The sequence below is a fragment of the Hymenobacter sp. UYP22 genome, assembly GCF_040547285.1.
Lineage (GTDB): Bacteria > Bacteroidota > Bacteroidia > Cytophagales > Hymenobacteraceae > Hymenobacter.
The window spans coordinates 114,973-230,315 of sequence record NZ_JBEPPK010000005.1; the positions used below are offsets into that span (position 1 = coordinate 114,973).

Annotated in this window: 103 protein-coding genes, 2 tRNA genes and 1 pseudogene (2 of these 106 only partly in view); 47 read left to right on the forward strand and 59 right to left on the reverse strand. The window is 56.5% G+C overall.

Features of this window, described 5'->3' with window-relative positions; genetic code table 11:
- On the forward strand, positions 1–601 hold the 3' portion of the coding sequence (locus ABIB60_RS10730) for an efflux RND transporter periplasmic adaptor subunit (protein WP_354579779.1). It extends 563 nt beyond the left edge of the window; 601 of the gene's 1,164 nt are visible here — the last part of the coding sequence; the start codon falls outside the window, past its left edge; it ends in the stop codon at positions 599–601.
- An 84-nt stretch (positions 602–685) separates the two neighbouring features.
- On the opposite strand, the gene ABIB60_RS10735 is transcribed toward ABIB60_RS10730, so the two are convergent.
- From ABIB60_RS10735 to mltG, 7 genes are all read right to left on the reverse strand, one after another.
- Positions 686–1,945, reverse strand: coding sequence for a PAS domain-containing protein (locus ABIB60_RS10735; protein ID WP_354579780.1), 1,260 nt, complete (start codon positions 1,943–1,945; stop codon positions 686–688).
- A 34-nt stretch (positions 1,946–1,979) separates the two neighbouring features.
- Positions 1,980–2,339 carry a hypothetical protein gene (locus ABIB60_RS10740; protein WP_354579782.1) on the reverse strand — a complete coding sequence of 120 codons (360 nt, stop codon included), beginning with the start codon at positions 2,337–2,339 and terminating at the stop codon, positions 1,980–1,982.
- A 198-nt stretch (positions 2,340–2,537) separates the two neighbouring features.
- Positions 2,538–2,622 (reverse strand) — tRNA-Ser (locus ABIB60_RS10745).
- Between the two features lie 81 nt (positions 2,623–2,703).
- Positions 2,704–2,790: transfer RNA gene (locus ABIB60_RS10750), tRNA-Ser, on the reverse strand.
- Between the two features lie 139 nt (positions 2,791–2,929).
- Positions 2,930–3,889, reverse strand: a complete 960-nt coding sequence (locus ABIB60_RS10755) for a YihY/virulence factor BrkB family protein (RefSeq protein WP_354579783.1) — start codon at positions 3,887–3,889, stop codon at positions 2,930–2,932.
- A 105-nt stretch (positions 3,890–3,994) separates the two neighbouring features.
- Positions 3,995–4,480 carry an acyl-CoA thioesterase gene (locus ABIB60_RS10760; protein ID WP_354579784.1) on the reverse strand — a complete coding sequence of 162 codons (486 nt, stop codon included), beginning with the start codon at positions 4,478–4,480 and terminating at the stop codon, positions 3,995–3,997.
- Positions 4,481–4,572: 92 nt separating this feature from the next.
- Positions 4,573–5,652: an endolytic transglycosylase MltG gene (gene mltG / locus ABIB60_RS10765; RefSeq protein ID WP_354579785.1), complete on the reverse strand. Its 1,080-nt coding sequence runs from the start codon at positions 5,650–5,652 to the stop codon at positions 4,573–4,575.
- A 186-nt stretch (positions 5,653–5,838) separates the two neighbouring features.
- On the opposite strand from mltG, the gene ABIB60_RS10770 reads away from it, so the two are divergent.
- Positions 5,839–7,785 (forward strand): Calx-beta domain-containing protein, encoded by a 1,947-nt coding sequence (locus tag ABIB60_RS10770; protein ID WP_354579787.1) that lies wholly within the window; start codon positions 5,839–5,841, stop codon positions 7,783–7,785.
- A 219-nt stretch (positions 7,786–8,004) separates the two neighbouring features.
- Positions 8,005–8,634 (forward strand): L-threonylcarbamoyladenylate synthase, encoded by a 630-nt coding sequence (locus ABIB60_RS10775; RefSeq protein WP_354579789.1) that lies wholly within the window; start codon positions 8,005–8,007, stop codon positions 8,632–8,634.
- Positions 8,635–8,707: 73 nt separating this feature from the next.
- On the opposite strand, the gene ABIB60_RS10780 is transcribed toward ABIB60_RS10775, so the two are convergent.
- Both ABIB60_RS10780 and ABIB60_RS10785 read right to left on the reverse strand, forming a co-directional pair.
- Entirely contained in the window at positions 8,708–9,613 is a 906-nt protein-coding gene (locus ABIB60_RS10780; protein WP_354579791.1) for a lysophospholipid acyltransferase family protein, read from the reverse strand.
- Complete coding sequence (locus ABIB60_RS10785; protein ID WP_354579792.1) at positions 9,610–10,491, reverse strand: hypothetical protein; 882 nt, start codon at positions 10,489–10,491, stop codon at positions 9,610–9,612. The genes ABIB60_RS10780 and ABIB60_RS10785 overlap by 4 nt, the downstream gene beginning before the upstream one ends.
- A 274-nt stretch (positions 10,492–10,765) precedes the next feature.
- On the opposite strand from ABIB60_RS10785, the gene ABIB60_RS10790 reads away from it, so the two are divergent.
- From ABIB60_RS10790 to ABIB60_RS10820, 7 genes are all read left to right on the forward strand, one after another.
- Complete coding sequence (locus ABIB60_RS10790) at positions 10,766–11,386, forward strand: WbqC family protein (protein WP_354579794.1); 621 nt, start codon at positions 10,766–10,768, stop codon at positions 11,384–11,386.
- Positions 11,387–11,507: 121 nt separating this feature from the next.
- Positions 11,508–14,132: an ATP-dependent Clp protease ATP-binding subunit gene (locus ABIB60_RS10795; protein ID WP_354579795.1), complete on the forward strand. Its 2,625-nt coding sequence runs from the start codon at positions 11,508–11,510 to the stop codon at positions 14,130–14,132.
- 83 nt (positions 14,133–14,215) lie between these two features.
- Positions 14,216–14,830 carry a Uma2 family endonuclease gene (locus ABIB60_RS10800; RefSeq protein ID WP_354579796.1) on the forward strand — a complete coding sequence of 205 codons (615 nt, stop codon included), beginning with the start codon at positions 14,216–14,218 and terminating at the stop codon, positions 14,828–14,830.
- A 142-nt stretch (positions 14,831–14,972) separates the two neighbouring features.
- The gene (locus tag ABIB60_RS10805) at positions 14,973–15,356 is read left to right on the forward strand and encodes a hypothetical protein (protein WP_354579797.1); all 384 of its coding nucleotides are present in this window, start codon (positions 14,973–14,975) and stop codon (positions 15,354–15,356) included.
- A 114-nt stretch (positions 15,357–15,470) separates the two neighbouring features.
- On the forward strand, positions 15,471–17,039 hold the full coding sequence (locus ABIB60_RS10810) for an acyl-CoA carboxylase subunit beta (RefSeq protein WP_354579799.1): 1,569 nt from the start codon (positions 15,471–15,473) through the stop codon (positions 17,037–17,039).
- A 312-nt stretch (positions 17,040–17,351) separates the two neighbouring features.
- The gene (locus tag ABIB60_RS10815) at positions 17,352–18,422 is read left to right on the forward strand and encodes a M42 family metallopeptidase (protein ID WP_354579801.1); all 1,071 of its coding nucleotides are present in this window, start codon (positions 17,352–17,354) and stop codon (positions 18,420–18,422) included.
- A 131-nt stretch (positions 18,423–18,553) separates the two neighbouring features.
- Positions 18,554–19,354 (forward strand): ABC transporter substrate-binding protein, encoded by an 801-nt coding sequence (locus ABIB60_RS10820; RefSeq protein ID WP_354579803.1) that lies wholly within the window; start codon positions 18,554–18,556, stop codon positions 19,352–19,354.
- Positions 19,355–19,608: 254 nt separating this feature from the next.
- Here the strand turns inward: ABIB60_RS10820 and ABIB60_RS10825 are convergent, their stop codons facing one another.
- Together ABIB60_RS10825 and aroB are read right to left on the reverse strand one after the other, a co-directional pair.
- Complete coding sequence (locus tag ABIB60_RS10825) at positions 19,609–20,820, reverse strand: 3-phosphoshikimate 1-carboxyvinyltransferase (protein ID WP_354579804.1); 1,212 nt, start codon at positions 20,818–20,820, stop codon at positions 19,609–19,611.
- A gap of 131 nt (positions 20,821–20,951) precedes the next feature.
- Entirely contained in the window at positions 20,952–21,995 is a 1,044-nt protein-coding gene (gene aroB, locus ABIB60_RS10830; RefSeq protein WP_354579806.1) for a 3-dehydroquinate synthase, read from the reverse strand.
- Positions 21,996–22,122: 127 nt separating this feature from the next.
- Between aroB and ABIB60_RS10835 the strand changes: the two genes are divergently transcribed.
- From ABIB60_RS10835 to lysS, 7 genes are all read left to right on the forward strand, one after another.
- Positions 22,123–22,578: a hypothetical protein gene (locus ABIB60_RS10835; protein ID WP_354579808.1), complete on the forward strand. Its 456-nt coding sequence runs from the start codon at positions 22,123–22,125 to the stop codon at positions 22,576–22,578.
- Positions 22,579–22,749: 171 nt separating this feature from the next.
- Positions 22,750–23,940 (forward strand): proline dehydrogenase family protein, encoded by a 1,191-nt coding sequence (locus ABIB60_RS10840; protein ID WP_354579809.1) that lies wholly within the window; start codon positions 22,750–22,752, stop codon positions 23,938–23,940.
- Between the two features lie 138 nt (positions 23,941–24,078).
- The gene (locus ABIB60_RS10845) at positions 24,079–24,447 is read left to right on the forward strand and encodes a hypothetical protein (protein WP_315999173.1); all 369 of its coding nucleotides are present in this window, start codon (positions 24,079–24,081) and stop codon (positions 24,445–24,447) included.
- Positions 24,448–24,631: 184 nt separating this feature from the next.
- Entirely contained in the window at positions 24,632–25,462 is an 831-nt protein-coding gene (locus ABIB60_RS10850; RefSeq protein WP_354579811.1) for a hypothetical protein, read from the forward strand.
- A gap of 319 nt (positions 25,463–25,781) precedes the next feature.
- The gene (locus ABIB60_RS10855; protein WP_354579813.1) at positions 25,782–27,929 is read left to right on the forward strand and encodes a carboxy terminal-processing peptidase; all 2,148 of its coding nucleotides are present in this window, start codon (positions 25,782–25,784) and stop codon (positions 27,927–27,929) included.
- Between the two features lie 235 nt (positions 27,930–28,164).
- Positions 28,165–29,202, forward strand: a complete 1,038-nt coding sequence (locus tag ABIB60_RS10860; RefSeq protein WP_354579814.1) for a hypothetical protein — start codon at positions 28,165–28,167, stop codon at positions 29,200–29,202.
- A 259-nt stretch (positions 29,203–29,461) separates the two neighbouring features.
- Positions 29,462–31,024: a lysine--tRNA ligase gene (gene lysS / locus ABIB60_RS10865; RefSeq protein WP_315999169.1), complete on the forward strand. Its 1,563-nt coding sequence runs from the start codon at positions 29,462–29,464 to the stop codon at positions 31,022–31,024.
- A 567-nt stretch (positions 31,025–31,591) separates the two neighbouring features.
- Here the strand turns inward: lysS and ABIB60_RS10870 are convergent.
- Both ABIB60_RS10870 and ABIB60_RS10875 read right to left on the reverse strand, forming a co-directional pair.
- Positions 31,592–31,957 (reverse strand): YtxH domain-containing protein, encoded by a 366-nt coding sequence (locus ABIB60_RS10870; RefSeq protein WP_354579816.1) that lies wholly within the window; start codon positions 31,955–31,957, stop codon positions 31,592–31,594.
- A 148-nt stretch (positions 31,958–32,105) separates the two neighbouring features.
- Complete coding sequence (locus ABIB60_RS10875; protein WP_354579818.1) at positions 32,106–32,540, reverse strand: CsbD family protein; 435 nt, start codon at positions 32,538–32,540, stop codon at positions 32,106–32,108.
- Positions 32,541–32,796: 256 nt separating this feature from the next.
- Here ABIB60_RS10875 and ABIB60_RS10880 point away from each other — a divergent pair, with 256 nt between their 5' ends.
- The gene (locus ABIB60_RS10880; protein ID WP_354579820.1) at positions 32,797–33,042 is read left to right on the forward strand and encodes a Kazal-type serine protease inhibitor family protein; all 246 of its coding nucleotides are present in this window, start codon (positions 32,797–32,799) and stop codon (positions 33,040–33,042) included.
- A 67-nt stretch (positions 33,043–33,109) separates the two neighbouring features.
- Positions 33,110–33,478, forward strand: a complete 369-nt coding sequence (locus tag ABIB60_RS10885; protein WP_354579821.1) for a cupin domain-containing protein — start codon at positions 33,110–33,112, stop codon at positions 33,476–33,478.
- A gap of 87 nt (positions 33,479–33,565) precedes the next feature.
- Here the strand turns inward: ABIB60_RS10885 and ABIB60_RS10890 are convergent, their stop codons facing one another.
- The 3 genes from ABIB60_RS10890 to ABIB60_RS10900 all read right to left on the reverse strand — a co-directional run bounded on the left by ABIB60_RS10890 (position 33,566) and on the right by ABIB60_RS10900 (position 36,353).
- Positions 33,566–34,330 (reverse strand): LytR/AlgR family response regulator transcription factor, encoded by a 765-nt coding sequence (locus tag ABIB60_RS10890; RefSeq protein ID WP_354579822.1) that lies wholly within the window; start codon positions 34,328–34,330, stop codon positions 33,566–33,568.
- 76 nt (positions 34,331–34,406) lie between these two features.
- On the reverse strand, positions 34,407–35,456 hold the full coding sequence (locus tag ABIB60_RS10895; RefSeq protein ID WP_354579824.1) for a sensor histidine kinase: 1,050 nt from the start codon (positions 35,454–35,456) through the stop codon (positions 34,407–34,409).
- A gap of 123 nt (positions 35,457–35,579) precedes the next feature.
- A complete protein-coding gene (locus tag ABIB60_RS10900; protein WP_354579826.1) occupies positions 35,580–36,353 on the reverse strand; it encodes a hypothetical protein in 774 nt (257 codons plus the stop codon).
- Positions 36,354–36,550: 197 nt separating this feature from the next.
- Between ABIB60_RS10900 and ABIB60_RS10905 the strand changes: the two are divergent.
- The 3 genes and pseudogenes from ABIB60_RS10905 to ABIB60_RS10915 all read left to right on the forward strand — a co-directional run bounded on the left by ABIB60_RS10905 (position 36,551) and on the right by ABIB60_RS10915 (position 39,731).
- Positions 36,551–37,411, forward strand: a pseudogene (locus ABIB60_RS10905) (dienelactone hydrolase family protein).
- A gap of 74 nt (positions 37,412–37,485) precedes the next feature.
- On the forward strand, positions 37,486–37,968 hold the full coding sequence (locus tag ABIB60_RS10910) for a hypothetical protein (protein WP_354579827.1): 483 nt from the start codon (positions 37,486–37,488) through the stop codon (positions 37,966–37,968).
- A gap of 311 nt (positions 37,969–38,279) precedes the next feature.
- Positions 38,280–39,731, forward strand: a complete 1,452-nt coding sequence (locus ABIB60_RS10915; RefSeq protein ID WP_354579828.1) for a carbohydrate-binding protein — start codon at positions 38,280–38,282, stop codon at positions 39,729–39,731.
- Positions 39,732–39,940: 209 nt separating this feature from the next.
- Here ABIB60_RS10915 and ABIB60_RS10920 read toward each other — a convergent pair whose 3' ends face one another.
- Positions 39,941–41,515: a M28 family metallopeptidase gene (locus ABIB60_RS10920; protein ID WP_354579829.1), complete on the reverse strand. Its 1,575-nt coding sequence runs from the start codon at positions 41,513–41,515 to the stop codon at positions 39,941–39,943.
- A gap of 447 nt (positions 41,516–41,962) precedes the next feature.
- On the opposite strand from ABIB60_RS10920, the gene ABIB60_RS10925 reads away from it, so the two are divergent.
- The 11 genes from ABIB60_RS10925 (at position 41,963) to ABIB60_RS10975 (ending at position 52,559) form a co-directional block, all read left to right on the forward strand.
- A complete protein-coding gene (locus tag ABIB60_RS10925) occupies positions 41,963–42,757 on the forward strand; it encodes an alpha/beta fold hydrolase (RefSeq protein ID WP_354579831.1) in 795 nt (264 codons plus the stop codon).
- A gap of 96 nt (positions 42,758–42,853) precedes the next feature.
- Positions 42,854–43,828, forward strand: a complete 975-nt coding sequence (locus ABIB60_RS10930; protein WP_354579832.1) for a proline iminopeptidase-family hydrolase — start codon at positions 42,854–42,856, stop codon at positions 43,826–43,828.
- Between the two features lie 153 nt (positions 43,829–43,981).
- Entirely contained in the window at positions 43,982–45,793 is a 1,812-nt protein-coding gene (locus ABIB60_RS10935; RefSeq protein ID WP_354579833.1) for an ABC transporter ATP-binding protein, read from the forward strand.
- Positions 45,794–45,992: 199 nt separating this feature from the next.
- A complete protein-coding gene (locus ABIB60_RS10940) occupies positions 45,993–46,592 on the forward strand; it encodes an REP-associated tyrosine transposase (RefSeq protein ID WP_354579834.1) in 600 nt (199 codons plus the stop codon).
- 113 nt (positions 46,593–46,705) lie between these two features.
- Positions 46,706–46,969 carry a barstar family protein gene (locus ABIB60_RS10945; protein WP_354579835.1) on the forward strand — a complete coding sequence of 88 codons (264 nt, stop codon included), beginning with the start codon at positions 46,706–46,708 and terminating at the stop codon, positions 46,967–46,969.
- Between the two features lie 101 nt (positions 46,970–47,070).
- A complete protein-coding gene (locus ABIB60_RS10950; RefSeq protein ID WP_354579837.1) occupies positions 47,071–48,075 on the forward strand; it encodes a hypothetical protein in 1,005 nt (334 codons plus the stop codon).
- Positions 48,076–48,315: 240 nt separating this feature from the next.
- Positions 48,316–49,143: an alpha/beta fold hydrolase gene (locus ABIB60_RS10955; protein WP_354579839.1), complete on the forward strand. Its 828-nt coding sequence runs from the start codon at positions 48,316–48,318 to the stop codon at positions 49,141–49,143.
- Between the two features lie 139 nt (positions 49,144–49,282).
- Complete coding sequence (locus ABIB60_RS10960) at positions 49,283–50,095, forward strand: SDR family NAD(P)-dependent oxidoreductase (protein WP_354579841.1); 813 nt, start codon at positions 49,283–49,285, stop codon at positions 50,093–50,095.
- Between the two features lie 171 nt (positions 50,096–50,266).
- Positions 50,267–51,334, forward strand: coding sequence for an SDR family oxidoreductase (locus tag ABIB60_RS10965; RefSeq protein ID WP_354579842.1), 1,068 nt, complete (start codon positions 50,267–50,269; stop codon positions 51,332–51,334).
- 163 nt (positions 51,335–51,497) lie between these two features.
- Complete coding sequence (locus tag ABIB60_RS10970; RefSeq protein WP_354579844.1) at positions 51,498–51,908, forward strand: hypothetical protein; 411 nt, start codon at positions 51,498–51,500, stop codon at positions 51,906–51,908.
- Between the two features lie 9 nt (positions 51,909–51,917).
- Positions 51,918–52,559, forward strand: a complete 642-nt coding sequence (locus ABIB60_RS10975) for a DUF3885 domain-containing protein (protein WP_354579846.1) — start codon at positions 51,918–51,920, stop codon at positions 52,557–52,559.
- A gap of 59 nt (positions 52,560–52,618) precedes the next feature.
- Here ABIB60_RS10975 and ABIB60_RS10980 read toward each other — a convergent pair whose 3' ends face one another.
- From ABIB60_RS10980 to ABIB60_RS11010, 8 genes are all read right to left on the reverse strand, one after another.
- Positions 52,619–53,437 carry an enoyl-ACP reductase FabI gene (locus ABIB60_RS10980; protein WP_354579848.1) on the reverse strand — a complete coding sequence of 273 codons (819 nt, stop codon included), beginning with the start codon at positions 53,435–53,437 and terminating at the stop codon, positions 52,619–52,621.
- Positions 53,438–53,830: 393 nt separating this feature from the next.
- A complete protein-coding gene (gene recN / locus ABIB60_RS10985) occupies positions 53,831–55,504 on the reverse strand; it encodes a DNA repair protein RecN (RefSeq protein WP_354579849.1) in 1,674 nt (557 codons plus the stop codon).
- 232 nt (positions 55,505–55,736) lie between these two features.
- Positions 55,737–56,651 (reverse strand): type IX secretion system protein PorD, encoded by a 915-nt coding sequence (gene porD, locus ABIB60_RS10990; RefSeq protein ID WP_354579850.1) that lies wholly within the window; start codon positions 56,649–56,651, stop codon positions 55,737–55,739.
- Positions 56,644–57,300: a phosphopantothenoylcysteine decarboxylase domain-containing protein gene (locus tag ABIB60_RS22425; protein ID WP_502915122.1), complete on the reverse strand. Its 657-nt coding sequence runs from the start codon at positions 57,298–57,300 to the stop codon at positions 56,644–56,646. Before ABIB60_RS22425 ends, porD begins: the two co-directional genes overlap by 8 nt.
- A 126-nt stretch (positions 57,301–57,426) precedes the next feature.
- Positions 57,427–57,990, reverse strand: a complete 564-nt coding sequence (locus ABIB60_RS22430) for a flavoprotein (protein ID WP_502915123.1) — start codon at positions 57,988–57,990, stop codon at positions 57,427–57,429.
- A gap of 129 nt (positions 57,991–58,119) precedes the next feature.
- Entirely contained in the window at positions 58,120–58,449 is a 330-nt protein-coding gene (locus ABIB60_RS11000) for a DNA-directed RNA polymerase subunit omega (protein ID WP_354579851.1), read from the reverse strand.
- 118 nt (positions 58,450–58,567) lie between these two features.
- Positions 58,568–59,395 carry an outer membrane protein assembly factor BamD gene (locus ABIB60_RS11005; protein WP_354579853.1) on the reverse strand — a complete coding sequence of 276 codons (828 nt, stop codon included), beginning with the start codon at positions 59,393–59,395 and terminating at the stop codon, positions 58,568–58,570.
- Positions 59,396–59,557: 162 nt separating this feature from the next.
- Entirely contained in the window at positions 59,558–61,210 is a 1,653-nt protein-coding gene (locus ABIB60_RS11010) for an OstA-like protein (protein ID WP_354579855.1), read from the reverse strand.
- A gap of 262 nt (positions 61,211–61,472) precedes the next feature.
- Here ABIB60_RS11010 and tilS point away from each other — a divergent pair, with 262 nt between their 5' ends.
- The 6 genes from tilS to ABIB60_RS11040 all read left to right on the forward strand — a co-directional run bounded on the left by tilS (position 61,473) and on the right by ABIB60_RS11040 (position 68,796).
- A complete protein-coding gene (tilS, locus tag ABIB60_RS11015) occupies positions 61,473–62,801 on the forward strand; it encodes a tRNA lysidine(34) synthetase TilS (RefSeq protein ID WP_354579857.1) in 1,329 nt (442 codons plus the stop codon).
- 201 nt (positions 62,802–63,002) lie between these two features.
- Positions 63,003–63,275 (forward strand): hypothetical protein, encoded by a 273-nt coding sequence (locus ABIB60_RS11020; RefSeq protein WP_354579859.1) that lies wholly within the window; start codon positions 63,003–63,005, stop codon positions 63,273–63,275.
- Between the two features lie 236 nt (positions 63,276–63,511).
- Positions 63,512–64,315, forward strand: a complete 804-nt coding sequence (locus ABIB60_RS11025) for a GLPGLI family protein (RefSeq protein ID WP_354579861.1) — start codon at positions 63,512–63,514, stop codon at positions 64,313–64,315.
- Between the two features lie 22 nt (positions 64,316–64,337).
- Positions 64,338–67,013 carry a carboxypeptidase regulatory-like domain-containing protein gene (locus ABIB60_RS11030; protein WP_354579863.1) on the forward strand — a complete coding sequence of 892 codons (2,676 nt, stop codon included), beginning with the start codon at positions 64,338–64,340 and terminating at the stop codon, positions 67,011–67,013.
- A 106-nt stretch (positions 67,014–67,119) separates the two neighbouring features.
- Complete coding sequence (gene mdh, locus ABIB60_RS11035; protein ID WP_354579865.1) at positions 67,120–68,061, forward strand: malate dehydrogenase; 942 nt, start codon at positions 67,120–67,122, stop codon at positions 68,059–68,061.
- A 102-nt stretch (positions 68,062–68,163) separates the two neighbouring features.
- A complete protein-coding gene (locus ABIB60_RS11040) occupies positions 68,164–68,796 on the forward strand; it encodes a macro domain-containing protein (protein ID WP_354579866.1) in 633 nt (210 codons plus the stop codon).
- Positions 68,797–68,823: 27 nt separating this feature from the next.
- Here the strand turns inward: ABIB60_RS11040 and ABIB60_RS11045 are convergent, their stop codons facing one another.
- From ABIB60_RS11045 to mutL, 3 genes are all read right to left on the reverse strand, one after another.
- Positions 68,824–69,726, reverse strand: a complete 903-nt coding sequence (locus ABIB60_RS11045; protein WP_354579868.1) for a rhomboid family intramembrane serine protease — start codon at positions 69,724–69,726, stop codon at positions 68,824–68,826.
- Positions 69,727–69,833: 107 nt separating this feature from the next.
- A complete protein-coding gene (locus ABIB60_RS11050) occupies positions 69,834–70,595 on the reverse strand; it encodes a rhomboid family intramembrane serine protease (RefSeq protein ID WP_354579869.1) in 762 nt (253 codons plus the stop codon).
- A 220-nt stretch (positions 70,596–70,815) separates the two neighbouring features.
- Positions 70,816–72,897, reverse strand: coding sequence for a DNA mismatch repair endonuclease MutL (gene mutL, locus ABIB60_RS11055; RefSeq protein WP_354579871.1), 2,082 nt, complete (start codon positions 72,895–72,897; stop codon positions 70,816–70,818).
- Positions 72,898–73,204: 307 nt separating this feature from the next.
- Here mutL and ABIB60_RS11060 point away from each other — a divergent pair, with 307 nt between their 5' ends.
- Positions 73,205–76,156: a serine hydrolase domain-containing protein gene (locus ABIB60_RS11060; protein WP_354579872.1), complete on the forward strand. Its 2,952-nt coding sequence runs from the start codon at positions 73,205–73,207 to the stop codon at positions 76,154–76,156.
- A gap of 186 nt (positions 76,157–76,342) precedes the next feature.
- On the forward strand, positions 76,343–77,479 hold the full coding sequence (gene bshA, locus ABIB60_RS11065; RefSeq protein ID WP_354579874.1) for an N-acetyl-alpha-D-glucosaminyl L-malate synthase BshA: 1,137 nt from the start codon (positions 76,343–76,345) through the stop codon (positions 77,477–77,479).
- A 152-nt stretch (positions 77,480–77,631) separates the two neighbouring features.
- On the opposite strand, the gene ABIB60_RS11070 is transcribed toward bshA, so the two are convergent.
- On the reverse strand, positions 77,632–78,015 hold the full coding sequence (locus ABIB60_RS11070) for a hypothetical protein (protein ID WP_354579876.1): 384 nt from the start codon (positions 78,013–78,015) through the stop codon (positions 77,632–77,634).
- Entirely contained in the window at positions 78,015–78,554 is a 540-nt protein-coding gene (locus tag ABIB60_RS11075) for a DUF7935 family protein (protein WP_354579877.1), read from the reverse strand. The genes ABIB60_RS11070 and ABIB60_RS11075 overlap by 1 nt, the downstream gene beginning before the upstream one ends.
- Positions 78,555–78,761: 207 nt before the next feature.
- Between ABIB60_RS11075 and ABIB60_RS11080 the strand changes: the two genes are divergently transcribed.
- Positions 78,762–79,115 (forward strand): HesB/IscA family protein, encoded by a 354-nt coding sequence (locus ABIB60_RS11080; RefSeq protein WP_315999125.1) that lies wholly within the window; start codon positions 78,762–78,764, stop codon positions 79,113–79,115.
- Between the two features lie 92 nt (positions 79,116–79,207).
- On the opposite strand, the gene ABIB60_RS11085 is transcribed toward ABIB60_RS11080, so the two are convergent.
- Genes ABIB60_RS11085 through ABIB60_RS11095 form a run of 3 tightly spaced genes read right to left on the reverse strand, consistent with a single transcriptional unit; the run spans position 79,208 to position 81,070 of the window.
- Positions 79,208–79,558 (reverse strand): hypothetical protein, encoded by a 351-nt coding sequence (locus ABIB60_RS11085; RefSeq protein ID WP_354579879.1) that lies wholly within the window; start codon positions 79,556–79,558, stop codon positions 79,208–79,210.
- A 56-nt stretch (positions 79,559–79,614) separates the two neighbouring features.
- Positions 79,615–80,580, reverse strand: coding sequence for an MBL fold metallo-hydrolase (locus ABIB60_RS11090; protein WP_354579881.1), 966 nt, complete (start codon positions 80,578–80,580; stop codon positions 79,615–79,617).
- Positions 80,581–80,596: 16 nt separating this feature from the next.
- Complete coding sequence (locus ABIB60_RS11095) at positions 80,597–81,070, reverse strand: GNAT family N-acetyltransferase (protein ID WP_354579882.1); 474 nt, start codon at positions 81,068–81,070, stop codon at positions 80,597–80,599.
- Positions 81,071–81,243: 173 nt separating this feature from the next.
- On the opposite strand from ABIB60_RS11095, the gene ABIB60_RS11100 reads away from it, so the two are divergent.
- Positions 81,244–82,830 (forward strand): glycerol-3-phosphate dehydrogenase/oxidase, encoded by a 1,587-nt coding sequence (locus tag ABIB60_RS11100; protein WP_354579884.1) that lies wholly within the window; start codon positions 81,244–81,246, stop codon positions 82,828–82,830.
- A gap of 148 nt (positions 82,831–82,978) precedes the next feature.
- Here ABIB60_RS11100 and ABIB60_RS11105 read toward each other — a convergent pair whose 3' ends face one another.
- Positions 82,979–83,614 carry a hypothetical protein gene (locus ABIB60_RS11105; protein ID WP_354579886.1) on the reverse strand — a complete coding sequence of 212 codons (636 nt, stop codon included), beginning with the start codon at positions 83,612–83,614 and terminating at the stop codon, positions 82,979–82,981.
- A gap of 84 nt (positions 83,615–83,698) precedes the next feature.
- Between ABIB60_RS11105 and ABIB60_RS11110 the strand changes: the two genes are divergently transcribed.
- Positions 83,699–84,595, forward strand: a complete 897-nt coding sequence (locus ABIB60_RS11110) for a hypothetical protein (protein WP_354579888.1) — start codon at positions 83,699–83,701, stop codon at positions 84,593–84,595.
- Positions 84,596–84,602: 7 nt separating this feature from the next.
- On the opposite strand, the gene ABIB60_RS11115 is transcribed toward ABIB60_RS11110, so the two are convergent.
- The 7 genes from ABIB60_RS11115 to ABIB60_RS11145 all read right to left on the reverse strand — a co-directional run bounded on the left by ABIB60_RS11115 (position 84,603) and on the right by ABIB60_RS11145 (position 91,362).
- Entirely contained in the window at positions 84,603–85,487 is an 885-nt protein-coding gene (locus ABIB60_RS11115; RefSeq protein ID WP_354579890.1) for a ChaN family lipoprotein, read from the reverse strand.
- A 114-nt stretch (positions 85,488–85,601) separates the two neighbouring features.
- Positions 85,602–86,933, reverse strand: coding sequence for an ABC transporter permease (locus ABIB60_RS11120; RefSeq protein WP_354579892.1), 1,332 nt, complete (start codon positions 86,931–86,933; stop codon positions 85,602–85,604).
- Between the two features lie 41 nt (positions 86,934–86,974).
- Positions 86,975–87,931 (reverse strand): ABC transporter ATP-binding protein, encoded by a 957-nt coding sequence (locus ABIB60_RS11125; protein ID WP_354579894.1) that lies wholly within the window; start codon positions 87,929–87,931, stop codon positions 86,975–86,977.
- Positions 87,932–88,054: 123 nt separating this feature from the next.
- Positions 88,055–88,690 carry a hypothetical protein gene (locus ABIB60_RS11130; RefSeq protein ID WP_354579895.1) on the reverse strand — a complete coding sequence of 212 codons (636 nt, stop codon included), beginning with the start codon at positions 88,688–88,690 and terminating at the stop codon, positions 88,055–88,057.
- Positions 88,690–89,193: an RNA polymerase sigma factor gene (locus tag ABIB60_RS11135; RefSeq protein WP_354579897.1), complete on the reverse strand. Its 504-nt coding sequence runs from the start codon at positions 89,191–89,193 to the stop codon at positions 88,690–88,692. The genes ABIB60_RS11130 and ABIB60_RS11135 overlap by 1 nt, the downstream gene beginning before the upstream one ends.
- Before the next feature lie 331 nt (positions 89,194–89,524).
- On the reverse strand, positions 89,525–90,670 hold the full coding sequence (gene dnaJ, locus ABIB60_RS11140) for a molecular chaperone DnaJ (RefSeq protein ID WP_354579899.1): 1,146 nt from the start codon (positions 90,668–90,670) through the stop codon (positions 89,525–89,527).
- A gap of 131 nt (positions 90,671–90,801) precedes the next feature.
- The gene (locus tag ABIB60_RS11145) at positions 90,802–91,362 is read right to left on the reverse strand and encodes a nucleotide exchange factor GrpE (protein ID WP_354579901.1); all 561 of its coding nucleotides are present in this window, start codon (positions 91,360–91,362) and stop codon (positions 90,802–90,804) included.
- A 182-nt stretch (positions 91,363–91,544) separates the two neighbouring features.
- Here ABIB60_RS11145 and ABIB60_RS11150 point away from each other — a divergent pair, with 182 nt between their 5' ends.
- On the forward strand, positions 91,545–91,874 hold the full coding sequence (locus ABIB60_RS11150; protein ID WP_354579903.1) for a hypothetical protein: 330 nt from the start codon (positions 91,545–91,547) through the stop codon (positions 91,872–91,874).
- A gap of 36 nt (positions 91,875–91,910) precedes the next feature.
- Here ABIB60_RS11150 and obgE read toward each other — a convergent pair whose 3' ends face one another.
- The 5 genes from obgE to ABIB60_RS11175 form a co-directional block, all read right to left on the reverse strand.
- A complete protein-coding gene (obgE, locus tag ABIB60_RS11155; protein WP_354579905.1) occupies positions 91,911–92,909 on the reverse strand; it encodes a GTPase ObgE in 999 nt (332 codons plus the stop codon).
- A gap of 209 nt (positions 92,910–93,118) precedes the next feature.
- Positions 93,119–93,742 (reverse strand): adenylate kinase, encoded by a 624-nt coding sequence (locus ABIB60_RS11160; protein WP_354579907.1) that lies wholly within the window; start codon positions 93,740–93,742, stop codon positions 93,119–93,121.
- Positions 93,743–93,851: 109 nt separating this feature from the next.
- Complete coding sequence (gene hpt, locus ABIB60_RS11165) at positions 93,852–94,391, reverse strand: hypoxanthine phosphoribosyltransferase (protein WP_354579909.1); 540 nt, start codon at positions 94,389–94,391, stop codon at positions 93,852–93,854.
- 186 nt (positions 94,392–94,577) lie between these two features.
- Positions 94,578–96,815, reverse strand: a complete 2,238-nt coding sequence (locus ABIB60_RS11170) for a sodium-translocating pyrophosphatase (protein ID WP_354579911.1) — start codon at positions 96,813–96,815, stop codon at positions 94,578–94,580.
- A 172-nt stretch (positions 96,816–96,987) separates the two neighbouring features.
- Complete coding sequence (locus ABIB60_RS11175; RefSeq protein WP_354579913.1) at positions 96,988–97,902, reverse strand: M20/M25/M40 family metallo-hydrolase; 915 nt, start codon at positions 97,900–97,902, stop codon at positions 96,988–96,990.
- A gap of 112 nt (positions 97,903–98,014) precedes the next feature.
- Here ABIB60_RS11175 and ABIB60_RS11180 point away from each other — a divergent pair, with 112 nt between their 5' ends.
- Both ABIB60_RS11180 and ABIB60_RS11185 read left to right on the forward strand, forming a co-directional pair.
- Positions 98,015–99,277 carry a tol-pal system protein YbgF gene (locus tag ABIB60_RS11180; RefSeq protein ID WP_354579915.1) on the forward strand — a complete coding sequence of 421 codons (1,263 nt, stop codon included), beginning with the start codon at positions 98,015–98,017 and terminating at the stop codon, positions 99,275–99,277.
- 12 nt (positions 99,278–99,289) lie between these two features.
- Positions 99,290–100,663 (forward strand): hypothetical protein, encoded by a 1,374-nt coding sequence (locus ABIB60_RS11185; protein WP_354579917.1) that lies wholly within the window; start codon positions 99,290–99,292, stop codon positions 100,661–100,663.
- On the opposite strand, the gene ABIB60_RS11190 is transcribed toward ABIB60_RS11185, so the two are convergent.
- The 13 genes from ABIB60_RS11190 to ABIB60_RS11250 form a co-directional block, all read right to left on the reverse strand.
- Positions 100,615–101,517 (reverse strand): glycosyltransferase family 4 protein, encoded by a 903-nt coding sequence (locus tag ABIB60_RS11190; RefSeq protein ID WP_354579919.1) that lies wholly within the window; start codon positions 101,515–101,517, stop codon positions 100,615–100,617. The genes ABIB60_RS11185 and ABIB60_RS11190 overlap by 49 nt on opposite strands.
- Positions 101,518–102,143: 626 nt before the next feature.
- Positions 102,144–103,286 carry a dTDP-4-amino-4,6-dideoxygalactose transaminase gene (rffA, locus tag ABIB60_RS11195; RefSeq protein WP_354579921.1) on the reverse strand — a complete coding sequence of 381 codons (1,143 nt, stop codon included), beginning with the start codon at positions 103,284–103,286 and terminating at the stop codon, positions 102,144–102,146.
- Between the two features lie 62 nt (positions 103,287–103,348).
- A complete protein-coding gene (locus tag ABIB60_RS11200; protein WP_354579923.1) occupies positions 103,349–104,065 on the reverse strand; it encodes a GNAT family N-acetyltransferase in 717 nt (238 codons plus the stop codon).
- On the reverse strand, positions 104,062–105,027 hold the full coding sequence (locus ABIB60_RS11205) for a glycosyltransferase family 2 protein (RefSeq protein ID WP_354579925.1): 966 nt from the start codon (positions 105,025–105,027) through the stop codon (positions 104,062–104,064). Before ABIB60_RS11205 ends, ABIB60_RS11200 begins: the two co-directional genes overlap by 4 nt.
- Before the next feature lie 587 nt (positions 105,028–105,614).
- Positions 105,615–106,838 (reverse strand): glycosyltransferase family protein, encoded by a 1,224-nt coding sequence (locus tag ABIB60_RS11210; protein WP_354579926.1) that lies wholly within the window; start codon positions 106,836–106,838, stop codon positions 105,615–105,617.
- Positions 106,835–108,097: a glycosyltransferase gene (locus ABIB60_RS11215; protein ID WP_354579928.1), complete on the reverse strand. Its 1,263-nt coding sequence runs from the start codon at positions 108,095–108,097 to the stop codon at positions 106,835–106,837. Before ABIB60_RS11215 ends, ABIB60_RS11210 begins: the two co-directional genes overlap by 4 nt.
- Before the next feature lie 17 nt (positions 108,098–108,114).
- Positions 108,115–109,146 carry a glycosyltransferase family 2 protein gene (locus ABIB60_RS11220; RefSeq protein WP_354579930.1) on the reverse strand — a complete coding sequence of 344 codons (1,032 nt, stop codon included), beginning with the start codon at positions 109,144–109,146 and terminating at the stop codon, positions 108,115–108,117.
- A gap of 153 nt (positions 109,147–109,299) precedes the next feature.
- Positions 109,300–110,439 (reverse strand): glycosyltransferase family 61 protein, encoded by a 1,140-nt coding sequence (locus tag ABIB60_RS11225; RefSeq protein WP_354579932.1) that lies wholly within the window; start codon positions 110,437–110,439, stop codon positions 109,300–109,302.
- A gap of 187 nt (positions 110,440–110,626) precedes the next feature.
- Positions 110,627–111,307: a DUF1919 domain-containing protein gene (locus ABIB60_RS11230; RefSeq protein WP_354579934.1), complete on the reverse strand. Its 681-nt coding sequence runs from the start codon at positions 111,305–111,307 to the stop codon at positions 110,627–110,629.
- An 80-nt stretch (positions 111,308–111,387) separates the two neighbouring features.
- On the reverse strand, positions 111,388–112,314 hold the full coding sequence (locus tag ABIB60_RS11235; protein ID WP_354579935.1) for a glycosyltransferase family 8 protein: 927 nt from the start codon (positions 112,312–112,314) through the stop codon (positions 111,388–111,390).
- Between the two features lie 36 nt (positions 112,315–112,350).
- The gene (locus tag ABIB60_RS11240; RefSeq protein ID WP_354579937.1) at positions 112,351–113,379 is read right to left on the reverse strand and encodes a glycosyltransferase; all 1,029 of its coding nucleotides are present in this window, start codon (positions 113,377–113,379) and stop codon (positions 112,351–112,353) included.
- A gap of 48 nt (positions 113,380–113,427) precedes the next feature.
- A complete protein-coding gene (locus ABIB60_RS11245) occupies positions 113,428–114,480 on the reverse strand; it encodes a glycosyltransferase (protein ID WP_354579938.1) in 1,053 nt (350 codons plus the stop codon).
- A 32-nt stretch (positions 114,481–114,512) separates the two neighbouring features.
- Positions 114,513–115,343, reverse strand: partial view of a glycosyltransferase gene (locus tag ABIB60_RS11250; RefSeq protein WP_354579940.1) — the 3' portion only. Its footprint extends 108 nt past the window's final position; the window shows 831 of its 939 coding nt (coding positions 109–939); its start codon lies off the right edge, out of view; its stop codon occupies positions 114,513–114,515.

Below are 115,343 nucleotides of genomic sequence, written 5' to 3' on the forward strand. Positions count from 1 at the left end.
GGGCCGAATTTCGCCTACGGTTACGCTCACGGCGCCCATCAGCGGCAACGTCGCCACCGTACGCATCAACCCCGGCCAATACGTGAACCCCCAGGATGTACTGGTAGAGATGGTGGACCCCAGCCACATGCACCTGGAGCTGCAGGTATTTGAGCGGGATGTAAACCAGGTGCACAATGGCCAGCAGGTGCTGTTCCGGGTACCCAGCCAGCAGCACGGCCCCGAAATGACGGCCAGCGTTTACCTCGTGGGAAAATCCTTCGACCCGGAAAAACGCACGGTGAACGTACACGCCCATTTGGAGCCCGAGCGCACCGACCTGATTCCGGGCCAATACGTAGCTGCTTCCATCCAGACCGGGGCGGCGCGGCAGCGCACCCTGCCCGAGGACGCCCTGGTGCAGGCGGGTGAGTTCAGCTACATCTTCACCCAGGTGGGGCCCGGCTCGTTCCGCCGCGTAAAAGTTATAGCCGGAGCCGCCGAAAACGGCGACGTGGCGCTACGCCTGCTGGCCCCCTTACCCGACTCCACCCACGTAGTGCGGCGTGGGGCCTATTTCCTGGATGCCGAACTGAAAAAAGGCCAGGACGCGGAGGAGTAAGTGTGGTGTCCGTTTCCAGCAACTAACAAGGCCGCCTGCTGTCACAGCAGGCGGCCTTATTGATGAAGCGGCTTCGGCAGGAGGTTACTTACTGCCTGCGGTTCCTAACTGCTGGCGCAACTCCTGCACCTCGCGCTCCAGATCCAAAGTCCGGAACATTACCTTGGCTTCCAGGTCCGAGTAAGCGCGTTCAAGTTGCTCCTGCAGCTGCTTCTGCTCAGTTATATCGGTGTTGGTACCGCACCAGCGCACTACCTGGCCTTCCTCGTCGCGCACGGGTACGGCCCGGCTCAGAAACCAGCGGTATTCTCCATCGTGGCGACGCAGCGGGAATGTATCTTCCCACTGCTCACCGCCTGCCAGAGCCTGCTTCCAGGTTTCAGTTACTGCCTCCAGGTAATCCGGGTGCTGCACCTTCTGCCAGCCCCAGCCTTGCATTTCCGCCAGCGTAGTACCCGTAAAACGAAACCACCGGTCATTGTACCAGAAAATATGCCCCTTTTCATCGGCCATCCAGGCTAACTGCGGAATAGCGTTGGCCAGCGTGGTGAAGTCCTGCTCCCGCTTACGCAGGGCCAGTTCCTGCATTTTTTGGTCGTGGATGTCGGTACAGGTGCCAAACCACTTTTCAATATTCCCGTCAGCATCGCGCACGGGCAGGGCTTGGCCCAAAAACCACCGGTAGTCGCCTTCCTGTGACTTAAATCGGTACTCAATTTCGTAGAACTCGCCGGTGGCCAGGGAATGACCCCACACTTTGCGGGCCAACTGCCGGTCATCGGGGTGCAGCAGGTTGTTCCACATATCGGGCCCTACGCTGTCGGCCAGGGTGTAACCAGTGAAGTCGGTCCAGCGCTGGTTGAAGTAGGTATGAAAACCGGTAGGGTCCGTGGTCCAGACCAGCTGCGGAATCAACTCGGCCAAAAAGCTAAAGTCCTCGCCGGATGCGCCCTGTTTGGTTCTGGCTTCCTCAATATCAATGGTACCGATAATCCACTGATGCACCCGCCCACTGTTGTCCAGCTGCGGATAGCCCGTAGTGCGCACCCACCGGTACTGCCCGTCCTGCCGCCGGATGCGCCACTCGATTTGGTACTGCTGCGCCGTTTCCCTCATGTGCTGCACCTGCTTTGCCACGCGTGCGCCATCTTCAGGATGCACCAGGTCAAACCAACCGGTATTTAAGCCTTCCAAAGAAAGCCCCGTGAACTGCAACAGTTGCGGACTGGCGTACAGCGTGGTACCGGCGGCATCAGTAACGCTCAGCAGAATACTCTCGCTGGCGGAGGACCGACCGGGAGCAGTGGAGGCAAATTCCGGAGTATCAGAGGTGGCAGCAGCCATATGCAAGCAAATAATAGGTGAACAGAAAAGCTGCTTACGGTTGCGTGAGCAGCATTTCCATCCCCGATTGGAAGTAGAGGTTCAATTGGCTTTCGGCCCCGTTGCGGGAGCGGCGCAGGCGGGTTACCAACGCGCGGGTCTGCTCCTGGCCCAGCATCAATTCCAGATAGGGCCGGTTTAATAACTCATCCCGCTGAATCTGCCACTTTCCCGCGTCCTGCGCGTGCGCGGCCTGCACTTCTACCCGGCCCGGCTGCAGGGCAAACAGTTCGGCGCGGGCCAGCATACTGGTAGGGTCAGTGTGATTAAGTACCCGGTCGGACACCCGCCAGTTTCCATTCAGAAACTCGTCGGGCAGCTGTTGCAGGTTAACATCGAACAGTACTTCGGTCATAGATACGAGCAAAGGTAGCAGGCAACAGCAAAGCAAATAATGCGCCGGCTCGGGCAAGCACAACAGTATAACTATGTATTACTGATTTGTGTTCGGGTTTTTCGGGCTTTACTGGTGAGCTTACTCGCAGGGGCAAACAAAAACGCCTTCCAAGCTGGCTTGGAAGGCGTTTCTTTCTTGGGCATCAGGGCCGCTTCGCAGAGGAGGAGGGATTCGAACCCCCGGAGGTTTAACCCTCAACGGTTTTCAAGACCGCCGCAATCGACCACTCTGCCACTCCTCTGGATATGTTGAGGAACTCAAGTGCGTTGCCGCTCTGGTTGCCAAGAAAAAAGGCTTTCTCACGGATTGAAAAAGCCAAGTGCAGAGAGGGGGGGATTCGAACCCCCGATACCCTTGCAGGTATAACGGATTTCGAATCCGTCGCATTCGACCACTCTGCCACCTCTCTGTAAGGCCCAAAATGAGTGGTTTGGGATGGCAAAAGTAGGTACGATTCAGGAATGCACAAGCTACTCCGGCCTTTTTTTCTGAGGACACCCTCTTAATTCCTCATTTTCAGGTACAAATTATTTATTCTCAATACGTTTTTAGGCTTTCCGCAGAACGGCTGGGCGCTTTAGGCGGCCAGTTACCGCGTCGATGCTCACGTTAATCTCGAACCCCAGAATCAGGGTCATGCACACGAAATCCAGCCACACCATAAAGCCCACCAACGTGCCAATGGAGCCGTAAAAGTGGTTATAGCTGTCGAAAATCTTGACGTAGAGGATAAACAGGAAGGATACCGCGAAGATGAGCAGCGTGGCAACCACTGCCCCCGCCGAGACAAACGGCCATTTATCATGCACGGGCGGCACGTAGTAGTATACCAGGCAGGTAGTAAGCAGAAACAGGCCGGTGACGGAGCCGTAGCGCAACACGCTGGTAAGCTGGTCGGTCATGGATTCGGGCACGATTTCCTGAAATACCAGCGCATCAATGATGTAGGTACCAAAGAAGATACCCGCCACCGCAAATAGCAGCACCGAGGACAGCACCACCGTAAGCAGCGTGGCAATTACGCGTTTGCGCAGGTAGGTGCGCTTCTTGAAAGAGGGGTACTTCTTCTCAAAGGCATCCAGCAAGGCCATAATGCCATTAGAACTGAGCACCAGGGCCGTGGCAAAACCAAAAGACAGCAACCCCCCGTGCGGAATGTTCACAATATCCTCGATGGTGCCGGATATGGCCGCGTACATTTCCCGCGGAATCAGATCGGCCAGGAACTGCAGGATGTCGATGTTCAGGTTGGGAACGGGAATGTAGGGAATGAGCGTAAACAGGAAGATGATGGTCGGAAAAATGGCAATGGTGAGGTTGAAGGCCATGTAGCTGGCCCGCTTGGCAATGCCATCCAGCTTTATTTCCTGCAACAGCCGGTCAACCACATCATACACCGAAGCCTTACCACCGGCAAACCGCAGCTGTTTCAGGAACACAATGGCGCGGCGCACACTACGGCGGCGGCGCACATCAGGCAAATGATAACGACGAACGGGAATACGCATGAGGAAATAACTGAGCAGCGGAGTAACTGAGTAACCGTTCTGGCGGAACAATATGCGCCGTGGGGGCTGAAAAAAATTACTCCATTACCTCGCCACTCAACTACACTATTTCAGAAACGCGGCCGGGGCCGGTGCGTCTACCGGGGCTTTGGGCGGAGTCAGGGGCCCGGCCGTTTCCTCGTCGGTGAAGTAAGGCGCCAGCTTGGCAGCAATGGCCTGCGGAATGGGTACGGGTCGGCCAGTAGCCATGCTCACAAACACCATTAGCGTGTGGCCTTCCGTGAGCAGCTCCTGCGCCTCGTTATAGATTTCGTACTCGAATAATACCCGGGAGCCCTCGGCGGGCTGCTTGAGCAGCAGGCGTACTGTGAGTAGGTCATCGTAGCGGGCGGGGCGGCGGAAGCGGGTGCGTATCTCCCCTACCGGCATGCCCACGCCATCGGCCTCCAGGGCCTTGTAGCTGATGCCCAACTGCCGGAAGGCCTCGGTGCGGCACACTTCAAAGTAGGCCGCGTAGTTGCCGTGGTACACGTAGCCCATCTGGTCGGTTTCGGCGTACCGCACGCGGATCTGGGTGTCGGAAGAGTACATAGGTTAGTTTTTGGTTGGTGGTTTTTGGTTTTTGGAGTTTTGGATACGGCCCGGGGCCAAAAACCAAGAACTACCAACCAAAAACCAGAATCCTATTTCATAATGCCACTGCGGGTGAGGGCGGCCTGGTAGCGGCGGGCGTTTACCAGGTGCTCCTGCTCGTTGCGGGCGAAGGCGTGGTAGCCGCTGAAGTCTTCCTTGGCGCAGAAATAGAGGTAGTCGTGGCTTTCGGGGTTGAGCACGGCATCAATGCTGGCAATGCTGGGCAGGTTGATGGGGCCGGGCGGCAGGCCGCCGTACTTATAGGTGTTATAGGGGGAGTCTTTGGTAAGGTGCACGTTGAGCACCCGCTTAATACCAAAGTCGCCGTTGGCGTACACCACGGTGGGGTCGGCCTGGAGCTTCATGCCGCGCTTGAGGCGGTTGAGGTACACGCCGGCCACGCGGGGCCGCTCATCGGCGTGCTGCTGTTGCTCGGCTTCCACAATACTGGCTAGGGTACTTACCTCGGCCCGGGTGAGGCCCAGGGCTTTGCGCTTGGTGTCGCGGGCGGGCGTCCAGAACTTCTCGTACTCCTTTTTCATGCGCTGCATGAGGTTATCGGCGGAGGTGTTCCAGTACAGCTCGTAGGTGTTCGGGATGAACATGGTGAGCACCGAGGTAGTATCAAAGCCCAGGCTGCGGGTATAGGCGGGGCTACGCAGCAGGGAGTCGAGGGTGCGGGGCTGCACATCTACCTGCGCGGCCAGGCGCTCCACCAAATCCCGGCGCAACCGTACGGTATTGAAGGTGAGCTGCAACGGCGACTGGGAGCCACTTTTCAGCACGTTAATAAGCTGGCGGTTGGTCAGGCCTTCTTTCAGCTCATAGTTACCGGGCTTCACGGCCCCCGGCTGGTCGTACTTCATGATGCGGGCCACAAAGTGCAAGGACATCTTATCGACTATTGCCCCGGTTTTCTCCACGCGGCCGAGGGCCGTTTTCCAGTCGGCTCCGCGCGGGATGAGCACGTAGGTGCGCTTGCCCTTGGTTTCCACGTTGGGCGTGAAAAACACCTGGTAGAAGTAATAGGAAAACGTAATGAGAATGAGCCCCAATATGCCCACCGTGTAGGAGAAACGGTTGCGGCGCCGGGTGGCGTTAGCCTTGTAGTCGATGCGAGTTTTAGCCATGAGGCGGGAAGTGGTAACAAAACGGTAACATTGCTACACCAGCCGGCTATTGGGGCGGCTCCGTAATCGGGGGTAGCTTTGTGGCCCAAAAGTACGCGGTTTCCGCGGCTGTACCACAGCACCAACCTTTTCCCAAAAGCTGAGTCTGTTCACGTAATCCTTTCCTTCAATCCCCCTTCTCTTCTTATGAAGCAAACTTACACTTCCTGGCGGCAGCGCATGGCACTACTGGCAGCCCTGGGCGGCTTGGCTGCTACGGCCCAGGCCCAAACGGTTACTCCCGTGGCATTCACCGGTGCTACTTATAACCAGAACTTCGACGGCTTAACAGCTACTGGCACCACGTATCCGGACGGATGGTCGGGTATTCGACTGGCTGGCACTGGCACGTTGAATGCAGTGCTGACGATGGCCGTACAGGCCGATAACAGCAACGCTGGCACTACGTACAATGCGGGCGCTATTACGGGTACCAATTCTGACCGTGCACTTGGCAGCATCTCCTCAAACAGCACTGTTCCTGCCTTTGGCGCAGCTTTCACCAATCAGAGTGGAGCAGCTATCAGCCGCTTGACGCTTTCCGGACGTGCGGAGCAGTGGCGCTCCGGTGAAAACGTGCTGGTGGAAAGCCTCGCATTTGAGTACAGCACCGATGCTACTAGCCTCAGCACGGGTACTTGGACTGCTGTATCAGCCCTTGATATCCGGGAGCTTGGTACTGTTGCTACCACTCCCGCCACGCTAAATGGCAACGATCCGGCAAACTCGGCGGCTATTACGGCCACGTTCCCCATTACTTGGGCGGCGGGTTCCACTATCTGGATTCGGTGGAAAGATACTAATGATGCCGGCGCAGATGCCCTGTTGGCCCTCGACGATTTCACGTTGTCTGCGGCTACAACAGCCCCCACAGCCCCCACAGTATCATTCAACTCGGCTACGGCTACGGTAGCGGAAAGCGCTGGCGTTTTGCAAATTCCGGTGACGTTGAGTGCTGCTAGCACGCAAGCCGTAACGGTAGAAGTAGCCGTTGGCACAGCGCCTGGCACGGCCACCTCGCCAGCGGACTACACCTTCACAACGCAGACGCTAACGTTCCCAGCAGGTACTACCACCCAAAACGCCACCATCACGATTGTGGATGACGCGGTGGTTGAGCCTTCCGAAACCATAGCACTGACGTTGCGCAACGTGCTGCCTGCTGGCGCGGCCACTGTTGGTACCGGCACGTACACCATCACCATCACCGACAACGACGTACCACCGGTCACGCCCATTGCCACGCTCACGGCTAATGATGCCGCCGGCGTGCCCACGCTGAATGGCCAGACGGTATCGGCCCGCGGCACGGTGTACGGTACCAACCTGCGCACAGCGGGCTATCAGATCACCCTCATTGATAATACCGGTGGTGTAGGTTTGTTTGCATCTGCCAATATTGGCACTAACACCCTAGCAGAAGGTGACTCGGTAGAAGTTGTTGGCACGCTGGGCCAGTTCAATGGCCTTACCCAAATTAATCTCACGAGCATTACGCCTAAAGGCCGTGCTACCCGTCTCTATCAACCCCGTGTTGTGACTACGGCCCTCACCGAAGCTGAAGAGTCGGAATTGATCCGTATTCCCGGCCCGCTTACCACAGTTGATCCTGCTCAGTGGGTTACAAATTCCACTGCCTCAGGCTATAATGTGGATGTAACCGGCCCGAACGGTATTGCCTATCAACTGCGCATTTACCGGGGTACTACCTTATACAACACGCCAGCCCCGGTAGGCTCGTTCTCAGTTAGCGGCATCGGCAGCCAGTTCGACGGCTCTACGCCCTTTACAGAAGGTTACCAGATTGCTCCTCGCAGCTTGGCCGACATTGTGTTGAAGCAACGTGAACCGGCTTTCGCTAAAGCTGTAGTTCTTTATCCTAACCCTACTGCTAACCGCCTCACGGTAATCGTAGGTAGCCAAGGCCGTGGTGCTTCCTTGGAGATTTTTAATGCTTTAGGACAGCGCGTACAAACTGCCATAGTTACGCAGGAAACTGCCACAGTTGATGTACATACGCTAAAAGGCGGGGTGTACTCGGTACGCCTGACTACCAAAGATGGTAGCGTAACACGTTCCTTCGTGAAGCAGTAGTAGCAAGTGCTACTCAGTATAGGATTGTCAAAAGTCCCCGGCCGTCTGGCTGGGGACTTTTTTTATATCATTGGTTACTACCTAAATAGGCGAAATCCACAACTTCACAACGCTTTTTCCCGAAAACAGTATCACTCTATTTTCTCAGCTAGTACCTTAACCGTCCCGCCACCGCCGGTGCCGGGGCCGAATTCTCACCTATCCTTCCGCTCTTCTGCCATGGCTGCCACGTTGCTCCGCATTCACCCTGACAATCCGCCCCAAAACCGCATTCAGCAAGCTGTTGATATCATTCGCAACGGAGGGCTCGTTATTTACCCCACCGATACGATTTATGGGCTGGGGTGCGATATTCACAATGCCAAAGCGGTAGAAAAACTATGCCGCTTGAAAGGCATCCAGCCCGACAAAGCCAACTTGTCCTTCATCTGCTCCGACCTTTCGCACATTACCGACTACGCCAACGGCATCACCACGCCTGTATACAAAGTGCTGAAAAAAGCTCTACCGGGGCCGTTTACGTTCATTTTCGAGGCTAGTACCAAGGCCCCACGCTACGGGGGCGCAAAACGCAAAACCGTGGGCATCCGGGTGCCGGATAATCAGATTTGCATTCAACTGGTGCAGGGCCTCGGCAACCCCATCGTGAGTACCTCCATCCGCGACGACGACGAGATTCTAGAGTACAGCACCGACCCCGACCTCATTTTCGAGAAATACCGCCCGTTGGTAGACTTGGTAATTGATGGCGGCTACGGTAACAACATCGCCAGCACAGTAGTTGACTGTACCAATGAGGATTTCGAAATCATCCGCCAGGGTGCCGGTGATATTGAGCAGTATTTGTAACAAGGGCAAAATTGCGAAGGGTGAAGTTGTAAAAGGAGGTTATACTCTCTCACAACATTCACCCTTCGCAATTTTACCCTTGCCGCTTGTGCTTCCAGCGGCGGTGCGTCCAGAGGTAATCGGCCGGATACAGCCGAATATCGTGCTCAAGCTGCTGCACAAAAGCGGCGGTAATAGGAAAGGTGTTGGGTTCCAGGGGCGCGTCGCCGTCGTACAGCTCGGTCAGGAGTATTTCGTAGTAGCCGCGCCGCATACGCCGGATGCTCACGTACACCACCGGGCAGCGGAACCGGGTGGCCAGCCGCTCATTGCTGGTATAAAATCCCGCCTCCTGGTGCATAAAGGTTGTCCAATAGGGCCGGTCCTCGGGGCCGGCGGCCTGGTCGGAGAGCATACTCACTACCCGCACTTCTCCTTTGTGCTGCAGCATGTCCCGCAGAGTGTCCCGCATGGGTATCAGGCCGGCCCCCGTGCGGGTGCGTAGCCGGTACAAAAAACGCTCAAAAAACGGGTTGCTGAGCGGCTTATACACCCCGTCGGCGTGGGCCGATAACCACACGGCCCCTGAAGTCAGCACCCATTCCCAGTTGCCCGCGTGCGAGGATAACCCCAGCACCGTGCGCCCGGCCGCGAAATGCCGCTCCAGCACCTCGGGGTTACGGAACAGCACCCGTTTTTTCAGCTCCGCGGCCGGCATGGCTGCCAGCTTAATGGTTTCGACCATCACCTGCGCGAAGTGCCAGTAAAACTGCTGAGCCAGCTGGTCTATTTCAGCCGCCGATTTTTCCGGGAAGGAGTTGCGCAGATTTTCCAGCACTACCCGCTTGCGGTAGCGCACCACGTAGGCCATCAATACATAGATGCCGCGCCCCAGCACGTACAAAACGCTCAGCGGCAAATGGGCCAAACCTAGCAACAGCCACTCCAGCGGCCGGTAATACCACGGATAAGGCTTGGAAACGGGGGAAGTACTGTTCATCGGGGCATAACGGCCCCAGCCGGGGCGTAATCGGCCGGGTCACGGCGCACGGTAATGGTTTGGGTTGATACCACCTGATTTTTTGCGTTGCGTGCTTCTACGGTTAGCGCGTAGCTACCAGCGGGCAGCTTGCTCATATCCAGTTCCCCAGTAAGCACCGTTGGGCGTCCATCGGCACCTTGTACCGCCCCCTGCCCACTGACCGCATCCTTGGTCGCTTTGGCAGCGCGCAAGCGGTAACGCAGGGTAATGGCTTGGCCGGGAGCAATATTATACAGCTCCGAGTAAAAAAACAGCTTATCCTGGCCTCGGGCGTACAAGCCCCCCGGAGCGCGGGTAAGGCTCAAATTGTTCCGTATAAAGGTGTTGGCCTCTACCGCCGAGCGACTGGCTGGTTTCAGCAAGAGCACCAGGTCACTCATGGCGGGCTTGGTACTTGCAAATTCCAACACCAAGGGCAGCTCCACAATGTCGGTGGAGCCGGTACGATACTGGTCCTTCAGGTGTCCACGTAGCGTGTAGCGGCCCTCAGGCAGGTTCAGGCGTTTCTGGAAGCTGATGGGGTTCTTGATGGCCGCCGTAGTATCGCGCAGTACCGGGGGCTTCAGCGTTACGGTTTCCTGGTACACGGCCACGCCATCAGCGCGCACGGCTTCCAGCGTTACGGTGGCGCCGGCCTGGTACATTTTCGGCCCACGCTTCTGATACGTCAAATGCTTGCCGGCTACGGTGGCATACACTTCCACCACGCCCCCTTTTATGGCCACGTCCTCGCTCCGGAAGCGGGCCACATCCAGCTGCAGCTGGTGAACTTGGGCATGCGCCGCTCCCATAAACAGGAGAAAAGCAAGCGGCAGAAATCGGAGAGGCAACGGCATAGTGTCAGATTGGCGGGAAAATAAACCTGTTTGGCAGTATCTACTTTCAGCCTTTGGCCGTGCAAAAGTGCACGTTTTCGGCTGATTCTTACGCTAACACTACGCCGCGCGTAAGCGTTACATTCCCAGTATCCTACTTTGATTCCCGGCTCTGTCATTGCCGGAAAACAGAACCTGGCCTTTGTAGTCCAGCACTGGCAATACGCTCCGCGCTGTTTATTTGTCCTCGTGTTTTTACCCTCTCTGCCCGGTTTTTGGGCATTTCCCTTGCTCTATGCCTGCCGTTCTGTTCGAGTCCCAGTATAATCCGCCCACAGCATTCTTTTCAGCATTGTTAGGAGCTGATGCCCTGTGGCTGGAAACCCAGGACCATTACCACAAGCAAACCTACCGCAACCGGTGCCTTATCCTCACGGCCCAGGGCGTGCAGGCCCTCACGGTGCCCGTAATTGATGGCAACCGCAGCGAAAAAGTACTCACTTCCGCCATTGAAATCGACTACCGCCAGAACTGGGTGCACCGCCACTGGCGCACCCTGCAAACCGCTTACGGCGGTACCCCGTATTTTGAGTATTACGCCGATTATCTGCACGATATCTACGCGCAGAAGCTCCCCCACTTGTTTGAGCTGAACACGGCCCTGCTGCACTTTTATTTCCGCTGCCTGCGCCTGCGCCTGCCTATCCACCTGACCACCGAGTATCTGCCACCTGCCACCACTCCTACCCTCTTACTGGACCGGCGCGACTGGCTGACACCAAAAGCCGCTGCCGAACCTGACAGGACGTCGGGCCAGCCCTACACGCAGAGCTTTGGTAAAGATTTTGTACCGGGACTCAGCATCTTAGACCTGCTCTTTATGCAGGGTCCGGCCGCCGGCAGTTTTCTTGCGTAGTGTACCTGTCGCCCCGAACCAACGCCCGACTCAATCTGTTTTCAGGTTATATCGGCCCAACCCGCAAAGCTACTTCATTTGAGTTTTGCGGGGTACCGTTTTTCTTCACTACCTTATCTGCATGGAAGCTAAATTCTCAAATAGAGTCAAGGAGGTCATCTCCCTGAGCCGGGAAGAGGCCATCCGGCTCGGGCACGACTATATCGGCACGGAGCATCTATTGCTGGGTATGATTCGCGAAGGGGAAGGCACCGCCATTGGTCTGCTCAAGAAATTGGGTGTATCGGTGGAGGAGCTTAAATATGCCCTGGAGCAGGCCACCCGCAATACTGCCACACAAGGCACGAGCATCACCGGCTCGATTCCGCTGACGAAGCAAACCGAGAAAGTCCTCAAGATTACCTACCTCGAGGCCAAGATCTTCAAGAGCGAAATTATCGGCACGGAGCACCTGCTCCTCTCGATTCTGCGTGATGAGGATAATATTTCGTCCCAAATCCTGAGCAAATTCAACGTGAACTACGAATCCGTACGTGATTCGCTGGACTACCACGGTAACACGGCGAACAACCCCACCTCCGGCCCCGAGGCCGACGACGACGATAATGACCGCCTCTTTGGCGGTAGTGGCCAGGGCCGTAGCGGTGCCGGTGCCGGCGCTGCTCCTAAAAAAGGCAACGAGAAGTCGCGCACTCCGGTACTCGACAATTTTGGCCGCGACCTGACCAAACTGGCCGAGGAAGACAAGCTCGACCCCATTGTGGGCCGCGAAAAGGAGATTGAGCGCGTTGCTCAGATTCTCTCGCGCCGCAAGAAGAACAACCCCATCCTCATCGGTGAGCCGGGCGTTGGTAAAACGGCCATTGCCGAGGGCCTCGCCCTGCGCATCATCCAGAAGAAAGTATCACGCGTGCTGTTTGGCAAGCGGGTAGTTACCTTGGATCTTGCCTCTCTGGTAGCCGGTACCAAATACCGCGGCCAGTTTGAGGAGCGCATGAAAGCCGTGATGAACGAACTGGAGAAGTCGCCCGATGTTATCCTGTTCATTGACGAGCTGCACACGATTGTGGGTGCTGGCGGCGCCTCCGGCTCGCTGGATGCCTCCAACATGTTCAAGCCGGCCCTGGCCCGCGGCGAAATCCAATGCATCGGCGCTACCACCCTCGACGAGTACCGTCAGTACATTGAGAAGGATGGTGCCCTGGCCCGTCGTTTCCAGATGGTGATGGTGGACCCCACCACGCCAGAGGAGACGATAGAAATCCTGAATAACATCAAGGACAAGTACCAGGACCACCACCACGTGGTGTATACCGACAAGGCCATTGAGGCCTGCGTGAAGCTGTCGGACCGCTACATGTCGGACCGGTTTCTGCCCGACAAGGCCATCGACATTCTCGACGAGGCTGGCGCCCGCGTGCACATCAACAACATCGTGGTGCCCGAGGATATTCTCAAGCTCGAAGAGCAGATTGAGAATATCAAGGGCGAGAAAAACCGCGTGGTGAAGTCGCAGAAGTACGAGGAGGCTGCTAAGCTCCGCGACACGGAGAAGAAGCTCATTGATCAGCTCGACCAGGCCAAGAAGGACTGGGAGGAGGAGACCAAGAAGAAGCGCTACACTGTGAAGGAGGAAAACGTGGCCGAGGTTATTGCCATGATGACCGGCATTCCCGTTTCGCGCGTGGCCCAGAAGGAAAGCTCCAAGCTCCTGAACATGGGCGAGGAGTTGAAAGGCAAGGTAATCGGTCAGGACAAGGCCATCCAGCAGTTGGTAAAAGCCATCCAGCGGACCCGCGTCGGCCTGAAGGACCCCAAGAAGCCTATCGGTTCCTTCGTATTCCTGGGCCCAACGGGCGTAGGTAAAACAGAGCTGGCGAAGGTGCTGGCCACTTACCTTTTCGACAAGGAAGATTCGCTGGTGCGGATTGACATGTCGGAGTACATGGAGAAATTCAGCATCTCGCGCCTAGTGGGTGCGCCTCCCGGCTACGTAGGGTATGAGGAGGGCGGTCAGCTGACGGAAAAAATCCGCCGCAAGCCGTATTCGGTTATCCTGCTTGATGAGATTGAGAAAGCGCACCCGGACGTGTACAACCTGCTGCTGCAGGTGCTGGACGACGGTATCCTGACCGACGGTCTGGGTCGCAAGGTGGACTTCCGCAACACCATTATCATCATGACCTCAAACATCGGGGCGCGTGACCTGCAAGACTTTGGTGCTGGTATCGGTTTCGGTACCAAGGCCCGGCAGGAGAACATGGACGAGCTGACGAAGGGCACCATCACCAACGCCCTGCGCAAAACCTTCTCGCCCGAGTTCCTGAACCGTCTGGACGACGTGGTGGTGTTCAACTCGCTGGAGAAAGCCGATATCCACAAGATCATCGACATCAGCCTCAGCAAACTGCTGGGCCGCATCCAGACGCTGGGTTACCGCGTGGAGTTGACCGATGCCGCCAAGGACTTCGTGGCCGAGAAAGGCTACGACCCCAAGTACGGCGCACGTCCGCTGAACCGGGCCATCCAGAAGTACATCGAGGACCCGATTGCCGAGGAAATCCTGAAGGCTGAAATTGCTCAGGGTGACGTCATCACCGCCGACTACACGGCCGGCGCGGACGAACTGACCTTCTCGGTAAGCAAGAGCGGCGAGACGCCCAACTTGGCCAGCGACGAGCGGCCTGAAGAAGCGCCCGAGCAAAACGACGACGAATCCAAGGATTCGAAGAAGCAGGGCGAGTAATTTGCCTGAGCGTTAACTGAAAACGGCCGGTTCCTACAGAGGGGCCGGCCGTTTTTTGTAGCTTTGAGAAACCCCTGACCGTCATGGAATCACCCCGTAAGCGCCGCTATACCGAAGAGGAATACTTGGCTATGGAGTACGCCTCCGACTTTAAGCACGAGTTTGTGGATGGCCAGATTTACCCCTGGGGCCATCCCGACATGCAGGGCATGTACGACGTACAGGCCATGTCCGGGGCCTCGTTGCCGCACAATATCATCACCAGCAACGCCACTTTTCAACTGGGTAATCAGCTACGCGGGAAAAGCTGCCGGGTATTCGGCAGTGACATGCGGGTGTACATACCGCTTACCGGCACCTATCTGTACCCCGACTCTCTGATTTTATGCGGCAAACCGGAAATTCAGCAAAGCGGTAAACTCGATCTTCTGCTAAATCCAGTAGTCATCGTGGAAGTGCTATCCGACTCTACAGCCGACTATGACCGGAGCGGCAAATTCATGCGTTACCGCAGCATTGAATCGGTGAAGGATTACCTGCTGATTGATTCCCGCAGCATTCGGGCCGAGCTATACTCCCGCACCGACACCGGCCAGTGGACACTCACCGAAATTCTGGACCCGTCTGGTACAGTCACACTGCCGAGCGTGGGCGTGGAGTTGGCTATGAAGGAGTTGTACGAGGATGTTGTTTTTTAACTGCTTCAACGACGATGAGCCGAAAGACTCGAAGAAGAAAAGCGAGTAAGTAGATTCGCCCAGTAATAAAACCGGCCGGCTCCTGCAGAGGAGCCGGCCGGTTTTGTTTATTGCACTTCAAGTCATTTATACATATCCGAAGATGTCCTCCATTTTTATCATTGTATTGGCAGTTGCATTGTCGAACGCAAGCTATCAGGCTCTCCCACCGTATTCGTGCAATCCAACGCTCCTTACTAAGGAAACTGAAGTCAATTTCGCTTCTACTACCAAGCGAGGTATTCTGTCAGCAGATGGTACCATTTATTTCGTTCCTGATGCTGATAAATCAGTAATCATTGCTTGCCGCAACAACAGAATCATATGGCGAGTCAACGCTTCTAGCCAATGTGGATTGGCAGCGGTTCATCAGGCCGTTCGCTACCTTAAACTCACCTCCACGAAACTAGAGGCCGTCTATGGAAAACATAGCTTTTTAAGCATTGACCGCAGCACAGGTAAGGTTACCTGTGAAGGAAGCGACTAACTGTATTGACATGTATGGAAACCGCCTCAGAATTCTGGTGCGGCTTTTCTTACCCCGTGCGTTACCTTTGAACCTCTTACTGAACTAGCTACCCTGACTCTTTCCCACCCCACAATGTCTGATCCGCACGCTGACGCCCAACTAAGCAAAACCGAAATTCTCGCCCGCAAAAATGAGGAGGCCCTGCTCGGCGGTGGCCAGGCCCGCATTGATGCCCAGCACAAAAAAGGCAAGCTCACCGCCCGGGAGCGGATTGATTTGCTGTTCGATGAGGGCTCGTTCGAGGAAATCGGCAAGTTTGTAATGCACCGCTCCAAGGACTTCGGTCTGGATAAGGAGTATTACCTCGGCGACGGCGTGGTGACGGGCTACGGCACCGTGAACGGCCGGCTGGTGTATGCGTTTTCGCAGGATTTCACGGTGTTTGGCGGTTCCCTGAGCGAAACCCACGCCGAGAAAATCGTGAAAATCATGGACCTGGCCATGAAGAACGGCGCGCCCGTGCTTGGCCTCAACGACTCGGGTGGAGCCCGGATTCAGGAAGGCGTGGTGAGCCTGGGCGGTTACGCCGATATCTTCTACAAAAACACGTTGGCTTCGGGCGTAGTACCGCAGCTTTCGGCCATTATGGGGCCGTGCGCGGGCGGCGCGGTGTACTCGCCGGCCATTACCGACTTCATCCTGATGGTGGAGGACACGAGCTACATGTTCGTGACAGGGCCCAACGTGGTGAAAACCGTCACCCACGAAAACGTGACCAGCGAGGAACTGGGCGGAGCCAGCACCCACTCGGCCAAGAGCGGCGTAACGCATTTCTCGTGTGCCAACGAAGTGGCCTGCATCAACCACCTCAAACAGCTCCTGAGCTACATGCCTCAGAACTGCGAGGAAACCGCCCCCCTAGTGCCCTACGAGGCCGGCCAGGACGAAAACCGCCCCGCCCTCGACACTATCATCCCCGACAACCCCAACCAGCCCTACGACATCCGGGAGGTAATTGACGGCATCATCGACGCCGGCTCTTTCCTGGAAGTGCACCAGAACTTCGCCGAGAACATCGTGGTGGGCTTTGCCCGCCTGGGGGGCCGCAGCATCGGCATTGTGGGCAACCAGCCGGCGGTACTGGCCGGGGTGCTTGATATCAACGCCAGCACCAAGGCTGCCCGGTTTGTGCGGTTCTGCGACTCGTTCAATATTCCGCTATTGGTGCTGGAAGACGTGCCCGGCTTCCTGCCCGGCACCGACCAGGAGTGGCGCGGTATCATCACCAACGGGGCCAAGCTGCTCTATGCCTTCTGCGAAGCTACCGTGCCGCGCATCACCGTTATTACCCGCAAAGCCTACGGCGGCGCTTATGATGTGATGAACAGCAAGCACATCGGGGCGGACATGAACTACGCCTGGCCCACGGCCGAAATTGCCGTAATGGGTGCCAAAGGCGCGGCAGAAATCATCTTCAAGCGCGAAATTGCCCAGGCCGAGGACCCCGAAGCCAAGCTGCAGGAGAAGGTAGATGAGTACCAGCAGAAGTTTGCTACCCCCTACCGCGCCGCTCATCGGGGCTTCGTGGATGAAGTAATTCTGCCTTCCCAGACGCGCCAGAAGCTCATCCGGGCGTTTAAAATGTTGGAGAACAAAGTAGATACCTTACCGCGTAAGAAGCACGGCAACATTCCATTGTAACCAACCTTGAGCCTCCATGAACTGGCAAGCAACCGGCAACATTGTTTTTGCTCTGGGTAGCTTAGCCTTGGTAGTGGGGTTGCTACTCCGGTTCAGGTTGGGGCGCTGGCTCTTGGCGGCGGTGTGGGCATTGCTTACTCTAGGTTCTGTAATGTCTGGGGATTTGCACAGCCTCAGCGAAAATCCCGACGTGAATACCTCTACGCGCACTGTCAGCCGCTACTGTTTGCTTGGTGGTGGGCTGTGCGCCCTGCTTGGGCTGGCCCTGCGTGCAATGGCTAGCAAGTTGACATCTTAATTTCCCTTTTGCGCATGCGTTCAGAGTCTTTCGATTTTCTGCAGAAGTACCTCAATAACCCCTCCCCCACCGGTTTCGAGAAGGAAGGCCAAAAAATATGGCTCGATTACATCAAGCCCTACATCGACGAGTATTTCGTGGACACCTACGGTACGGTAGTGGGTGTGGTAAACCCCAAGGCAGAATATAAAGTGGTGATTGAGGCCCATGCCGATGAAATCAGCTACTTCGTGAATTTCATCACGGAATCAGGATTCCTGTATCTGCGCAAAAACGGTGGCTCTGATCCGTTGGTGGCTCCTAGCAAGCGGGTGAATATTCACACTAAGAAAGGCATCGTAAAGGCGGTGTTCGGCTGGCCGGCTATCCACGTGCGCAAAGTGGAGCAGGACAAAGCCCCCACTATCGAAACTGTGTTTCTTGACTGCGGCGCATCCTCTAAGGAAGAGGTAGAGCAAATGGGCATTCACGTGGGCTCCGTTGTTACGTTCGAGGACGAATTCACGGTACTTAACGACAAATTTTATGTGGGCCGGGCCCTGGATAACCGCATTGGGGGGTTCATGATTGCCGAAGTGGCCCGTTTGCTGAAAGAGAACAAGAAGGAACTGCCTTTCGGCCTCTACATTGTGAATGCAGTGCAGGAGGAAGTGGGGCTGCGTGGAGCCGAAATGGTAGCCCACCGTATCAAGCCGGACGTGGCCATTGTAACGGACGTAACCCACGATACTCAGTCGCCGATGTACGAGAAGAAGACGTCCGGCGACATTTTTTGCGGCAAAGGCCCCGTAATTACCTACGGCCCGGCCGTGCAAAACAACCTGCGCGACCTTATCATTGAAACGGCTCAGGGCGCGGAAATTCCTTTCCAGCGGGCCGCTGCCACCCGCGCCACGGGCACCGATACCGATGCGTTTGCCTACTCCAACGCCGGGGTAGCCTCCGCCCTCATCTCGCTGCCCCTGAAATACATGCACACCACCGTTGAAACCGTGCATAAGGACGATGTGCAGCGCGTGATTGAACTCATTTACGAAACTCTGCTGCGCATAGAGGACAAGCACGATTTCCGGTATTTCCAGTAACCTCGGGCTCGGGCAAATTCACTGAATTCTACGAATTTGTTCTGCTATGTGCGAAATACATGACTTTACGGAGCCGCAGCCACATGCTGCGGCTTCTGTAGTTTCGGTACTCTCTTTATTCATCAAATCCAATGAATCTGCCCGAACCAGTGGTTCCGCTTACTGTAACCGACCAGATGGGCCGGCGGGTTATGGTGCCTTTCCCGCCCCAGCGGATTGTATCGTTGGTACCATCCCAAACCGAGTTGCTGTTTGCACTGGGGTTGGGCGCACGGGTGGTGGGAGTTACCAAGTTCTGTATTCATCCGGCGCAGGCCCGCAATTCGGCGGCAATTATCGGAGGCACCAAAAATTTCAACTTCGAGAAAATTGACGCCCTGAGGCCCGACCTCATTATTGGCAACAAGGAAGAAAACTACCGGGAAGGCATTGAGCAGCTAGCCCGGCGCTATCCGGTCTGGATGAGTGACATCAACACCTTACCAGATTCGCTGACGATGATCCGGCGGGTAGGGCTGTTAGTGGGCCGCAAGGAGGCCGCCGATAGGCTGGCCGCTGAAATTGCAGCGTCTTTTGCCGTACCGGCAGCACCGGCTACGCTACCATCGGCGGCCTATTTTATCTGGCGGAAACCCTATATGGTAGCCGCTGGCAACACTTTCATTGATGATATGCTTGGGCGGGCAGGCTTTCGTAATGTGTTTAGCAACTTGGGCCGCTACCCTGAAATAACGCCCGAACAGCTGCAGGCCGCTGCTCCCCACCATATTCTACTTTCCTCGGAGCCCTACCCTTTCGGGCAGAAGCACGTTGCGGAATTTCAGGCCATCTGCCCGGATGCTACGATACGGGTTGTGGATGGTGAACTGTTCAGCTGGTATGGTAGCCGCCTCCAGCACTCAGCCGACTACTTTCGGCAACTGCATACCTAATTAACACCGAGGCCACTTATCCGATGCTGATAAGTGGCCTCGGTATATACACCAGGCTGTGTAAACAGTCACGCTTCTTACTCCCAAGCGGAACGTCATGCAGAACATGTGGCGCTTTGAGCCAGTGAGGAAGCATCTCGCGTGCTGACGTTACAAGGATAATCCAGACAGCAGCACGCGAGATGCTTCGCCTCCGGCTCTGCATGACTGACGTTATGTAGGCTTGCTTACTGGCCACACAGCCTAGATTAGAGCTAGAACACCGGCGCTGGAGCTGGGTCAGTTACGAAACCTACTTTTTCCAGCTCCCGCCAAAACTGCGGATACGACTTCCGTACCACGCGGGGCTCTTCAATGGCAAGGGGTCCCAATAAAGCCAGCGGCGCAAACGCCATAGCCATCCGGTGGTCGTGGTAAGTGGCTACCTGCTGGCCTGCTACCCGAAAATCCTCAGATCCGGCCCGGAAGTGCCCCTCGCCCTCATCCACCAAGAACCCACCAAACTTGGCCAGCTCAATCTGCAGAGCGGCAATCCGGTCGGTTTCCTTAATGCGCAGACTTTCCAGTCCGGTCATAATAACGGTAATGCCCAGGGCGGCAGCTACAACGGCCACGGTCTGGGCCAGGTCAGGGCAATCCGTGAAGTCCTGCGTCACTTCTTTGGCCGGCGTGGTTTTGCTGAGTCGTATTTGCTCATCCGCTAAGTACTCGGTGTGCACACCAAGCTGCGCCATGATGCCGGCAATGGCCTGGTCACCCTGCCAGGAGTAGCGGCGCAAAGTGGGCAATGTGAGGTGGGAGCCGGCGGGGGCCAAGGCTACCGCCGCATACCAGTAGCTGGCCGCCGACCAGTCGCCTTCTATGGTGTAATCAGTGGGTTGATAAGCCTGAGGGCGCGCTTCCAGTACCTCACCCAAATCCCGGCACTGCGCCCCGAAGTGCTGCATCAGCGCCTGCGTCATTCGAATGTAAGGCCGGGAGCCCACCTTGCCCTCCAGCCAAATGCGCAAACCATGGGGCAGCGCAGGGCCCACCATCAGTAAGGCCGAAATGTACTGGCTGCTAATGTCGCCGCGTACGCGCAACTCCGTGAAACTGGCCGTTTCTTCAGTGGCGGGCTGAGGTGTGCAGCCCAGTAAGCGCAGGGGCGGGTAGCCTTCCTGATCCAGGTACTCAATGCGGGCTCCAAGTTCGCGCAACGCATCTACCAGCACCCGAATAGGCCGCTCTTTCATACGGGCCGTGCCGGTTAGCTCAATTTGCCGGCCCGTCATGGCCAAATACGCCGTGAGGAAGCGCATAACTGTACCGGCGTCCTCGGCATCCACTACGGTAGCAGCAGGCTGTTGCAGCAGCCGCTGCATAAGCTGGGTGTCGTTGGCATCGGACAGGTTGTGCAGCGTGCCGCCCCCCGCCAGCGCCCGAATGATGAGGGCCCGGTTGCTTTCACTTTTGGAAGCCGGCACTTGTGCAGTGCCGCGCACTGGCCCCACAGGCCCGGTAAGAGTTAGAACAGAGTCGATAATTGGACAAGTACAATGCAGGACGACCAGTGGCCCGACCTAGGTTAAAACAAATGCAACGGACTGATGGCGGCTCAGAGCCGGTGGTAGTGTTGCAGGGAGGCCGCAATTTCGGGCAAAGTCACGGGTTGGTCGTACACTCCGTGGCCAATGCCTTGCAAGAGGGTGCAATTGATGACGCCGGCCGCATTCTTTTTGTCTTGGCGGGCGTATTCGGCAATTGCCTCTGTTTCCAGGCTGATAAACTGGACTTTCTCGAACACCGAAAACAAGAACGTTTCAATCTGCTCCAGCTCTACCTGAGTCAGCAAGCCTTTTTCGTGACTGAGCCAAGCCTCACACATCATTCCCGCTGCCACGGCTTCCCCGTGCAGAATCTCACGGCCGGGCTGCTGTAGCAGGTAGCTCTCCAGAGCGTGGCCTACCGTATGTCCGAAGTTGAGCAGCTTACGCAAGCCATTTTCAAGGGGGTCTTGGGCGACGATGCGCTGCTTCAGGGCCACCGACTCCTCAATGATAAGTGTCCAGTCAGAAATACCCAGCACCCCAACCAGACGGTTACGGCTAAAGGCCTCCGCGTCTGCAATTAGCCAGTGTTTTACCACCTCCGCGTACCCCGATTTCAACTGGCGTGGATCAAGGGTTTGCAGGAAACGCGGATCAATACACACGGCCGCGGGCTCCTGAAAAACGCCCAACTGGTTTTTAAAGCCGATAAAGTCTACCGCCGTTTTGCCGCCTACGCTGGCGTCTACCTGGGCCAGTAACGTGGTAGGCACCTGCACAAACCGGATACCGCGCTTATAGATAGCCGCCGCGAAACCGCCTAGGTCGGTTACCACTCCCCCACCCAAGTTTATCACTAACGCATGGCGGTCGGCTTGAATATCGGTGAGCGTCTGCCATACACTTTCGCAGGTGGCCAACGTTTTAAATTCCTCGCCCGCCGAAATTTCTACCAGGGTATAGCCTGTGGGCAGATGTTGCTCCAATAGAGGCAGGCATAGGCGCGCCGTATGTGTGTCAACTAGCACAGTAATTGAGCTTACTGCTGGTTGTTGAGCTATACGCGCCACTTGCTCCAACGCTGAGGTTCCTATAAACAGTGTTTCGTTCAAAATTTTATGGCTTTTTTAAAAGATTTCGACGAACGGTTGCAAGAAATCAGACAAAATTAGCTTGTTTTGATGCAACTATTTACCTCGAGTTTCCATCATGGATGTGCAACTTACTTTCTATTCAACTATGCGCTCTTTTACTCGTGTTGTATTCATAGTGGGGCTTCCAATAGCCGGAGCTCTGTTTGCCTCCTGTAGCAAGGATGCCATGCCCACTGTGGAGGAAGGCTTAGTCGGCCGCTGGGAATGGCAGCAAACCACTGCTGAAGATCGGCCAGCTCTTACTCCCAGCAATACCAGCCACCAAGTGGTGGTGGAGTTTGACCGCCGTGGTCGGGCCCGCTTTTACCAAGATGGCACTCTGATTAGCGCGGCGGCCTTTTCGGTACGGCGCGAGATGGGTGGCTTCGGTAAGCCGTCCAAGCACCTGATTATTTACCGAGGCTACCAGAACAACCAGTATTACTCGGTTATTGGCAACCGCCTGCAACTGCAGGATACCAGTGGCAAGCTGCTGGCTCATAGCTACACGAGGGTAGTACCCGAAGTGTCGGCCAATCTGCCTGTTCACAAACCACACTAGTACTCATAATGGATATGGCTGGTTGTAAATAGCAAGCGGCGGGAATTTCCCGGCCGCTTTTGGTGGTTTACAGGTTGCCCTTCTTTCCAGCTTTGCTAGTCAAAAAGCAGGATTACGGGTTATCTTTGTGGGCGCAGTCACCACCCATTCCCTGCTCAACCACCCCCATCTATGCCCGTTACGCAAGCCCCCCCAGTTTCTTTCAACGACACGGCCGTTGCATTTGCCTCTAAATCCAACGGAGAGCTGCGCAAAATGTATGCGCTGTTTGCGGCCATGAACAACAACACACTGGTAAAAACCGGGGGTGGCCTCATGAAAACGGCCCTGAAATGGCACATTCCGGGCACGGCCTTTCTGATCAAGAAATCTATCTTTGATCAGTTTTGTGGAGGTGAAACCATTCAGGAATGCCTGCCCGTGATTCAGGAGTTGGGGCGCTACAACATCGGAACCATCCTCGATTACTCGGTGGAAGGCGAGGGGAACGATAAGAGCTTTGATGCCACTACTACCGAGATTCTGGCAACTATTGAGCTAGCGGGTCGCTCCCAGCACATTCCCTTCTCGGTATTTAAGGTGACGGGTGTTGGAGATGCCGGCATTTTGGAAAAGGTGCAGGCAGGCAAGGCCCTGACGGCAGCCGAGCAGCTGAGCTATGAAAAAACCCGTAAGCGAATTAATGCAATTTGTGCGCGTGCTCATCAGCATGGCGTCCGGGTTTTTGTAGATGCCGAGGAAAGCTGGTTCCAGGACACCATTGATCAGCTAACCTACGAGATGATGCACCGCTATAACCGGGAGTCTGCCATCGTCTGGAATACTTATCAACTCTACCGCCACGACCGGCTGGAGGCGTTGGAAAAGGCTTATGCTGATGCCGTGGCCGGCGGCTATTATTTGGGCGGAAAGCTCGTCCGGGGCGCTTATATGGAGAAAGAAGCCCGCGTGGCTGCTCAGCAGGGGCGCCAAAACCCAATTAACGCTACCAAAAACGCTACCGATGATCTGTATGACAATGCTTTGCGCTTCTGCGTAAAGCACATTGACCGCATCAGTATTTGCGCTGGTACGCACAATGAAGCCAGTTCTCTGCTGCTTACTCAGCTGATGCAGGAGCAAGGTGTTCAACCGGCCGACCCCCGCATCTGGTTTGCCCAGCTCTTTGGCATGAGTGATAACCTCACGTACAATCTGGCCCACGCTGGTTACAATACAGCCAAGTATGTTCCCTACGGACCGGTAGCCGCCGTTATGCCCTACTTGCTGCGCCGGGCCGACGAAAATACGGCCATTGCCGGCCAAACCAGCCGGGAGTTTATGTTGATTCAAAAGGAGATGAACCGCCGGAAGGTACAATAGCAGTACTTGGTGCCAACCAGGTAAATATCTGAACGGCACAGTTTTTGGCAAGCGCGAGTCCGTGACGGTAAGGGAAGCCCTACCGTCACGGACTTTTTTTGTTACATTCCGCTTTCAACTCCACCATCCTCCCTGCCCATGACTGGCCGAGTACGCAGCCATTTGATCCGCTTTTCTCGCACGCAAGTAGGTACTACCAGCTACCTCAACCTGGTTCAGGAAGCCGAGCTTGGCTTGAATCTGGACATCTCCCACGAAAAAGCCCGCCTCAACGAGATTCTGGCTGAAATATCCACCAACGAGTACGAAGCAGGCCGCCCAATTCTAAGTTGCCTGGTAAAGGTAGAAGGCTCTAAAGGGCAAGGTGATGCTTTCTACAAACTGTGTGAGCGGCTCGGGCTAGGCGAATGGCGCACATTAAAGCAACAGGAGAATTTCCTGAAAGACATGCGCCGGGAGTGCCGGGCCTTTTGGCAGGATAACAAGAATTTTGAAAATTTTGGGTAAGCAAAAAATGGCGTTTTTGGCTTGTTGATGGGCTTATTGCATGAATAAATAGGAGTGGTCGGGTACATAATCTGCAACCCCGCTACTGTGGTTGCGTTAAGGACTCTCGAAACCCTGCGGCGGACTCCTTTCCCATAGCCCCGCTGGCGTCTCTCTCCTATTCATTCATTAATTCTCCACCCCCATGAACAACGATTCGATCAACCCCACTAATTCTGGTACTGGTTCAGGCGCTAACTACGGTACTGGCTCGGCTGGTACAGGCTACGGCACAGGTGCCAACACTACCTCTAGCGGCAATATGGGTAACTCGTCGACGGGCGATTCTTCACTCTCCGGCGCAGATAACAATCCTCATCATGACTACAGCGCCACCCAGAAGGGTGCAGCCGTAGCTGGCTCGGTAGGCGCAGCAGTTGGTGCTGGCATTGATGCCACGCAAAATGCTGCTGGCGACGCCGCCCGTGCCGTAACCGGTAGCAACCACACGTACGGTTCAGGCAGCAACTACACCACGGGCTCGTTCCGTGACCGTGACAGCGCTGAGCGTGCTTACCAGTCGCTTTCGTCGCGTGGTTACACCAAAGACGATGTAAACCTGCTGATGTCGGATGATACCCGCAAGCGTCACTTCGGCGACGAGACTCCTGAAACCGAACTCGGTGACAAAGCCATGGAAGGTGCCGGTGTAGGCTCGGCCATTGGTGGTACTGCTGGTGCCGTTATTGGTGCTATTGCTGCCATTGGTACTTCAGTAGCTCTACCCGGCCTGGGTCTGATCATTGCTGGTCCTATTGCTGCTGCCTTGGCTGGCGCTGGTGCCGGTGGCCTGACGGGCGGCCTGGTAGGTGCGCTGGTAGGTTCGGGTATTCCTGAAGAGCACGCTACTGAGTACGAATCTGACGTAAAAAGCGGCAACATCGTAATGGGTGTACGCCCTCGCAACGAGGAAGACGCTCGTTACTTCGAAGAAGAGTTCCGTCGTAGCAGCGGTGACAAAGTACGTCGCTACTAGTCTCAGCTTCAATAGCTTTTAAAGAGGGCTCCTCCCGTGTTGGGAGGAGCCCTCTTTTTTGTAATATCCCAATAGTCGGCTCATCACTTGTTCATCTTTGGGGGGTTTACTTTTCGAACCCCTATATTCACGGGTAGCTACGTACGGTTGATGCAACCTCTGGGCCTGTTTCGAGCCCTTTACCAAGTTAAGCGTACCGTCGCGGGGCACTTATATAACAGGTGGCACGTTGTATGTACAACCGGTAGCTTAGGCTCTGCGTAGCCCAATTGCAGGGTAGTCCCTGATTCCGATTTTTTTCATTTCATCCCGTTAGTTCATGTCTTCCCCCCGACTCAAAATAGGCTTGTATGCCTCTGTGTTGCTGGCGGTGTTTGTGCTGGCTTCCTACAAGCTATACCGGCGCAACGACGGCAGTTCCCCGCAGAAGGACGAGGTTCTCATAAAGGCCATGTTATCGGGCCTAAGCCAAGCCCATTACCAGCCTGAGCGCATTGATGATGCCTTTTCCAAGCGCGTTTTCGATTTGTACCTTAAGCGCCTGGATGGCAGCAAGAAATTTCTGCTTCAGTCTGATGTAGCGGCTTTGTCGCAGTACCAGAAGAGCATTGACGACGAAGTGCAACGCGGCACCCACGAGTTCTTAGACAAGAGCACGGAGCTTATGAGCCAGCGGGTGAAGGACGTGCAGGGCTTGTACCGGGAAATCCTGGCTCAGCCTTTTGACTTTACCACGGAAGAGACGTTTGAGACCGAGCCCGACAAGGCCAACTTTGCTGCTAATGCTACCGCTCAGCGCGAAGAGTGGCGCAAGTTTCTGAAGTACCAGACGTTGGTGCGGGTTTCGGAGATGATGGATGAGCAGGCCAAGAAGAAGGATAAGCCCTTGGCTTTTACCACGGCTACTCCTTCGGCAGCTACCACTTCTGAGCCCACCCGTACGCCTGCCCAAATGGAGGTGGAAGCCCGCAAGCGGGTGCTGAAGTACTTTGATGATTACTTCAAGGATTTGTCGCAGACGGACGCCAACGACCGGCTGGCTATGTACGCCAACGTTATTGCCAACACCTACGACCCCCATACGGAATACTTTGCCCCTCGCGACAAAGACAACTTTGATATTGCCATGACGGGCCGTTTTGAAGGTATTGGGGCCACGCTGCAGGAGAAGGATGGTCAGATTAAGGTGGCTGACATCGTTCCAGGCTCGGCTTCTTACCGGCAGGGTGAGCTGAAAGCCGGTGATGCCATTATCCGGGTAGCACAGGGTGCCGAGGAGCCAGTATCAGTGGAGGGCTGGCGCTTGGATAAAGCCATCACGCTGATTCGTGGTAAGAAGGGAACCCAGGTTCGTCTGACTGTTCGTAAGCCTGACAACAGCACCAAGATTATTCCCATCATCCGCGACGTGGTTGTAATTGAGGAAACCTACGCTCAATCGGCTACTATTGACGAGAAAGGCAAGAAGCTAGGCTATATCAAGCTGCCAAACTTCTACGCTGACTTCAACGATAACGGCGGCCGTAGCTCGGCTGCTGATGTGAAGAAAGAACTGGAGAAGCTGAAGCAGGAGAATGTGCAGGGCGTAGTGCTCGATCTGCGCTTCAATGGCGGTGGCTCCTTGCAGGATGCAGTAGAAATGGCCGGCTTATTTATTGACAGCGGCCCCGTAGTGCAGGTGCGTGGCGGTCAGGGTGCCCCCACCATCCTCAACGACCGTGACCCCCGGGTACAGTACAGCGGCCCCCTGGTAGTGCTGGTGAATAAGTACAGTGCCTCCGCATCGGAAATTTTGGCGGCAGCTATTCAGGATTACAAGCGCGGCGTAATCATGGGTTCGGCCAGCACGTATGGCAAAGGCACTGTACAGCGTATTTTCGACCTGGACGACGCCATGCCTGCTGAGTTCAACAGCATTAAGCCATTCGGTTCGCTGAAACTGACTACGCAGAAGTTCTACCGCATCAATGGTGGCTCTACGCAGTTCAAAGGTGTTATTCCGGATATCGTTCTGCCCGACGCGTATAGCTACCTCGACCAAGGCGAAAAAGAAACCGACTACCCTTTGAAGTGGGACGAGATTACGCCAGCCCGCTACCGCGCCTGGAGCAATGCTCCTGCCATCGACAAGTTGCGGCAGGCCAGCACAGCCCGGGTTAATACCAGCCCTAGCTTCAAGCAGCTTTCCGATATGGTACAGCGCATGGTAAAGCGTAAGGATGATACCAAAGTGTCGCTGAAGCTGGTAAACTACCGTGCTGAACAGGTGCAGGCCAAAACGGAATCGGATAAGTACGAGGCCATCCAGAATGCGGCCCAGCCCATGGCTATTGCCCCTCTGGCTTTCGATATCCGTCAGATAGGTGCTGATACCATTAAAGTAAACCGCGCCTCGCGCTTCGTTAAGCCCCTCAAAAAGGATATTACCCTGCGTGAGGCCGTAGCAGTGCTGAAAGACCAGATTTAAGCACCGAGTGCCGATAGTAAGTAAATAAAAAGCCTCCCGGCTGTAGTCGGGAGGCTTTTTTGTGCCCTACACTTCACGATGAAATGTGTTAGTAAATCAACCTTAAAATCCAGACGTCATCAACAAACTATCATGACAAATAAATAACTTATAGTCAGTAACTTACATACTATTTTATATTGCACATATTTTTAGCAAATAAGAACCTATTTATTAGTATCTTGGTTGAGTAGATATGACAACGAACGACATGGAAACGCCCATCATCCCGCTGATTACCGAAGAGCAAAAGCAAGCCGAAGAAACCTGGCGCAAATCGATTCCGGCGCAGGTGTTTCTGAATTACTTCTTTGCTATCAACTACCACATCGAGCAGGCCGACGACACTACTGGTGGCCTGCAGCATCTGCCGTTTTTCCGGGCCCACCAGGCTGAGTTGACCGACACGGATGTGCAGGCTATTACCAAATTGCTGCACGCCAGCTGGAGCACGGAGTATGCGCTGCGTGCTACGGCCGAACTGGGTGACGAGGATTACCTGCGCAATGCCTTGCATTGGACCTTTCCGCAGGCTTACCATACCATTACGGCCGGTTTACAGGCTTTCCTGTACACGGCTGGTGTGCGCAGCGCTAACCCTTCCCTTATCCGCCGGGAAGTGGGCCGTCTGGTAGTACGCAATGCTTACCCGCGTCCGGTTTCCTTTTACGCGGCCGGGGCTTACGGTGATTTTAGCATTCATCGGTTGCCCCTGGCCGGCTACAAAGCAGGCCTGCATATTGCCGGCAAGGAGATTGACGCCCAGGCCCAGATTGGCCAATTCCTGCGGACCACCCGCAAGATTAAGGCACAGGCTACGCGTTTGCAGGTGCAGGCCAACCCCAACACGGCTATTCGCAGCCAGAAGACCGGCAAAGTGCTGGACAAGTGGACGGCCGCGCACTGGCAGCAGATTACCTGGCGCTTGGGCTACACTACCATCTTCGACTTGCTGGGCCGCCTGCGCATCTCGCAGACCAGTCGGGAAATTGAGCGGTTTGTGGAGGCGGATATCGACTTCCAGCTGTTCCATCAGTCCCTGCTCAACATTGTGAGCTACCTCAACGGCGTGCACGAAACCTACGTGGCCAAAGCCCTGGGCCTAGAGCGTTACCAGCAGCTAGTAGCCGAGCTGCCCAAGCACCTGCAAAATACCTTTGTGCAGGAACGCCTGCGCACCCGCATTGAGCCTACGCTCAGCGACGAAGCGCCTACGCTGCGCATGGCCGCCTAAAGGGCAACCCTATTCTCCGACCTTTTTTAGCTCCGACTCCATATACACGTAAGCGCCGGCCTTTTGGGTCGGCGCTTTTTGCTTGCGGTGGGTTACGGCTGCTTCAACGATTTAAAATAATTTCTTCAATCCCCTCACTGCTAATCCCAAGCCACTGAGAAGTAAATCCGTGAAATCCGATGAATCCGTCTAAATCCGTGATTATTTTTGCAGCTTGATTTGGCGGCCCCGTTGGGGTCTTGTTTTTACTCATCGTACCATGCAGCACCTCAGCGAACAGGAGATAATCCGTCGTAACAAACTGGAAGAACTCCAGAAGCTCGGCATCGAGCCCTACCCCTCCGAGTTGTTCGACGTGAACTTCTACGCCCAGGAAATCCTCGAGAATTATCATCCCGAGCTCAACAACTTTCAGGATGTGAGCCTGGCGGGCCGCCTGATGTCAATTCGGGTAAAGGGCAAGGCCTCGTTTGCTGAACTGCAGGATGCTTCGGGCCGCATTCAGCTCTACATCAACCGGGACGAAATTTGCCCCGGTGAAGACAAGGAGCTGTACAATACCGTCTTCAAGAAACTGCTGGACCTGGGCGACTTTGTGGGTGTGAAGGGCCACGTGTTCAAGACGATGGTAGGGGAAACCTCCATCCACGTTACGGGGCTTACGGTGCTGAGCAAAAGCCTGCGCCCCCTGCCCGTAGTAAAGGAGCGTACCGATGAGGCTACCGGCGAAAAAGTTACTTACGATGCCTTCTCCGACCCGGAACAGCGCTACCGCCAGCGGTACGTAGATTTGGTGGTGAACCCGCACGTGCGCGAAGCCTTCATTAAGCGCACCCAGCTGGTACAGGCCATGCGCAACTACCTCAACGACAAAGGCTATCTGGAGGTGGAAACACCGATTCTGCAGCCTTTGTACGGTGGTGCCGCTGCCCGGCCATTCAAAACCCACCACAACACGCTGGACATGACGCTGTATTTGCGCATTGCCAACGAGCTGTACCTAAAGCGCCTGATTGTGGGCGGTTTTGACGGCGTATACGAGTTCAGCAAGGACTTCCGCAACGAGGGCATGAGCCGGTTCCATAACCCCGAGTTCACCCAGATGGAGCTGTACGTAGCCTACAAGGACTACTATTGGATGATGGACCTGGTAGAGGAGATGGTGGAGCGCGTAGCCCTCGCCCTGCACGGCAAAACCGAAGTACAGGTAGGTGAGAACCTCATCAACTTCCAGCGCCCCTGGAAGCGCTTTACCATGGCCGAATCCATTGAGCACTTCACGGGCTTTAACATTGACGGCAAGAGCGAGGATGAACTGCGCGCCGCCGCCAAGGAGCTGAAAGTGGGCCTTGACCCCAGCATGGGCAAAGCCAAAATCATTGACGAAATCTTTGGGGAGCACGTGGAGCCCAAGCTCATCCAGCCCACCTTCATCACCGATTATCCGGTGGAGATGTCGCCGCTGGCGAAGAAGCACCGCAGCAAGCCAGGTTTGGTGGAGCGCTTTGAAGCCATTTGCAACGGCAAAGAAATCTGTAACGCCTTCTCTGAACTCAATGACCCCATCGATCAGCGCCAACGCTTCGAGGACCAATTGGAACTGGGCAAGCGCGGCGACACCGAGGCCATGGTACTCGACGAGGACTTCTTGCGGGCCCTGGAATACGGTATGCCACCTACGGCTGGCTTGGGCATTGGTATTGACCGCCTGAGCATGATTATGACGAATTCCAACTCCATCCAAGATGTACTCTTCTTCCCGCAGATGAAGCCGGAGTTCACGAAGTCGGAAAACGCCCCGAAGCCTGAAACGGAGGAATAAGCCCCGGTTTAGAACCAGCGTAAAATCAGAAAGCCTCCTGCCAGTAGTGGCAGGAGGCTTTCTTTTGTAACTGACTGATTATTCTGCTAAACAGGAGAAATTCTGAAGAAGCTTGCGATGAGCGTGTACGATTTTACTGGTGGGTCTTGTTAACCATTCTCCAACAGAAGCTCTACAGCCGGCAATTTTACAACAGATGCCTGTTCAACATCTTGTAAGTCGGTTATGTATGCTTTAACGCCCGTGCCAGGAGAAGGTTACAAATCAGCGAGAAATAATTACTTCACACTGGTTGCTACGAAAGCAAGAAAGCCTCCCGTCAAAATATGGACGGGAGGCTTTCCTATTATACAACCAACTTACCCTTCAGAAAGGGGTGTACCAGAGAAGCGTGCGATGGGCAACGTGTGATTTTACTAGCGGGTTGTTTTACCAGTTCCTACCAGAAGCTCCACGGCCGGCAATTTTACTCTTGTAACCTCTCCTATCTTCTTTTAAGACGGTTGTATGTTCTTCAACGAAGCAGCATGATTAAGGTTACTCCTCCACAAAGAATTTTTCATCTTTCTAGCCCCGGTACCCTGGCTGATGCCGGGAGTCGCCACCAATGCCGTCGTAGTCTGAGTCTGAATCTGACCCTATATCGGAGTCTGAGCTACCGGATTGATTTAGAGAGCTCAGCAGTTCATCGGCGGTAGTACGGTCGGTGCGGTGTTGCTCCGAATCGGCAGGGGCTTGGTCCTTTAGCGAGCTGAGCCGGCTTTTGCCATCTTTGAGAAGCTTGTTGAGGTCGTCGTTGAGGCGGGAGGCAGACTTTTTCAGGCCGGCCCGTGCATCATCACCGGTTTCGGGAGCCAGTAACAGCCCGGCCACTACACCAGCCGCGGCACCGGCTAGCAATGATAGAATCACTTTGCCTTTGGTATCTTCCATAACGCAGAGAAAGTAAGGTGAGGAAATGTAAATGAAATAAGCTCCTGCTTTAGACTTACGCTAACGGGGTTAACGACTTCTACCCAAAGAGGTTAAAAAAAACCCCGGCCTTGCTAAAAGGCCGGGGTTTTACAAGGCACTGTTTGACCTACAGGTCGTTCAGCATTTTTACTACTTCGTGCTTGGCTTTGCCCAGCTTGTTCTGCAGGCGGCCTACCAGCTCATCACCTTTGCCTTCAGCGTAGTCCAGGTCCTCGTCCGACAGCTGAGCGTACTGCTGCTTCAGCTTGCCTTTGGCCTCGTCCCAGTTGCCTTTCAGCTTCAGCTTGGAACCGGCACCCGAGATACCCAGGTCTTCCAGCTTTTCGATGTAGCCTTTGAATTTCGAGTCGAGGTCCTCGCCGTATTTGGAAAGCTGCTCGCCCAATTGGCCACTGTATTTGGTGGCAGCGGAGCCAAGTTTTTCGCGGGTAGCTTTGCCTTTATCGGGAGCCATCAGCAGACCAGCAATGATACCAGCACCGGCACCGGCCAGAGCAGCGAGGAGAATTTTACCGGAGTTGTCTTCTTCGTGGTACGACATGATTTGGGGGGGGAGAGAATGAATGAGAAATTGGGTTCAGAATAAGACCGGCGTTGCTGTTGAGGTAGCGGCCGGTTATGGGCAGCTATACGCACCGGGGCAGCCGGGGTTTTGCTGCACGAAAAAATTAGCCTCTCCAAATATTTGATTTTTCTATCCTTGGTACGCCCCCGGCTGTATTTTGCCGTACACTACGCACCTTTCTGGCTTGGTCGCCGGCTCCGGCACCGGCCACGTATCCTCCACCTCCTGCCCCATGCACAAACTCCTTGCTTGCACAGTCGCACTCCTGTCTTTGGCAGGCTGCCAGCGCGAAACCGCCTCCTCTGCTGATTGCATTGACCCCAGCAAAATCAAAGCCGACGCTATGTGTACTATGGAGTATGCGCCCGTATGCGGCTGCAACAACCAAACCTACGGCAATGCGTGCCAGGCTACCAATGCGGGCGTAAAAACCTACACGAAAGGCCCTTGCCCAGACGCCGCCCAGCCCAAAGGCTAGTAGGACTATTTGCCTGCAAGCTGGCCCCTAACAGCTTGCTATACCGTTCTTTATTTCCCTCGCTACCATGTCAGAGAAACGCTATTTTCGCCAGCAGAACCCATTTGTAGTACCTACCACCGATGGCAAACTCATTGAGGAGCATATTGGGTTGGCTAGTTCTGGCACCGGCCAATACAGTGTAGCGCATATGGTGGCTCCGCCCCAGTGGAGCGAGCCGCACCAGCGCCCTGAGTTCGATGAAGTCACGATTGTGGTACGGGGCCGCAAGCGGTTTGAAATTGACGGTGACGTGGTAGAGCTTGGGGCAGGAGAATCATTGCTTATTAAGGCTGGAGCACGGGTGCGTTACTCTAACCCCTTCGATGCTGAGTGCGAGTATTGGTCGGTGTGTGTACCGGCCTTCTCGCCCGCCACCGTTCACCGCGAAGAATAGAGCTACTTGGTCGTTCCAGAAATGCAAGAGAGGCCGCCACTTCTCGTTTAGGCGAGGAATAGCGGGCTCTTTTATGCTGGCCGGCGGTTATTTCAGGCCCACCCAGCGGCGGAGTTCGGGGGTGCGGTGGGTGCTGGCGGTGAGGCTAACAGGTTGGTTGCGCAAGTGTACCACCAACGTATCGTTGAAGTAGGGCTCCAGCCGCTCAATGGCGCTGAGCTGCACGATTTCGGTGCGGTTGAGGCGAAAGAAGCGGGCCGGGTCGAGTTGAGTTTCGAGCTGGCTGAGGGTTTCGTTGAGCACAAAGGCCCTCCCCTGGGTATCAAGCGCGTGCGTAACGCCGTTGCGCAGCTGGAAATACGCCAGATCGGCCACATCAAGCAGATACAGGCCTTGCCGTGACTTGCTAACGAGTCGCTGCTTGTAGGATGGGGCTGGCGCGGCACTGCTCAGCGTAGCGGCCAACTGCTGCAGCGCCGCCCCCTGAAATGACTGCCGCAGCCGCTCAAACTTCTGCATGGCAGCGGCAAATTGCGCGTATTGCACCGGCTTGAGCACGTAGGCAATGCCGTTCTGCTCAAAAGCCTGCACCAGAAACGAGTCGTAGGCCGTGAAGAAGATGACTGGGCTGCTGACGGTTACCTGCCCAAACAGCTGGAATACATTGCCATCAAGCAGTTCGATATCTGACAAAATAAGGTCTGGGGCCGGGTGTTGGCGCAGGAAATCTGCCGCTTCGCTCACTTGCTGACACTCACCTACTATAGTAGCGGTTGGGGCGTACTGGAGCGCAAAGCGGCGTAGCTGGTCGAGGGCCGGCTCCTCGTCTTCAATCAACAGCAAGCGTAGCATGAGGTGAGTAGTTAGCAGTAAGAAACTACGATAATGCAGAAAAGCGAAACTGAGCAGAGAGCATACGAACCGGGTTTTACTCTACCTTATTTGGCACTGAGGCGTGGCGTACGAGCGGCAATGTTACGCTGAACTGCTCCGGGGTGTCGTCGATGCGTACAGGCGTATCATGGAGTAACGCCAGACGGGCGCGCAGCCCGGCCAGGCCGCTGCCTTCGCCGGGGGCGGGCACCGGCCGGGGCTGGCGGGCATGGCTTACCTGCAGGCTGGAGGCCGTGAGGGTGAGGCGCACACGCAGGGGCCGGGTGCGGCTGCCCAGGTTATGTTTGAGGGCATTGGTAAGCAACTCCTGCCCCACCCCGGGCGGAATCAGCAGGTGCTGGAGTTCCTGGGCAGATACCTGTACGTCCTCCTCAAACACGTACGCAGCCCCAAAACGCCGCTGCAACAGAAATTGGTAGTCGTGCAAAAAGACCAGTTCCTCGGCTACGGGCACGGCATCCTGCTGGCGAGTACGCACGAGGTAGCGGTAGAGGCTGGCCAAGTGGGTTACGTAGTCGTGGGCGGTGGTATTGCCGGGTTCAATGAGGGCGGCCAAGATATTGAGGTTGTTGAACAGAAAATGCGGATCTACGTGCTGCTGCAAAGCCTGCAAGCGGGCCTTCGTGGCTTCTTTTTCCAGCCGCTCCACCTCCACCCGCACTTGGGCGGCGTGCTGCTGGTAGAGAAAAGGCAGGTACACGCTGCCCACCAGCAAGTACAAAAACGCATCCGACGACAAGCCGCGTACCAGGGAGTACCAGTTGCCAAAGTCGCCGCGCGCCACGCCGGTTAGCACCAGCAGACCATTCAGTAGCTGCAGCCCACCCACGAAGAGCAGCCCCCCGCGCCATAGCAACCCAAAGTAGTAGTTGGCCCGGCCACTAGCCCGCCCCGAGCGGGTGGCGCGGGCGTGCAGCCAGTCGAGCACGTACACCACCAACAAGGCCTCTAGAAACAGCCAGAGCGGCGCGTCCGGAAACAGGTAGAATTCCTCAACCGTTACCGCCATAGTCAGGCGCGTGTAGAGCGCCAGCAGCACCGACAGCACCAACACAAACAGGTAAAACCAGGGCTTTTTACGCATGAGAGAAAAAGTGCGGCGGCAAGCTAAGGAAGTTGTTTTTCATCCGGAGCTGGCGCAGGATAAGATATACTAGCAGAGGACCGGCGGCAGCACGGAACCGGGGGCGGGCTGCCAGCCAGTTACCTATTGCCCGGCCGGCTTGGCATCTTTGCCATTCTCATCCAGGAAGCGCAGCACGGGCTGGTTGTTCTTATCAACGCCAATAGTGAGGCGGGTGCGGCCCTGGCTGTCCTTGAAATCGAGCGTGGATTGGTCGGTGTTAGCAACCAACATCACGCGGGTAGCGCCGCGCTGGTCGGCCATAATCATGGCCGAGGATCGGCCGGCGGTGGTACCTACATATAGGCGGCGCATCAGGCCCAGCTTACCCTCCTGCACAGCTTTCTGCTTTTCCTCGGGCGTGGCATCTTTGTATTTCTCTTCCAGTGCGCTCATCGATTCGTCGGGCGCGTCACTGAAGGTGAGGCCTGCTTTGTAGCCGCCGCCCTGCTCCTGGTAGTTCAGGGCAATAACCTGGTCTTGCCCAAACCGATCAAACGACAGGTGCCCACCAGCCGAGGGTTTGCCGTCTTTATCTTTCTCCCCGCCGAAGATCAGGCCGCCGCACTCCTCACCTTTATCGTTGAAAAACAGCATGCCCGGATGCTCCCGCTTGTAGCTGATGTGCTTGCCATCAATGGTAACGCCCTGCGGAAACCGGGCCTTGTTGCTCATCATCATTTTCAAGGTACCATCGGTCTCCACCAGGTTGAGGCGCTCCACCGAAATTTCCTTGAACCGCACGGGTTTATCGGGCTTGCCGAAGGCGCAGAGCAGGGCCACCATCGGGACCAGCGTAGCGCCCAGGGCGTAGGCTTTGAGGAATTTTACGTCGCGGGCAAGTTGGTGCGTATCCATGAGCAGAGAGTTGTTACGGGTGATTGATGCGCCAAAGCTGCGGCCCCGCCGGCCGGAATGCAGGCACTTTCGCGCGAGTGCCGGAAAAATCGTGGGAGTGCCGGAAACCAGGGCGCGAATGAAGCCAGAACAGCGGTGCAGCTTCGGGCCGGTTTGTCTATCTTTCTCTGACTACCACTACTTCTCCCACCCGCCACATGGATCAGCGCATCATTAACCTCTTCGACGAGTACACCCACGCCCCCCTCAGCCGGCGCGACTTTCTGGACCGGCTGCACCAACTGGCGGGCGGGGCAGCCCTGGCAGCGGCGGCGCTGGCCGTACTGGAACCCGGCTACGCCCAGGCCGCTACCGTGAGCGAGCAGGCCGATGACTTAGTGACCGAAGAAGTGACCTGGCCCGGGGCTAACAGCGGTACGATGAAAGGCTACCTGGTGCATCCCAAGGGCAAGAAGAAGCGCGGGGCCGTGGTAGTCATCCACGAAAACCGGGGCCTGACGCTCCACATCAAAGACGTGACGCGGCGCGTAGCCCAAGCCGGCTACCTGGCGTTGGGGGTTGATGCGCTGTCGGTGTTTGGGGGCACGCCGGCCAACGAGGACGAGGGCCGCACCCTCATTGGCAAGCTCGATAAGCAGCAGAACCTGGAAAACTACCTGGCCGCCCTGCGCTACCTGCGCCAGCGCCCCGACTCCAATGGCAAAACCGGCTGCGTAGGCTTCTGCTGGGGCGGGGCCATGGCCAACAGCCTTGCCGTGCACGATGCTCAGCTGAACGCCGCCGTGGCCTACTACGGCACCTAGCCACCCGCCGCGGATGCTGCCAACATCAAAGCCCACTTGCTGCTACATTACGCCGGCCTCGATGAGCGGGTAAATGCTGGCAAAGACGCCTGGGAAGCCGCCCTGAAAGCGGCTGGCGTGCACTACGAGCAGTACGTGTATGAGGGCGTCAACCACGCTTTCAACAACGACTCCTCCCCTGCCCGCTACAACGCCGAAGCTGCTCAACTGGCTTGGAGCCGCACGCTGAAGCTGTTTAAAAAGCAGTTGGGGTAGTGGCGGCTGGGTTGATTGGGTTAGGAGAATGGCGCAGCTTGCTGAGGCCGCAGTACCCGGACGCAGCTTGTTTTGTGGATGAAACCTGGTCAGCCGAAGAGCGGAATCTGGCCCTGGAACATCTGAAACAGGGCCGGGCCCTGCACTATTGGATGGGAATGGAAACCTGCCTGCTCGGTTGCAACCAGCACCTACCCATTACCGGCTGTACTGATGGCACATACTACTGGCCCGAGAGCCTGCTCCACTACGTGGCACATCATGCCGTGCGGCTGCCAGATGCATGGATGCTTTACGTGCATCGGCAACCGGCTTTCCCAACGGATGCGGCAGCGGCCATAGATGAAATTACGCAAGCCAACTTCTGCTGGTGGCAAGCTCAACAAGGCTGGCACCCACAGGCATCTTCGCTGCAGTACCTGAGCCAACAGGAAATCCGGGACTTTTTGCGCCGTTATGACCGGCAGCAGATTGAGTATTCCAATTTACCCTCCCCAGCCGATATAGCCGCCCTTGAACGCATGGTGGCCGAGGTACGACAATTGGTAACTCCGTAAAACCACGTCTACCCACTGAATGCTGCTGCCCACCAAAGTATTTTTGGTGGGCAGCAGCTTTTTCACGTGTGGTGTAGCTGCTGCTTGGTAGGTGGCAGTCCGTATATAATAAGCCCGGGCCTTGAATTGGCGTTGTGCGGTAGGTGTATAAACCTGCCCAGATGGTAGGATTTGGTGGCGTTGAGCAGCTTGGATTTACCGAAAAAGCCCGCCATACTTGGATGCTTTCAGGAGCCAATCCAGCTCCTGAACCAGCCGAATATTACTCGGCTTTCCCTGCTCTTTCGTTCCACCAATTCCCACACAACCAAATGAAACACCAGTTTACTTCCCTTCTGGGAGCAGCGGCTCTGTGCCTGCTCGGCTCCCGCACTGCCCAAGCTCAAACCTACCAGCAGGTATGGGCCGATGAGTTCAACGGCAGCATCAGCTCCAGCTGGGTATTTGAAACCGGCGGCGGCGGCTGGGGCAACAACGAGAAGCAGTACTATCAGCGCGCCAACGCCACCGTTACCAGCACCGAGCTGCAGATTACCGCCCGCAAGCAAACTGTGGGCGGTATGCCCTACACCTCGGCCCGCCTAAAAACCCAGGGTACCAAGGAATTTAAGTACGGCAAGGTAGAAGCGCGCATCAAGATGCCCCTGGGCCAGGGCCTGTGGCCGGCTTTCTGGATGCTGGGCAGCAACATTAACACGGTGAGCTGGCCGGCCTGCGGTGAAATTGACGTGATGGAACACGTTAACACCGAGAACAAAGTGTACGGCACCGTACACTGGGACAACAACGGCCACGCCGAGTATGGTGGCAACACCATCACCTCACCCGATGCCTACCACGTGTACGCCGTGGAGTGGGAGCCTACCTACATCCGCTGGTTTGTAGATGGCATCAAGTTTCACGAAATCAACATCAGCAACAACGCGGGCGGCACCGAGGAATTTCAGCGCCCTTTCTTCCTGCTGCTGAACCTAGCCGTGGCCGGCAACTGGCCCGGCCAAACGGTGGACGAGAGCAAGCTGCCCGCCACTATGTCGGTGGATTACGTGCGGGTGTACCAGAAAACCACGGCCTCCACAGCTACCACCTTGCAGGCCGAAAGCTACAGCGCCATGAACGGCGTGCAAGTGGAAGCTACCACCGACACGGGCGGGGGCCAGAACGTGGCCTACGTGGACGCCGGCGACTGGCTGGCCTACAACAGCGTCAACTTCCCCACTTCCGGCAACTACCTCCTTGAGTACCGCGTGGCCAGTCCCTCGGGCGGCACCCTATCGTCGGATTTGAACGCCGGGGCCGTGCAACTGGGCAACACCGCCATTCCGGCCTCGGGCGGCTGGCAGAACTGGACGACCGTATCGAAAACCGTGTACGTGAATGCGGGCACTTACAACTTCGGCGTATTCGCTCAAACCGGCGGCTGGAACCTCAACTGGATTCGGATTTCCCGGGCCAGCAGCGCCCGGACCGCCGGCTCTACGGCCACGGCCGCAGCGTCACCCGCAGCAGCAACCGGCCCCTTCGATGTGGCTGTGTACCCCAACCCGCAGGTGGCCGGCGCTCCGCTCAGCATCCAGCTACACAACGCCGACCTCACGCAGCCCACCACCGTGCAGGTGCTGGATGTGAGTGGCCGGCAGGTGTGGCAGCACACGGCCTTCGGCAACTCGGTGGAAGTAAGCCGCAGCCTGCCTGGCGGCCTCTACCTGATTCAGGCCACTAACGCCGCCGGCAAAGTCACGAAGAAGCTGCTGGTGCAGTAGAGAGGTAAATTTGTGAAGTAGTGAAATGGTGAGTTTTGCTACTGCCAGGACGAAGAAGAAGCAATTCTTCTTGCTTCAAGCGCAAAGCCCTGAAATGCAAAAAGCCCCTGACGTCCACGCTGGCGTCAGGGGCTTTTGCTATAGATTGAATTGCAGCTTGTTTGTAAAATGGTCACACAATTTCACCACTTCACAATTTCACCTTTGCCCTACATCCGCTGCTCGGGCTTGGCGGTAGGCAAAGTTTTGCGGGGCAGCTTGGCGTCGCGCATGGCGGCCTGGTATACGAAGGAAGCTACTACTACGGAAGCCTGCCTCATGTCATCGGCGGGCAGACGCTCGTAGGTATCCATGTTGGTGTGGTGGGTGCGGGTGCCGTAATCCAGGGGGTCTTGAATGAACTGGAAGCCGGGCAGGCCCACCGCATCGAACGAGAGGTGGTCGGTGCCGCCGGTGTTGCGCAGCGTAACGGTGGTAGCTCCCATGTCGGCGAAGGGCTGGAGCCACTCCCGGAAGATGGGTGCGGCCGCCTCGTTGCCCTGAGCGTAAATACCCCGGATTTTCCCAGCCCCGTTATCGAGGTTGAAGTAGGCGGCTAGTTTCTCGTGCTCGGGCAGCAGCTTCATGGTGGCAGGGTCGGCGAAGTGGTTTTTCACGTAGCCGCGCGAACCGAACAGGCCCTGCTCCTCTTCCCCCCACAGCGCTACCCGAATGGTGCGGCGGGGCTGTACGCCGCTGGCTTTCAGAATGCGCACGGCTTCCATCATCACGGCGCAGCCGGCGGCGTTGTCGGTGGCGCCGGTGGCGGCGTGCCAGGAGTCGATGTGGGCACCCAGCATTACCACTTCGCTTTTCAGCTTTTTGTCGGTGCCCGGAATTTCGGCTACCACGTTGTAGCCTTTCAGATCCTGGCTCTGGAAGCGGGTGCGGGTTTCCAGCTCAATTTCCACCGGAATACCGGCTTCGGCGAGGCGGATGAGGCGCAGTTGGTCTTCGGGGGCCATTTCCAGCTCGGGCAGTACGGGCTTGGCATCGGCGGCGTAGGGCGCGCCGTTGCTGGTGAAGAAGGTACCATCGGAGCCGCCGCGGGTGCTCAGAATAGCCGCCGCACCTTCGCTCAGAATCATATCCGACATCTTGGTGCGCAGGGCCATCATGGTGCGGCGCTGGGCCATGCGCTTCTCCATTTCCGCTTCATCAGGCTTGGCTGCGGGGGGCTCGGGCTTGAAGTCGGCCATTTTTTGCAGCTCCTCGGCAGTATAGCGCCGGGCGTCTGCCTCGAAGCTGGGCTTGGGCGGGTTGGCCACGTCCAGCAGCACCACTTTGTCGCGCAGCTGGCCTTTGTACTTGTCCAGCTCCGCCTCGGTGGTGGCTTTCACCACAATCACCTGCTTTTTGAGGGGGCCGTTGGTGCTGGGCGTCCAGGCTTTCGGGGCCCCGATGAGGGTATGGTAGTACGGGGCCGTCATGGCTACGTACGACTTCTCAATATCCCAGCCCCGGCCGAAAGTACCCCAAGGCTCGATGGTGGCTTTGCTCAGGCCCCAGGTAGTGAACTGCTTCTGCGTCCACTCGTTGGCGCGGGCCAGGCCGGCCGAGTTGGCCAGGCGCGGACCGCACACGTCGGTGAGGTAGAAGGCCGTTTCCATCACTTTGGAGCGGTTCATGCCCTCATCTTTGATTTTGGCCAGCATGGCCGGGTCGGCTTTGGTGCCTTGCTGGGCAAAGGCGGGAGCCGTTAGGGCCAGGCCGCCGGCCAGCGCTAGGAGTTGAAGTTTGTTCATTCGGGGTTGGTTGTAGAGTGGAGGTTTCTACCGCTAAAGAACCACAAAACCCGCTGACGTTGCAGACTCCGCACTAGGCTGTGTGGACGGTCGCGTAGAGAGAAGGTCATGCAGAGCATGTGGCGCCTTGAGCCAGGGCCGAAGCAGCTCGCCTGACTGACGTCTGAATTACCCTTGCAACATCAGCACGCGAGATGCTTCGCCTCCGGCTCTGCATGACGTTCTAGGCATAACATTTTATTAATGATGGGGCGGACTGGCCCTGTAGTGAGCACTGACAAATTGGCCAAATATTTCCCGTTTTAGTACTATGACAGCCAAATTCCTGCTTTGTGTATTTTCTGTACAGTTCAGCTTGTTCCTATTTTGATAAGGTGTTGTACCTGATTGGTAATTTTATTAAATATTGCTATTAATCAATGTTATTTTCACATAACTAGTACGCCCATGAATGTGCTGAAGCGCAACAATGTGCATGTGGCTGGCCAGGGAAGCCGCACGCTGCTGTTCGTGAATGGCTTCGGCTGCGACCAGAGTATTTGGCGCTACCTACTCCCCGCCCTTTCCGAACGTTTCCAGCTTGTTCTATTCGACCACGTCGGCCTGGGCCTCTCCGAGGTGGCGGCTTATGAATGCACCAAATACAACTCCCTCAATGGGTACGCCCAGGACGTGCTGGAAATCTGCCACTCCCTGGACCTGACGCAGGTTACTCTGATAGGCCACTCAGTGGGGGCGACAATTGGTATGCTGGCCGCCATTCAGGAGCCTGAGCTTTTCCGGCAGCTGGTGCTGCTGTGTCCCTCACCCTGCTACGTGAACGAGCCCGGCTACCACGGCGGCTTCGACCGGGCCGATATTGAGCAGATGCTGGCCTTCATGGAGAAAGACTACGTGGGATGGGCCGATTCCTTCGCCCCTTTCATTATGGGCAACCCCGACCGGCCCTCACTTTCTGCAGAGTTGATCCACAGCTTTTGCCAGAACGACCCAGTTATTGCCAAGCAGTTTGCCCGCGTTACCTTCCTCTCCGACAACCGCCCCGACGTGCAGCAGCTCCAGACGCCTTGCCTACTGGTGCAGTGCGCCCAGGATTTTGTGGCCCCTCCGGAGGTAGGCGAGTTTCTGCGCCAGACTATTACGGGCGCCACCCTCCTCACGCTACCGGTAGCCGGCCACTGCCCCCACGTTAGCGCCCCCACCGAAGTCCTCAATGCCATTGAGGCTTTTGCGGCAGTTTAGCGCACCAGGCACTACTGGCCGGGCCGCCCTGTTGAACAAGCAAAATCTTTGCGGATATTGGGCTTCATTCAGTGATTCACTTTTATCCGCTATTCCGTGGTGCTTCGCTCCCTGTTAGTCGCCCTGCTGTGCACCTTGCCCTGGGTGGCCACTGCCCAAACGCCCGCCCCCGACAGCAGCTACGCGGCCAAGCTGCAAGCCCCGGGAGTGAAGATGATACCCATCGATAATAAGTATAAGGTATGGACCCAGAAAGTAGGCTCGGGTAAAATAAAGCTGTTGGTGCTGCACGGCGGCCCCGGCAACACCCACGAATACTTCGAGAATTTCCCCCAGTATCTGGCCAAGGAGGGCGTGGAAATCTACTACTACGACCAACTCAACTCCTACCACTCCGATAAAACCGACGATAAAAGCGTGTGGGCCATTTCCCGCTTCGTGGAGGAGGTGGAGCAGGTGCGCCAAGGCTTGGGCCTGGAGCAGTTTTACCTGCTGGGCCACTCCTGGGGCGGCATGCTGGCCCTGGAGTACGCTGCCAAACACCCCGAGCATATCAAGGGGCTCATCACCTCCAATATCGGCTATAAGGCCACCGTGTTCAATAAGCACCGGTTCAGCCAGTACGCGGCCGTTATTCGGCGGCAAGCGGCCCAGGAAGGAAAAGTTATTGCCGGCCTCGATACAATGGGGCTGATGAGCCTCTCGCCCTACATCACGCCGGCCGTCACCAAGGAGTTCCGCAGTCTGCACATGATGCGCCGCCAACCGGAGCACCCCACGTTCACGCGCAGCCAGGCCCACATTACCCGTACCTACGCGGTATCCTTTATGCCCTTCATGCTGGCCTGGGACTTCTCCGACCGGCTGGCCGCCATCAAGCCGCCCACGCTGGTTATCGGTGCCCGACACGATTTCGTGCCGCCCGTTGACATTGCCTACATGCAAAAGCACATTCCCAACTCTCGGGCATACATCTGCCCCGCAGGCTCGCACTACGCCATGTGGGACGACCCAGAACACTACTTCCCGGCCCTGATCAAGTTCCTGCGCAAAACGGAGCGCAGGAGCTAAAGCCTGTGCTCTCGGGCTGTACACTAGTTATACTACAAGAGAGGTTGAGCACCTATTGCAGCACCTCACTGGCTTACTCGTTTGCCGGATAATCCATAACCCCACCCCCGCCCCGCTCGTCTAACCGGCTACGTTTTACTTAGCCGCTGCTGCATGAGCCTTTGGGAAATTATTAAGCGCCTGCTGCCCTACGTGCGGCCCTACCGGGGGCTCGTCATTGCCACGCTGCTGCTCACGCTGGTCGGTTCGCTGGCGGCGCAGGTGAATCCGTTTGTGCTGCGCTACACCGTGGATACGGTGCAGGGAATGCTGGACCGCAACCAGGGACTGGTGGAAGGTGCCAACCTGCTGCTGCTGGTGAGCGGGCTGCTCCTGGGCAAGGAAATCGTCAATACGCTGATTCAGTTCGGGCAGAAGTTTTACGGGGAGAAAATCCGCATCAGCGTGTCCAGCACTCTGTCCCAGGATGCCGTGCACAAGGTGCTGAGTTACGAGCTAGGCTTTTACTCCGACAGCGGCAACCAGACCGGCAAGCTCCAGACCCGCATTGATAGGGGCGTGGAAAGCCTGATGAAGCTGGTGCAGAACTTCTTTATTGACATTCTGCCGCTGTTTGCCAACTCCATTGTGGCGTTGGTAATTATGTTTATGGCCAACGTGTACGTGGGGCTGGTGGCCGTGGCGGTGCTGCCGGTGTACTTCTGGCTCAGCTACCGCCAAGCCGATAAGCTTAACGGCACCCGCCGGGCATTGCGCGGGCTGCGCGAGGCCAAAAGCCAGGGCCTCGTAAATCTGATTGATTCGGCGGTGGTCATCAAGAGCTTTGTGCGCGAGGACTATGAGGAGCAGAAGCAGGCCCAGGTGCAGCAAAACCTGCAGGAAGCCCAGCTGGAAACCCGCAAAACCAACTTTCTCTACGACGGCCTCAAAACCTTCACCGAGCAGATTGGGGTGGTGCTCATCATCATTCTGACAGCCTACCTGGTGCTCGATAGGCAAATCAGCATTGGGGCCATCATGTTCCACATTTTGCTATTCAACAACGTATCGGCCCCCATCCGGCAGCTGCACCGCATCTATGATGAGATGAACGATGCCCTCACCTACTCCGAGGGTTTCTTCGATATCCTCGACGCCCACGAGGCCGTGGAGCCTACCGGCCCGCTGAAACCCGACCACCTGCGGGGTACCTTCGATATCTGCAACGTGAATTTTACCTACCCCAGCGGCACCCAGGCCCTGCACGACGTGTGCCTGACCATTGAGGCCGGCAAAACCACCGCGCTGGTGGGTCTGAGCGGGGCCGGCAAAAGCACCATCATCAACCTGCTCTGCAAGTTCTACGCCCCCGACCACGGCCGCATGCTGCTGGATGGCCAGCCGCTGGCCGATTACGACACCCACGCCCTGCGCCAGCAAATTGGGCTGGTGCTCCAGAAAAATCACATTTTTAAGGGCACCATTGAGGAAAATATCCGCTACGGCGTGATGGACGCCACGCTTGATCAAATCAGGCAGGCCGCCAAGCAGGCCTATTTGCACGAGCAGATCATGGAGCTGCCCAAGGGCTACCAGAGCGACGCTCAGCAGCTTTCGGGCGGGCAACAGCAGCGCATTGCCATTGCCCGGCTATTCCTGAAAAACCCGCCCATCATCTTCCTCGATGAGCCCACCGCCTCCCTGGATGCCATTGCCACCGAGCAAATCAAAAACTCGCTCGACGCCATCAAGCAGGGCCGCACCGTGGTCATCATCTCCCACTCCCTAGCCCAGATTGTCGACTCCGACGTCATCTATGTGATGAAGCAGGGCCGCATGGTGGAAAGCGGCACCCACGAGCACCTCTACGACCTGCGCGGCACCTACCGGGAAATCTTCGACGCCTCCGCCCGCAGCCTCAACATCGAGAAGCTGGCCCGGGTGCTGGTGGATGATGGGGATGAGGTGGAGGATACGGCGGCGTAGTAGTATTGCAGCACTGTAGCGCGAACTTTGTAGTTCGCGTCCGTTTGGCGTACGGTTCGACACTCGCCTGAACCTGCGTTGTAGCGCGAACTTTGTAGTTCGCGTCCCTGCGCCGTTGCAACGATTATCGTTCCGGGACGCGAACTACAAAGTTCGCGCTACAGTGCTGAAGTGCGCTGATATTCTACTTTCTTGCCGGATGGGCGACCTTCTGTATTACGAGCGGAACCTGCCGCACCGCCTACCCCCTGGCTCGGCTATATTCCTGACGTTTCGTCTGGCTGATTCTCTTCCTCAAGTGGTATTGGCTCGGCTGCGGGTGCAGTTTAGAAATACAGAAAACGATAGTACTGAGCTTACCTACGCCCAACAACGCCGCTATTTTGGTTGCTTCGACCAGCTGCTGGATGGTGCAGCCCATGGTCCTACATGGCTCCGCGAACCGGCTATAGCCAACTTGGTAGCGGCTTCGTTACATCATTTCCACGGAAAGGCATATGAATTGATCTGCTACTGCATCATGCCGAACCATGTGCATGCAGTTGTTTCCCTTCCGGAAAATGCCCCGCTATTAGCTGAAACACTACAACGCCTTAAAGGCTATACAGCTTTGCAAGCCAACAAATTGTTGGGTAGAACCCGCCAGTTCTGGCAGCGCGAAACCTACGACCACATTGTACGCAACGGCGAGGAGATGCACCGCATATTTACCTACGTAGTGAACAACCCGGTAAAAGCAGGTCTTGTCGAAAGCTGGGAGCAGTGGCCCTATACATACTGGTCCGAAGCAGCGCAATAGAAACGCTACAGGTAGCATGTTGTAGCGCGAATTTTGTAGTTCGCGTCCCGGAACGATAATCGTTGCAACGGCGCGGGGACGCGAACTACAAAGTTCGCGCTACATTTACCCTCATGACCCTCGACCTCACCGGCATCACCAGCAAAGCCGCCATTCATCAGCTGTTTAAAGAAAAGCTGGGCTTTGAAGAATGGTACGGCCCCAGTTGGGACGCTTTCTGGGACTCCATTATTGCCATTGTGGAAATGCCGCCCGTGCTGACGCTGACGAACTGGGAAGAATTTGCCCGCTGCTGCCCCCGCGACATGGAGATTCTGCGACAGGTCATTAAGGACTACGAGGAGGAGATGCGCCCGAAGCGGATTGTACTGGGGTAAATGATGCGGCAAGTGGTTGGAAAGGAATAGAAGAACCTTTGGCTAATCGTATCGGCCTAGGGGAAGGTTTACCTTTATGCTGCCTATTTGCCTCGCAACTGATGAAGTACCTCTTGCTTATTGCGCTACTGCTAGCCCAGCTTCCGGTCTGCGCCCAGAAAGCGTCGTTTACTATTCGCACCATCTCACTGCCCCCAGAAATTGCGGATAAGAACAACCAGTTTTCCGGGTTATTCCTGCGCGGCAAGGAGCTGCTGCTCCTCTCCGAAAGCCGCTTGCAGGACCGGGCTGAGGCGAAAATGTATGGCATCAGCCTTGGCAGTCTGGACGACCAGCTGGCTGGCCGCTCAACCACTGCTACCTTCAAAAAATACCGCATTCAGGGGCTCGACCGGATAAAGACCCGCATTGATAGCGCCTGCCAACTGTACGAGGGTCTGGAGGGCCTTACCATGATTGGCAACGACGCCTACTTCACCATTGAAACAGCCACCCAATCGGCGTACTGCTACGTGGTGAAAGGCGTGTTGAGCGAAGAAAGCGCCACTATCACCATGGACACCAACTACCTGGTGCCGCTGGCGAAACCGGCGCTTACCGATGGCACGCACATTCACAACGCCGGTTTTGAGGCGGCCACCGGCTACAACCAGAGCCTGCTGTTTCTCTTCGAGTACAACTACTTCACCCACGACAACATTGCCTTTCGGCTGCCTACCGCGGCCGTCCGGAATGATGTTCCGCAGTACGTGCCGGTGCAGCGCCTGCCCTTCCGCATAACCGACCTAGTGTACGAGGGTAAAAACCGGTTTACGGCTATCAATTACTTCTATAACGGCGACGAAGACAGCGTATACCGCACCCCCAGCCCCGATCCAAATGCCCGCTTCATCCGGAGCGGCAGCCGCTACCAAAACTATTGCCGCCTGATTAGCCTGCGCTATAAGCGTGATAAAATTACCTGGAAGCCACTGTTTGAACTGCCCCGCGAGTACATGACCTACAACTGGGAGGGCCTGGCCGCCTACCGGAACGGCTACTTCCTGATCAACGACAAGTACGGGCCTTCGGGCCAGTCTACTTTGCTGTATCTTCAGAAACAGTAACGCCCTTGCCGAAATCTGCTAGGCTGTGTGAACAGCAAGCAAAAAGACCGTCCTGCTGGGCTTGCCGAAGCATCTCGACTGCTTCGTTGTTCGGTAGAGATGCTTCGGCAAGCCCAATAGGACGGTCTGAATAGCATCAGAATGCCGTTGGGAGTTCCTGTCCACATACCCTAGCACCTCATGCAGAGCCGGCGGCGAAGCATGACGTTCCTGATTACCCCAAAGACTTTACTTGCTCTGATGCGCCGCTCCTGCCTTCTGCTCCTATCGTTTTTGCTGCTGACCCAGTTGGCTTGGGGCCAAAAGGCGGTGCCGTACGGCCATAATCCGGCCGCTGGTAAGTTTGCTACGGTGCGCGGTGTGAAGCTGTACTACGAGACGTACGGCACCGGAGCGCCGCTGCTCCTGCTGCACGGCAACGGCGGCAGCAGCCAGGATTTCGCCAAAACCATCCCCTACTTCGCCAAAAAGTACCGCGTCATTGCCCTCGACAGCCGGGCCCACGGCCAGTCGGTGGACGCCGGCGACTCCTTAAGCTTCGAGCTGCTGGCCGATGATTGTGCCGTTCTGCTCACCCACCTGCGCCTCGACTCAGCCTATGTGCTGGGCTGGAGCGACGGGGGCATTACGGCTTTGTTGCTGGCCCAGCGCCACCCGAGCAAGGTAAAGCGCCTGGCCGCCACCGGCGCCAACCTCTGGCCCGACTCCACAGCCCTGATGCCCGAGCTGTGGCAGCAGATGAAGCGGGGCTACCAGGAAGGCCGCACTCAGCGCTTCACCGACCCCAAGCGCCGCAACGACTGGAAAGTGTTTCTGCTGGATTGGCGGCACCCGCACGTGCCGTTGCCGACTTTAGCCAGTATCAAGGCTCCGGCGTTCATTATTGCCGGCGACCGGGACGTGATTCGGCCGGAGCACACAGTGGCTATTTACCAGAATCTGACCCGGGCCTGGCTCTGGATTGTGCCCAACAGTGGCCACGCCACGCTGCACGAACGCGCCGAGGAGTTCAACCGCAAGGTGGACGAGTTCTTTCGGGCCCCGTCTGTTGCTGCCCCGGCCCGCTAGCAGCACCTCACTGCTTCCGGTTGGTAGCCGCTTGGTTGCCAGAGGGCGGGCCGCTTACTGGTAACCAAGCGGCACCTCAACCATAACCGACTGGCAATTAGGCGCGTTAGCTTTAGCCTAACCTAGCCTTTCCATTCTCATGGCATCCACATCCAAAACGGCCCTTATTACGGGCGGCACCAGCGGTATTGGCCGGGAGCTAGCTACTTGCTTCGCTCAGGATCAGTACAACCTTATTCTGGTGGCCCGCAACCAGCAGGAACTCGACCAGGCAGCTCAGGAAATCAAGCAGCAGCACGGCGTGGAGGTAACCACCATTGCCAAGGACCTATTTAAGCGCGAAGCCCCGTTTGAGGTGTATGAGCAGGTGAAGGCCAGCGGCATACAAGTGGATGCCTTGGTAAACGACGCCGGCCAGGGCCAGTACGGCACCTTCGACACCACCGATATTAACCGGGAACTGGACATTATTCAGCTGAATATCGGCGCTTACGTGACGTTTACCAAGCTGTACCTGCAGGAAATGCTGGGCCGGAGCGAAGGCAAAATTCTACTGGTAGGCAGCATTGCCGGGGAGCTGCCCGGCCCCCTGCAGGCGGTGTACCACGGCACCAAGGCCTTTGTGAATTCTTTCGCCGAGTCCATTCAGAACGAGAACAAGGACAAGGGCGTCACCATCACCAACCTGTTGCCCGGCCTCACCGACACCGATTTTTTCAACAAAGCCGATATGACCCGGGCCAAGAACGTAGCCGAGAAAAGCGGCATGTCCTCCCCTACCGACGTGGCCCAGGACGGCTACAAAGCTCTAATGGCTGGCGAAAACCGGGTAATTTCTGGCTTCATGAATAAGGCGCAGGTAACGGCCAGCAACGTGCTACCTGATGAGCTGATTGCCGCGAAAGTCCACCAGGAAAGCAAGCCCCTCGACGGCGACGAAAGCGCGCAGTAAAACCGGCATTTTGTAGCGCTTCTGTATAGGCCCGGCCCAAACAAGGCCGGGCTTTTTGCAAGCTGGGCAGTACTTATTTCCCTCCTTGTGCGGGAAGATTTGCGGTTTGAGCGGTTACAGTAGCTTCCGCCCCATACAGCGCGGCCCATTACCCCCTTTTACTTTCGCACCATGTCAAATACAGCACTTATAGTAGGTGCCAGCGGCATCATTGGCAGCAACCTGGCCCAGGAGCTGCTAGCCCACGGCTGGCCAACCTACGGCCTGGCCCGTTCGCCCCGTACCGATGTACCCGGCCTGCACCCCGTACCGGCCGACTTACTATCACCCGGTAGCCTGGAAGCGGCCTTGCAGGGCCTGGCCCCCACTCATGTGTTCATCACCAGCTGGATGCGCCAGGATACGGAGGCCGAGAACATCCGGGTAAACAGCCAGATGGTGCGCAACCTATTGGCTGCCCTGGCCCCCAAAAAATCGGTGCAGCATGTGGCGTTGGTAACGGGGCTCAAGCATTATCTGGGGCCGTTTGAAGCGTACGTAAGCGGGGGCACGCCGCCGCCCACGCCTCTGCGGGAGGAGCAGCCCCGCCTCCCGCTCGATAATTTCTACTACGCCCAGGAAGATGAGGTGTACGCCGCCGCCACTCGTGACGGATTTACCTGGAGCATCCACCGGCCCCACACCATCATTGGTAAGGCCGTGGGCAACCTCATGAACCTGGGCACTACCTTGGCCGTGTATGCCAGCATCTGCCGGGAAACCGGCCGCCCCTTCCGCTGGCCCGGCTCCGAAGCCCAGTGGAACGGCCTCTCCGACGTGACCGACGCCCGCATCATCGCCAAGCAGCTGCGCTGGGCCGCTACTACCGAGGCTGCCCAAAACCAGGCGTTCAATATTGTGAACGGGGACGTGTTTCGGTGGAGCTGGCTGTGGCCACGCCTGGCGGCGTGGTTTGGCGTGGAAAGCGCAGGCTTTGATGGTACGATTCGTCCGTTGGAAGCCGAGCTAAGCCAGGATGCGGCCGTGTGGCGCGAAATTGCCGAGCGCCACGGCCTCGCGGAGCCCGACCTTGACCGCCTGGCCTCGCCCTGGCACACCGACCTGGATTTGGGCCGCCCGATTGAGGTGATGACCGATATGGCCAACAGCCGCAAGCGGGGCTTCCTGGAATACCAATCTACCGAGGAGTCGTTCCTTGACCTGTTTGCCCAGCTCCGTACCGACCGGCTGATTCCTTAACTCTTGCACCTTCTCGGGTTGTTGGCGGGGCACTATTGCTGGGCGCAACTACGGTAGGCCCGTAGCAGGTGGTTCGCCCCGGCTGCTTTTACCATTGTTTCCCATCTTTGCTGCCCGGCATATCTGCGGCCCGCCTACTCCCACAGGCTTCACCTGATTTGGAATGACGACAATATCCTTAAAACGCGGCGACGGCAGCGTATACCTGACTGTAAACCGTAACCGCCAGGCTGGTTGGATTCATGCCCAGTGGCATGGCCGCCAAACGATGGGTACCGTCATGGATGGCGGCCTGACCTACGTGGATATGCTGCGTGAGGAGCCCTGCGCCAAGCTGCTCAACGACCACCGCGACCTGCAAGGCACTTTCAGCGAAGCCAACGACTGGATAGAACAGGTATGGACGCCGCTAATAATTGGGGCCGGACTACGCTACTTTGCCCAAGTACTTTCGCCCGATATTTTTGGCCAGATTTCCATGGAAAATCTGCAAGTTCGTATCGGCAACATGCTTCACATTCACTTGTTTGACAGCCTAGAAAACGCCCAAGAGTGGCTCCAAGCGCAGGAGTAACGACAACGCATGTCTTCTATAATTACCCAATTCCTGCAGCAGTATTACCCCGGTTTAGCTATTGGGCCGGGTTTGTTTTATACATGGCCCGTTGCAGTCCGGTTTGATTTGCAGAGCGAAAACAGCACATCTGACGAAGTATATTTCGCTGAGGTAGAGCGGCGGGCTGCTTTATTATTTGAAGCTGTTTTTGCCCCCACTGATGAGGTATTAATTATCGTGCAGCGTCCCTGGCACACGCGTTGGTTCCGACGTCGGCGTTTTCGGGCCGGGCATTTCGTTTTACGATTGTTACAGGCATCACGCTCGGAAGTAGCGTTTCAACGCTTGGCCAACCAAACCCGCTTCCGCGATACTCGGCAGCTTATTCGCTTTGCCCTGCAACGACGAGCCGCTGCTATTCCTTACCACCGCATTTTTCAGGCCATCAGCAACCAGGATTTCCCTGGCCGCCAACCGCAGTTGCACGATGATGTGTTCTTTCTAAATCTGAGTTCCGGCCTGTTGCTCCATATGTACGACGACCGAGGATTGGATGTGTTGGGCCCAACAGTAGATGCATTACGTCCTTTATACGAACAGTATCACTCCTTGCTCCTAGATTACGATAGGGAGCAAATGGCATTCACATTTGCTGCGTCGGCACACTAATAAAACCACAGCGCCCGGCCATTAATGGTCGGGCGCTGTGGTTTTGCAGAATGCTAAGCCTAGGAGTTGGCTTTGGAAATCAGCTCCACAATTTCTTCCGAAATGCCCGTGGTGCTGAAGCCGCCGTCGTGCATGAGGTTCTGCATGGTCACGTAGCGCGTCAGGTCGGAGAACAGGCTGATGCAGTAGTCGGCGCAGGCTTCGGCCGGGGCGTTGCCCAGGGGCGAAAGGCGGTCGGCGTACTCGTAAAACGCATCGAAGCCGCTGATGCCGGTGCCGGCCGTGGTTTTGGTGGGCGACTGGCTGATGGTGTTCACGCGTACTTTTTTCAGCTTGCCCAAGCGCTGGCCGTAGCTACGGGCTATGCTCTCCAGCATTGCCTTGGCCTGCGACATATCGGTGTAATCGAGGAAGGCGCGCTGGGCGGCAATGTAGCTCAGGGCCACGGCTGAGCCCCACTCATTGAAGGCATCCTGCTTTTCAGCCACGGCCAGCATTTTGTGGAACGACAGGGCCGATACATCCAAGGTTTTCTGGTACCACTCGTAGTTCAGCTCGCCGTAGTGCTTGCCCTTGCGGATGTTGGCGCTCATGCCAATGCTGTGCAGCACGAAATCGAGCTTACCGCCGAGGTGCTCCTGCGCCCCCGAGAACAGCTTCTCCAAGTCCTCCATCGAGGTAGCATCGGCCGGAATGATGGGCGCGTTGCACTGCTCCGAGAGCTTATTGATTTCGCCCATGCGCATGGCCAGCGGGGCGTTGGTGAGCACAAAGCGGGCTCCTTCGGCGTGGGCCTTCAGGGCTACTTTCCAGGCAATAGATTCTTCGTTCAGCGCGCCGGAAATGATACCGACTTTGCCCGCGAGTAGGTTAGGCATAGGTTCAGAGTTTAGGATGCGCTAAGATAATGGAGCCATTGTAATTCCCTGTCTTAGGGGTTTCATAGGATGATCCAGGCTGCTAGAAGACCTCCTAACACGTAGAATCCAAGCAACAGCCTTATAAGCTGCAGCTTCCCTGAAAAATAAAGATCTGCTACTAACAACAGGTTATGAAATACTAGTACTGCCCACGCTATCCACATCCAGGAATGTTGGTTGGTATTAAAGGGATGGCTGCTGAACAAGTATACAAGAGCCAACCCGAATAGCACCCTGGAAAGCCTTCTCAACTTAGCAAGCACTGTCATTATGCGTAAGATAACAGCTGAACTATACATTTGAATATGATTATGATGATTGGCTAAGTTAACAGCAATTCATTCACCGCTACTACCCCGCCATTTCCACGCCGCGCAGGGCCAGTAGCTCCCGGGCGCTCTGGTACGCGTGCTGGCTGGGGTTGGCCCCGGAAATCATCTGGGCAATTTCCTGGATGCGTTCCTCCTGGTTGAGCTCCCGGATGCGGCTCACGGTGCGGTCGGCGCGGTCTTCCTTATACACGAAGTAGTGCGCGTCGCCGGCGGCGGCCATCTGGGGCAGGTGGCTGATGGTAATGAGCTGGTGCTTCTTAGCCATCTGCTGCATCATGCGGCCTACTTTCACGGCAATTTCCCCGCTGATGCCGGTGTCAATTTCATCGAATACGATGGTGGGCAGGGCCGTTTTATCGGCCAGCAGGTATTTGATGCAGAGCATGAGCCGGGAAAATTCCCCGCCCGAGGCCGATTTGCTCAGGGTTTGGGGCTGGGCACCTTTGTTGGCCGAGAACAGGATGCTTATTACATCAATGCCGCTGGCAGCGGGGGCGCTTTCCTGGTGCTGCACCACAATGCGGGAATGCGGCATGCCCAGGTCCGTGAGTAGGGAGGCCAACTCCTTCTCAAACTTCGGGAACACCTTACGGCGGGCTTCCGAGAGCCGGGCCGCCTGCTTGGTAATGGTGGCCAAGCTGGCTTCTACTTCCCGACGCAGGCGGGTTATCTGCTTATCCAGGTTGAGCACTGAGCCCACTTTGTCGCGTAGGTCGGAGCGTACGGCTAACAGAGCCACTACATCTCGCACCTGATGCTTACGCTGCAGGCTGTAGAGAATGTTTAAGCGGTTTTGCAGCTCATCAATGCGGGCCGGGTCGCCTTCGGTGCGGCGCTCCACGGCCTCAATCTCGTCGGCAATATCGTGCAGCTCAATCAGGCAGCTGTCCAGGCGGTTTTTCAGCTCCCGCACCGGTTCGGAGTAGGCGGCAATCTGGCCCAGCATGGAAGCAGCATCCTTCAGGGCCCCGGCGGCGCAGTATTCCCCCTCCGACAGCCCCTGCAAAGCATGGGTGAGCTTGAACTTGATTTCCTCGGCGTGTTCCAGCTCCTTCACTTCCTGCTCCAGCTCGTCCTGCTGCTCGTTGTCGAGGCTGGCATCTTCCAGCTCATTGAGTAGAAAGCTATGATAGTCCAGCTCCTTATTGGCTTGGGCTACCTGGTCTTCCAGGGCTTTCAAATCTGACTCCTGCTTGCGGTACTGGCGGTACGCATTGCTGTATTGCCCCCGCATCGGCACCAAGCCAGCGTACAAATCCAGTAGGTTTAGCTGAAACACCGTGTCGCCGAGCAGCAGCGTATCGTGCTGGGAGTGAATATCCATCAGGTTGGCTCCGATGTGGCGCAGGGTTTCCAGCGTTACGGGCGTATCATTGATGAACGCCCGGCTTTTTCCGGCCGGACTAATTTCCCGGCGCAGAATGCATTGCTGGTCATAGTCCAGGTCCTCCGACTCAAAAATATCCTGCAACTGGTAGCTGCGAATATCAAACTGCCCCTCAATTACGCACTTCTTGTCCGTGTCAAAGAGCATGCGCGAGTCGGCGCGGTTGCCGAGCAGCAGCCCAATGGCGCCCAGCATAATGGACTTACCCGCTCCGGTTTCGCCCGTAATAATGTTGAGCAGCGCCGAGGGGCGCAACTCCAGTTTTTCAATCAGCGCGTAGTTCTGAATTCGCAGATCAACCAGCATAACAAACCAAATGAAGGCCGGGGTGCCGGCCGTAGCTGCCAAAGAAACCAGGCTACGGGCCAGCCAGCAACAGGCAAGTCTAGTAGCTTTAGCAAAGCTACTAGTTCATTTAGTCAAATGCCAATATGTTTCGCCAGAAAGATTTCCAGTTCGCTTTTGCAAACAGCTCCCAAGGCTTTCAAGGAGGCTAATGGCCACCCCAGATCCGTCCGGTGGCTTGGAAAGCCAAACGTTAGGGCTGCCGCAGAATTGTTTGGTAGCGGGCGGAGTTAGTAGGGTCTACTTCGGTGAGCAGGGTAGCTACTTGCGTTTTCTGCTGCTGGTCGGGGCTGGTGCGGAATACGTTGGATATTTCCTCGGCCTTGGTGGTGAAAAAGGCGCGGGCCAGCAAGGTACCCGGGCGGCGCTGCACGGCCTGTTGCACGCTTTGCAGAGCCGTGGCCATACTAGCCCGGGCTTCTTCGGGGTTGGTAATAAATATATCCATGCCCTGCCGGTAGTAGGCATAAATAGCACTCCGGAAAGCTTCCAACTGCGGGTCCTGCAGGTTATTGAGCAGCCAATACCGGTTGCCGTTGTTGGTGTCTTTCCACCCTTCATCGGCCTCGTTGGTGATGTTCTGCGAGGCGGCGTTTACCAAAATAGTGCGGGCTCGGTCGTAGTATGGGGAGCCACTCAGGGGCGAGAAGCTGTCTTGGTCCATGCCAATGATGATGTAGGCGTAGAACGTCAGCAGCGACGACAGATTCCCGACAAACGTCGTTTCGGAATAGTCGATAGGGTTTTGGGGGGAGTAGTTGAACAGCCAGCCCCGGTCGGCGAAGCTTAGCAAGTTGGTTTCGTAGCCGGTACCGTACACCGGGCGCGTGCTCAGAACGCGCACCGTGGCCCGGTACGTACCGTTCTGCGGAATTTCGGTAATACCCACGAACACTTTGCAGCGGATCTTCTCTTCGGGCCGATATACCTTATTGGTGAAGGACCGCGTGTTCAGAAACGTCTGCATGTCGTTGCGCATCTGCTGCACTAGCTGCCGGTCCGATATGGTCACGTTTTCGGTGGACACGGTTACTTCGGCCAGCAGTTCCTGAGCCTGGGTGGCGGCAGCGCAGCTAACGAGGCACAACAATAAGAAGAGTTTACGCATGAGCTTGGGGTAAACGACGAGCCAATACCGAACGCACAATATCACGCGCCACGTCCGTCTTGGCTTTCAGCTCGAAGTTAGTTATTCGGCCGTCAGCATCCAGCACAGTCACTTTGTTGGTATCGTGGCGAAAACCGGCCCCGGCGTCACGCAGGGAGTTCAGTACCACCATATCAAAGTTTTTGCGCTGGAGTTTACCGAGGGCGTGCGCGTGTTCGTTCTCAGTTTCCAACGCAAAACCTACCGAAAATTGTTCGGGCCGCTTGGTTTTCCCCAGCTCGGCGGCAATGTCCACGTTCTTTACCAGTTCCAGCGTGAGGGTTTCGCCCGCCTTTTTGATTTTCTGCTCGGCTACCTGGGCCGGGCGGTAGTCAGCTACGGCAGCGGCAAACACCCACACGTCGGCCGAGGCGGCTTCGGCTACGGCGGCCTCGTACATTTCCTGGGCAGTTTGCACGCGCACCGTCCGGATGCGGGCATTGCTTGGGTCGGGCAGGTTGGTAGGCCCACTGATAAGCAGTACCTCGCACCCCTCCGCCGCAAATGTTTCAGCTAGTGCATAGCCCATTTTGCCGGTGCTATGGTTGCCAATAAATCGCACTGGATCCAGGGGTTCGTAGGTAGGGCCGGCAGTAATCAGGACGCGCATGCGTTTTTAGGTCAAAGAGGAAAAGAAAACAGAGCCGCGGAAGCAAATAGGTTATCCGCTTGCTTCCTTCGGCGTACGGCTCACACTGGATAAGTCTGTAAGTATACACCTCAGTCGCCCGAGCGTCTACTTCTCATCTTTTCCCTGCCCAAAAAACTGCTCCAGTTCCCGTACTATATCCTCCGGCTCCAGCATGCGACCGGGGCCACTGAGGCCGCTGGCTAGCTCGCCGGCCGGAGAGTCCCATACGGTGGTGCCGTACTCGCGCAGGCGGCGCAGGTTGGCCTGCGTGGCCGGGTGCTGGTACATATCCAGGTCCATGGCCGGCGCTACAAACACGGGGCAGCGGGCCGAGAGGTACACGGCATCCAGGAGCGTATCGCAGAGCCCCCCGGCCAGGTGCGCCAAGGTATTAGCCGAAGCCGGAGCAACTACCAGGGCATCGGCCCACAAACCCAGGTGTACATGGTTGTGCCACTCCCCGGCTTTCTCATCCCGCAGAAAACCCTGTAGCACCGGGTTTTTTGATAAGGTACCCAGGGTGAGCGGCGTAACAAAAGCCAAAGCGGACGGGGTTAGAATTACCTGTACCTCGGCACCGGCCTGCACCAACTGGCGCACCAGCAGCGCCGATTTATAGGCTGCAATGCTCCCGCACACACCTACCAGAATTTTGCGCCCTTGCAGCATAGAGTGGAGTTTGAGAATAGAACCCAGCAGTACCGGAAAGCAGCCGAACACAAAAACGCCATGCCGAACCGAGCAGCTTACTGTGCGGGGTCAGCATGACGTTCTCACGAGAATACTCGGCTGGTAAATCTAGCCTTTGACTTCTTCCTCAGCGGGAGTGCGGAAGTGCACTTTGCCTTCCAGGAACTCCTCTACGGCCAGGTTGGTAGGTTTGGGCAGACGCTCGTAGTGCTTGGAAATTTCGATTTGCTCGCGGTTTTCGAATACCTCTTCCAGGTTGTCTACGGTGGTGGCAAACTCGGCCAGCTTGCCATTCAGCTCCTCTTTCAGCTTCACGGAAATCTGGTTGGCGCGCTTGGAGATGATGGCCAGGCTTTCGTACACGTTGCCGGTTTCAGCCGTGAAATCCGACATGTTACGGGTTACGATGGAGGCGGGTACGTTATTGGGAGCTTTCATACTTGAATGTGCTGAATGTGTTTTGATGTGAGTAATGTAAAAAATCAGTGCGAAGCCTATGTGGTGTGGTGAGTACGACTTCTCACATTCAACCACATTCTTCCCACATTTTTCACATTTACTTGGCGGCTGTACCTTCGGCAGGTTTCAGCTTGGCTACCGCGTCGCGGGACTGGTCGTACATACGCTCAGCCTCCTTTAGGCTTTTGCTTTGGGGGAAAGCGTCAACGAAATTCTGGTAGAAGGCAATGGCTTCCAGGTACCGCTCCCGCTGCTTTTCTTCCACGCTTTCCGTGGCCAGGTCATACTGAGCGCTCAGTTTCAGGAAAGCGGCCTGCTCGCCGTAGGCTGAGGAAGGAAACTGCTGCTGAAACTGGGTAAACGCCGTAATGGCCGACTGGAAGTAGCGCAAATCGTAATACAGACGGGCACCACGGAACGCTTTGTTTTCCAGCTTCTTCTGCAGCTCCTGCGACATACCATCGGTTTCCGAGCGGAACTTGCTTTCCGGGAAGCGGTTCAGGAACTCCTGAATTACCTCCAGGGCCGTGTAGGTGTTGGTTTGGTCCAGCTGAAACTCCGGGGAGTCACGGAACAGGGACTTGGCTTGCATAAAAGCCGCTTCCTCCGCCTGGGGGGAGTTGGGATACGTCTCGTAAAACGTTTTGAAGTAGTAGGCGCTCAGCGTGTAGTTGCGCTGCTGGAAGTTGGTGTTAGCAAAGTAGAACTGGGCCTTCTCGGCCTCGGGACGGCCTTTCAGCAACGGAATCAACTCTTCCAGCAATGTACCGGCCTTGAAATAGTCGCCCTTCTCATAGTACTGGATGGCAGCTTCGTATTTCTTGTTCACGTCGGTGCTCTTGAGCAGCTTTTGGTAGCCAGTGCAGGAGCCGAGCAGCAAGGTGCTCAATAACAGAACAAAAAAGGCAGGGCGGAAAGACAGCATAAGGGCGCAAAGGTAAGAAGAATCGGTGAGGCAATTGGGGTATTGCTTGCAGGTAGCATGTAACCGTCATGCTGAGCTTGTCGAAGCATCTCTGCCGCTTCGTTTAATCCTACCTGGCGAAGCGACAGAGATGCTTCGGCAAGCTCAGCATGACGTTCTTATCTATTTTCTCACCGGTTTAGAAGTCGCTTTAGGTTTTACAGCCGCTGGCTTCTTAGGCGCGGCTTTTTTGGCTGTTGATGATTTCTTGGCGGGAGTTGTCTTCTTTTTAGCCTTGGTTGGCAAAGCGAAGTGCTTGCCTAACGTTTGGCGGCGGGTAGGGCGTTCCGTGGCGCGCCAGCGGAAATCCTTGAGCTTGGCGTCTTCCGGTTTGAGGTCGTTGGGCGGAATGAATTGGGCTTCGGGGTTGGTCAGAAAGCTGATGGTGTTGAGCTTGCCCTCCTGAAACCGCAAGGCCATGGTGGCCGAAAGGCTTTTGTTGACGCCCGACACGGCCGTATCACCCTCAAGAGCATAGTAGAGGCTCTCGGCGTTGCCAAGCACGTCTATTTTTTTTATGGATTTGTCGCGGAAGTAAGCCACCATGTTGCGGCCCTTCACCTGATTGAAGTTCAGCAAAGTGTCCTGCCCGATGCTGAAGGCGTGCCCAAACAGCCGCATTTGGTCAATTTGGCCCTTGCGCTGCTGAATCTGCATGGAGTCGGCGGTGAGCTGATTGCCCTTGTTCCAGAGCACCGGGTCGTGGCTGAGGTAGATGATGGAATCCTGCCGGTCGTAGGTGAGTGAGTCGCAGCGGCCCTGCAAGTCACTGCGGAAGATGCGCACCTTGCGGTAGGCGTAAATCACGCCGGCCTTATTCTGGGGCGGGCGACCTTCCAGGCTCACCAGCGTATCGGCGGCCAGGTAAAGGGTATCCTTCGCGTTGATATTACGCATCACGGGCTGGCTGCCGTACACCTTGGCCCGGCCCTGGGCCCGCCAGTAGCGCCCCACGTCGCCCCGGATTACAAGGTTATCCTTCTTCGAGGTCATGGACACCCGACCGGTGGCCACGCCGTACTGCCGAGCCTCATCGTAGTACAGCTTGTCGCCGCCCAGCAGGTAGTTGGGCGTTTCGATTTTGGCGTTTCGGGCGAAGTTGGAAATCTTAGTAATGGTGTTGTAGTTCCCGTTTTCGGCGTAGAGGTTGCCCTGCTTGCCCTTAATGCGGGTGGGCCCGAAGAAGTAGGCAATCTTGCTGATGGTGTTGTACTGCAGCGTGTCGGTGTCGATGGTATTTTCCTTGGTAATCAGCTTTACGTTGCGCTTAAAGCTGAACACTTTGCTCTGGGTGTTGTAGTAACCGAACTGGCTGTCGAGCGTGTTTTCGGGGTCCTGGAGGTGGCCGCCGGTGCTGTAATAGGCCAGGTTGTTGGTGAGGTCGTAGTCGAGCAGCTGGGTGGTGAGGGTCATGCGCGGGTCGCGCATGGTCACGTTGCCGGTCATGCGGGCCTTGCGGGTGTCGCCGTCATAGGTGCCCCGGTCGCCGGTAATGGTGATGGTGTCGTTCTGAATGATGCGCACGTTGCTGAACGCCTCCAGCGAGTTGCGCTCGGTGTATTGGTATGCCGAGTCACAATAGAGCAGCGTAGTGCCTTGGCGGAAACTCACGTTGCCAATCAGCTTACGAATTTCCACCCCATTGAAATCACCGCCCTGCAATTCGGAGGCAGTCAGGAGCTCAATCTGCTGGCCTTTTTGCGGGGTAGGCTGATTGGCGGGGCGCGCGGCTGGGCGCTGCTGGGCCCATGCCTGGGCCGGCAGGAGTAGCAGCAACAGAAGAAAAAGAGGCTTCGGGAACGACATTTCAGCGCAAAGGTACAGAAGGGCCGTTGCTAACGGTTTTCTTTGTGGAATAGTACAGGTCTTCTGTTTAGAGCCAAGGCTAATTCCCCTCCTTGGAAAGGAGGGGCTGGGGTGGTTGACATTCGTTGAACACCCTTTTTAGCTCTGGCAATAGCCTGTTCATTTGCCATCCACCACCCCCCTCCTTTCCAAGGAGAGGAGCTAGCTCTTTAGCACTAGATTTCGCTTTCCCATGCTCGACCGGATCCAAGCCTTCATTCAGGAACACACCCTCTTCTCCCCTACCGACCAGCTGCTGGTAGCCGTTAGCGGCGGCCTCGATTCGGTGGTACTGGCCGACGTGCTGCACCGGCTGGGCGTGAAGTTTGGGGTGGCGCACTGCCACTTCGGGCTGCGGGGCGAGGAGGCCGACGCTGACGAGCAGTTTGTGCGCAAGCTGGCGGAGAAGTACGATGCGCCCTACTTCGTGGAGTTTTTCCAGACCAAGAAGTTTGCTGAGCAGGAAGGCATTTCGACGCAGATGGCCGCCCGGGCCATGCGTTACGAGTGGTTTGAGCGCATCCGGGCGCAGCAGGGCTACGCCGCCGTAGCCACCGCCCACCACCAGCGCGACACCGCCGAAACCATGCTGTTGAACCTAGTGCACGGCACCGGCCTGGCCGGCCTGCACGGCATCCGGCCCAAAACCGGCCACCTGGTGCGCCCCCTGCTGGCCGTGAGCAAACCCGACCTCTACGACTACGTGGTGGAAAACCGCCTGATCTGGCGCGAGGATGCCAGCAACGACTCGCCGGTGTACCAGCGTAACCGCTTGCGCCTGGAGGTGCTGCCCGTGCTGCGCGACATCAACCCCAGCCTGGACCACACCATGAGCGTAACGGCCGAGCGGGTAGGCGCGGCCGAGGAAATCGTGCGCCGCTACGTGGAGGAAACCGCCGCCCAGGCCCAGCGCCAGGAGCCCGAAGCTACCTACCTCGACATCCGGACGCTGCAGAAAACCGCCGCCACCGTTCTAGTGCTGCACGAGTTGCTGCGGCCCTTCGGCTTCAGCTACCTCGTCACCAAGGATATTCTGCAGAGCTTCAGGGCCGAGCCGGGCCGCCGCTTCGAGTCGCCGACGCACCAGCTGGTGAAGGACCGGGAGCAGCTGGTGATTACCCCGCGCAAGCTCCAGAAATTTGGCACCCACCAGCTGCAAGCCGGGCAGGAAGCCCTGAAAATAGACGGCCTGCACCTGCGCACCGAGCTACTGGAAATACCCGAAGGCTACGCCGTACCCAAAGGCAAAGCCTTGGCTGCCCTGGATGCCGATGTGCTCAAGTTTCCGCTCACGGTGCGCCCCTGGCAGGAGGGCGACTGGTTTATGCCCATCGGCATGAAGGGCAAGAAGAAGCTCTCCGACTTCCTCATCGACCAGAAAGTACCCCTCAACCTCAAAGACAACGTGTGGGTTCTGGTATCCGCCGACGGCAAAATTGCCTGGGTTATCGGCTTCCGGCCCGATGAGCGGTTTAAAGTGACGGAGAATACCGAGCGGGTGCTGGTGGTGAAGCGGATGTAATATATGGTTCTTTCTATGTCACAAACAACCGGAAACTGCTTTAGCCAACATATTGAGCTAGTGGCATATAAATTTTATAGCATTGCTCTACCATCTACTGAGCCGGTCACGCCATGTCACAAACAGCATACTTCTGGCCTTGACCTTGCTTAGATACAGGAAGTTACTTGAGGCATCATTTCATCTAACCCTTACCGTATCATGAAAAAAGTTCTTCTGATGGCTGCCTTGCTGGGTGGCGTATCGTTCAGCAGCATGGCCGCTGGAAATGAGTCGACAGGTAGTCCAATTTCGTCAAAAGAAGCATCAACAACAGTCACTGCTGAGCCGTCAACGCGGCCAGAAACACTTACGAAATATATTTTCAAAGCTCAGGACTGGTATTTATCAGCATGTGGCCATAATGAACACTTTGTTGGGGAAAAAGCAGATGCAGCCGAATATATGCAATGGATGATAAACACATATTGCTGATTTCGTATAGCAGTTTCCAAAATTAGTTATACCTAACTACGAAGGTGTTTTTAGTATCTTGAACAGATCGAACGTTAAGCTGTAAAGACACGTCTCCGTAACAGGCATACTCCATTCACGAAATTGCTATTTTCAATAATCACAAGAAAGCACAACTCATATCATCGCCTGAAAACACTAATAGGTAATTAAATTAATTACCTATTAGTGTTTTTTCACTTTAACTTAACAAAAACATGAATAAGTATTTTTTTCTTTTCGTGACATTAATTTTTTTGACATGTTCATTTAATACAATTCATAACAAAAGTATACAATCATCATTTGTATTAATCTACAAATTAACGTATAAAATTGACTCATTAAATGACGATAAAAACACCGAATTAATGCAACTAACTGTAAAAGATAATATTTCGTTATTTGAGAGTCAATTTTCCCATAAAGCAGATTCGATTTTGGATAGCCCATCATTTGACCAATCTTCTATGAATCTACTATCAAATTACCTCAAGAGCAATTTTACTTATAAAATATACAAAACTCACCCAAACAATGAAATTAAGTACTATGACAAAATAGGAAATAAAACATATCATATAGACCAGAATAACAAAATAGTAAAATGGCAAATAACTTCTGTAACGAAGAAAATAGCCGAGTATTCATGCCGAAGAGCAACGACATCATTTGCAGGAAGACAATGGGAAGCTTGGTTTACCACAGCAATACCTCTTTCCGAAGGACCCTATAAATTCTCTGGCTTACCTGGCTTGATTATCAGCTTACATGACAATGATAATGATTATTCATTTGATTTAATCAAAATAAGCAATACCTCAAATATAATTAAATTAAAACTACCTGAAAACATTATATCAACTAACCAAAAAGAATTTAATCAAGGAAAGATTACATACAATTTACAAGGCGTAACAAAGGTTGCTAACAATGGCAATTCACCTGAAGTAGCCAGGCAATTGATTCGCAATTATCAACAAAAACAAGCACGTAAAAACAACCCTCTTGAGTTGCGTTGATAAACTGCGTGATGCATGTGTTATGAGAATAGAATGCATTCACATCAAAGCAATATATCTTATACTATTCTTAGTATTTCCCTGTTTTACAATTTCAGCCCAAACTACGCTTACCGGTACACTCACCGACGCCCAGCGCCAGCCCATTCCGGGGGCACTGGTGGAGGTGCAGCCGCTGCCGGGCCTGGATGAGTCGGCGGTGGCCGTGACCGATGAAGCGGGCCGTTTCCGGGTGCAACTGCCTTTTGCCGCCGATTCGGTGCTGCTGAGTGCCCGCAGCCTGGGCTTCCGGGAGCAGACGCGGCGACTGCGCAACTTCTCGCAGGCCGTAAGCCTCACCCTGCCCGACAACCCCACCCCGCTCAAGGAGGTAGTAGTGAAGGCCGACCCCATCCGGCGCGAGGGTGACACGCTCAGCTACCGCGTATCGGCGTTTACCGAGAAGAAGGACCGCGTGCTGGCCGACGTGCTGAAGAAGATGCCGGGCGTGGAGGTGGAGGCCGACGGACGCATCCTGTATGAGGGCCGGCCCATCCAGAAGTTCTACATCAACGGGGCCGATTTGCTGGAAAGCCGCTACAGCCAGGCCAGCAACAACCTGCCCGCCGAGGCCGTGCAGGACGTGCAGGTGCTCAAGCGCCACCAGCCCATTGCGGCGTTGCGCGGGGTGCGGCAGTCGGAGCAGGCCTCCCTGAATATCAGCCTGAAGAAAGCAGTAACGGCTACCGGGCAGGGCCGGCTGGGTTTGGGCGCGGCCCCGCTGCTTTGGAACGCCAACCTGGCGCCCATGCTGTTTACGCCCCGGCAGCAGCTGCTGGATACTTACCAGACCAATAACACCGGCCAGGACGTGGCCGCCGAGATAAAGCCCCTGAGCCTGGATGATGTGCAGCGGCTGCGGGAGCCGGGGTTTCGTAAGCCCGACCTGACCAGTATTCAGGAGCTGGGCCAGCCCCCGCTGCCAGCCAGCCGCTGGCTATTCAACCAAGTGCACTTGGTCAGCGCCAACCATCTGGTGCCCTTTAGCAAGGAGGCCAATCTGCGCGTAAATGCCTCTTACCTCACCGATGAGCAGCTGCGGCGGGGCAGCACCCGCACCCGCTACACCCTGCCCGATGGCCGCGCCATCACCCTCACCGAGGACAAGCGCAACGTACTGCGCCCCCGCCAGCTTACCACCGACCTGGCCTACATCCGCAACGTGAAGCAGTACTACCTGAAAAATACGCTCAGCCTGATCCGCAGCTGGGACGAGCAGAGCGGGCTGCTCACGCGCAGTGTCGACGCCAAACCAATCCGCCAACAGGCCCGCAACCCCTTCACCAGCCTTAGTAACCGCCTGGGTCTGGTGCAGCCGCTGAGCCGGGGGCGGATGGTGCAGGTAAACTCCGTGCTGACGCTGGCCGCCAGCCCGCAGCAGCTGACGGTGGAACCCGGCCCGCTGCCGGCCGTGCTAACCGGCGGGCTGCCCTACGACAGAGCCAGCCAGGCTGCCACCCAGCGCAGCCTGTATACCAGCAACTCGGCGGCGCTGCTGTGGGGGCAAGCGCACTGGCGCTACACGGCCACCGCCGGCTTCACGCAGGAGGTACAAAGCCTGAACTCCAGCCTGAGCCGGCAGCCGGCGGCTGAAACCACCGCTGACTCCTTGCGCAACCGCTTACGTGCCCACCAGGCCCGCTACTACCTGCAACCGGCGTTGGATTTCAAAACCGACCGATGGCGGCTGGAGGCTGAGGCCCCGCTGAGCTACCGCACCCTCCGGGCCGCCGATGGGCCCCTGGCCGCTGCCCAGCACCGCCGCTGGCTGACGCTGGAGCCGCAGGTATCGGGGCGGTACGAGCTGAGCGGGCTGTGGCACGCCACCGCCGGGGCCGAGCTGAGCACCCCGGCCGGCAGCCTGGAGCAGCTGTACTACGGCTACCTGCTGCGCGACTACCGCACCCTGCAGCGCAACGCCGCCCCCCTCACCCGCCAGCGCGTACTCAGCAGCCGGCTGGGTTTCTACTACGAGAACCCGCTGACTTCCTGGTTTTATCAGGCTACGTACAGCGTCAGCAGCACTGCCCGCAACCAGCTCCTGCGCAGCCTGGTAGCGCCCGATGGCTCCCTGACCACCGTGGCCGTAGCCCGGCGCACGGTGGCTCCCAGTCATACCCTGGCGGCCCAGGCCAGCAAGTTTATCAGCCCCTGGAAAACGAGCCTGAGTTTGCAGCTGAGCGGTAGTGCCAGCCAGCTGCCCGTGCTGCTGAACAGCACCTTAGCTACCACCCACAGCCGGCAGGGCACCGCGCGCCTGCGCGCCAATGCCTCCCCCGTCAGCTGGGCCAGCCTGGAGTACGCGGGCCAGTTTACTCTGCTGCGCAGCCAGGTAGGCGAAACCAACCAACCCACTACGCGCCTGCAGGAACACCGGGCCAGCCTGGCCCTGTACCCGGCCGAGCAACACCAACTGCTGCTGGCGGCCGAGCACTTCCGTAGTGCCGGGGTGGGGCCAGCTGTGCGCACCTTTTTTCTGGATGCCATTTACCGCTACACGCTGCCTACTGCCCGCAAGCTGGATATTGAGCTGAAAGCCAGCAATATGCTCAACGCCCGCACTTATCAGTACACGTTTGTCTCAGACTTTATACTGGTACAGAATGAATACGAGTTGCGCCCCCGTCAGCTGCTGCTATCCGTGCGGGCCTCCTTTTAGATATGCGGGGCTTTTTGGGAAAAGTCTCCCCTCTTACTTATCATATCTAACTTCTATAAAGTAGCTTTACGCCCATCCCATAGTTCACACCCAATTCCATCCACTGATGAAAGTTACCGTAGTTGGAGCCGGCAACGTAGGCGCAACCTGCGCCGATGTACTGGCCACCCGCGAAATTGCCAACGAAATCGTCCTCGTTGACATCAAGGAAGGCATTGCCGAAGGCAAAGCCCTGGATATCTGGCAGAAAGCCCCCATCATCGGCTACGACTCCCGCACCGTGGGCGTAACCAACGACTACAGCCGCACCGCCGACTCCGACGTGGTGGTGATTACCTCGGGCCTGCCCCGCAAGCCCGGCATGAGCCGCGACGACCTGATTGCCACCAACGCCGGCATCGTGAAGTCGGTGACGGAGCAGGTGGTGAAATACTCGCCCAACGCCATCATCATCGTGGTATCGAACCCCCTGGACGTGATGACCTACCAGGCGCACCTCACCTCGGGCCTGCCCCGGGAGAAGGTGTTTGGCATGGCGGGCATCCTGGACACGGCCCGCTACCGCGCCTTCCTGGCCGAAGCCCTGAACGTAAGCCCCAAGGACATTCAGGCAGTCCTGATGGGTGGCCACGGCGACACCATGGTACCCCTGCCCCGCTACACCACCGTGGGCGGCATTCCCGTAACCGAGCTGATTGGCAAAGCTGAGCTGGACGCCATTGTGCAGCGCACCGCCGTGGGTGGTGGCGAATTGGTGAAGCTGATGGGCACCTCGGCCTGGTATGCCCCCGGTGCTGCTGCTGCCCAGATGGTAGAAGCCATTGTGCGCGACCAGCGCCGCGTGTTCCCGGTGTGCATTGAGCTGCAGGGCGAGTACGGCATCAACGGCGTGTACCTGGGTGCTCCGGTTATCCTGGGCAAAAACGGCATCGAAAAGGTAATCGAGTTGCAACTAAACGACGAGGAAAAGGCAATGCTGGAAACCTCGCGCGGCCACGTGAAAGAAGTGATGGACGCGCTGGACAACATGGGCAAAGCTTCGGCTTAGTTCGTAGTCAGCGCAAACGCAAAAACGGCTGCTCCTTGTGGGGCAGCCGTTTTTGCGTTTGCGGAAAGCTGAAATGCGTACTTTACCGGGGCAAACCACTCTATGCACTTCTACTTCACTGACACCAACTCCGAAATTACCGACGCCTGGCACCGGGTTTTCGCCGATGTATCCCAGGTCACTATTCGCCACGGCTCCATTTTTGAGGTAGCCGCCGATGCGCTGGTAAGCCCCGCCAACAGCTTCGGCTACATGAACGGCGGCATTGATTTCGCCATTTCCAAAACCCTGGGCTGGCACCTGGAAAAAGATCTACAGAGCATCATCCGGGAGAAATATTACGGAGAGCTGCTGGTGGGCCAAGCCGAAATTCTACCTACCGGCCACGCGCAGTTTCCCTACTTGATTGCGGCGCCCACCATGCGCACGCCCATGACCATCACGCGCGGCCCGAACGTGTACCACAGCATGCGGGCCTTACTGCTCCTGCTGGAACACGGCCGTTTGCCTAATGGCCAATTAGTAAAAGAAGTGGTGCAGACGGTGGCTATACCGGGGCTGGGCACCGGAGTAGGCCAAGTGCGGCCGCTGGTGTGCGCCCGCCAAATGCGCATTGCCTGGGAGGACGTGGTGCACCAACGGCATGCCACTGTAGCTGGTTGGGAAGAAATGTGCGGTAACTACGCCTACTTCTACACCCACAACGAGTCCGATATTAAGTACCCTATCCCGTAACTTCTCATCCCACCGGGTGAAGCACCTTTACTTCTGACTGGCGCGGAACAGCTTCTGTTTTTCCTCCTTCGAGAGGCTCTCGTAGCCGGAGTGGGAAATCTTGTCCAGAATCAGGTTTATTTCATCCTCACCGGGCAAGGACGTAGCACTTGCCTTGGCTTTGCTGGCAGCAGGGGCGGCCGCCGTGGCTGCTGCGCTGCGGTGCGTAACGCGCAGATTGGGACGGCCGGTTACCAGGCGCACGAAAAAGTCGCCCACGGCCTGCACGGGACGGCCCAGGTCGCGGCCGGCTTGTAGCTGTTTCACGAACAGGAAGCCAATCAATGCTCCGCCAATGTGGGCTATTCCGCCACCAGGGTTACCCTGGTTGATGGCCAGCACCGAAAGCAGGATGACCACCGCCGCAATGTACTTGATGCGCACCGGCCCCAGCAGAAACAGCATAAAGGTGTAGTCGGGGAGCAGAGTAGCGGCAGCCATGATGATGGCCGTGACGGAGGCGGAAGCGCCCAGCAGCGACAGGCCCACCATGGGCTGCAGGGTTGGTAGCAGATTAAAGCTCAGTAGAAAGAGCACTGCCCCGGCCAGCGCCCCCAGTACATACAAGCTCACCAGCCGCCGGTCGCCCAAGTACTCCCGCACCAGTGCCCCGAAGTAGTACAGGTTGAGCAGGTTAAAGAGTATGTGCCAGAACTCCAGGTGGGAAAAAGCATACGTCAGCAGCGTCCAGGGGTGGCGCAGCAGACTGGGCAGGTCGGAGGGCAGCTGAAACTGCCGGGCCACATTGAGAAAGTACGCCCCCACGCCCGAAAGGCTCATTATAGCCTTGGTCAAGACCAGAAACACGAATACCAGCACGTTCAGCAGCAGCAGCTTGTGCAGGGAGTTGTCGCGGCTAAAGGCAGTTCGGATATCGGTAATGATGCTCATGTGCGTGGTAGGGCGGGTGAAGGAGGTACGGCCGGGTGGGCTGCAGGGTGGCGGGAAATTTCCACATTTTTCGGGCAAGCGGCGTTAGCCAGCCCCAGCCGGGCATACTAGTACAGGCGGGTGCGGTTGCGCTGCCAGATCTGCAACACAATGAACCCGACCAGCATTCCACCTAAGTGCGCAAAGTGGGCGATGTTGTCGCCGGGTATGCGCCGGATGCCGAAGAAAAACTCATATAAGCCGTAGAGAATCACAAAGTACTTGGCCTTGATGGGTATCGGCAGCGGAAACACCATTAACGACGTGTTGGGGAACAGCATCCCGAAGGCAATGATAATCCCGAACAGCGCGCCGGATGCACCCACCATCGGGCCGTTCAGACTACCCTCGTACAATGCCTCGAACCGCCCCAGCGTATTATTGATGACGTATGTATCATTGGGGTTATCATGCAATTTCACCGCTGACGACTCGTATGTCTTGGCCAAGTCGGGCAGGTTGGTTTCGGCAAAGTTCATCAGGTTTACGCCTGTGGGCTCCTGCCGGAATGCCTCTAGCTGCTGGCCCATGCGATGCACCTCATAGGTGCGCAGCCCGTTGTAGAGCACGCCCGCGCCCACCCCGCAAATCAGCCAGAACGTCAGGAACCGCTTGGCCCCCCACCGCTCTTCCAGCAGCGGCCCCAAGGAAATCAGGCCAATCATGTTGGAGAAAATGTGCCCCGTATCGGCGTGCATGAACATATAGGTGAAGAACTGCCAGGGCCAGAACAACGGTGAGCCAATGGGGTACAGGGCCAGAAGATCAAGCTGTAGATACCGGCTCGCTAGGAACACCACCACGTTGGCGATGAGCAGGTTGCGAACCATAGGGGTAAACTGAAACATAGCGAGGTTGTGCGGGCGAAGAGGGAGTTTCGAAAGTGAAGCTACGCAGATACCGTTGGAATAGATAAGCCAGGCGCAGTGAGCTGCCTGCCCGGCAGCTGTTGAGTCAGCTAGCCTGCAAGCAGATAGTACACTGGCCCTGTTGTAGAGCAAGGGCGGCAACTGGCCCAACGGCTGGCCGCCGCCGGACCAGACCCCGGTTTTACTTCCGGAACAGTTCCTGCAACTGGCCCAGCTCCAGCATCACGATGGTGCGGCGGCCATCCGGGGTGTAGTTGGGCACCGAGCAGGCAAAGAGCTTATCTACAATGGCCGTCATTTCCCGTTCCGAGAGGCGGGCCCCGGCGGCGGTGGCGGCCACGCGCCGGGCCAGGGCCCGGGCCATCTGCTCGCGCCGGTCCAGCTTCATGGGGCCGGCCGTGGTGCGAAACTGCTCAATGAGGCCTTCCAGCAGCTCCTTCTCATCCCGGGCTGGCACATCGGCCGGAATACCCTCCACGGCAATGGTGTTTTTGCCGAAATCAGTAAAGCGGAAACCCAACGCCCGCAGCGGCTCCTCCACCTCCCGCAGAATGGCAAAATCCTGGGGCGTGAAGGTGATGGTGCGCGGGAACAGCAGGGTTTGGGAGGCACTTACTTCCCGCTCCAGACTCTGGGTATACTGCTCGTAGAGAATTCGCTCCCGGGCCGCTACCTGGTCAATCAGCATCATCCCCGATTTCACGGGCACCAATAAATACTGCTGGTGCAGCTGTAGCACCTTATTGCCCGGCCCGGTACTGGATTCGCGTAGGGGCAGCTCGGGCGTGGCCGGGGCCGCCGCGGCGCTGGGCAGCACTACCGGCGCGGGGGCCACCGCGGGTTCGGCTTCGGGCAGGGCACGGCCTGGGGCAGGCGGCATGGCCGTAAACCCAGCCTGGAGGTTGAGGCCCCCACTGAGTGGCTTCTCATCGGCTGGCAAATCCTCCTCGGGCGTGAGGGGGGTGATGGTGGGCACGGGCACGCCCACGGCCGTGGCTTCGTGCTCCACATCGGGTACGCTTAGCTGGCTCAAGCTCTTGTAGAACTCCTCAAGCTCCCGCTTGGCCTGCTCGGTGGGCCGGGGCGGCAGCTGCCGCTCGTAGGCATCCTGGGCGGCGGGGCGGCCGGGACTCTTAGCCGCTGCCCGGGCCGCCGAGGCCAGGGCATCGGGCTGGTAACCGTCGTCAAAGGGGTTCTTCTCCTGGCCCGACAGCCGCAGGGGCTGAATGGGCGCGAAGTTCACGTTACCATCAAAATCCAGGGACGGGGCCATGTTATGCAGGCCCAGGCTTTGCTTGGCGGCGGCCCGCACAATGGCGTACACCGTTTTCTCGTCCTCGAACTTGATTTCGGTTTTGGTGGGGTGCACGTTGATGTCAATGGACTTGGGGTCGAGGTCCAGGAACAGCACGTAGAACGGGTGGGTGTCCTTCGGCAGTAGCCCCTCGTAGGCCGTCAGCACGGCGTGGTTGAGGTAGGCCGAGCGGATAAACCGGTTGTTCACGAAGAAAAACTGGTCGCCCCGGCTTTTCTTGGCCGATTCCGGCTTGCCGATAAAGCCCTTCACAGTCAGGAAGGGCGTCACTTCCTCTACCTGGGCCAGCTGCTCCTTGTAGCCATTGCCCAGCAGCGCTACAATACGCTGGCTGAGCTTGCCGGCCGGCAGGTTGAACACCTCCAAATCGTTCTGGAACAGCGAGAAGCTGATTTGCGGGTTTGCCAGGGCCACGTGCTGAAACTCGTCCAGAATGTGGCGCATCTCCACTGCGTTGCTTTTGAGGAAGTTGCGGCGGGCCGGCACGTTGAAAAACAGGTTTTTCACGCTGATGCTGGTGCCGTCGGGGCAGGCCACGGGCTGCTGGCTGGTAATCTGGGAGCCTTCCACCAGCAGCAGGGAGCCGGTATCCTGGTCGCGCTGTTTGGTACGCAGTTCCACCTGGGCCACGGCCGCAATGGAGGCCAGGGCCTCGCCCCGGAACCCGAGGGTACGGATACGGAATAGGTCATCGGTGGTGCGGATTTTACTGGTGGCGTGGCGCTCCAAGCTCATCCGGGCGTCGGTGGGACTCATGCCCGAGCCATTGTCCACCACTTGCACCAGTTGCTTGCCGGCATCTTTAATGATGAGCTGCACCTGGGTGGCACCGGCATCCACGGCGTTTTCCAGCAGTTCTTTCACGGCCGAGGCCGGGCGCTGCACCACCTCACCGGCGGCAATCTGGTTGGCTAAATATTCGGGTAGAAGTTGGATGATATCGGCCATGCTCAAACAAAAATCGAAAGAAAAAAGGCGGGCATTCCGGGCTGGATTTCCGGGGCTATCCGCCTGACTACAACGGGCCTCGGGAATTTATGCGTAAGTTTGCGGCCAACTTTTGTGCGTACCACCGGAGATTAATCTGTTGGTTCCTGCGTTGGGAAGTGAGGCAGGCAGGGATTCGGAGGCTAACAATAGCGGCCCCTACCCCGGCCGGCAGCGCTACCCGGCACCCTTTTTGGAGGGGCAAAAGTAGGGCTTTTCGGCTCGCCTTCCAGTTTCTCTACCCCTTCAGCACGAACCACCGGAGCCGATGCTCAAAGACTTTCGGATTGGACTTTTCCTGCTAGTACTGGCCCTTCTGGGCTGGGCTGTTTCCTCCTCGGTGCCCCGCGACAATGGGGCCCGGCCCATGTCGGTGGCCGAGCAGAACTGGGTGGACAGCGTGTTCAACTCCCTCACTCCTGACCAGCGCCTGGGCCAGCTATTTATGGTGGCTGCCTACTCCAACAAGGACAAGCGCCACGCCCAGGCCATTGAGGGCCTAGTGCGCAACCAGGGTGTGGGCGGGCTGATGTTCCTGCAGGGTGGGCCGCGCCGCCAAGCCTTGCTCACCAACCGCTACCAGGCTGCTGCCAAAGTGCCCCTGCTCATTGCCATGGATGCCGAATGGGGCCTGGATATGCGCCTGGATTCCAGCATGCACTTCGCCAAGGGCATGACGCTGGGAGCCATGGACGACGAGCAGTACGTGTACCAGATGGGCCGCGAAATTGCCCTGAAAATGAAGACCCTGGGCGTGCACATCAGCTTCTCGCCGGTGCTCGACGTCAATTCCAACCCCGATAATCCGGTTATCGGCAACCGCTCGTTCGGCGAAAACAAGGAGCAGGTAGCCAGCCGGGGCATTCAGTACATCCGGGGCCTGCAGGACCACGGCGTAATTGCGGTGGTGAAGCACTTCCCCGGGCACGGCGACACTGACGTGGACTCGCACGTGGCGCTACCCGTCATCAACTCCGACCTGGGCCGCCTCACCAACGTGGACCTGTATCCGTTCCAGAAGTCCTTTGAGCAGGGTGTGATGGGCGTGATGGTGGGCCACTTGTACATGCCCCTGTTTGATACGGTGCGCACCCTTTCGGCCACGGTTTCCCGCAACCTGGTAACGGGGCTGCTAAAGGAGAAAATGAATTATCGGGGCTTGGTGTTTACCGATGCCCTGAACATGAAAAGCGTATCCAGCCTCTACAAACCGGGGGAATTGGATGCCCTGGCACTGGTAGCGGGCAACGATGTGCTGCTATTTTCGGAAGACGTACCGGTGGCTCTGGTAAAAATCAAGGAAGCTATTGCCGCCGGCAAAATAGAGCAGGCCGACGTGGACCAGCGGGTGCGCAAGATTCTGCGGGCCAAGTTCTGGGCCGGCCTCAACAAGCCGCAACCCATTGATGTGCCCAACCTGATGCAAAACCTGAACCGGCCCCTGAGCCGCATGGTGCAGCAGCAAATCTATGAGCACGCTACCACGGTGGTAAAGAACCAGGACGACATCCTCCCCTTCCACCGCCTCGATACCCTGCGGATTGCCACGGTTACTATTGGCTCGGATGCTCCGACCTACAAGGAAATTATGGGCAAGTATCAGAGCGGGCCGGTATTCAGCGTGTCTAACCGCTACGCCCTTGATTCCACTTTTGCCCGCATTGGCACTCAGCTGGCGCCTTACAATGTGGTGGTAGTCAGCCTGCACAACATGAACAACACGCCTACCCACAACTACGGTATCGGGGAGGGCGCGCTGAAGTTTCTGAAAGACCTGCGGGCCAACCCCAAGCTGAAGACAGTAGTGGTAGCCTTCGGCAATGCCTACTCGCTGAAGTATCTGGAGGAAAACCGCAACCTGGTGTGCGGCTACGAAGACAACTACGCCTCCCACTTGGTGGTGCCGCAAGTGCTGTTTGGGGCCCTGCCCGCCAAAGGCCGCTTGCCCGTTACCGTTTCTGAAAACCTGAAGACCGGCCTGGGCCTGCCCACTCCCGACTTCAAGCGCCTGCGCTACGGCACTCCCGAGGAAGCAGGGCTGGACTCCAAAATACTGGCCCAGATTGACAACGTAGCCCTGGAAGCCGTAGCCTATGCCGCCGCGCCCGGTTGCCAGGTGCTGGTAGCCAAGGATGGCATGGTGGTGTTTGACAAGAGCTACGGCTACTGCACCTACGATAAGTCGCAGCCCGTGAACAGCAGCACGCTCTACGACCTGGCCTCCGTGACTAAGGTAGCAGGTACCTTGCAGGCTATCATGTACCTCAAGGACCAGGGCAAGCTCAACCTCGACGATAAGGTAGCGTCCTATTTGCCTGAGCTGAAAGGCACCAACAAGCGCGACCTGACGGTGCGCGAAGTCCTTATGCACCAGGCCGGCCTCAAGCCCGGCATTCCTACCTGGGAGAAAACCATCACCAAAGCCGGCCCCAAGCCAACCTTCTACGCCAGCACCGAATCGGCCGACTTCTCCCGGGAGGTAACCCCCGACCTGTTCAGCCTCCGCACTTCCGATGATTCCGTCTGGACTTGGGTGCAGCGCTCCAGCCTGCTGCCCAAAACCAAGGGCAAGTTCCCCGTCGAATACTCTGACCTGAGCTTTATTATTCTGAAGCGGGTGGCCGAGAAAGTGCTGCAGCAGCCCATTGACGAGTTCTTGCAAAAGAACTTTTTCCAGCCGCTGGGACTAGGCAACATGACCTATAACCCGCTCAGCAAATTCCCCAAGTCCTGCATTGCCCCCACCGAAAACGACACGTACTTCCGCCGCACGCAGTTGCAGGGCACCGTGCACGACCAGACGGCGGCCATGATTGGGGGCGTGGGCGGCCACGCGGGCCTGTTTTCGAATGCCAACGACCTAGCCATTCTGATGCAGATGAACCTGCAGAACGGCCGCTACGGCGGGCAGCGCTACTTCCAGACACCGGTAGTCACGGAGTTTGCCCGCAGCACCGAGGCCGGCAACCGCCGCGGCCTGGGCTGGGACCGGGGCGACCCATCCAAGCCCGAAGGTCCCACCAGCAACCTCTCCCCGGCCAGCACCTTCGGCCACACCGGCTTCACGGGCACCTGCGTGTGGATGGACCCCGAAAACAAAATCCTCTACATCTTTCTTTCTAACCGCGTGTACCCCGACGCCGGCAATAACAAGCTGCGTCAGTACAACATCCGCACCCGCATCCACGACGTAATCTACAAGTCGCTGCAGAAGACATGATGTGTTGTCCAGCTTTTCCGTTCCTTTGATTCCGCAATCGGCGGCAGTACGTTCCTCGGAGCGACCTGCCGCCGATTTTTTTGTCCTTGATCCGCTGCTGGGCGCGTTGCGCCGCGTAGCAGCCTCTCCTCTCACTACTTCAGCCGTTCCCGTAACGGCGCAAGCCAACGCTTACGCTCCTCTCCCATGAACATCGGCATTGTCTGTTACCCTACTTTTGGCGGCTCCGGCGTGGTGGCCACCGAGCTAGGCAAAGCCCTGGCCCAGCGCGGCCACCGGGTGCACTTTATCACCTACAGCCAGCCGGTGCGCCTCGATTTCTTCAACGAGAACCTGTTCTACCACGAGGTGTACATTCCGCCCTACCCGCTGTTCCAGTTCCCACCCTACGAACTGGCGCTGGCTTCCAAGATGGTGGACATTGTGCAAAACGAGAAGCTGGACGTGCTGCACGTACACTACGCCATTCCGCACGCCTCGGCAGCCTACATGGCCAAGCAAATTTTGCTCACCCGCGGTATCCGTATTCCGGTAGTAACCACCCTGCACGGCACCGATATTACCCTGGTGGGCAAGGATGCCAGCTACGAGCCGGTGGTAACCTTCAGTATCAACCAATCGGACGGCGTAACGGCCGTGTCGGCAGATTTGCGCCGCGAAACCTACGAGTACTTCGCCATTGAGAAGGACATTGAGGTAATTCCCAACTTCATCAACCTGGTGCGCTTTCAGAAGCAGGATAAGGGCCACTTCAAGGCGGCCATTGCCCCCAACGGCGAGAAGCTGCTGGTGCACACCAGCAACTTCCGCTCGGTGAAACGGGTGGAAGATGTGGTGCAGATTTTTGCGGGCGTGCGCAAGCAGATTCCGGCCAAGCTGCTGCTGGTAGGCGACGGCCCCGACCGGCCGCGCATCGAAAAGCTTTGCCGCGAAATTGGCTACTGCGACGATATCCGCTTTCTGGGCAAGCTGGAAGCCGTGGAAGAGGTGCTCAGTATTGCCGACTTGTTCCTGATGCCTTCTGAAAAGGAAAGCTTCGGGTTGGCGGCCCTGGAGGCTATGGCCTGCGAGGTACCCGTTATCAGCACCAACGCCGGCGGTATTCCTGAGCTGAATGAGCACGGCCTCACGGGTATGGTCAGTGAAATTGGCGACGTACCCGATATGGTGAAAAACGCCCTCTACGTGCTGGCAGAAGAAAACCTGCCCCGCTTCAAAGCTGCGGCCCGCGCCCACGCCGAAACTTTTGCCGTGGAGCACATTGTACCCCTTTACGAAGCCTGCTACCAGCGCGCCATTGCTACCTCGCTGGCGAGCGTGTAGCCGTTGTCAGGACGAGGCAAAACCGGAGTAACCCGTCCTCTGACCAGCGCAAAACTCCTACATATAGCCAAAAGCCCCTGACGCCAGCACGGACGTCAGGGGCTTTTTCGTTTGTAGTCTGTTGTTCTGGTCACTGACTGCACAGCCGCTCATTACTCCTCATCCGGAGCAGCAGGGGTGGCACTCAGATACGCCATGCCAGTCGTTAGTGCCAACGTGCCCAGAAACAATAGCAGCGTAGTACCAGAGTTACTTTGTCCTGTTTCGTGGCTCCCCATAGCGAGAAACATTCCTCCCCACCAACTGATGAAAGCCATGAACAAGGTAGCGGCACGACTGGGGCGCTTATCAGTTGCGTTGGTTACCAATACCTGCGCCAATAGGCCGATTCCGAGCGGAACACCCACTGCTAGCAGAATAACTCCCCACAACACTGAGCCCATGGAGGCGCCGCTTTTATGCATTTCGGCGTGCGCGGGCACACTCATCAGTGCCCAGACACTACCGGCCGCTACGATGCGTTTGCACTTATGCATCAGAACATAGCTACGGCCTCGCGCTTCACAGCCAGCAGAGCAGCGGCGGTGGGGTCGGGTTGGTTGTCCTGCATGAGGGTTTCCAGTACGCGACGGGCCAGTTCGGGGCCGCGAGCTTCCTGGGGGTTAGGCAGGCTGCGGAACTGGGTGCTTACCAGGTTCACTACGGCTTCCTGCGCCTGCTTCACGGCGGCCCAGGTTTCGGGCTGCATGTACAGCTGCTGGCTGAGGTTGTGCTCCACTTCGGCCCGAATTTCCTGCAGCAGCAGGCGGTGGTAGTCGGCGGCGGGCAGGCCGGCGCTGCTCACGCGCACCAGCAGGTTGTTGGGGCTGATGCGCTCCAGCAGGAGCGTAACGCGCTCCAAGGCTTGCAGGCGCAGAGGCAGGGTAGTTTTGCTGGCTTCCAGGCGCATTTCAATGAGCCGGCGCTGCTGCTCCCGCTCCAGAAACTGCTGGAACAGGTAGTAAATGGCTCCGGCCACGATAAGGGCCGGCAGAATAATTTTGAGTAGGTCGAAGAGGTAGGCGGCAGAATCCATGCGGGAAGAAAGTAGCGTAAAAAAGGCCGTAGGGCAGTAGCCAGGGCCGGCAAAGATACTCCGTGAACCGGAGGGCTCAAGCCGTTGTTATACGACCAAACGCGGCAAACGACCGACGTAGTGTGGCCACCCCGATGCCAACCGGTATCCGGAACTACTACTTGCTTCGTATCTTTGCCGCCTTACTTCTCTAAAGACGAACTCACTATGGCAACGGCCGTTTCCACGAAACTTGCTCCCATCAGCCTCACTTCCCGCGCACTGGAGGAGGTCCGGAATATTCTGATTGAGAAAAATGTGCCCGGCGAGTACGGCCTGCGCGTGGGCGTACAGGGCGGGGGCTGCTCCGGCATGAGCTACCTGCTGGGTTTCGATAAGCCCAAAGACCAGGACGAAACCTTCGACCTGGACGGCGTACTGCTCATCATGGATAAGAAGCATGCCATGTACGTGCTCGGCATGGAGGTTGACTTCCAGGACGGCCTCAATGCCCGGGGATTTGTGTTCAACAACCCCCAGGCCAAAAGCACCTGCGGCTGCGGCTCCTCATTCTCGTCGTAAGCTAGCTGCAACCTGCTGGCAATTGAGTAATGCAAAACAGAAAGCCCCTGGCAGTGTTGCCAGGGGCTTTCTGTTTATACCGGCCCTGGTTTTTAGGCGGGGGTGTTGAGTAAAGCTACCACCGCGGCGGGGTCGTCTACCTCAATGATGAGCTGGTTATACTCATCATGCTCCAGGTCAATGATGACGGCCTTATCGGCATTGTGTACGTCCCAGAAGATACGCCTGTCCTCGTGCAGAAACGTACCGGCAGCTAGCAAGCCCGGAATGTGCGTACCGGGCATGCGCCAGCCCTTCCACCAGCCTTTTAGCACCTCGGCATCCTGGCGGGCGGCGGTAATATGGCTACGCGGAATCTGGAGCTGGCTTTTAAAAGCCCAGAGCTTGTGCAGGCCCCGCACATTAAAATGCACTTCATTATCCTGAATCGATACATCAACCATGCTTGCTTGTGAAATAGTAATGAAGGGAAGAATTTATGGTGGGTAAGATAACAGATTTACAGCTCCAGCAGGTGCCCCTGCTCCGGGAAAATCAGCCGGAGGTGCAGTGTATTGGCTTCCCGTAGCTGCTGGCGAATATCCTTTTCGTTGCCAGCCGTGGGCTTGATATGCGTTATAACAACGGGCAGCCCGCGCACTGCCTCCGGGCCCGCAAGCTGGGCCAGTACGCCCAACTCCTGCAGCAGCAGGGCCGGCGTGAGGTGGCCAAACAATTGTTTTTCCGGCTGGGAGTTGGCGTAGGAAGCCTCCATAAACACCCCCTTGAGCTGCCGGGCTTTCACCAAAGGCGCCACCGCCTCCCACAGCCGGCGGAGGTTGTCGGTTTGCTCCACGGCATCGGCCCCGGTGTCGCCGAGGTAGAGTAGGTAATTACGGCCGCTGCGCACCAGAAACGCGGCACTTTGGGTGGGGCGGCCGTGACTGAGCACGAAGGTTTGCACCTGCAGGGGCGTGTTCTCCACTGGTATTTCCCGGCCCGGCACCAGCTCCCGCAGCTGGTACTTGCCCAACGCGGGTGGGGTACCGCCGGGCCCAAAGTTGGGCCAGGCTCGCCAGTTGAAGTAGTCGTTTTGAATAGTCGTCAGGCAATCAGGCAGGCCGTATATACTTTTGGGAGTGTCGTCGGGGGCATTCAGTAACAGGCCGGCTACGTGGTCGAGGTGGGCGTGGGAAATCAGGTAGGCTTTGATAGTGGTGCGGATGATTTCCCCGGCGGCACCGGTTAATGCCTTGCTGGCCACGGCTTTTTCTACGCCGCCGTACACGGTACCGGCATCCAGACAGACGTAAGCTGGAGAGCCCACCGCCGCCACCAAATACGCCGAGAGGTTGCCCTCTGCCAGCCCACCCTTTACGCCCAGCGGAACAACGGTGAAGGCCGGCTGACTTTTCGTTTGCCCTGTACTGCTCTGGGAATACAGCAGCATTAGCACTACCATGCCGCCCGTAGCCAGTCGGCGCAAACGACAACGCAGGTTATTATTCATCGACATTAGAGGCAGGTACCTCAACAGCTGATTTTTCATTCCACCGCTCCTTGGTTAGCTCAAACCGCACTTCTCCGCTACTGGTGCGGCCGGTAGCTTGCCAGCCCTGACGGTGGTAGAACTCCTCGGCCCGGGTGCCGGGGCTGGTAGTGAGCCAGATGGTATGGTCGGTTTGGGCGAAGTACCAGTTGAGTAGCAGTCGGTGCAGCGTCTTGCCGATACCCTGTTTATCGAAGTTGGGATGCACGAACAGGGCCCAGATGCTATGCTGCTGGGCATCCGCAATGGCAAAACCCACCACCCGGCCCGCTGTTTCGGCCACCCAGCCCCGGCCGCGCTGCGTGAGGTAGGCCCGGTAGTCGGCTTCCGTTACCAGGGCGTGGTTGCGCAGCACATTTTCGCGCACGGCCAAGCGTACTTCCGTTAGGGCCGGAATATCGGCAGGGTGAGCGAGGCGGTACAGCATATGACGGTGGAAGGTAGCCTGTCGGGCCGGTGGAAGCAGGCCCATGTTGTGGCGTCGTTGTTCTGGTGAACCTGACGACAACCGGCCCGACGGCCTGCAGCCGCCGGACCGGGCCGGAAATTATCTATTTCCGCCATAATCCGTTGAGCACAGAACTCCACCACTCCGTTCCAATGCAGCCCACTCCCAACGCCCTCCCCTTCCAGCGTGCCACGCTGATACAGCAGCTCAACACCACGCCCGATTGGGACCTACTGGTAATTGGGGGCGGAGCAACCGGGCTAGGGGTGGCCCTTGACGGACTCAGCCGGGGCTACCGCACGCTGCTGCTGGAGCAAACCGACTTTGCTAAGGGCACCAGCAGCCGCAGCACCAAGCTGGTGCACGGCGGGGTACGCTACCTGGCCCAAGGCGACATTGGGCTGGTACGAGAGGCCTTATACGAGCGGGGCCTGCTGCTGAAAAATGCTCCTCACCTCTGCAAAAATCAGTCGTTTATTATCCCCAGCTACACTTGGTGGGGCGGCCCATTCTACGCTGCCGGCCTGAAGCTGTATGATTTGCTGGCGGGTCGCCTTAGCCTGGGGGCCACGGCCCACATCAGCTCCCAACAAACCCTCCGACGGCTGGGCAACCTGCGGCCGGCCGGGCTGCGGGGCGGCGTGGTATACCAGGATGGGCAGTTTGATGATGCCCGCTTGGCCGTGAATCTGGCCCAAACGGGTATTGAGTTGGGCGGCACCTTGCTCAACCACATGGCTGTAACGGGCCTGCTAAAAAACGCTAAGGGCCAAGTAGAAAGCGTGCGGGCCCTAGATCAGGAAACTGGCCGCACGTACGAGCTCCGCGCCCGGGCCGTGGTAAATGCTACCGGCATTTTCGTGGATGGTATTCGCCAACTGGACCAGCCCGGTACGCCCAAGCTGGTGCAACCCAGCCAGGGTGTACACCTAGTACTGGACAAGTCGTTTCTGCCCGGCGATGATGCGCTGATGATTCCGAAGACCGAGGACGGGCGGGTGCTGTTTGCCGTACCCTGGCACGGGCGCGTGGTGCTGGGCACTACCGATACGCCCCTGGCCGAAGCCCGCGAGGAGCCGCAGGCATTGGAGGAGGAAATCGACTTTATTTTGCGCACGGCGGGCCGATACCTGACCCGGCCGCCCCAGCGCACCGATGTGCTGAGCATGTTTGCCGGTCTCCGCCCGCTAGCAGCTCCGCAGAACGGCTCAGGCAGCACCAAGGAAATTTCGCGCAGCCACAAAATTCTGGTATCCGAAACCGGCCTTATAACTATTACGGGCGGCAAATGGACCACTTACCGCCGTATGGCCCAGGATGTGGTAGACCGGGCTATTAGCTTGGGTAAGTTGCCCAAGGCAGCCAGTAACACCACCGCGCTGCCCGTTCACGGTGCCCGGCCCACCACCGATTTCAGCAGCCATTTTTACGTGTACGGCTCCGACCAACCCCACCTGCTCCAGCTTATGCAGCAGCAACCCGAACTGGCCGAAAAGCTCGACCCCAACTTGGAATTTCGGCGGGCGGAGGTGGTGTGGGCGGCCCGCTACGAAATGGCCCGCACCGTGGAGGATGTGCTGGCGCGCCGTGTGCGGGCACTGTTTCTGGACGTGCGAGCCGCCATTCGGATGTCTCCGGCCGTGGCGGCGCTGCTGGCTCAGGAGCTAGGTTTTGACGAGGCGTGGCAGCGGCAGCAAGTAGCCGATTTCACCGCATTGGCGAAGCATTATTTGCCTTGAACAGGGTTGTCTTTACCGAATCGGTACACAAAGACGCTGCCGCACCGGTTGTGCGCTACCGTCCAGAAGGGAGCCTCAACAGCAGTGTACAATAGGTGCAGCGGCGGCCGTGGGTGAAACGGGCTGGCGGCGCTTGGCGTGGCCTTTTCTACCGGAGGGTATGGGGGTAGCCGATTTCTGTGAGGTCAGATTCCAGCTGCAGCCAGTCCTGAAGCTCATTGTTGAGGGTAAGGGCGGCGGTTTTAGTTAGGGGCTCGTGGTGGTACAGGGCGGCTACGGCTTCTGTTTCCAGGGGCTCCCGCTCGGTTTCGTCGAGGTAGTATTCGTTGGCCCAGTCAGCGTAGGTTGCGGGGTCATTGTCGAAGATATACAGCAATTCTTCCGAGCCGTCTTCCTCGTTTTCTACTACGCCGGTTTGCCAGCCGTGGGCGGGCGTGTACCACGCGCAAAACGTGGTGCCAATGGAATTGACCGGCTCCCCAAAGATAAACTCCTCAAAAGCATCGGGCAGGCCGCGCGTTATCTGGTCCTTGTTGGGCTGGTCGTACTCGTGCAGGAAGCCGTTGATAACGCAGCCCTCGGGCCGGAACAGCACCAGCATCTGGTCGCCCTCCCCGTCGCTCATTTCAAATACGGCCTCGTTTTCGTCCCACTGGGGATTGTAAGTGTAGTAACGAAATTCCGGGTCGGGAGAGTTGATGGCATCCAAGGCGGCCAGAGACACGCACAGGCGCTGCAGGGCGGCCGCGTTGGGAAGCTGGGAAAGGTCGAGAGTGGAAATCATAGACGGGAAAAGTAGGATTGCGGGAGTCCTTGTTAACGGTTGAAACTAGCCTTGATACGTTACATTGGCTTTTTTATTTCTCTTATGCAGCTGTATTCCTACTGGGCCCGGGCCACACTCGATTGCCTTGATGCCGAAGGCGACTCATACCACCTGGTTGCCTACGGGGGCAGCAATGACACCCAGGCTGCCGCCCAGGAGGCCGCCCACCAGTTGCTGCAGATCCGGCAGGCCCGCTTGCTGGGGTCTGGTATTCTGGGAGAATACCCAAGCGGCTCTGCGCCCCTGCGCGAACAGCTGGTTCAACGGGTTCAGAATGCCCAGGGCCGAGAGCTAGGCGCCATTACCCGTAACCGCTACGGTAGCCTCGTGCTGAATGCCCCGACCTTTATGATGCTGGATGTGGACGACCATGACCTGCAGCAGAGCATACAGCGGAAATCGACTGAAATGCCATTCAGCCTCGGCGGGTTTCTGCGTACCCTCTTTAACCCGCCGCCACCGCCGCCGCCCTTGCCCCTGCCCGATGCCCAAGCCCAGTTGCAGATGCGGCTGGCCGCTTGGCTTCAGCTGCATCCCACCTGGAATTTTCGGCTGTACCGCACCCGGCTGGGTTTCCGCATTCTCGTCACGCATCAGCTGCTAAACCCTACTAGTGCGGAAGCCCGGGAAGTATTTGCGGCCATGCCCACCGACAGCCTTTACGTGCGGCTGTGCCAGCAGCAGGGGTGCTACCGTGCCCGCCTGAGCCCCAAGCCCTGGCGCGTGGGCTGGAAGCGTCCGCCCCACCCTTTCCCCTACGATACTGCCGCCCAACGTGTGCAACAGCAGGAATGGGAGCAGCAGTACCACGCCCGGAGCGAGGAATATTCGGTGTGCCAGTGGGTAGGCGAATACGGCAGCGGCCACGTTTGCCCCGAGGCAGCAGTACTGACGGAGCTCCACGATGCCGCCTGCCTGGGCGACAAAAAACTGGCGTAAACCAAGCTCAATACGTTTTGGTCATATCCTGAGGCACTACCACCACGAAATCCGCTTTCTGCTGGTTTTCCTGCGCGAGCTTATCCAGTTGCTCCTGAGCAACCGCACTAATGGTGAGCACCTTCAGTTTTGGGTTCTGCTGGCGCAGGTAGGCCAGAATACCGTCATGGTTGTCGGAGTGGTAGGCGCCGTTGAGGTGAAGCAGCAGGTGGCCTTCGGGGCGGGCTTGGTTGAGAAAGTAGGCCATAGTGGCATCCTTAAGCGCCTGGGCCCGGATGATGTTCTGAGTACCCACTGAGTGGGCCGCGTCGCTCCCGAACATCTTGGCCATGTTCTGGTAGCCGGGTAAGCTGAAATCCACGACCAGCGGCAACGGAGTCAGCCAGGCTTTTTCGGCGGAGGGCAGGGCATCCAGCACCGCTACGCCACCTTTGGCTACCTGGGAAGCGTAGCGGCGCGGCACGTTGGTACCCACCACCCGAAACTTCTGCTGCCGCGCCAGCTGCAGTAGCGGGCGGTAATCAGTAGCGTAGTTGGGCCAGGGGCGGCTGTCGGCTTCAAAGGCTTTATCGTCCAGCTCACCGGTAGTATACTGGTCCACCAGGGGCTGCACGTCCCGCTCAAACATTTCCAGGCCCAGCACCACCTGGCCCTGGCGCAGGCGCAGCAGGTCTTTGGTAAGCTGCAGCTCCAGCCAGTGGGCAATGGGGTCGTTGTGCTGCTCCCCGAAGAACACCACATCGGCCTGGGCCAGCTCCTTCAGCATTTTGTCGTAGCCGGCCGGCTTACCAGCGGCCGTGAACAGGCGGTAAGCCGGCTTGTCCTGGGCGCGTACAGAAAGACTGAGCAGCAGCAGCAGCAGCAGTACCAACGAAAGAAACGGAATACGCATGGCACGAAGATACCGGCTACCCGCGAATCGGAGAGACTTCATAGCCTACAACCAAACTGCCCCGGCACTTTGCGGGTACCGGGGCAGTTGCAGCGCAGTCTGAGGGGAATATAACTAGCCTTTATAGAACAGCCACTTCGACAGCTCACCGTACGTCACCTTCTTGCCGTACATCAGGATGCCCACGCGGTAGATGCGGGCGGCTAGCCAGATGGTACCCACGAAGCCCACAATCAGCAGCAGCATGGAGAGGCCCAGCTGCCACATGGGCACTCCCCCGAATGGCAGGCGCATCATCATGGCAATAGGGGAAGTCAGCGGGAACATCGACATCCAGAAGGCCACCTGCCCATTGGGGTTGGTAGTGAGCGTGGCCTGGGCTACCACAAAGGTGAGTACCAGCGGCATGGTCACGGGCATCATAAACTGCTGGGTATCGGTTTCACTGTCTACGGCCGAGCCGATGGCCCCAAACAATGCCCCGTAGAACAGGTAGCCGCCCAGGAAGTAGAACAGGAAGCAGCCGACAATTAACGGCACATTGATATCGGCATTCTTCAGTGCCTGAATCATCTCATTGCCCTCTTTCTTGGTTTCCTTGGCCTTCACGGTAGCCACATTGCCAGCCGCCGTGTTTACGCGCTCCACTTGGTTCTGCGCTATTTTATCAGGACTTATGGAACCGGCAACCACCGACGTAATTCCGAGGGACAACACCACCCACAGGGCCAGCTGCGTGAAGCCTACCCCGGCAATACCCAATACTTTGCCCATCATCAACTCAAAGGGCTTCACCGAGGAAATAACCACCTCCACAATGCGGTTGGTTTTCTCCTCCATCACCCCGCGCATAATCTGGATGCCGTAGATGAAGATGAACATGTAAATCAGGAAGCCGCATATGTACGCCACCCCGGTGCTTACGCCCGTGCTGGAACTCCGCTCCCCATCGTCGCTGAGGCTGATGGTTTGCAGGTCTACGTCAGCCTTCATGGTGTTGAGCACTGCTTGGTCAAGGCCGGCCTTTTTGAGGCGTTGGGCTTCCACGGCATTTTCTACGGAACGCTCAATATCCCGCTGCAACGATATTCCCAGCCCCTTGCGGGAGAATACCTGAAAGCCTTCAGGGTTGGCCATGTCCAGCTTGGGCACGTACAGGAGGGCATCGTATTTGGCCTTGTTGAATTCGGCTTTAGCGGCCGGCAAATCGGCGGATACGCGGGTGAAGCTGATGTCGTCCTTGGCATCGGGCAGCTTATCCGTGAACAGGCCACCGGCATCGGCTACGGCCACCACCTTGCCATTATCCGACATGGTGGCAATGAGTACGGGTACGGCGAAGATGGCAGCCGTAATGAGCGGCCCCAGCAACGACATAATGATAAAGCTCTTTTTGCGCACCCGGGTCAGGTATTCGCGCTGGGCAATCAGCCAGGTTTTCGACATAATCAGGAGAGTTTCAGAAGGAGAATGGGTAGCCGCCCGCCTTACACCAGCGCGCCATCGGTTTCGGGCACATAGTCGGGCTGGGTTTCGCGCACCCGCCGGATAAAGATGTCGTTGATGCTCGGAATCATCTCCCGGAAGGCGTGCACCTCCACGTTGCCTGGTCCGATGAGGTAGCGGAGCAAATCGTTAGGGGTGGTCCCGGCGTGCAGCTTAATGATATCGTAGAAATGGCCATTCTCCCGCTCCTGATGCTTTACCACCTCAAAATCGGGGTGGATAATCATGGGGCGGCCCATGCCTTCTACCTCGTACGTTTGGGTGCGGTAGGCGTCGCGCACTTGGCGCACGGGGCCGTCCAGCACTTTTTTCGAGCGGTTGATGAGGGCAATATGGTCGCACATTTCCTCCACCGATTCCATGCGGTGCGTGGAGAAGATAATGCTGGCGCCCCGGTCGCGCATGGCCAATATTTCGTCCTTGAGCAGGTTGGCGTTGATGGGGTCGAAGCCGGAGAAGGGCTCATCCAGAATTACCAGCTCGGGCTCGTGCACTACGGTGGCAATAAACTGCACCTTCTGCTGCATGCCCTTGCTCAGGTCCTCAATGTTCTTGTCGGCCCACGACTTAATATCGAAGCGCTCCAGCCAGTTCTTGATTTTCAGGCGGGCCTCGTCCTTATGAATACCCTTTAGCTGGGCCAGGTACATCAGCTGCTCCCCTACTTTCATCTTCTTGTAGAGCCCCCGCTCCTCGGGCAGGTAGCCAATGCGGCCAATGTGCGAAGGGTTAAGCTTCTCGCCCCGGAACAGCACTTCCCCCGCATCGGCCCCGGTTATCTGGGTGATAATGCGAATAAGCGACGTTTTACCGGCTCCGTTAGGACCTAGCAGGCCGAAGATGGAACCATCGGGCACTGAAAGGCTTACGCCATCGAGGGCCGTATGCGCGGCGTAGTACTTGCGTACGTCGCGCACTTCGAGGATAGGTGGTTTCATAGCGCAGAAAGACAGGTAGGTTGTTGCTGTAATATTACAGGAAGCCAATAAAGGCGCCGCCGAAATTCCAACCAACCGGCATTTTGGTAGCCTGAACTGTCGGAAATGACGCCTGAACGGGAGCTACTCCACGGTTTCCAGTTCCCGCAGGGCCGCTTCCAGCTGACGCAAGGGCTGACCATAGCGGCGCTGTTGCCGCTCATACCCAACCGCTATGAGCAACCCCAAAGCCAGTAGGCACAAGCAGGCCAGCACAGTGCGCTCTGGATCTAAGGACTGCGTGAAGGGCGGCCAACTTATACTATTTCGTTTGGCGTAACCAACACACAGCGCTAAACTGGTACAGAAAAATACTCCAGCCCAAGTGTATAAATTCATCAGCCGCCGCAATTTGTTAATCATCACCCGGAGTTGATTAGCAGCAGTATCCGCCCCGGTCCGCAATCCTTTAACAATTCGGTGGCGCTGCCACGTATCCCACATCACGTACAAAATCATACTTCCAACCAGCACCAAAAGCGCGCTTCGAATTTCGGCCCATTGCGAGTAATGCTTCGTAAGGCTGAATACATTACTCACGTTTAGGATACTGACCCACCACAGCATGCGCACATCGCGACGCACAGCCTGTTGCAACTGCGCCAACGGGCTTTTGTTAGTATGATCTAGCAACTGTTGCAACTCAGCAGCAGTAGTGGCGGCTGGGCTTTCCAGCGACGCCCCCTCCTGCCATTTCCGGCGAAAATCATCGAGTTCCATCAGGTAGTGAGAGGCAAAAGTTGGCGAAGCTTGTCCTGCACGCGGTGCATTTTCACGCGCACATTATTCTGGGTGATGCCGAGAATATCGGCCATTTCCTCGTAGGTGCGCTCCTCCAGGTAGAGTAGCACAAAGGCCTTTTCCACGTCGGATAGCTGCTCAATGGCCCGGTATAGGTGAGCCAGGTCGTCAGCGTCGGGGCAATCGGGGGGCGGGGTCGGCACCTCAGGCGGGGCCGCCCCACCAAAGCGGGCCGGCGTGGGGGCACGGGTGCGGCGGCGCAGGTCAGTAATGGCCACATTCAGCGCCACCCGGTACAGCCAGGTGCTCACTTTAGCAACTCCCGGCCGGTACTGCGGCCAGGCCTGCCATAGCTGCAGCACTATTTCCTGGTACAAATCCTGTCGCTCTTCCGCATCGGGGCAATACAGGCGTGCTACCCGCCGCAGCAAGGGCTGGTGCTCGTTTAGCAGACGCAGAAAATCTGGAGAGGCGGCAGACATACGGTGGAGAAGTTTGCCGGATATATCGGCAAACAGGCGGCGGCATTACAGCGGGCGGCAACTATTTTTCACCTGCTTAACCGGCCACCGGTCCGACGGCGCAGCCGTCCGGTCGATTTGCTGCGTGCTGACGGCCAAACGATGACGTAGCAGCGGCCCCGCATAACAACCGGTCGGACGGCTGCGTCATCGGACCGGAACCTGGTTATGCAATCCGGTAGTCCCCGTCCGACACAAGCTAAAGCTTGTGCCACAAAAAAGCCCGCTCCCCTAGACAGGGAAGCGGGCTAGAATTATTCGTGAAATCCGATAAATCCGGCTAAATCCGTGATTATTGGAAGTACTCCTTCACTTTTTCGAAGAAGCCCTTCTCGTTTTTGCCGGGGTTGGGCGTGAAGTTGCGGGCGTCGCGGAGCTTTTCCAGCAGCTCCCGCTCTTCGTTGGTCACGTTTTTGGGCGTCCACACGCTGAGATGAATCAGCTGGTCGCCGCGGCCGTAGCCATTGATGTCCTTGATACCCTTACCGCGCAGACGCAGGATCTTGCCGGGCTGGGTGCCGGGGTCCACCTTGATTTTCACCTTGCCCTCGATGGTAGGCACTTCAATGCTGGCACCCAAGGCGGCATCCACGAACGAGATATACTGCTCGAACATAATGTTGTTCCCATCCCGCTTCAACGACTCGTGCGGCTCCTCCTCAATCTGAATGAGCAGGTCGCCGGGCACGCCGCCACGCTCCGGGAAGTTGCCTTTGCCGTTCATGCTGAGCTGCATGCCCTCAGCCACCCCCGCCGGAATATTGATCGGAATAACCTCCTCGTGCAGTTGGCGGCCGTCGCCGTGGCAGGTGTCGCACTTGCTGGTTACTACTTTGCCCTCGCCCTCACAGGTGGGGCAGGTGCTGGCGCTTACCATCTGGCCGAGCATGGTGTTTACCACGCGCTTCACCTGGCCCTGTCCTTGGCAGGTACCGCAGGTTTTGAGGTCGGTACCGTTTTTGGCACCGGTACCCGAGCAGGTGTTGCAGGCTACGTAGCGCTTCACCTTGATCTTTTTCTCAACGCCGTTGGCTACTTCCTCCAGGTCCAGCTTCAGCTTGATGCGTAGGTTGGAGCCCTTGCGCACGCGCCGACCCTGGCCCCGCCCGCCTCCGAAGAAGCTCTCGAAGCCACCACCTCCGCCGCCACCACCGAAGATGTCGCCGAAATGACTGAAGATGTCCTCCATGCTGGGGCCACCGCCGTTGCCACCCATGCCCTGGTGCCCGTACTGGTCGTAGCGGGCGCGCTTGTTGGCATCGGAAAGCGCCTCGTAGGCCTCCGCTGCTTCCTTGAACTTATCCTCGGCCGTGGGGTCGTCGGGGTTTTTATCGGGGTGGTATTTGATAGCCAGCTTGCGGTAAGCCGACTTCAACTCATCCGCCGACGCGCTTTTGGCTACGCCCAACACCTCGTAATAATCTCGCTTCGTTGCCATGGTTGGTAATGTACTTCGTCAAGTATGCAGAGGCGCGGCCGAGGCATCTCGCACACCAACGTAAATGGGTTACTTCTAAACGGTGCCACGCGAGATGCCTCGGCTGCGCCTCTGCGCGGCATTCTTTCTACTTACTGGCCCAGCACCACCTTGGCGTGACGGATTACCTTGTCGCCGAGGTAATAGCCCTTCTCTACTTCATCCACAATCTTGCCCTTCAAGTCTTCCGTCGGGGCCGGAATCTGGGTAATGGCCTCGTGCAGCTCCGGGTCGAAGGCACCACCTTTAACCTCCATGGTAACAAGGCCCTTTTGCGTCAGGGTCTTGTTGAGCTTGTTGTAGATGATGTCCACACTCTCGCGCACGGTGCCAGCATCTTCCGTCTCCTTGGTATGGTGGCGGGCCCGGTCAAAATCATCGAGCACCGGCAGCAGAGACACCATCAGCTCCTGGTTAGCAGTTTTAAACAAGTCGGCGCGCTCCTTGGTGGTGCGGCGCTTATAGTTCTCAAACTCAGCGGCCAGGCGCAGGTACTTGTCCTTCAGGTCGGCCAGCTCGGCTTCGGTCTTGGAGCCAGCGGCACCTTCCAGGGTTTCGGCAGCAGCGGTAGTTTCTTCGGTCGTTTCGCCAGCCGTGAGGTCGGCATCTACCGACAGGTTGTCGTCCTGGGGCAGGTTGTTATCGTCAGCCATCTTGTTGAATATTCGTCGGAATGGGTTTTTCACAGGATTCGCCGTTGGGCCAGCAACAGGGCGCAAGGAGTTTGCCAAAGGCACGGCGGCTGTCAGTTTGACACGGAAAACTATAAACGAGCTACCGTTGGTTCATTCATGACCGTGGTAATATCTTGGCAGCCGACTTACCATCTTGCTATATGCCTCTCTCTTTTTCGCAAACGCAATGGAATGAACTAGCTCAAAGATTTCCATTCGGCACCACCATACACGGCATAATTGTACATGTGGCGCGTTTCGGCGTTTTCGTGCAGGTTGATGAGTTTCCCGACGTAAACGCCCTGCTGGAAATAATTCATATGCCTTATACCCAGGCAGAACCATCTGCAGAACCATTTCACCCACTTAGCCATCCGGATCAATACCCAGCCACAGGCTCCCGCATCGAAGCGCTAATCTTAGGTTGGTCAGAAAAACCCGGCGACGTGCGACTTACTCAGCTTATCTACAACCAAGATGCTTCAGTATGAGTGCATCTCAGCTATAAACCTAGTTACGTACCACTACTACGCCTGCGCGTGCAACGCCTCCCAAATCAGGTCCTTCAGCTTCTGGATATTCTTGTTGGTGAGGCTGGAAATGAACACTGTCGGTAAGTCCGTGGGCAGCGACGTGCGGATTTCTTCTTCCAGCTCCTCGTCCAGCATGTCGGATTTGGTGACGGCCAGCAGGCGGCGCTTCTCCAATAGCTCGGGGTTGAACTGCTCCAACTCGTTGAGCAACACACCGTACTCGGCATTGATGTCGGGCGAGTCGCAGCTGATCATGAATAGCAGGATGGAGTTCCGCTCGATGTGGCGCAGGAAGCGGGTGCCCAGTCCTTTACCTTCAGCCGCGCCCTCAATGATACCTGGAATATCGGCCATCACGAAGGATTTGTAGTCGCGGTAGGCCACTACGCCCAGGTTAGGCGTGAGGGTGGTAAAGGCGTAGTCGGCAATTTTGGGTTTAGCCGCCGATACTACCGAGAGCAGCGTGCTTTTGCCAGCGTTGGGCAAGCCTACCAAGCCCACATCGGCCAGCAGCTTCAACTCCAGAATCACCCACTCATCAATGCCCGGCTCGCCAGGTTGGGCGTATTGCGGGGCTTGGTTGGTAGCGGACTTAAAATGGTCGTTGCCGAGGCCGCCCCGCCCGCCGGGCGTGAGGATCAGGCGCTGCCCGTCTTCGGTAATTTCTAGCTTTTTTTCGCCCGTTTCCGCGTCGCGGGCCACGGTACCCAGAGGCACCTGAATGATGATATCCTCGCCCTGTTTGCCGGAGCGCAGGTTTTCGCCGCCGTTTTCGCCGGCCTGGGCAATCAGGTGTTTCTGGTACTGCAGGTGCAGCAGCGTCCAGAGCTGGGAGCTGCCCTCCAAGATAATGTGGCCGCCCCGGCCACCGTCGCCACCATCTGGACCGCCGTTGGGCAGGCCCTTGGCCCGGAAAAAGTGGTGCGAACCCGCCCCACCCTTACCCGAGCGGCAATTGATTTTGACGTAGTCGATAAAATTATTGGAAGCCACTTTGTTTCAATTAAAAATTGAGAATTAAAAATTAAGAATGGGGACGGTCTTAATTTTTAATCAGGATGCGTAAAAACGACTGTCATCCTGAGCACAGCGAAGGACCTTGTCTACAGCAGACGAATTTCGTGCTGACGGGAGAAGGTCCTTCGCTGTGCTCAGGATGACAGATGGTTCTGCCACTACCCAGGCGGGTAGCAGCGGCAAAGTTACGCTTTTACTTCGTCGGTTGCTTGGCGGCTTCCTTCCGTGGTAGCAGGCTGGTGCTCGTCCAGAATAGTGCAGATCTGCCCAAAGATGTCTTCAATGGCTCCAATACCGTTCAGGGCGTGAAATTTCTGCTGGCTGGCGTAGTAGCCGGCTACCTGGGCCGTTTCGGTGTTGTACACCGTTACGCGCTTACGAATTTTGGTCTCGTCCTGGTCATCGGGGCGGCCGGAGGTTTTGCCCCGTTCCAGCAGGCGCTTCACCAGCTCTTCTTCGGCTACTTCCAAGGCCACCATGCACGACACCTTGGTTTCATGCTCGGCCAGTAGCTGATCGAGACTTTCGGCCTGTGGCACAGTACGCGGGAACCCATCGAAAATGAAGCCGGAGGCCTGTTTGTTGTCTTTCAGTGCCGAGCCAATCATGCCAATTACCACTTCATCGGGCACCAACAGGCCTTCATCCATGAGTTGCTTGGCACGCAGGCCCAGCTCGGTACCCTGCGAAATCTGGGCGCGCAGTAGGTCGCCGGTGGAAAGATGCACCAGATTGTAGCGGGCAATAAGCTTCTGGCTTTGCGTTCCTTTGCCGGCGCCGGGCGGGCCGAAGAGCACGAGATTCAGCATGAGTAGCGGGGAGTTACGCGAGGAAGGGGAAACAGGTGGGTTTGGGAAAGATAAGCAAGGAATGGGAAAGCCTTTACGCGAACCAGCGAATTATAGCCGGGAGCCAGGACTAAACTGCCTTGTACACATTGGGGTAATTACGGCCCAGCCCGTCAAAATCAAGGCCGTAGCCCACAATAAAGTCATTGGGAATGCTCAGGCCCACGTAGCGGAGCGACAATTCCTGCTGCAGGCACTCGGGCTTCAAAAACAGCGTGGCAACTTCCAGGGAAGCGGGCTGCTGGCTGCCCAGCGTATCGAGCAGCATGCGCATGGTGTGGCCGGTGTCCACAATATCCTCCACAATTACCACGTGGCGGCCCCGCAAGTCTTCCGTAAGGCCGAGTACTTCTTTTACCTCACCAGTGCTATTGGTACCCTGGTAAGAAGCCACCCGAATAAAGCAGACTTCACACGGCAGGTTTACTTCCTTGAGCAAATCGGCGGCAAACATAAAGGAGCCGTTCAGCACCACTACAAATATCACCGGCTGGCCGGTGTACTCCTGGTTGAGTTGCGTGGCTACCTGTTTGATGGCGGCCTGAAGCTCCGCAGCTGACAAGTAAGGTTCAAACTGTTTGTTGTGCAGCGAAATATGGTCCGGGTTCATCCGTTTGGGGTTAGGCCGTGGGTGAGCGGGCGGGCAAAGGTAGCAGAAAAAAGCCGCCTCCCGGGTAGGAAGCGGCTTCTTCAGTTGGTAGTTGCTAGGTGTCAGTTGTTCGTTGTTCACTACTTGTTCTGCATCCCTGAAGGCGTCCATCTATCAACTGTCAACGAACAACTGATAACTACTAACTCATTTACCCAGCAGCACTTGTACTGCGTGGGTGGCCCGCTGGGTTACATCGGCATATTTGACTTTGGGGCGTACGGCCTCCTCGGTTTTGCGCTGCCACTGCGGGGCTGGATGCTGGGCCACGCCCCGCTCGGGGGCGGCAATGTGGGGCGCAATAACCAAGGATACAATACTCATGAGCTTGATGAGGATATTCATGCTGGGGCCGGAAGTATCCTTGAACGGGTCCCCTACCGTGTCGCCCGTAACAGAAGCTTTGTGGGCCTCCGAGCCTTTGTAGTGGGTTTCGCCGTCAATCTGCACCCCTTTCTCAAACGACTTCTTGGCGTTGTCCCAGGCCCCGCCGGCGTTGCTCTGGAACATGGCCATCAGCACCCCCGATACGGTTACCCCGGCCAGGGTACCGCCCAGCACTTCCGGCCCGAAGGCAAAGCCCACCAGTACCGGCACCACGAGGGCAATGGCGCCGGGCAGCATCATCTCCCGAATGGCCGCCTGAGTAGAAATAGCCACGCACTTCTCGTACTCCGGCCGGCCAGTGCCCTCCATTATACCCGGAATTTCGCGGAACTGCCGGCGCACCTCCTGCACCATAGCCATGGCCGCCCGCCCCACAGCCGCAATAGCCAGGGCCGAGAAGATAAACGGAATCATGGCGCCCACGAACAGCCCGCCCAGCACCCGGGCATTGCTGATATCAATGGCGTTGATGTTGGCGGTACCCATAAAGGCGGCAAACAGGGCCAAGGAAGTTAAGGCGGCAGAGGCAATGGCGAACCCCTTGCCGGTAGCAGCAGTAGTATTACCCACGGCATCCAGAATATCGGTCCGCTCCCGCACTTCCTTGGGTAGCTCGCTCATTTCGGCAATACCACCGGCGTTATCGGCAATAGGCCCGAAGGCATCAATGGCCAACTGCATGGCCGTAGTTGCCATCATACCGGCCGCCGCAATGGCTACCCCGTACAGGCCGGCACACTCAAAGCTAAGGATGATGCCGGCCGCCAGCACGATAATGGGCAGCACGGTGCTTTCCATGCCCACAGCCAGCCCACCAATAACGGTGGTGGCGTGGCCAGTGCTACTTTGGCGCACAATACTCAGCACCGGCCGCTTGCCCATGGCCGTGTAATACTCGGTGATGATACTCATGAGCGTACCAACTACCAAGCCCACCAACACGGCATAAAACACGTTCATGGAGCTGAAGGTGATACCCCGGATGGTTAGGTCCTCGGTGGGCAGCATCCAGCGGATGATAAAGAACGAAGCCGCCGCCGATACCAGCACCGACACGTAGTTGCCCAAGTTGAGCGCGCTCTGCACGTTGCCCCCTTCCTTCACTCGCACGCACAGAATGCCAATGAGTGAGGCCACAATGCCCATACCCGCAATGGCCATGGGCAAAAGGATAGGCGAAAGTCCCTGAAACTGGTCGCCGCGGGCTACTACTTCTCTTCCCAGCACCATAGTAGCCAGGATGGTAGCTACGTAGGAGCCGAACAGGTCAGCACCCATACCGGCCACGTCGCCCACGTTATCACCCACGTTGTCGGCAATGGTGGCGGGGTTACGGGGGTCATCCTCGGGAATGCCGGCTTCTACTTTGCCCACTAGGTCCGCCCCTACATCCGCCGCTTTGGTATAGATACCACCACCTACCCGGGCAAACAGGGCAATGCTTTCGGCCCCCAGCGAAAAGCCAGTGAGCACCTCCAAGGCCGTTTCCATTTCAATGCCGTTGGCCGAACCGTTTCTGCTGACTACGAACATCTGGTAGAACACCAGAAACAACGAGCCCAGGCCCAATACTGCCAGCCCAGCCACGCCCATCCCCATTACCGAGCCACCCGAAAACGACACGCTCAGGGCCCGGCTCAGGGAGGTACGGGCAGCCTGGGCTGTACGCACGTTGGCCTTGGTGGCAATCTTCATCCCAACAAAACCCGCCAGCGCCGAAAAAACCGCCCCAATCAGGAACGCCAGCACAATTACTGGGCTGGATTTTTCGCCGGTACTGCCCAGGTAGAACAGAAACGCACTGGCTATCAGGCCAAAAATGGCCAGCACCTTGTACTCGGCCCGCAGAAAGGCAATGGCCCCGTCGGCAATGTAGCCGGCAATTGTGCGCATCCGCTCGTCACCGGCATCCTGCCGACTCACCCAGCCCGCGCGCAGCCAAGTGTAGAGCAACGCCAGCACACCCAAGGCCGGCACTACGTAGAGAATGTTCGTCATAAACGGTGGGAACAGGGAGTTAGGGTTAGAAGAGACAAGAACGATTGGGCGAGTAAAATAGAGTTTATTCCCTAATAACCAGCCGTTTCCTTCTAACCCAGTACACGCGGAGCGGCTGATTCCGCAATAGCCCTAGAACCAGCCGCTCTGCGCGCCGCTCATTTCCCTTTCCCTACAACTCGCGCATCAGCACCTGGTACAAGGCTAGCATGCTTGCTATGTCACGTTTATCCACGATTTCGTGGGGCGTGTGCACATTGTCTTCGGGGGCTCCAATGAAGCACCAGTCCCAGGGCTGGGCACCATGTTGCAGTTCTTTCGCGTCGGAGCCGCCGCTGCCTTCCACCTCCAGTTGGTGGGGCACGCTGGCGGCCTCGGCAATGCGCCGGATACGCTCCACGTAGCTTCGGCGCGGAATCAGGGAGTCGCGGAGAGAAATGACCACGCCCTGGCCCGGATGCACTCCTTCAGTCACCCAGGTAATATCCGAAATCAGGGCCTGCCGCACGCCGTAGTGCTCGTAGATGTACTTAGCCAGGTAGGCTACTGAGCCGCCGCCGTGCTCTTCCCAGCAGCTAAACACCACAACCCCGTTTTCCAGCGTTTCGCAGAGGCCCAAGGCATTCCACACTCCCAGGCGGTTATCCAGGTAGCAGCTTTGCACGGTGGTAGCCGTTTCCCGAAAGTCGCAGCGGAAGGTCAGCTCCGTTCCGCGCTCAATTTCCCGGTGGTAGTCGTAGCTGAGCGCTTTGGTATTCTCGTCTACCACTAATGTACACGCAATGTCCCCTTGCGCATCTCGGCCAACCAATTCGCACCCAGTTGCCGCATCGGGCCCACCAATACGCACCAACTGCCGGCCGTAGCGCACCGTAAATCCGATACTATCGAGGTGGGCAAACACGGCCGTACGCGGCTTTCCAAATACTAGAATAATGCAATCCTGGAACTCTCCCCCCGCCAGCACGGTTGGCTGAATGCGCCACTGCTGCTGGTGCTGCTGAATGTAGTGGAGTAGGTATTCTGTCAGGGGTGCTTCATTGCCGGAGGGTGCATGAATCTGGCAAAGTGCTTGTAAAAGCTGCATATAGCGTATATTATTTGTCCAAAACTAGGACAAATGTTCTACTTTAGCCTCTTGAATGGGCGGTGTAGAGCAGGCCATAGTCAGTGTGTAAAACCGCCATTAGTGTGTACCTATGCTTCCACGTTTTCAATTTATCCTATTGCTGATTCTTGGGCTACCGCTGGTAGCGTGGGCGCAGCAGCCGGATACTACTCGCCCCCCTGCCCTACCGGATACGGTACAGCAGGTGCGCCTGGAAAACGTAGATGTAGCTCCCGCCGCCGTTGATACCAAAAGCTGGCTACTGCTGGACAAGGACATTCAGACGGAGCTAGAAGGGGCGGTATTCAACCTCTACAACTTTAAGTATGACAAGGCTGAGCGGCAGTTCCGGAGCCTACGCCGCCGCTACCCCAACCACCCCATGCCCTATTTTCTGCTGGGGCTGAGTACGTGGTGGAAAATCATGCCTTCCGGCATTCAAACCACGCTCTACGACAAGCAGTTTTTTGCCTACATGGATACCACCATTGCCAAGGGGGAGGCCATGTACAAGGCGGATAGCAAAAACTACGAGGCCTGTTTTTTCCTGGCCGCCGGCTACGGCTTCGACGGCCGCCTGCACGCCGAGCGGCACGACTGGCGCAAGGCCACCGTCAGCGCCAAACGCGCCCTCGATTATCTCGACAAAAGCAAAGAGGCCAACGGTCTGAGCCCCGAGTTTCTGTTCGGGCAGGCACTGTTCAACTATTACGCCGTCTGGATTCCTGATAACTACCCCTTGCTCAAGCCAGTATTGCTGTTTTTCCCGAAAGGCAATAAGCAGCTCGGCCTGCAACAACTGCGCAACGTGGCCGACAACGGCTTTTATGTGGGTCCGGAAGCGCGCGTTTTCCTGATGCGGATTTTGCTGAACGAGGAAGACAAGCCCGAGCAGGCCATGCCCTTGGCGCGTTACCTGGCCACCACCTACCCTGACAACGGATACTTCCAACGCATCTACGCCAATATCTGCTTCCGGCAGGGCGAGTTACGCGAGTGTGAGCGAGTAAGCCGGGATATTCTGGACAAGCTTAACCGTGGCCTACCCGGCTACGAAGCAAATAGCGGCCGGTACGCCACTTTCTTTCTGGGCTACCTCATGCAGACCCGCTACAAGGATGCCAAGAAGGCCAAGGAGTATTACCAGCGCTGCATCGTATTCGCTGAGCAGAACGGAGAAACCAAGTATGGCTTTTACGTGTTTGCCAACCTGGGCTTAGCTCGCCTGGCCGATAAAGCGAAAGATGCGGCCGCCGCTCAACGCCACTACGCTGTGGTACTGGACAAATCCGATAAAAAGTCGGAGCAGTATCAGGAAGCCAAAGCCTACCTGAAAGCCAAGCCCAAGAAGTAACACAACATTGCCATGGAACTGAAGGACCTATTTCTGACGCCTCTGTACCTGGGCCTGTTTTATGGGTTGGCATTTGCTCTACGTAAACGCTTTACCAATCCGCTCACCCGTAAGTATTTTATCCCCGCCTTATCAGTAAAGTTTCTGGGAGCTATAGGTCTGGGCCTTGTATACCAGTTCTATTACGGTGGAGGTGATACGTTCAATTATTTCAGTCACGTAAGTACAGTACACAGTTCACTGTCAGATTCATTTAGCATCTGGCTCCGGCTGTTACAGGCACCAGAAATTCCTGACGGCGACATGCTGCGCTATACAGGCCGCATGTATTGGTATAAAGCCCCCACAGAATATTTCGTAGTCAAAGTAGCTAGTATATGTTCGTTGTTCTGCTTTAACTCGTATGCCGTCATCGGGCTGTGCTTTGCTTTCATCAGCTTTGCGGGCATGTGGGCGATGTACGTTACATTTCTACGCATTTATCCGCTTGCCTATAAGAAGTTTGCCATTGCTGTTTTCTTTCTGCCGTCTGTGTTCTTCTGGGGCTCCGGCCTTATGAAAGACTCCTTGTGTATTGGGGCGCTGGGTTGGACGTTTTATGGCTTCTACCATGTCTTCATTGCCAAAAAGAATGTAGTGACCGGCATAGCATTGGGCGCCTTGGGAGCTTATGTTCTCATGTCGGTTAAAGTATACATCCTGCTTTCGTTCATGCCTCCGGCTCTCCTGTGGGTGTTTAACGAGAACAGCCAACGCATCAAATCCGCAGCTTTGCGCTTGGCTTTGAAACCACTTTTCTTGTTATTAGGAGCGGGGGCGGGTTACCTTGGTGCTACCGGGCTTACCGCTGGCGATGAGAAGTACGACGTAGAAAAAATCGGTGAACGTACCAAGATCAACCAAGAGTACCTGACCAATTTTGCAGCCAATGGTTCCGCCTATAGTATAGGCGAGTTTGATGGTAGTGCTTCTTCCATGCTAAAGGTTGCACCACAGGCCATTGTAGTTTCTATTTTTCGGCCATTCTTATTCGAAGTTCGCAACCCTGTAATGCTGCTTTCAGCATTAGAGGCCTCACTTTTTATCTGGCTGACTGTTTCATTGCTCTACAAAACTGGTCTGCTGAAAGGCTTGGGGCTAATTGCAAGCACACCATTAATACTGTTTAGCTTTTTGTTTTCTATAGTATTTGCAATTGGAGTAGGCATTAATAGTGGGAATTTCGGTACACTGGTACGGTATAAAATTCCGCTGATGCCTTTCTATTTGGCGGGCTTGTATATGTTACAAGCCAAAGCTGCTGAGAGCCGCCGTAAATTCAAGCGCCCTATCCGGCTTCAAGCGAATAGCCCCAGAAAATTGGGCCAATTAGCAACCACTGAGTAACGGTCAACTATGGTTTGCCGGGCGTTCTGACCTAGCTCTGTTCGCAGAGCAGGCGTCTGTAGCAGGCGGCGTAAGGCTAGCTCCCACTCCTCTGGCGTAGTGCACACGTAGCCGTTGTACCCATCTACAACCACTTCCGTATTCATTCCTACCGGCGACACTAGAGCAGGCTCTCCCAAAGCCATGTACTGCAAGGCTTTGAACGCGCATTTGCCTTTTGCCCACAAATCATCTTCCAATGGCATCAGGCCAACGTGGAAACCCAACAGGTCAGCTATTTCCGTCTCCTTTCGCCAGGGTTGAAATACTAGGCTACGCAACGGCAGTTGGGGAGGCTCATTGGAAATTACCCGAAATTCAAACTCGAACTCATGTTCCAACCGGGCCAGAACCGGCACCACCTGCTCTAGGTATTTCAGAGTCGAGTGCGTACCCGTCCACCCAATTACCAACGGCCCAGGTTGCTGCTGGTTGCGCACTTGGTTATGCAGATGCTCTGTATCAATGGTAGTAGGGTTTACCACGGCATTGGCGTTGAATTGCCGGGCATAGTTGCGTAGATAGGTATTGCCGCAGCTCACTTTGTAAGCCCAACGGCAGATACTACCCACCTTATGGTGCCACTTTACCCCGGCCACAATGCTGTTGGCTGCCGAAGTGTTAGGAATCCATATGGCATCATCAAAGTCATAGATAATACGCTTTCTAAAGACCTTGGCAATCATCCACTCGAAGATAGGCGGCCCGATAGGCGAAGCCTCCCGGTGAATAAAAACGTAGTCAGCACGAGGTACGGCAGCCAGCAGCAGAAACCGCCGCAGGAAACCGCCAATAATACCCAGAGCCTTACGCAAGGTGTGACCGGGTTTGTAAAGAATGACCCAAGTGTCTTCGGAAACAAACGATTCCAACTGGTAATTGTGCCCCTCCGCAGTCAGGAACTGAAGATATTGCTCGAATCGAAAACGTTGGGAAGGAGCTTTGCCGGGAGGATACGGCACTAGGAACAGAATGTGCATAAGCCAGCTTTAACGTAGCACGAGACAACTACATCTTGCTAAGTAAAGGTACTATATACGAATTTAATGCAGGGGTACCATACGCCCTAGCACGCCGTCCGCTTTTACTGAACTACCTCGCACTCCCCCAAAATCAGCTAGTGAATACTCCTGAAAACCCTGGCAAGCGGCCGCATGCAGCCTCCATCTTCAGGGAATTGGAAGTGGAAACGTCGTTATTCCCACAGGCTCAAAAGCTCTGAGTAAATGAGTACGTATCGTTGCTGATGCATGGGCTGTTTCTGCAGTATACTGCCGCCCCAACCCAAACGAATAGCAGCCGCAGTAGAAAGCCAGCCAGTAACTGCGCCGGTACTATGTAAGGCGTCAGGCGGTGCGTTGGGCGAAATGGGTCAGCAGGCGAAGAAATAGTGGCCACAACGGAAGGATTACGCGAATAGAAATGAGCTAGAATGCATCAACTAGATAATCGCCGGCTGATAGAATGCTAAAATGGCCTGCGTAGTGCGGTCCTGTTGCTCTTCGCTCAGTTCATAGTATAGCGGCAGCCTGATCAGGCAATTAGTGTAATGGTCGGACCAAGGCAATACCCGGCCGTCATGCTTCCCGGCGTAGAATGGGCTAGTATGCAGCGACAGGTAGTGAAATACGGGGTTGATATCCTGGGCTTTGAGATGATCAATTAGTGCCGTGCGTTCGTCAAGGCTGCGGCAGACCAGATAAAACATATGGCCATTAGTAGTGGCATAGTCAGGCACCTGAGGCAACTGTACGCCAACTCGGACCAGTGGGGTCAACGCCATGAAGTAGCGCTGCCACAACGCTTTACGCTTCGTCTGTATATCGACCATGTTCTCAAGCTGCGCCCATAGGAAAGCCGCAATGATGTCAGAGGGCAGAAACGAAGAGCCTTGGTCTACCCAGCTATATTTATCAACTTCACCGCGAAAAAAGGATGAGCGGTTGGTACCTTTCTCACGAATAATTTCAGCCCGATCAGCAAAGCGCACGTCATTGATGGCTAGCATGCCGCCTTCACCAGAAATAATATTCTTGGTTTCGTGGAAAGAGAAGGCAGCCAAATGCCCGATGGTACCCAGTGCCTGCCCTTTATAGAAGCTGTCGATGGCCTGGGCGGCGTCTTCTACCACGAAGAGGCTATACCGCTCGGCAATTGCCATAATAGAATCCATGTCGCAGGCGATACCGGCGTAATGCACGGGCACAATAGCACGAGTACGGGGGGTAATCAGCGCCTCCAGTTGAGCCGGATCCAAATTGGGATTGTCAGCGGTGCTGTCTGCAAATACAATGTGAGCACCGCGCAGCACAAAGACGTTAGGCGTCGAGACGAACGTGTAGGAAGGCATAATTACCTCATCCCCGGGCTGGATATTGAGTAGCAAAGCGGCCATTTCCAGCGCGTCAGTGCAAGAAGTAGTTAATAAAACCTTCTGAAAGCCAAGCTGCTGCTCAAAGAACTGGTGGCAGCGCTTAGTGAATATACCATCACCAGAAATTTTGCCCGACAGCACGGCTTCCTTGATGTAAATCATTTCGTTTCCGGAGAGGTAGGGCTTATTGAATGGAATGATTGTATTCATAGTCCAAAGTCACGGCGTAAGAGGTACGAAGTCGGCGCCCAACGGGGGGATCATTAGGGACGCTAATACAACCAGAGGTGGTATATATTTTCCACCACATCGGGGGTGAAACCGCACCGCTCATAAAATCGACATGCCCCAACATTGGCCCGTTGGGTTACCACCTGCAAGGCATCAAAGCCCCAGGCCCGGGTGCGCTGGCGAGCGGCGGTTAGTAAGCGCGCCCCGATGGCCTGTCCACGCACCTGTGCATCTACGGCTAGCAGGCCGATATCGGCACGGGTATTTTTGATGCCCAGCGTGAGCAAACCTGCTTCTGCAGCACTCGCATCAGGGCGGAATACCAGCACCTCTCGGGCCATTTCGCCCTCAAGGGAGTTGGCAATCCAAAGCGAATACAAGCGCTGATATACATCTCGCTCAAACCGCGGGTCGGTTTGGTAGCGCGACCGATGGCCCGCCTGTAGCGCCAGCGCGGTGAGTTGGGAGGTGAGCGTGGTAGTAGGCTGCACCCCGGCCGGTAGCTCGGTCGGGACTTCCTCAATCCGCATGGCGTAGGTTATTTTTTCATCGGCCAGAAAGCCACCCGCGGCGCAGGCCGCCGCATTAGCCGCCGCATCTTCAGGCGGCACGGCCCAGTTTAGCAGGCGGTAACCGTCCTGTCGAGCTTGCTCCAATAGGGCCGGTAACTCGGCCACTGGTGTTGTTGACAGCAGCCGCCCCACGGAAAAGCCCAGAAATTCACTATCCCAAGGTAAAAGTTGTAGAAATTTGCTCATATGCGCGGCGGCAAAGTAGCATTGGCGCCAATAAACTCATCGACTACATAGATCGGACGGTTTTTGACCCCCTCAAAGGTTTTGCCCAAGTACAAGCCAAGAACGCCCATGATCAAAATTATTATACCCGAGAAAAACCAAATGGATACAATAAGGCTGGCGTAGCCCAGTACTTGAATTTTACCCTCGGCTGCCCGGATGAGCATGTAAATGGCGCCTAGAAACGAAGTAGCGGACACGAGCAGGCCAAATTTTACTGTTAGACGCAGAGGCTTATCGGAATAAGCCAAAATAATATCCAGCGCCAGATTTATCAGTCGCTTAAAGTTATAGCTACTGCTGCCTGCGGCCCGCTCGGCGTGTTCCACGTTGAGGGTCGCTACGCGAAACCCGACCCAGCGGGCCATTGTAGGAAAGTAGCGTGCACTCTCCCGCATGGTGCAAATAGCGTTGATAACCTTGCGGTGGTAGATGCCGAAGTTAGCAATAGCGCTATCCTGGCGGGAGCCAGTGAGGTAGCCTAACGTCCCATAGAACATCTGTGAAAACAGTCGTTTGAAGAAAGTATCCTGACGCTCGTGCCGACGAGCCAGTACCATCTCAAATCCTTCCTGTGCCTTAGCAAACAGCGCCGGAATTTCCTCGGGCTGGTCCTGCAGGTCACAGTCCATTACGACCACCCACTCGCCCCGGCTAAAATCGAGACCTGCGCTAATGGCGCGGTGCTGCCCGAAGTTGCGGCTCAGGCGCAGCCCTAGCACCCGTGAGTCTAGGCCTACCTGATCCTCAATGCTGGCCCAGGAGCTATCAGGACTACGGTCATCGACCAGAATAATCTCGAAATCGGCCGTGATGGTCGTCATGCTGCGGGTAATGCGGGTTACCAGTTCCGGCAGCAGTATATCGGCCCGGTATACAGGACTGACAATGGAGAAGAAAGGGCGCGCAGTAGGTTCAGTCACGATAGGTTTGAAAATTCAGGTTTGGGGACGCAAACTCTCCTATAGTACAACTAAGGCCTCCATATTTATCAAGTTTTTATTCATAGACACACAGGCATTCATGCGCTGGTGGGACCTGCTGGTGTGGTAGTGGCTGCACTCAATGCGCACATCTAGAAAGTCACCGATTACGGACTGGCACAGGTTGCCACCCAATAGCTCACCGTCACCGAGCAATTGCGTCATACCGGTAATGTCGTCCACGACGTGCAGGAATTTCTCGCCATTGGACCCGTAAACTACCTGCTGTACAGCGGACAGTCGGCCCCGAACTGGTGAGGGCCAACTTGTCTCCCGGGTTGATAGAGGTGGTACTGTCCCAGGCACCGTCTTATACCGTGGTAAGCTCCCAAGATCTGCTCAGCCACTTCGGGGTAGAAAACCTAATTTAAATCAGACTAGGTTAGGTTTTATGAGCCTTGTTATTACTCTTTCAACTTATTAGCGCGGGCTTACTGCTTTTTATAATCGGTTAAAGCTCCAGTACTAAAGGAGCAGTATGCACAACTTCCCTTTATGGTTATAGCGCTACTGTCCATGAAGCCAACTTATAACTGGGCAAATATGGTATCGGCGGTGGCTAGGTATTGGCTCAGGCCACGATAGGCGATGCCGGCCGCCCGGCACTTTTCGCGCAGTTGGGTTTTCTCCTGATTTAGCAGTTGCTCCACCTGCGGATACACCCGGTGCGCCTCAGCCTCCGAAAAATTATTCGCGACTACGCCTACGTCGTACTTTTCGGCCACTAAGTCGTCTTCCGATACGCCGGCGCATACTAGGTAAGGCAGGCCGCAGCACAGGTATTCGCCCACTTTGATGGGGGAGCGGAATTTCTGGGACGGCAACGACGGGACAGCTACTACCCCGAAATCGGCGGCCGAAATGTAATCCTGCACCTGCTCATAGGGGCTGCGCGTAATGGTGTAACTAGCCTCAGGCAGCCCCTCAGCCTGCATCAGACCCGCAATGTGGGCCGGGGCGTCCGGCGATACAATGAGGAAAAACAACTTGGGGTTGTGCTGCAGAAACACCCGGAAGAGCACCGCAATTTCCCGGTCGTAGTAGATACCACCGAACTTACCCAAGTAGAGCACTACCTGCTTATCGGCTGGAATGCCATAGTGGGCGCGAATCCGCTGGCGGCCCTCGGGCCGGAAGAAGATCTTGGTTTCATCAACGCAACTCGGCAGCCTGTACACCTTGGCCGTAGTCCCCCACTCTTGCAGGCGGTTCACCATGTGTACGGTGCCAGTGGAGAGAATATCGGCGTTCATTCCCGACACCCGCTCCATGTAATTCAACCCCCGGTAAGCTAAACTTGACTTAGGCCACACGTGGCAGTCAAGCATGAACTCGCTATGGGGCTCATATTGGTACCCATAGTAGCGCAACCCCAACACTTTGGCCATCATAAAGGCAAATGAACCCGCCACGGTGCCCAATCCCCCGATGCTGCGGGCCCCTACCACGATACGCAGTTTAAGCACCAGTAGGAAACCCACAAGCAGATCATAGGCTTTCTTGATGAGCTTGAAGTTTCCGGAATGCCACTGAAGCGGATGCCACTCAATGTTATAAGTGGCCAGATTACTCCGCACCTGCGCGACCTGCTCCTCATTCAGGGCGTAATCCTGTTGTTCGTAGGTAATGAGGTGCAGCCGCAGATCGGGCTGCTGCCGGCCAACATGCTGCAGGAATAACAGCAAATTACCTTTAAACAGAGGATCGTCAAAGCTATTGTAGACGTAGACAATTACGTGGCGCAGCTTCATGATTTAGTAGGTTTGTTAAGCAGGTTTTCCCACTGCTGCATAATCTTGGCAGGGGCAAAATCCTGCACCCGGGAGTAAGCCTGTGCTGCGTAGTGCGTGCGCTGAGCCGAATCGGCCAGCAAGCGGCTCAGCGTGTCGGCCCATACCGGAGCACTATGGCCTAAGGCCTCAGCCGTACCCAGCAGAGGCAACAGAATTCCGAACTCGGCCCATTCCGGTGCCTGGGCATACTGGCTGGCCAGAGTTTGGGGCGCTAGTATTTCACGTGGTCCGGTGGGGCAATCTGTCGATACCACGGGTACGCCACAGGCCATAGCTTCACACAAAGCCATCGGAAAGCCTTCCGTAGACGAGGACAGCAGCGAAACCATCGCGCGGGCAATGTACTGGAAAGGATTGCTTTGAAAGCCGAAAAAGTACACGTCGTAGGCTGCCGTTAGGGGCTCCCCATCCCACACCTGCCAGCAGCGCAGGCCCAGTTCCTGGGCGCGTTGCAGCAAATCAGCGCGCAGGGGGCCGTCGCCGAGTAGGGCCAGCTTGGGGGCCGAGTAGCCGGTGGCACGTAGCGTATGCAGCACTTGGAGCAGAGCGACCTGATTTTTCTCGCGGGCCAAGCGGCCGGCCGTAATCAGCACTGGGTGTTCACTGAATAAGGCTTGCTCGGCCTTACCCAGCGGCTCCTGACTACACCGCCGAATACCTTCCACATCGAAGAAGTTATTGACCGTCACCACCTTCTGCGGGGGCAGACCGAACATCTCAATCATCTCCTGGCGTAGGTCGCGGCTCACGGGCACCACGTAATCGGCCGAGCGGTAGAGCCAGGGCATCAGCACCTGGCGACGCAGCCAGCCCAGAACTCCACGAATATTGGGGTCGTGGCGCTTGGAGTTGTGAATGCACAGCAGCACCTGCTCGGGGCCTTTGCTGAGCAAATTGAGATAGTCGGCACCTTCCAAGTGACTGATACAAACATCAATGCGGTGCTCCTGCTTCAATTTCCTGACTCGCCGAATGCGCTGCACGAAGCTGCGCAGCTTGCCCACTATGCCAGCCCCGGCTGCTATATCCAAGGCCACTAAGGTATTGCGGGTGGGAAAAGCCACCTCTGTCTGGCTACTGAACACGCACTCCACCACGTGGTGGTGGCGGGCCAGTTGCTGGCCATGATCATGAAATACCCGCTCGGCTCCCCCGTAGGTGAGTTGCGGGATGAGCAGTAGAATATTTTTGCGCGTAGGCGCAGCAGAAGAAATCATAGACAAACGCAGGCCCCCTAAAAATGCCGCAGGATATAGCTTTTCAGCAGAAATTTACCCCGCAGCTTGGCCGTGGGCCGGTAATGTCCGGCCAAGGAGTAGCGCTGGAACTCCCGCAGGGAGTTGGTGCGCTTATCAGGGTTGAGGTAGCAGGTCAGGAACCACCGTTCGGCTACGCACCGCAACATGGCGGCGGGGTCAGCATAGCGCCGCTCCTGATTGAAGGCGTTTAGTTTCCAGAGCCAAGTGTGCACCTCAGCTAGGGTAATATCGCCGAGGGTAAAGGGAAAATAGGAGATGGTATTGTGTACCAGCAGTTCGCGCTCCGTAAACGGGATACCGAATACGCGCAGCTGCCGCTCCCGGATCTGGTTCGACTTGGCGTTGCGGCGGGCGTGCACGTCGGCCTTTAAGGTTTGAGGCAGCGTGCGATAGTGCAGCAGAATCTCGGGCTGATTCACGATATCCACCACTTGCGCCACGCGGGCAATAAACTCGTAGTCTTCCCCGAAGGTATCCTGAATCGTGTCGTCGTAACGCAGGCCGTGCTCCTGAAGCAGGGAGCGGCGGAAAAAGGCCGTGGGGTTGGCCACCGGCATATTGAACAGCATAAAGCTGCGCACGGCATCGGCCGAAACCGGGTACTCATACACGATGTCCGACTCGCCGAAGCACTGCATGAAGCTGCTTGTGAGACCCACCGAGGGGTTCTGCTCCAGAAAGTCGACTTGGGTTTGCAGGCGGTGCGGCAGAGCCACATCGTCGGCGTCCATCTTGGCAATGTACTTGCCGCAGGCAAACTCGGCGCCATAATTGTCGGAGAAAGAGCGGCCCCGGTTCTGGGCATTGGCCAGCACTTTCACCCGCGGGTCGGTTTCGTAGCTGCGGGCCACGCTCAAGCTTTCGTCGCGAGAGCAGTCGTCCACAATGATCAGCTCGAAGTCCTGGAGCGTTTGCTGCAGAATACTGTCAATGGCAGGTCGCAAGTACTCCCCAGCGTTAAACACGGGGATAATCACGGACACGAGGGGCGACGCGGAAGTGGGCATAATACTGTAAAGGTACGGTACCCGGCTGAAACCCCCTCTTATCCTCTCTTCTTCCATCCCCTGTCTGCCCGTTACCTTAAGCAGGTAAGCATACGCGCAAATTCTTCACGACGCGTACGTCCAGACACCTGCGCAGCAGGCAGCTATGCTGACTTACTCCATAAGAGCTGGCGTCGTCGGCTTGAAAAGCGTGGCAGCAATTACTGCATCCAGCTCATCAGTATCTACTACTACATCAACTTGGTTATTTACTGCACCCGTGGCCGAGCGACAAGTTGCGGCATAATAGGAGATATTAAAATACGAGGCTAAGAAAAAGTAAAACAAATATTTCTCCGAGTCTAAATTAATGAGCTCCACAACTTTTGCTTCGGGCTGCAGGAACATTAGATTAGTCAGATTAGCGCCATGCAGGCCGACCATTATTGCTGTTTCCCGCATGAGCTCCATTTGCTGTTGAATGCTCAAATCCTCAAAAAAGACAGTTTCGAAACCATGTTTCTTTAATACTTGCTCAACAGCTGCCTCATTGGATACCCGGCGTACTTTCTGCTTTGCGCGCGAGACGTAAATCCGCCTGTATGGTAAGCGGCTTGGCGTATCAAGATGTTGCATTAACTCATCGCGCACCGTAGACAGGCTAAATTCACCCGGCTTATTTGTAGTATCCTCAAGAGCCATCTCTAGGTAGCGTCTTTTCTCCGGGACAATCAAAGATTGTACCTGCGCTATTTCATCCTTTTTGATAGGAATGAGCTTCTCAAATCCCAGCAACGAGGCAGTAATTTTAATAAAAGAAGGCGTTGGCTCCGGTACTAGTAAGCCGATGGTTGGATAATATTTCCGCAGAACCAGTAACCGCGGCAATGACTCTACCAGCCAATGATAGTAATTCTGCGCCGACCAGATATCATGCACCAGCGCTGCTTCGTCGTAGCGACGGATTTTCTTTGGCTGCAACCACTGCTTAAGCAGGAAACTATCCCTGAAGAAACCATCAACATCAGGCGACATCTCAGGTTTGAAAAGCCTAAGATCACGAAACATAGCGCCGTGCCAAGATACATACGCATTGGCAACTGTATACAAGTGTAATGCAGCTATTGATTTGGGAGCAATGCTGACCATATTTTTATAATGAGCAGCAACCTCTTCCGTCATTGCATTGATATTGACTGGCAACGTGTACTGGTGCGCAGCCTGATCAGAAGAAGCGACTATTGCATTATTCGCTTCCCAAGCCGGTAATACCCTGGATAATTTAGCTATTGCAAGATCAATTATTTTTTTCATCACACAATTCTACAAAGAAAGTTTCAAGTAAAGCCCTATTTCGTCGACAGATAACTTTAGTAATAAAAGCAGTAAAATAATTTCCTTACCATATTATATAGCAAAATACAATAATTAATAGTATATGAATATAAAAAATTTCTTCAATTCGTAAATTTTACTTGCAATCAAATATGTTTAAAAATAATCATTGACCTACGCCCAGCAGTTTGTGTGCAAGCCAACTCCCGATGGTAAAGGCGGGGTTACCGGTGTTGAGCCAATTAACCAAGTCATAATCAGGCAGTGATTTTTGAAACATATGAGCCCCGTTAGTGGTGTAGTTGCGTACTACCACGGCCTGTTCGGCGCCGGGTACGGGCTCCTTCAGCAGAAGCAGCCGCGCGTACGGCATCTGAGCAAACTCGCGCACTAATTCGGGCGTAGCGCCGTCCTTGCTACCGTCAAACTTAACGAGTAGGTTATTCCAGTTGATGCGGGCCACGCGGCGCTGCCATTTACCGCGGGCTTCTTCTTCAGAATGATAATGCAGAAAATCCACCTCAATCTTGCCGCCCAACGTGGCCAGCGGATAAGGGTTGGTCTGCCGAATCTTGTTTATCTCGTCGTAGCGCGAGGTTTGCTGAAATACAAGCTCCTGGCTCAGATAATGCTGAGGGTCACGTAGCAACTCTAGGTAACAAGGCCCCATCAGAAACAACCCGATAAAAGGCGTGTTGAAAGGCAGCCCTACGTATTTGTAGACCTCAGCTCCCCAGCAGTCATTCGATAGAATGGTGAAGTCGCGGTTACGAATTAGGCGCAGTTGGCGGCGCTTGGCCTCGAAGCGGCGTTTGGCGGCCACACGGTTGGTTATTTTAGCAAGCATCGGTGATAATCTAGTCTGGGTTATTTCATCAGTCTATTGACGGGCTCCGAAACGTGCCGGGGCTGGTCCGGGTCAAAGGGTTACCTTTTCAGCCACTGGGTGAATACGGCCGGGCAGTTAAGGGCCAGCTCCCCCAGACGAATTTCAATCATCTTCCGCACCTTGTGGCGGTTCCACTCAAAATCGTCGTAGCGGCGGCGGTATTTTCTGGGTATCCGCTCCAGGTAGCCAAAATACAGGTCGCGGAGGCGGTTTTCGCCCAGCATCGCCCAAGGCTTGTGTTGGGTGGTATAGTGCAGGATTACGGTATCACGCAGGAACTCCCGGAGTTGCTTACGAGGCTGGTCTTTGGGAATTTCCTTGTACATGCGGTTAAACCGGCTATCCAGCTTCAGCCAGTTGTGAGCCAGCACCGCGTTCAGCGCATCCTGATCAGGATACATCAGCTTTTCGGCATTGTTCCGAATGAAATCTATTACTTTCTCCGTCACCTCTTGTCGCACCCACTCGGCCCGGTCAATGAGCAGCACGCCGGAATTAAAGTAGCTGTTGGGCGCATGAATACCCAGCTCCGGCCGCGCATCCACGAAGTCGCGCACGGCAGCTACGGGCAGGCCCTGCATATCGGTGGCAAGCAGGGCACGCAGCCTGCCCAGCACGATGATATCGGTATCGAGGTAGAGGAACTTGTCCACCGCGGCCGGTAATACCATCGGAAACATCAGCCGGTAATAAATGGAAGCCGTCCACCAGAGCGTAGGGGGCAGCACAAAGTCCTGGGCAAAGCTTTCCTCAATATCATAATAGCACACGGTGCTGTTATGGGCCACGGTATACTGCTGAACCTCTTCGCGCTGCTCAGCAGTAAGCCCGGTTACAATGGCATGGATAACAACGGTATCCTGCGTATTATTATCGAAAACAGACGCCAGCAGCGTATATACCGGTGTCAGGTAGTTCTCGTCAAACGCTATGGCAATGTGTATCCTGGACCCAGACGTACTCATGTGGTAAAATTATGATGTAGCAGATCAGTGCCCGAATTATCGCCTGGTAAACTGCTTGCGTAATTCACTTATCTGGTGAAATACCCTAACGGCCTCCTCACGCTGCTTTAATGAAGTCTGAAAATTATAGAACAGACGTAAGGTTTCGAAATTGCTTACCAAGCCTTCTTTTTCACGTCGGAACGTAGCGTTAAACAACCTAACGGGCTGCTTGGCCATCTGGGCCGCCAGCCACACCAAACGCTTGTTATAAAGAAAACGGAAGTCTTTTTCCGTCAGAGTAGGGTGCCGGAAAACGAAGTAATACACAATACTCGTGAGCTGGGACGAGGCCGTGCCCTGGCCAATGCGCAGCAGATAGCTCCACGTCAGGCGTTCCTTAAACATGAAATGCTTGAAGCGCAGCCGGTCATCGTACCAAAGCTTATAGCCGGCCAGCTGCATGGCGTCGCCCAGCTCCACGTCTTCGCCGCTCACAATGATTTTGCCGCGCTTGGTGGAAGTGGTGAAGCGGAAGCCGTGGGCCAGCAGCTTCAGCCACGCCGATTTGCGCACCACCGAGCCGGCTCCGTACAGGTAGCCTTCGTGGTCAGGCAGCGGGCCACTCTTGCCGCCGTTCTGAGGACCCACGGCATACACGGCCTGAAACGCCTCGAACCAGGCCGGAGCGGGCACCTCAAACATACCTTCGGCGTGGGCACCCAGCACCCCAATCTGGGGGTGAGCCCCCATGATGTCGTATACCAGCGAAAAATAGTTCGGAGCCAACCAGTTGTCGTCATCAATGATGACGATGTACTCGTAGGCGGCCTCATTGAACCCACGAATAAGAGCGTTTTCCTTGCCGGCCACCGGTTCTTCCAGCACCCGAAACGGCACTTGAATGTTGAGTTGCTCACGCAACGAGAGGGCCACCTCCACTGTGTTGTCGGACGAGGCGTTGCTGATGATGAGCACCTCCCAAGGAATATTCGGGCCCGTTTGCTGGGCCGCAATGTGCCGCAGGGCTTCCGTCAGACGATTAGCGCCGTTGTGCGTGCAAATCAGGGCAGTTATTCCGTTCACTTTTCAATAGTCAAGGGTTAGAGCATGGGTAGCAGAAGCCCCATGTATTCAGTTATCCAGGGCCCGCAGGCGGTTGATGAAGGCCTGCACCTGGGCGTAGCTCTGGTCACCGCGCAGCTCCTTTTTTACCAGCTCCCGAAACTGCTGCCAGTAGAAGCTAACCCGGATGGCGGCGGGCTCCCCTTCGCGGAAGAACTCTTTTTTCCTGACTGCCTGCGCCAGAAACTTCCCGGTATACTGCAGTGCATACTTGGCGTTGCGCAGCCAGACCAAGGGCTTGTCGGCCGGGGCGTGAGTGTGCAGGGCCTGAATGTGGTCCAGGTAGGGCCGCAGGGCCGCCTCCGACTCGGCATTGCCAGCGAAGATACGCTCCACGTAGTTCCAGGTAAGGCGCTTGGCCGGAATAAAGTGCTGGAAGCGCAGGCGCTCATCGTACCAAATCTTGTAGCCGGCCAGCACGAAGGCGTAGCACATTTCGTTGTCCTCACCGGAAGTCAGCTTGTCACCGTGGCGCCCGGTGAGCATGGAAGTGAAGCCAGCTTCGTATATTTTTTTCCAGGCTTGCTTGCGCACCACGCAGCCCGCGCCGTACACGTAGCTAGGGTGCCGGGTGATATCACCCTGGTGGGTAGCCTGCTTATCGGCGGCGTAGATAACGGCAAATTCGGCAAACCATTGGGGCGGGGTTATTTCGCACTCAGGCCGGCCAATGCCGCCCAAGGCCCCAATCTTTGGATCATGCTCCATAATATCCCAGGCTATAGACAGGTAATTGTCTTCCAGCCAGTTGTCGTCGTCCACAATGCACACGTACTCGTAGCAGGCCGTGGCGAAGCCTTGCTCCAAGGCGTGGCTTTTCCCGCTTTTGCCCTCGTAGAGTAACCGGTACGGAAATGGAAAGCTCAGCGCTGCAAACGCATCGGCCGCTACTTGGGAGGTAGCATCGGTGGAAGCGTTATCCACCAGCAGCACTTCCACCGCAAATTTGGCCGGGTCCACTTGCTGCCGGGCCAAGGCCTGCAGGGTTTCTTTGATGCGCGCCGCACTGTTGTAAGTACAAATCAGTACTGTTATACCGCGTTCGGGCTGAGCAATTTCCATGTATGAGAAGTTCTGAGGTCAGGGGCCGCCACCTACGCGGTAAGCTTTTTATACCACTGATAAACGATTTGCTTGAGGTGCCCGATGGTGCGGGCGCGGCCTACTACTGAAATGGCTTTGCAGTAGTTGTAATAGCTGGCCCACACCTGCCCTTCCTCTTTTAGGCGCTTGCTCTGGTCGAAATGCAGGCCCTCCAGAAATTCATTGAACCGCCCGTGGTGCTGGGCATCCACCATTTGCTTGTAGTGAGCCGTCTCGAAAATCTGCTTCTGGTTGCGGGTAATGATGCGGCTGTTCTGGGTGGCTGACATAATGCCGCCGGGGTGCAGGCGGTAGCGCGACATTACCTCGGGCAGGTAGTACACCTTGCCAGTGCGCGTGAGTAGCAGATGCAGGGAATAGTCGCCGCTGAAGGCTTCTTTCACCCAAGCCGGAATCGGGAACAGCGCCGAGCGACGGAATAACATGGAGGCGGTCGGGATAAACCAGCCGTGGCGAGCAATGTCGCCTTGGGTAAACTCGTGCTCAGTGGCCGACAGGATATGCGAGAACTTCTGGCTGAACAGCAGGGGCGGAATGGAATTGTCATCCATAAACTCCTCGGCGTCGTGAATGCAGGTGTTGCAATCCGGGTGGCTTTCCAGAATATCCACCTGCCGCTGCAATTTATGGGGGTTAGTCCAGTAGTCGTCGCCTTCCAGCAGGGCAATATAGGTACCGGTACAGGCCTGCAGGGTCCCCAGGAAGTTGCCCATCACGCCCAGATTCGTTTCCGGCAGCAGCAGCCGGATGCGGTCAGGGTAGCGCCGCTGAAAATCCAGGGCAATTTGCCGGGTAGAGTCCGTGGAGCAATCCTCCCCAAT

Coding starts and splice junctions, on each gene's coding strand:
- ABIB60_RS10980 (WP_354579848.1), bottom strand. CDS start 53,437: ATGCCTAACCTACTCGCGGGCAAAGTCGGTATCATTTCCGGCGCGCTG.
- ABIB60_RS10795 (WP_354579795.1), top strand. CDS start 11,508: ATGGAAGCTAAATTCTCAAATAGAGTCAAGGAGGTCATCTCCCTGAGC.
- ABIB60_RS11080 (WP_315999125.1), top strand. CDS start 78,762: ATGGCAACGGCCGTTTCCACGAAACTTGCTCCCATCAGCCTCACTTCC.
- mutL (WP_354579871.1), bottom strand. CDS start 72,897: ATGGCCGATATCATCCAACTTCTACCCGAATATTTAGCCAACCAGATT.
- ABIB60_RS11095 (WP_354579882.1), bottom strand. CDS start 81,070: ATGCTGTACCGCCTCGCTCACCCTGCCGATATTCCGGCCCTAACGGAA.
- ABIB60_RS10805 (WP_354579797.1), top strand. CDS start 14,973: ATGTCCTCCATTTTTATCATTGTATTGGCAGTTGCATTGTCGAACGCA.
- ABIB60_RS11175 (WP_354579913.1), bottom strand. CDS start 97,902: ATGCAGCTTTTACAAGCACTTTGCCAGATTCATGCACCCTCCGGCAAT.
- ABIB60_RS10885 (WP_354579821.1), top strand. CDS start 33,110: ATGTCAGAGAAACGCTATTTTCGCCAGCAGAACCCATTTGTAGTACCT.
- ABIB60_RS10845 (WP_315999173.1), top strand. CDS start 24,079: ATGACTGGCCGAGTACGCAGCCATTTGATCCGCTTTTCTCGCACGCAA.
- ABIB60_RS11115 (WP_354579890.1), bottom strand. CDS start 85,487: ATGCGTATTCCGTTTCTTTCGTTGGTACTGCTGCTGCTGCTGCTGCTC.
- ABIB60_RS11160 (WP_354579907.1), bottom strand. CDS start 93,742: ATGCTGAATCTCGTGCTCTTCGGCCCGCCCGGCGCCGGCAAAGGAACG.
- ABIB60_RS10970 (WP_354579844.1), top strand. CDS start 51,498: ATGACGACAATATCCTTAAAACGCGGCGACGGCAGCGTATACCTGACT.
- ABIB60_RS10735 (WP_354579780.1), bottom strand. CDS start 1,945: ATGGCTGCTGCCACCTCTGATACTCCGGAATTTGCCTCCACTGCTCCC.
- ABIB60_RS10780 (WP_354579791.1), bottom strand. CDS start 9,613: ATGAACAGTACTTCCCCCGTTTCCAAGCCTTATCCGTGGTATTACCGG.
- ABIB60_RS11060 (WP_354579872.1), top strand. CDS start 73,205: ATGCTCAAAGACTTTCGGATTGGACTTTTCCTGCTAGTACTGGCCCTT.
- ABIB60_RS11005 (WP_354579853.1), bottom strand. CDS start 59,395: ATGCTGTCTTTCCGCCCTGCCTTTTTTGTTCTGTTATTGAGCACCTTG.
- ABIB60_RS10790 (WP_354579794.1), top strand. CDS start 10,766: ATGCCTGCCGTTCTGTTCGAGTCCCAGTATAATCCGCCCACAGCATTC.
- ABIB60_RS10785 (WP_354579792.1), bottom strand. CDS start 10,491: ATGCCGTTGCCTCTCCGATTTCTGCCGCTTGCTTTTCTCCTGTTTATG.
- ABIB60_RS11070 (WP_354579876.1), bottom strand. CDS start 78,015: ATGCATAAGTGCAAACGCATCGTAGCGGCCGGTAGTGTCTGGGCACTG.
- ABIB60_RS11110 (WP_354579888.1), top strand. CDS start 83,699: ATGCAGCTGTATTCCTACTGGGCCCGGGCCACACTCGATTGCCTTGAT.
- tilS (WP_354579857.1), top strand. CDS start 61,473: ATGCTCGACCGGATCCAAGCCTTCATTCAGGAACACACCCTCTTCTCC.
- ABIB60_RS10815 (WP_354579801.1), top strand. CDS start 17,352: ATGCGTTCAGAGTCTTTCGATTTTCTGCAGAAGTACCTCAATAACCCC.
- ABIB60_RS10870 (WP_354579816.1), bottom strand. CDS start 31,957: ATGGAAGATACCAAAGGCAAAGTGATTCTATCATTGCTAGCCGGTGCC.
- ABIB60_RS11125 (WP_354579894.1), bottom strand. CDS start 87,931: ATGAAACCACCTATCCTCGAAGTGCGCGACGTACGCAAGTACTACGCC.
- ABIB60_RS10880 (WP_354579820.1), top strand. CDS start 32,797: ATGCACAAACTCCTTGCTTGCACAGTCGCACTCCTGTCTTTGGCAGGC.
- ABIB60_RS10740 (WP_354579782.1), bottom strand. CDS start 2,339: ATGACCGAAGTACTGTTCGATGTTAACCTGCAACAGCTGCCCGACGAG.
- ABIB60_RS11105 (WP_354579886.1), bottom strand. CDS start 83,614: ATGATTTCCACTCTCGACCTTTCCCAGCTTCCCAACGCGGCCGCCCTG.
- ABIB60_RS10960 (WP_354579841.1), top strand. CDS start 49,283: ATGGCATCCACATCCAAAACGGCCCTTATTACGGGCGGCACCAGCGGT.
- ABIB60_RS11000 (WP_354579851.1), bottom strand. CDS start 58,449: ATGAAAGCTCCCAATAACGTACCCGCCTCCATCGTAACCCGTAACATG.
- ABIB60_RS11225 (WP_354579932.1), bottom strand. CDS start 110,439: ATGAAAAAAATAATTGATCTTGCAATAGCTAAATTATCCAGGGTATTA.
- ABIB60_RS11200 (WP_354579923.1), bottom strand. CDS start 104,065: ATGAGCAAATTTCTACAACTTTTACCTTGGGATAGTGAATTTCTGGGC.
- ABIB60_RS10975 (WP_354579846.1), top strand. CDS start 51,918: ATGTCTTCTATAATTACCCAATTCCTGCAGCAGTATTACCCCGGTTTA.
- bshA (WP_354579874.1), top strand. CDS start 76,343: ATGAACATCGGCATTGTCTGTTACCCTACTTTTGGCGGCTCCGGCGTG.
- ABIB60_RS11030 (WP_354579863.1), top strand. CDS start 64,338: ATGAGAATAGAATGCATTCACATCAAAGCAATATATCTTATACTATTC.
- ABIB60_RS11135 (WP_354579897.1), bottom strand. CDS start 89,193: ATGTCTGCCGCCTCTCCAGATTTTCTGCGTCTGCTAAACGAGCACCAG.
- ABIB60_RS10950 (WP_354579837.1), top strand. CDS start 47,071: ATGAAGTACCTCTTGCTTATTGCGCTACTGCTAGCCCAGCTTCCGGTC.
- ABIB60_RS11020 (WP_354579859.1), top strand. CDS start 63,003: ATGAAAAAAGTTCTTCTGATGGCTGCCTTGCTGGGTGGCGTATCGTTC.
- ABIB60_RS10900 (WP_354579826.1), bottom strand. CDS start 36,353: ATGGATACGCACCAACTTGCCCGCGACGTAAAATTCCTCAAAGCCTAC.
- ABIB60_RS10835 (WP_354579808.1), top strand. CDS start 22,123: ATGCGCTCTTTTACTCGTGTTGTATTCATAGTGGGGCTTCCAATAGCC.
- ABIB60_RS10760 (WP_354579784.1), bottom strand. CDS start 4,480: ATGTACTCTTCCGACACCCAGATCCGCGTGCGGTACGCCGAAACCGAC.
- ABIB60_RS10850 (WP_354579811.1), top strand. CDS start 24,632: ATGAACAACGATTCGATCAACCCCACTAATTCTGGTACTGGTTCAGGC.
- ABIB60_RS10875 (WP_354579818.1), bottom strand. CDS start 32,540: ATGTCGTACCACGAAGAAGACAACTCCGGTAAAATTCTCCTCGCTGCT.
- ABIB60_RS10770 (WP_354579787.1), top strand. CDS start 5,839: ATGAAGCAAACTTACACTTCCTGGCGGCAGCGCATGGCACTACTGGCA.
- ABIB60_RS10945 (WP_354579835.1), top strand. CDS start 46,706: ATGACCCTCGACCTCACCGGCATCACCAGCAAAGCCGCCATTCATCAG.
- ABIB60_RS11220 (WP_354579930.1), bottom strand. CDS start 109,146: ATGCCCACTTCCGCGTCGCCCCTCGTGTCCGTGATTATCCCCGTGTTT.
- ABIB60_RS11170 (WP_354579911.1), bottom strand. CDS start 96,815: ATGACGAACATTCTCTACGTAGTGCCGGCCTTGGGTGTGCTGGCGTTG.
- lysS (WP_315999169.1), top strand. CDS start 29,462: ATGCAGCACCTCAGCGAACAGGAGATAATCCGTCGTAACAAACTGGAA.
- ABIB60_RS11040 (WP_354579866.1), top strand. CDS start 68,164: ATGCACTTCTACTTCACTGACACCAACTCCGAAATTACCGACGCCTGG.
- ABIB60_RS22430 (WP_502915123.1), bottom strand. CDS start 57,990: ATGCTGCAAGGGCGCAAAATTCTGGTAGGTGTGTGCGGGAGCATTGCA.
- ABIB60_RS10840 (WP_354579809.1), top strand. CDS start 22,750: ATGCCCGTTACGCAAGCCCCCCCAGTTTCTTTCAACGACACGGCCGTT.
- ABIB60_RS11025 (WP_354579861.1), top strand. CDS start 63,512: ATGAATAAGTATTTTTTTCTTTTCGTGACATTAATTTTTTTGACATGT.
- ABIB60_RS11150 (WP_354579903.1), top strand. CDS start 91,545: ATGCCTCTCTCTTTTTCGCAAACGCAATGGAATGAACTAGCTCAAAGA.
- ABIB60_RS10915 (WP_354579828.1), top strand. CDS start 38,280: ATGAAACACCAGTTTACTTCCCTTCTGGGAGCAGCGGCTCTGTGCCTG.
- ABIB60_RS10855 (WP_354579813.1), top strand. CDS start 25,782: ATGTCTTCCCCCCGACTCAAAATAGGCTTGTATGCCTCTGTGTTGCTG.
- ABIB60_RS11050 (WP_354579869.1), bottom strand. CDS start 70,595: ATGGTTCGCAACCTGCTCATCGCCAACGTGGTGGTGTTCCTAGCGAGC.
- mltG (WP_354579785.1), bottom strand. CDS start 5,652: ATGGCTAAAACTCGCATCGACTACAAGGCTAACGCCACCCGGCGCCGC.
- ABIB60_RS11235 (WP_354579935.1), bottom strand. CDS start 112,314: ATGAGTACGTCTGGGTCCAGGATACACATTGCCATAGCGTTTGACGAG.
- ABIB60_RS10940 (WP_354579834.1), top strand. CDS start 45,993: ATGGGCGACCTTCTGTATTACGAGCGGAACCTGCCGCACCGCCTACCC.
- ABIB60_RS10920 (WP_354579829.1), bottom strand. CDS start 41,515: ATGAACAAACTTCAACTCCTAGCGCTGGCCGGCGGCCTGGCCCTAACG.
- ABIB60_RS10755 (WP_354579783.1), bottom strand. CDS start 3,889: ATGCGTATTCCCGTTCGTCGTTATCATTTGCCTGATGTGCGCCGCCGC.
- ABIB60_RS10890 (WP_354579822.1), bottom strand. CDS start 34,330: ATGCTACGCTTGCTGTTGATTGAAGACGAGGAGCCGGCCCTCGACCAG.
- ABIB60_RS10775 (WP_354579789.1), top strand. CDS start 8,005: ATGGCTGCCACGTTGCTCCGCATTCACCCTGACAATCCGCCCCAAAAC.
- ABIB60_RS10860 (WP_354579814.1), top strand. CDS start 28,165: ATGACAACGAACGACATGGAAACGCCCATCATCCCGCTGATTACCGAA.
- dnaJ (WP_354579899.1), bottom strand. CDS start 90,670: ATGGCAACGAAGCGAGATTATTACGAGGTGTTGGGCGTAGCCAAAAGC.
- ABIB60_RS10820 (WP_354579803.1), top strand. CDS start 18,554: ATGAATCTGCCCGAACCAGTGGTTCCGCTTACTGTAACCGACCAGATG.
- ABIB60_RS10895 (WP_354579824.1), bottom strand. CDS start 35,456: ATGCGTAAAAAGCCCTGGTTTTACCTGTTTGTGTTGGTGCTGTCGGTG.
- mdh (WP_354579865.1), top strand. CDS start 67,120: ATGAAAGTTACCGTAGTTGGAGCCGGCAACGTAGGCGCAACCTGCGCC.
- ABIB60_RS11180 (WP_354579915.1), top strand. CDS start 98,015: ATGCTTCCACGTTTTCAATTTATCCTATTGCTGATTCTTGGGCTACCG.
- ABIB60_RS11145 (WP_354579901.1), bottom strand. CDS start 91,362: ATGGCTGACGATAACAACCTGCCCCAGGACGACAACCTGTCGGTAGAT.
- ABIB60_RS10810 (WP_354579799.1), top strand. CDS start 15,471: ATGTCTGATCCGCACGCTGACGCCCAACTAAGCAAAACCGAAATTCTC.
- ABIB60_RS22425 (WP_502915122.1), bottom strand. CDS start 57,300: ATGCGCGTCCTGATTACTGCCGGCCCTACCTACGAACCCCTGGATCCA.
- ABIB60_RS11045 (WP_354579868.1), bottom strand. CDS start 69,726: ATGAGCATCATTACCGATATCCGAACTGCCTTTAGCCGCGACAACTCC.
- hpt (WP_354579909.1), bottom strand. CDS start 94,391: ATGAACCCGGACCATATTTCGCTGCACAACAAACAGTTTGAACCTTAC.
- ABIB60_RS11185 (WP_354579917.1), top strand. CDS start 99,290: ATGGAACTGAAGGACCTATTTCTGACGCCTCTGTACCTGGGCCTGTTT.
- ABIB60_RS11075 (WP_354579877.1), bottom strand. CDS start 78,554: ATGGATTCTGCCGCCTACCTCTTCGACCTACTCAAAATTATTCTGCCG.
- ABIB60_RS10965 (WP_354579842.1), top strand. CDS start 50,267: ATGTCAAATACAGCACTTATAGTAGGTGCCAGCGGCATCATTGGCAGC.
- ABIB60_RS11100 (WP_354579884.1), top strand. CDS start 81,244: ATGCAGCCCACTCCCAACGCCCTCCCCTTCCAGCGTGCCACGCTGATA.
- ABIB60_RS11245 (WP_354579938.1), bottom strand. CDS start 114,480: ATGGAAATTGCTCAGCCCGAACGCGGTATAACAGTACTGATTTGTACT.
- ABIB60_RS10925 (WP_354579831.1), top strand. CDS start 41,963: ATGAATGTGCTGAAGCGCAACAATGTGCATGTGGCTGGCCAGGGAAGC.
- porD (WP_354579850.1), bottom strand. CDS start 56,651: ATGCGTAAACTCTTCTTATTGTTGTGCCTCGTTAGCTGCGCTGCCGCC.
- recN (WP_354579849.1), bottom strand. CDS start 55,504: ATGCTGGTTGATCTGCGAATTCAGAACTACGCGCTGATTGAAAAACTG.
- rffA (WP_354579921.1), bottom strand. CDS start 103,286: ATGAATACAATCATTCCATTCAATAAGCCCTACCTCTCCGGAAACGAA.
- ABIB60_RS11130 (WP_354579895.1), bottom strand. CDS start 88,690: ATGGAACTCGATGATTTTCGCCGGAAATGGCAGGAGGGGGCGTCGCTG.
- ABIB60_RS11230 (WP_354579934.1), bottom strand. CDS start 111,307: ATGCTTGCTAAAATAACCAACCGTGTGGCCGCCAAACGCCGCTTCGAG.
- ABIB60_RS11085 (WP_354579879.1), bottom strand. CDS start 79,558: ATGGTTGATGTATCGATTCAGGATAATGAAGTGCATTTTAATGTGCGG.
- ABIB60_RS10955 (WP_354579839.1), top strand. CDS start 48,316: ATGCGCCGCTCCTGCCTTCTGCTCCTATCGTTTTTGCTGCTGACCCAG.
- ABIB60_RS10800 (WP_354579796.1), top strand. CDS start 14,216: ATGGAATCACCCCGTAAGCGCCGCTATACCGAAGAGGAATACTTGGCT.
- ABIB60_RS10935 (WP_354579833.1), top strand. CDS start 43,982: ATGAGCCTTTGGGAAATTATTAAGCGCCTGCTGCCCTACGTGCGGCCC.
- ABIB60_RS11120 (WP_354579892.1), bottom strand. CDS start 86,933: ATGTCGAAAACCTGGCTGATTGCCCAGCGCGAATACCTGACCCGGGTG.
- ABIB60_RS11215 (WP_354579928.1), bottom strand. CDS start 108,097: ATGATTTCTTCTGCTGCGCCTACGCGCAAAAATATTCTACTGCTCATC.
- ABIB60_RS11210 (WP_354579926.1), bottom strand. CDS start 106,838: ATGAAGCTGCGCCACGTAATTGTCTACGTCTACAATAGCTTTGACGAT.